Here is a 114,822-nt window from a genome sequence, read left to right as displayed (position 1 = left end):
TTTGTAAAACTTTTGAACCTAATGAAGCCATTTCTAGCATTTCTTCAAAAGAAATACGGTCGATTTTTTTGGCTTTAGGAGCAACACGCGGGTCAGTAGTGTAAACGCCATCTACATCGGTGTAAATTTGGCATTCATCTGCTTTTAGAGCAGCAGCAAGAGCAACACCAGAAGTATCTGAACCGCCACGGCCTAGAGTTGTGATATTTCCGTTAGCGTCAAAGCCTTGGAAACCTGCAACAACAATAACACGGCCTGCATCTAGGTCATTGGTCATGACATCTGTATCAATAGACTCAATACGCGCCTTGGTAAATGCACTGTCAGTTTTAATACCGACTTGACGTCCGGTATAGGATTTAGCTTCCACACCAATCGAATTAAGTGCCATAGCTAACATGGAAATCGTCACCTGTTCACCGGTTGAAACCATTTGGTCTAACTCGCGTGGGTCAGGTGTTTCGGTAATGGCTTTAGCGAGAGCAAGTAAGCGGTTTGTTTCACCACTCATTGCAGATACGACCACAACAACCTTGTGACCGTGATCATGCCAACGCTTAACACGACGAGCAACATTTAAAATGCGCTCGGGGGTACCCATAGAAGTACCGCCATATTTTTGAACGATTAATGCCATAGTTGTTCCATATAAGCCATGACCCTGAGAGGCTTTTCAGGGTCAGTTACACAAAAAGTGAAGTCTTATTTTTGTTCAAGCCATGCCGGTAATGCAGCAATAACTTGTCCAAACTTCTCGTTAAGTGGCGCGCCACCTTGTGCTAAGTCAGGTTTACCACCACCTTTACCACCTAACTCGGTTGCTAGATGCTTGATGATGTCACCTGCTTTTAGATTTGCAGTGTATTGCGATGCAACTGAAGCAAGTAGGCTAACTTTGTCACCCTCTACGCCAGCTAACACAATAACTGCATCCTCTAATTTTGATTTAACACTGTCGTGCAAGTTGCGAAGTGATTTCGCATCTACACCTTGAACAGTGGTAATAAGCGTTTGACGACCAGAAATCGTTTGTACCTGATCAATCAATTCTGACGCTTGGAAGTTTGCCAATTTCTGATTGAGCTGTTCAATTTGCTTTTGTAATGCAGAAACAAGTTCTACATTGGCTTGTACGCGCTCAACAGTTTGGTCTTTCTGTGCTTTTAATAAACCATTAATGTGCTGGATATCTGAATCGGTTTTTTGTACTACCTCTAAAGCTTTAGTACCTGTAACTGCTTCAATACGGCGTACACCAGCAGCTACACCACCTTCAGAAGTGATTTTAAATAAACCAATATCACCTGTACGCTTAACGTGAATACCACCACAAAGTTCGATTGAGAAGTTTTTCTCATCAATCACTGAACCCATAGCGAGAACACGAACTTCGTTACCGTATTTCTCACCGAACAACATCATTGCGCCTTTAGCTTTTGCAGCTTCGATGTCAAGTAGTTCAGTGGTTACAGCTGTATTTGCAATAATTTCTGCATTAACTAAACGCTCAACCTGTTGTAACTGTTCAAAAGTTACAGGTTGGTCATTAGCAAAGTCAAAACGTAAGATATCACTTGCAACTAAAGAACCTTTTTGTTGTACATGTGAACCTAAGATTTGACGAAGGGCAGCATGTAATAGGTGAGTTGCCGAGTGGTTGCGAGCCGTTGCTTCACGGATATCCGCTTTAACAATCGCTTCAATATTTTGTTCAGCTTTAAGGTTACCAACGGTCACAATACCTTGGTGAACAAAGGCACCGCCTGACTTTTTCGTATCTTGAACTTCAAAAATACCAGTTTCATTTTTGAAGATACCCGTATCGCCAATCTGACCACCACTTTCTGCATAGAAAGGAGTTTGGTTTAAAACGATAAGTGCTTCGTCGCCTTCAGAAACTTCATCAACTTGTACGCCATCTTTGTAGATCGCTACAATTTGGCCTTGACCAGTGGTGTTGATATAACCGTCAAATTGAGTTTCACCTTCAACTTGTACAATACTGTTGTAATCCACTGCGAATTTACCAGCATCACGTGCACGTTGACGTTGTGCAGCCATTTCTACTTCAAAACCAGCTTCATCAATAATAAAGTCACGCTCACGTGCAATATCAGCAGTTAAGTCTGTTGGGAAGCCATAAGTGTCGTAAAGCTTAAATACAGTCGCACCAGGAATCGTTTTATCTTTTAATTGAGCAAGTTCACCTTCGAGTAGTTTTAAACCTTGCTCAAGTGTTTTAGCAAACTGTTCTTCTTCACGAATTAAAGTTGCTTCAATTACATCTTTACGCGCTACAAGTTCTGGATACGCATCACCCATAACTTCGATTAACGGTTGCAACATTTTGTAGAAGAACGTACCAGTTGCACCAAGTTTATTACCGTGACGCACAGCGCGGCGGATAATACGACGTAATACATAGCCACGGCCTTCATTGCTTGGATTTACACCATCAGCAATTAAGAAACAGCAAGAACGCGCATGGTCTGCAACTACACGTAAAGAAGGCTGACCTTCGTCTTCAATACCAATAATGTTTGCAGCAGCTTTTAATAAGTGTTGGAACAAGTCAATATCATAGTTTGAATTAACATGTTGCAATACAGCAGAAATACGCTCTAAGCCCATACCTGTATCAACAGATGGAGCAGGGAGAGGGTGAAGCACGCCATCGTTCGTGCGGTTAAACTGCATGAAAACGTTATTCCAGATTTCGATGAAACGGTCGCCATCTTCTTCAGGAGAACCAGGTAAGCCACCCCAAATGTGGTCACCGTGGTCAAAGAAAATTTCAGAACATGGACCACAAGGACCTGTGTCACCCATTGCCCAGAAGTTATCAGATGCGTATTTTTCGCCTTTATTATCACCAATACGGATAATACGTTCAGGCGCTAAACCAATTTCTTTATTCCAGATGTCATAAGCTTCATCATCGGTATGATAAACAGTTGCATATAAACGGTCTTTAGGGAGAGCTAGCCATTCATCGCTAGTCAAAAATTCCCAAGCAAATTTAAGTGCATCACGTTTGAAATAATCACCAAATGAGAAATTACCTAACATTTCAAAGAATGTATGGTGACGAGCAGTGTAACCAACGTTGTCTAAGTCATTGTGTTTACCACCAGCACGTACACATTTTTGTGATGTAGTGGCACGTACATAGTCACGTTTTTCAAGACCTAAGAAGCAGTCTTTAAACTGGTTCATCCCAGCATTTGTAAATAATAAAGTTGGGTCGTTGGCAGGAACAAGAGAACTCGACGCGACACGTGTATGCCCTTGCGTCTCAAAGTAGCGCAAAAATGCTTCACGAATTTCAGCAGATGTCATTAAACGAGTACTCACAACCAAGTCACTCCATATTTTCGAATTTGGCTAAATGTATCAATGCCTGTTTGTTTTATGCAAAACCTTGGCATGTGATACGGGGCTTATTTTTTAAAAACGCTAAATTGTAGCGGAAAAACCCCACCGAACCAACGATTTTAAAAGGAATATCTTACAAAACTGTGATTTGGCTAAAAATCTATATTCAATTGGTCGTGACGTGCTTTACTATATGCCTTCTTTAGCCTGTAGTTTTGTAGATAAGGATAGGTCATGCAACGTATCGCCATTAATGGGTTTGGTCGAATTGGACGTAACGTTTTACGTGCCTGGTTTGAGAGCCCAAAACAATTTCACTTTGAAATCGTGGCGATTAACGATATAGCAGATGTACAAACATTAGTGCATTTATTTAAATATGATTCTACGCATGGCCGTTTTAATGGAAATGTAGAAATACTGATTGAAAATGAAAAAGTTTTTTTGAATATTCAGTCAAATCAACGAACGCTAAAAGTTGAAGTTTTAAAGCAGGACCAACCAGAACTATTGCCATGGTCTAGCCTACATATTGATGTGGTACTTGAGTGTACCGGACTGTTCCGTTCTCATGCTGATGCAACCCGCCATCTACAAGCTGGTGCAAAACGGGTCATTATTGGTGCAGCACCTTTTGACCATGTCGATGCGGCCATTGTTTATGGTGTGAACCATAATGAAGTTAAAGTAACAGATCAGATCATATCAAGCGTTTCATGTACTACGCAGGCTTTAGTTCCATTGGTGAAAATCATTGATGATGCTTTTGGTATTGAAACAGCACTTATGACCGAAATTCATGCGGTGACAGCAGACCAGTCTGTACTTGATCACGCGCATCGTGATTTACGTCGTGCTAGAGCATCAGGGCAAAATATTATCCCAACCACGTCTAGTGCACTTGGCGCATTAAAACGTGTTATGCCTAAAATGGAAGACCGTATTGATGGTTATTCAATTCGCGTGCCGACTATTAATGTGGCTGCAATTGACTTAACTTTCATCGCGCAATCGCCAATTACTGTTCATCATATTAATGAGTTGCTGATTAAAGCATCTCAAACAGATTATGCAGAAATTATGGCTGTAACAGATGAGCCATTGGTTTCAAGTGATTTTAATCATTCACCTTATTCTCTTATTGTGGATTTAACTCAGACCATGGTCGTTGGGCATCAAGCTAAAGTATTCGCTTGGTATGACAATGAATGGGGTTATGCAAACCGATTATTGGATCTGTGTGATTCTTTCTAAATGTAAATTTAAATCATTTAAGGGTGTTAAATTTACATCCTTTTTATAATTATTAATTTCTAATTTAAAAATAATTAAAATTCTAAATATTCATGTTGTGTAAAATTATATCTATTTGTATGATTCGCAAACATTAAAATTTTAATTATAGAGTTCATATGAAATTTAATTCAAAAAGAATAAGTGGTTTTTTAATTTTTACATCTACTATTATTTTAACTGCTTGTGGTGGTGAAGGCTCAGATCAAAATACCCATGAACAAGCTGAAAATAATTTAGAAAAAGAAGACAAAATTTACCAAGTTTATTATCAACCTTCTGATATTTCTTCAGGTATCTATAGTGATTTTTTTGAAATTACTCAATATCCAATTAAGAATAATGAAATATTTTTTGCAAAGTCCCATAACCAGCCGTTAGAAACTGAGGTCTTAACTGAAAATAAAGTTTTAAATAAAGGGGCGTTACAAACCAATATTGTGAAAAGGTTAACATCTAGCAGTTGGACTTATGAATTAACACCTGATTTGAAAAAGAATTTAAAGTTTGAAATTGTGAAGTTGGATGGTGAAAATATCTTTGACCGTGTATTGCCGGGCTATAAAGAAAATAAAAATCTAGAAACAAGTCTTCATAATCAACTTGATAAAAATTTAATTGAATTTTATCAAAACTATAAGAACGTTAGATTTCCAAAAAATAGTTATTGTTATCGTTTAAAAGAGACTCAATGGAATCAATCTTATATTTCAGATATATCTGGTTTTGATTCAAATCCATCGTTTAGTGAGAAAAAGCAGAAAATTATCGAAAGATATAATAACTTAGGTCTAGATAAAAAGTATTTTAGGCTTCTAAATTCTCAGTGGTATGGTTATAACTTAACTGTTTTAGAAAACGTAGAAACTGGTGATATTCAAAGCGCATTGGGAAATAATAATAACCAGTCTGCTTTTTTTATTAATTTTATATCAAGTAGTCGGTGGGATGCTGATAGAGATTTAGCTTATGAGAAATCTCATCTGTATTCTATAGAAGATAATCCGCTTAATAATGTGCATTCATTAATTGCTTTCAGACAAAAGTTAAAAATCGCAAATCTTGAAAAAGGTTGTTTTGCTTTTAATACTCAAGCAGCTCAAGCTATTCAAAGATTAAATCTAGTTAACTGGCAACAAGGTGATAGTTCAGATATTGGCCCATTCTTTGGTCGAAGAACTTTTGCTTATGGTGTAAGTGAAGCAGAATAAAGTATTGAATATTCTTATGAATTCATAAAATCTTCTTTTTGACTTTAGAGTTTATTCAGAAAGATTTATGCAAATTGTCAGGTGCATGGCAGAAAGTATCATGCTACACTAAGAGAAATCGGGTGTGTTCCCGATTTTTTTATGTGGGGTCGTTCCACGTTGATCAGATTTTAGGCTTGAAATATGACCATTTCAGAGACATGGTTGCTGCCTGACGGGGTAGCAGATGTATTGCCGGAACAGGCACAAGTCATTGAAAAACTTCGCCGTGAAGCTTTAGATTTCCTCGCGGTGCGAGGTTATCAATTGGTATATACACCATTTATCGAATACATCGAATCGTTGTCTTCATTATCAGAATCAAATCAAGACTTGGATTTAGTAACTTTTAAGGTTATTGATCAGCTCTCAGGCCGTTTACTCGGTGTTCGTGCTGATATGACACCACAAGTTGCACGTATCGATGCACATGTAAGACCAGTTGAAGGCGTTGCACGTTACTGTTATTCAGGGACTGTATTACATACTAAACCACAAAATTTCAATGCCACACGTGCGCCTTTGCAATTAGGTGCAGAGTTATATGGCCACGACAGTATCGAAGCTGATGTCGAAATGGTCGATGTGATGCTGGGGTTGATTGAGAACATCTATACATTACAAGGCGCGCATTTAGATTTGGGCCATGTAGGGTTGTTCCGTAGTCTAGTAAAGTATGCTGGACTGTCAAAAAATGAAGAACATGAGCTGTCTGATCTTTATCAAAGAAAAGCGTTACCAGAGTTAGCAGAATTTACTCAAACCCTAAATATGGGTTCTGATTTCTATGCGCTTGGCCGTTATTCTAGTGATCTAGAAGCTTTACAGAAAAACTTAAGTGACAATATCTTGCAAGATGCGGAATTTAAGTCAGCATTAGATGCACTTAAGACAACGCTTGAGCAGATTAAAGGTCGTTGGCCAAATCTCAATATCGGTATCGATGTTGTGGAGCTACGTAGTTATCACTATCACACTGGTTTAATGTATGCAGTATATGCGCCGAACCGTGCTGCGCCGTTAGCGCAGGGTGGCCGTTACGATGGTATCGGTGAGCATTTTGGTCGCGCACGTCCTGCTACTGGCTTTAGTTGTGATTTATATGCCTTAGGCGCAAATCAGTTCGCAGAAATTGAAACTGTTGTTGCTCCAAAAGGTACAGAACAAGATTTACTCAAAGCAATTTCTAATGCACGTACTCAAGGTTTACGTGTCGTTCAATTGTTAGGTAATGATGATTTAACTTCTATTCCATATGCGACTCATCAACTCGTGTCGCAAAATGGTCAATGGAATATTGAAAAGATTTAATTGCCAACGGTAAGTTTTTACTGGTGGTTTCCAATTTTAACAGCATGATGTAATGAGGCTATTATGGGCAAAAATGTTGTGGTACTTGGTACCCAATGGGGCGACGAAGGTAAAGGTAAGATCGTCGACCTGCTCACAGATCAGGCGGCTGCGGTAGTACGTTATCAAGGCGGACATAACGCAGGTCATACTCTTGTCGTAGGTGGTAAAAAAACTGTATTGCACCTCATTCCATCAGGCATTTTACGTGAAAACGTATTGTGCTTAATTGGTAATGGCGTGGTACTTTCACCAGCCGCGTTAATTGAAGAAATGGGAATTTTGGAAGCAGAAGGAGTTCCTGTTAAAGAACGCCTACGTATTTCTCCAAACTGTCCACTCATTTTGCCTAACCACATTGCACTTGATCAGGCACGTGAAAAGAAACGTGGTAATGCTAAAATCGGTACTACAGGTCGTGGTATTGGTCCTGCTTACGAAGATAAAGTAGCTCGCCGTGCAGTGCGTGTTGCTGACCTTGTTCGTGGTGGTGCAGCATTAGAAGAAAAACTGTCTGAGATGCTTGAGTTACATAACTTCCAGTTGACTCAGTTCTACGGTGTAGAAGCTGTTAAATTTGAAGATGTATTGGCTCTTTGCAACCAATGGCGTGAAGTTCTTGCCCCATTAGTAGTTGATGTTACTAAAGTGTTGCATGACTATCGCAAAGAAGGTAAGGCTGTCATGTTTGAAGGAGCTCAAGGCTCACTTCTAGATATTGACCACGGTACTTATCCATATGTTACAAGTTCGAATACGACTGCTGGTGGCGTAAGCTCTGGTTCAGGTATGGGACCGTTACATCTTGATTATGTATTAGGTATTACTAAAGCTTATACAACACGTGTAGGTGCTGGCCCGTTCCCAACTGAATTGGTTTACGATGCAGCAGCTGATGCTGGTGACCCAGTGGGTAAACACCTTGGTACAGTAGGTCATGAGTTTGGTGCTTCTACTGGTCGTCAACGTCGTTGCGGTTGGTTTGATGCTGAAATCCTTCGCCGTTCTGTAGATGTAAACTCACTTTCAGGTATTTGCTTAACTAAACTTGACGTTTTAGATGGTTTAGAAGAAGTGAAAATCTGTGTGGGCTATGAAAATACAGATTCAGGCTGTGTAGGTTCTTCTGATGCGGTTTCTTTTGAATGCTTGAAACCAATTTATGAAACTATGCCTGGTTGGAGCGAGTCGACTGTTGGTTTAACCAGTATTGACCAATTACCAGCAAATGCTTTGGCATATGTGAAGCGTATTGAACAGTTAATCGAATGTCCGATTGATATCGTTTCAACTGGTCCAGACCGCGCAGAAACAATTGTTTTACGTCATCCATTCTCTGCTTAATTCGCAAAGATTAAAAAGGCCTCCTGAAAGGGGGCTTTTTTTATACCCGACTAAAGTGCAGTTTTCGTTTTATTCGATTCAGATTAAAACGTTATATATAGATAAGGAATGATAGGCTCAGGATGAAGCTGCAACCAACTATTTCAAAAACAATTTTTTATTCTTTTTTATTTGCTATTGGTGGTTCTCCAACATTAGCGATGTTGGTCATTTATGGTCAAACATACCATGAAGACTTCTTCATGACTGCTTTTATGAGCTTGTCAGTATTGTTCGCATGTGTGTTAATTCCTGTCGTATTCATACAAAATAGTTATTTACTCTGGAAAAGAGAAAATCCTAATCTTGAAGAAAAAGTTAAGACCTTAAGTCATATCTATCTTGGCTTAAATGTAATATGTTTGATTTTCTGGATTTATTTGATGACTTTATCGACTTGATCGTTACATAAATACTATGATCATGAAGAAATGAGACATTCAAAGTGTGAGTGGTATTTCTTATAATAAGTGCAAAAGAATAAACAGCTTTTTCTCGATTTAGGTGATCCATGTTATGAATAAAAAACTCTTTTTAAGCTTGTGTGCAGCAAGTGTGATGACCATTTCTGGCTGTGCAACAGTAGCGGACATGGCGGGTGCAGATACTGCAACCTTAAATGCTCAATCTGCTCAAGGTTTTAATAAGATGGTGCAGGAAGCACGTGGCAAAGGAACTTTGGATACAAGTTCAAGTACCTATAGCCGTATTAATGCTGTTTTTAATCGTTTAAAACCTTATGCGAACCAGATGAACCAAACTGGTCAGCCGTTTAGCTGGCAGTTAGCGGTGTTGAAATCAGATACAATTAACGCTTACGTTGCACCTGGTGGCAAGGTAGTGTTCTATACAGGTATTGTGAATAAACTGAACCTGACAGATGCTGAAATTGCAGCGGTTATGGGCCATGAAATGACTCACGCCTTGGAAGAGCACGCAAAAAGTAAAATTGGTGCTCAAGCTTTAACTGATTTAGCATTAAATATTGGCTTAAGTCAGATTAATGGTGGTAATGTGGGTCAACTAGGGTCGGCTGCGGCTCAGTTAGGTTCACAAGTGGGTGTGGGCTTACCATATTCGCGTAGCTTGGAAAGTCGTGCGGACCAAGGCGGCTTAATGCTAATGGCGCGTGCAGGTTATAATCCAAATGCAGCGATTACACTTTGGGAAAAAATGAATAAACTTGAAGGTGGCGGTGGTTCATCATTCTTATCTACTCACCCATCTAACTCTCAGCGTATTGGCGATATGCGTAAAAACTTGCCTGCAGCAATGGCAGTTTATAATAGCCGTAGATAAGTTATAAAATTCTTTATAGATTAAAAAAACGGATGCTAAAGCATCCGTTTTTTATTTAAGGTGCAGGGTTGGGTTGTTGGGTATGAATGGCTTCGATACCTTTTAGAACTTCACTAGGTAACTCAATTTCAAATGCCTGAATATTTTCTTTAAGTTGATCTAAATTCGTGGCGCCAATAATTGTGCTGGTCACAAAGAATTGTTGTTTGATAAATGCTAATGCCATTTGGGTTAAGCTTAGCCCATGCTTCTCTGCTAGCTGTGCATATTGCTCAGTTGCCCATTCGCTTTGAGGGTTGCTGTAGCGGCTAAAACGTGGAAATAATGTGACACGGGCATTAGCGGGACGAGCGCCATTTCTAAATTTGCCAGAGAGATAGCCAAAAGCAAGAGGAGAGTAAGCGAGTAAGCCAACATCTTCATATTTAGCAATTTCAGACATACCTATTTCATAAGTACGGTTGAGTAGGCTATATGGATTTTGAACACTTACAAATTTACTTACACCTAACTTTTCAGCTAAATGTAAAAATTTCATGGTTCCCCATGGTGTTTCATTTGATAAACCAATATAGCGAATACGCCCACGATTAATCTCTTCTTGTAAAGCAAGTAATGTTTCTTCTAGAGGTGTGGTGTCGTAATCATTTTGAGCTTGCGCATTGCCATAAGCTAGCGTACCAAAAAAGTTGGTATGACGCTCAGGCCAATGCAGTTGGTAAAGGTCGATATAGTCGGTTTGGAGACGTTTCAGTGAGCCATCTAGGGCTTTAGCAATATGATCGCTGTTGAAGCGCGTATGGCCTTCTCTGATATGTGTTCCGCCAAAGCCGGGTCCGGCAATTTTAGAGGCGAGGAAGACTTTATCACGTTGACCATTTTGGGCAAACCAATTGCCAATGATGGTTTCTGTTGCACCATAAGTTTCAGGTTTTGGCGGAACCGAATACATCTCTGCCGTATCCCAAAAATATAAACCGTGTGACAAAGCATAATTGAGTTGTTCAAATGCTTCTTGCTGGGAGTTTTGCTCACCAAATGTCATGGTGCCTAAACAAATTTCTGGAAGTTTAAGGCCTGTGCGACTAAGTGGGTTAAATTGCATACAGCGGAATCCTTGGAAATTTTGAGTTAGCCTAACGGAGAATATGTATTCAACTTAAATCATAAAATTAGAATAGTTTGTAAGTTTTGTGTATTAACTCATTGTTGCATATAAAAAAAGCAAACCGAAGTTTGCTTTTTATTAAAAACTTAATAAATATTATTCGTCATCATCATAGTCTTCATCAGAAACAGGTGCTTCTTCTAATGAAACATCAAAAATAAGAATAGCTTTACCATCTGTTTGGATCATGCCTTGATCTTCTAGGGTTTTAAGTACACGGCCAACCATCTCACGTGAACATCCCACAATACGGCCAATTTCTTGACGAGTAATACGAATTTGACGACCATTTGGCAAAATCATTGCTTCTGGCTGTGAAGATAAGTCGATTAAACAACGTGCAATACGCCCAGACACATCAATAAATGCAAGATCTGTCATTTTACGGGTTGTATTTTTTAAACGGCGGACAAGTTGTGCAAAAACAGCATAACTTAAGTCTGGATATTGTTTGCTAAGTTCGTGAAAGTTGTCATAAGAAATTTCTGCAATTTCACAGACATCACGAGTACGAACTTCAGCTGTACGTTGAGGGTTCGGTTCGAAAAGCCCCATTTCCCCAAAAAAGTCGCCCGGATTCAAATATGCGACAACGATTTCACGCTCATCATCTTCACGTAAAATAATTGAAACTGAGCCTTTTAAAATTAGATATAAAGATTTTGACTCTGTTCCGGCATCAACAATTGTGGTTCGTTTTGGATATCTGTTGATGTGAGCACGTTTTAACAATGCTTTAACGGATTCAGGTAGTTGCCCCGGAGATAAAGCATCTGTGCTGAGTTGTGAAAAATTTGAAGTCATGCTTAATATGTTCCGAATAGGGTAAACAATTCACACAAGCTCGAGATGAGCTATTACACAGAAGAGATGAAATTCCTTATCAACTCATTTTATGTTAGTGTACAAAACAAGGGTCTGTTGACATTTCACAGATGGTTGCGACATAAGACAATTCTTTTAGACGTTACCAAGCAAGAGCTATGAAATTTAGCCATTCTAAATAAATAGATCTTAACAACGGAACGTACAAAATAACATGGTCTTGCGCTATGTCTGCACTGCTTAAATTGCACCTCAGATTATGGCTGAAATTTCACAAACTATATAACAAAACTGGACAAAGGAATGCCATTGTCTGGGTTTTGCGTCTTATTTGGATTAATTTTTAGCTCTAACGCAATCCATAGATGAAATGTCAACAGACCCTACTTAAATTTATAATTTTTTTTAGGTAGTTGCAATGCAAACAAGTGTACATTGGCTAGAGAATGTTGCTTTTGAAGCGAAATCAGATAGTGGGCATAGTGTCATCATGGATGGCTCACCTGAGTATGGGGGTGAAAACCGTGGTCCACGTCCTATGGAATTACTATTAATGGGACTTGGTGGGTGTGCTTCGTTTGATATTGTGACCATTTTAAAGAAATCTCGCCAAGATGTGACGAATGTTGTATGTAATTTAAAAGCTGAGCGCGCTGACGCAATTCCAGCTGTTTTTACTAAAATCCACTTACACTTTGTGGTAACAGGTAAAGCTGTGAAAGAAAAACAGGTCGCAAAAGCGGTTGAATTGTCTGCTGAGAAATATTGTTCAGCAAGTAAAATGCTTTCCGATGGTGGTGTTGAAATTACCCATGACTTCGAAATTATCGAAGCGGAATAAGGCAATTTTGATAGATAGAAAATAAAGAAGCTGACATGAGAGTTGGCTTTTTTATTGTCAAAAATAACTAAAAAATAAGAGGAGCGGTGAAAGTGAATATTCGTGTTGCTAAATCGGAAGATACTCAAACCATCTGCGATTTGCTTAAACAGATGGGCTACCCACAGCCACTCGCTCTTATCCAAGAAAAATTTGAAATATTACATAGCGACCCTAGAGCGCAGATTCTGATTGCTGAAGAAGAGAGTAAAATTTGTGGTTTTTTATCGCTTTATTTTATTCCACAAATTGCCTTACAAGGCGATTTTGCCAAAATATGCTATCTGTGCGTTGATGAGAATATGCGTAGCAAAGGAGTAGGGCGTTTGCTTGTGCATGAAGCAGAAAGGTTAGCAAGGCAACGTGGTTGTGACAGAATGGAACTTCATTCTGGAATGCAAAGACCTTTGGCACATCAATTTTACCTCAGAGAAGGCTATGTCGATGCACCAAAGTATTTTCGTAAGGCTTTAAATTAACGAGCTGTATTTAGGAAAAGCTGAGGATCTACCCGAGCATTATTCAGGCTCATGCCCCAATGTAGGTGAGGGCCTGTCACACGTCCAGTTTTGCCTACTAAGCCTAAAGTTTCACCTTGGCGAATATGTTGACCTTTCTCTACTTTAATTGCGCTTAAATGGCAGAACATGCTGATTAAGCCTTGCCCATGATCAATCAATACAGTTTGACCATTAAAAAAATAAGATCCAGTTTGGATTACAATACCATCTGCTGGTGCAACGACTTTTTGTCCTACGGGTGCAGGGATATCTAAACCTGAGTGAGGTGCACGTTCTTCACCATTAAAGAAGCGTTTTCGACCAAAAGAATTGGTAAATTTGCCTGATGTAGGACGTATAAATGCTGGCAGGGTTTGCCATGAACTCTGTGTAAATGAGCTATATACATCATTTTGTTCTTTAGCTTCTTGGGCGTAGCGGTCTAGTTGACTCTGATTGGGATTCACATAATCTTGATTAGTAACTTTTATTCGTTGTTCAGCATAAGGATAGGACTTAACTTCTATTTGAATAGGGGTTTTGTTCGTATCAAGTTGTACAGTCCCAAGCGGGGTAGATAATGGAATACCCACAACAGCATAACGCTGCTGGCCTTCCTGACTAATTAAAACTGGCTTTTGCTGGAAAGTGACCTGAGTAATATCGCTAGTTAAGGGTATAACTGCGATCCCACCGGGTCTTCGGGAGTCTTGTGGAAGCTGAGCGATTGCCAGTGCCGAAGTAAAAAGACAAGTTGTTGTTAATAGAATATGTTTAAAGTGCATTTTTCATTTCAAAACGAGTAGTAAACTAACAAGATAAACTAAAGCTTAAACAATAAATTCTCAATGAAGAGTTTGTGAAAAGACTAATACGAATAAGCAGAAGCTAAATATTCAAGTATTTTAATAAAATGTAGCTGAACTGTACTTGAAATATATACAAAACAATCCCATATTATAATGGAGTTTTACTCATTGTTGTTTTGTTAACATTATGAAAAATATATAAAAATTTATTTGAAATCCGAAGAAGTGTTCCCATCTATTACACAAGTACAAATTTGTTGTGAGGAATAACAAGAATGCGTTTTGAAAAATTTACAAACCGCTTGCAGCAAGCCCTTTCAGATGCTCAATCTTTAGCGATGGGTAAAGACCATACCTCAATCGCAGGTATTCATATTTTGTCTACCCTATTAGAAGAGCCATCAAATATTAGTTTGTTGCAACAAGCAGGTGCACGGTTACCTGAGCTTAAACAAAAGCTTGAGCAAGCTATAAAAGATGCTCCAACCATTACGAATCCGACTGGGGATGTCAATTTAAACCCTGAAGCTGTTAAAGCGCTTAATTTAGCCGATAGATATGCGCAAAAAGCGGGTGATGAATTTTTGTCAACTGACTGGGTCCTATTAGGGCTAGCAGAGACAGGCGAAACTAAAAATATTTTAAGTGCCGTAGGTGTAACACCTGACAGCTTACGCAAAGTAATTGAACATATTCGAGGTAGTGACAAAGTCATGAGTAATAATCACGAAGATCAACGTGACTCACTTAATAAATATACGATAGATTTAACTGAACGTGCCTTATCTGGAAAACTTGATCCGGTGATTGGACGTGATGACGAAATCCGCCGTACTATTCAGGTCTTGTCACGTCGTACAAAAAACAACCCTGTACTCATTGGCGAACCAGGGGTAGGTAAAACCGCTATTGTTGAAGGTTTGGCACAGCGTATTGTAAATGGTGAAGTACCAGAAGGTTTAAAAAGCAAACGTGTTTTATCGTTAGATTTAGGTTCATTACTTGCTGGTGCTAAATATCGTGGTGAGTTTGAAGAACGTCTAAAAGCTGTTTTAAAAGATTTGGCAAAACATGAAGGCGAAATCATCCTGTTTATTGACGAGCTACATACGCTTGTAGGTGCAGGTAAAGGTGATGGCGCAATGGATGCAGGTAATATGTTAAAACCTGCATTGGCACGCGGTGAGTTACGCTGTGTGGGTGCGACAACTTTAGATGAATATCGCCAATATATTGAAAAAGATGCTGCATTAGAACGTCGTTTCCAAAAAGTGTTGGTTGATGAGCCAAGCGTTGAAGATACCATTGCGATTTTACGTGGTCTAAAAGAGAAATATGCTACTCACCATGGTGTGCAAATTTTAGACTCAGCGATTATTGCAGCGGCTAAAATGTCTCATCGTTACATCACTGATCGTCAATTACCAGACAAAGCAATTGATTTGATTGATGAGGCAGCTTCTCGTATTAAGATGGAAATTGACTCTAAACCAGAAGCGCTTGATAAGCTTGATCGCCGTTTAATTCAGTTGAAGATGCAATTGGAAGCTGTAAAAAAAGATGAAGATGTCGGCAGTAAAGCTGAAGTCACTCATCTTGAAAAACAGATTGCTGAAGTCGAGAAAGAATACAACGATCTTGAAGAAATCTGGAAATCTGAAAAGACTCTTGTCGAAGGTACTAAACAGGCTCAGGTTGAACTTGATAAAGCGCGTATTGCTTTTGAGAAGGCTCAGCGTGAGGGTGATTTGGCTGAAGCAGCACGTTTACAATATGGTGTAATTCCAGAGCTTCAAAAACAACTTGAGCAAGATGAAGTTGCTGAAGAGAACGAAGAGCCAAAACTTATTCGTACTAAAGTGACTGAAAATGAAATTGCTGAAGTCGTTAGTGCCGCAACAGGAATTCCGGTTGCGAAAATGCTGCAAGGCGAGCGTGAAAAACTACTCAATATGGAAGGTTTTTTACATGACCGCGTGGTAGGGCAAGATGAAGCTGTGGTTGCCGTTTCGAATGCCGTTCGTCGTTCGCGTGCAGGCTTGTCCGATCCGAATCGTCCAAGTGGTTCATTCTTGTTCTTAGGGCCAACAGGTGTTGGTAAAACTGAGTTAACAAAAGCGCTAGCGAACTTTTTGTTTGACAGTGATGATGCCATGATTCGTATCGATATGAGTGAGTTCATGGAGAAACATTCGGTGAGCCGTTTGGTTGGTGCGCCTCCGGGTTATGTTGGTTATGAAGAAGGTGGTGTTTTAACCGAAGCTGTTCGCCGTAAACCATATAGTGTAGTGCTATTTGATGAGGTTGAAAAAGCGCATCCAGATGTATTCAATATCTTGCTACAAGTGTTGGATGATGGACGTTTAACAGACTCACAAGGTCGAGTAGTAGACTTTAAAAACACTGTGATTGTGATGACTTCGAACTTGGGTTCACAAGATGTACGTGAGCTAGGTGAGGGTGCAACTGACGATGAAGTACGTGCTATTGTAATGAGTGCGGTAAGTCAGCATTTCCGTCCGGAATTTATTAACCGGATTGATGAGCTTGTGATTTTCCATTCACTCAAAAAAGCACAAATTCGAGGCATTGCCGATATTCAGTTGGATCGATTACGTTCACGACTTGTTGATCGTGATATGAGCTTGAATGTAGATGATACAGCCTTTGATTTATTGATTGATGCTGGTTTCGACCCTGTATATGGCGCGCGCCCGTTAAAACGTGCGATTCAACAACAGATTGAAAACACATTAGCTCAAAAAATCTTATCGGGTGATTTTGTCGCAGGCGATACCATTTTAGTTAAAGGCGAAAATGGGCATTTAGTCTTCGATAAAATGAAACTTATCTAAGCTTTTTCTGCTAAAACCGAAAAGAGAATATGGAAACATATTCTCTTTTTTTATGATAAGGATGTTTGTGTTGTTGTGAGTAAAGCGACTAAGGCATCTGAAACTTTCTGAGTTAATGTTTTTAATTTTTGTTCGGAGTGGCCAGATAAAAAATAATGGTAATGATAAATACGTTCTTGATAAGCAATACAAATAAAAAAAGTACCTACAGGCTTTTCTGTGGTTTCACTTCCTCCAGATTTTAATAGACCCGTACAACTTACAATAAGATCTGCTTGTTGAAATAACGTTTGGCCCAGCCTGCACATTTGTTCTGTGACTTGTGGCGATTCGGCCGTGTAGGTCTCTATTAACTTTGGATCGATATTTAAAATACTAACTTTAATGCTGGGGTCGTAACTCACTAAACCCCCAAGTAAAATGTCTGCACCACTATTTTTATGAATAGAAAATTGACTCGTTAAATAACCAGAACTGGCACTTTCAATAAATGCAATTTTGAGTTGACGATCTTCTAATAGTTGGCAGCAGTGCTGAAGCATTATTTCACCTCGAATGGTGTTTATTTATAAATAAAATCAATTCACAGATAAATTACAAAATCACAGTAAGTGATTTAAAGGTGTCATTCAAGTGTGTGATAAAAATCTATAAAACTACTTGAATATTCACAAAATGCCTGTGAAAAAAGTCAGGTTTAAAAATGATCAATGTTAACTGTCGGGAAGTTTATTTATAACATTGCGACATGCTTAAAAAATTGTTAATTTTGTTCGATATAACAAACAATAACAATTTTAGGATGAAGGAAATGAACAATAAACAAGGGTGTATGCTGGCAATTTTGAGCGGCGTGTCTATATTATTATCAAATACATGGGCAGTACAACCAATGTCGGAAAGTGCGCTTGCAACTCAAACCGGAGCGATAACGACATCTTTACCCGTCATTATTGCCAAAGCTCAGGATGATGCTAAAAAACCTGCGATAGAACAACAACAAGTACGTCAGGCGTTAGGAGATAACTATTTACAGCAGGTTCGATGGGATGCGCTTAGAACTAGCGTGCTTTCTCCTTATCAAGAACAAAAACAAAATCATGTCATTGATAGTAAAGAAAAGAAGAAGTTAGAAATGATTGCACTACCTGAAAGAGCAGATCGATTTACACGTTATGATTTTGAGTCAAAAAATGTTCATGGTGAGGTTATTATTACCGTGAAGTAATAATAACCTCTAAGCTCATTAATATTGATCTAGAGCAGGGTGCTGAATTTTCCACGCACGGTGGATTTTTTGATTACGTTTAAAATCAAGGCCAATTGTTTCAGAAGTGATTTCTTCAACCTGAAAAATAGCTTCGATTTCTTCGTCCATTTCAAAACCGCGATAGTTATTCGAGAAATAGAGCGTACCCTCACTGTGCAAACGGTTCATTGCACGCTTAATCAGTGAGATGTGGTCACGTTGTACATCGAATGTACCATAGAATTTTTTCGAGTTTGAGAATGTTGGCGGGTCAATAAAAATAAGATCGTATTGTTCATGACCTTCTTTTAACCACTCAAAACAGTCGCTAGCAAAGAACATGTGTTGTTCATCTGCATGATCTACGGTTAAACCATTTAGAACAAAGTTTTCTTTTGACCAGTTTAGGTAAGTGTTAGATAAATCCACACTTGTTGTACTTGCGGCACCCCCAAGCGCAGCATGTAAGCTTGCAGTAGACGTGTAACTATATAAGTTCAAGAAGTGTTTACCACGTGCTTCTTGAGCAATACGTAAACGCATTTGTCGGTGGTCAAGGAATAAACCTGTGTCTAGGTAATCAGTTAGGTTAACTAGAATTTTGGCTTTACCTTCTTGAACGATAAAACGTTTTGATGCTGTACTTTGCTTCGTATATTGAGTTGTACCAGTTTGGCGTGCACGTGTCTTAATAAAGATGGCATCACGGTTTAAACCAGTAACAGCACGAATTGCAGCAAGCGCTAAATTAAAACGTTTTTTAGCTTTTTCTGGATCAATTGTTTTTGGTGGTGCGTATTCCTGAACATGTAAACGGTCACCATATAAGTCAACAGCGACATTAAAGTCAGGTAAGTCTGCATCATACAAACGTAAGCAATAAACATTTTCTTTCGTTGCCCATTTTTTCAAGGCAGTCATATTTTTTTGCAAACGATTAGCGAAGTCTTGGGCTTCTTCCATTTCAATAGGTTGAGCTTGCCAAGTTGCTAAAAATGGTTGAGTTACTTTTTCAGGTTTGATTACACCGAAACGAATATAAATTGGTAATTTACCATTCATTAAGCGTAAGGTTTCAGGTGCTTCAAAGGCTAAAACATCAGATTGTTCAATTTGAGCTGCAATAACTGCTGCATATTGATTTGGAAAATGTTTTTGTAAAAGCGCTGATAAACCTAAGTATAGAGAACGGTTTGAAGCTTTTTCACCTAAACGTTCACCATAAGGCGGGTTGGTCACAATAAATGCAGTTTTGCCTTCAGCAGCAAAATCTGGCCAATCCGCTAAAGTACGCTCTTCGATTTGAATCTGACCTAACAAATTTTCAAAGCCTGCCGCAATAATATTTTCACGGGTTGCTTTAATCGCTTCCCAGTCTGCATCGTAGGCATAAAATTTAGGTAAAGGTAATTGAAGTGCCTTTTCGTGGCGTTCTGCTGCTTCTGCTTTAAGTGAAAGCCAAAGGTCGCGGTCATGACCATGCCAGCCATTAAACCCAAAACGGCGAACAAGCCCTGGTGCGCGGTCAGTTAAAATCATTAATGCTTCAATGATAAATGTGCCCGAACCACACATTGGGTCAAGTACAATCTCTGGATTACGCTGTTTGAGCTGAGCTTTTTGTAAAATTGCTGCAGCTAGGTTTTCTTTAATTGGTGCATCTGTCATGTAACGGCGGTAACCACGTTTATGTAGCGAATCACCTGATAAATCTAGACAGTAGGTATGTTCAGTTTTACCTGCTAAAGCGTAGATCGTAATTTCTGGTTGTTTGGTGTCAATGCTAGGACGGCGACCTACAGCTTCCATAAAAGAATCAACAACGCCATCTTTTACGCGTAGTGTAGCAAATTGCGAATTGACCATGATTTCACGTTCAGCATGCAAGCGGATTGCGAAAGTACTTTGTGGTGCAAAAACAAGTGACCAGTCAAAGCTCATTGCACCTTCGTAGAGTTCTTCTGCGACATCACGTGCATCATGCGTAAAATCAAGTTCATAAGTATGAATAGGAAGTAAAACACGAGAAGCGAGACGCGACCACATACAAATGCGGTAAGCTTGTTCAAGCGTCCCTTCAATGATTAAACGTCCTGCTTTACGTTCTGTCACTTTGGTGCCAAGTTGTTCTATTTCTTCTTGTAAGAGGGGTTCTAAACCATCAGCACAAGTAATCCAATAGTGGTTTAAACGTAAAGAGGTATTCATAAACTCGATTGACCAAAACATATAAATATTAACGATGCAAAGTTTAACGTATTTTGATGTCTAAAGGTTTTTAAATTATTGCAACCTATCATTTAGCAACCAATAAACTGATTTTTAAAGAGTAATACCTTGTAATTGGTATGTATTTTGCTAGACCAAGATTATTGATGGTTATTTATTTAACAGACAAAGTCGATTTTTAACCATTTTTATAATTTTAATGGATGGGGACGTTATAAATGAAAGACATGATGGGGAATGGTTTTATTGCTAATGCGGATGCTTTCTCAGTGGCCACACAAATATATGTACGTATGCGTAGAGTGACAGGGCGGGTAATAGATGCAATGTATGTAATTCAAAATAAAGATTATGCAAAATATGTAATTACGGTGGCGTTAGAAACAGAGGATGACGAATTAAAACGATGTGTTGAGCGATTAAGATCGTTAGTTGACACACTGCCGGAACCCCCTCAAAAAGAAACGCTCGCTATGGCTAAGGTCGATGAAGAGCCAGAAATAACAGCCGAAGACATTTATCGAGCACAAGTTCCACATCATTATATTGGTGCTTTAAGGTAATCTCGAATAAGACCTTAAATTTTGGTCAATTTAGGGTCTTATTCTGTAAAGTTCTTCTGCGAAAAGAGCGGAATTCAGCTACACTATGCACGTTTTCGCGATTCGACCCATAGGAATCCATTATGCATATTGCAGCGTTGCATCAGCCGAGTCAGGTTCAGCTCAATCAAGACGGAAATTTAAAACATTTTTTAACAATTGAGGGACTTTCAAAAGAAAACCTCACTAAGATTTTAGATACCGCACAAAGCTTTTTAGATGATAATAATAATTTAATTAACCGTCCGCTCTTAGAGGGATTGACGGTTATGAATCTTTTCTTTGAAAACTCCACCCGTACTCGTACTACTTTTGAAGCAGCAGCAAAACGCTTGTCTGCTAATGTATTGAATATTGATATTGCACGTTCAAGTACTTCAAAAGGTGAAACGCTACGAGATACGCTCTGGAACCTTGAAGCAATGGCTGCCGATATTTTTGTTGTACGCCATTCATCTTCGGGCGCTGCGCATTTCATTGCTAAAGATGTATGTCCAAAAGTCGCAATTATTAATGCTGGAGATGGCCGTCATGCCCATCCAACGCAAGCGATGCTTGATATGCTGACCATTCGCCGTGAAACAAAGAAACCGTTTGAAGAGTTGAGTGTTGCCATTATTGGAGACATCAAACACTCTCGCGTAGCACGTTCGGATGTAGCAGCATTACAAACTCTAGGTTGTAAAGATATTCGCGTGATTGCACCGAATACATTATTGCCAGTGGGTTTTTCGGAATATGGCGAGCATGTCCGGTTGTTTAATAACATGGATGCAGGGATCGCAGATTGTGATGTGATTATTGCTCTACGTATTCAAAATGAGCGTATTGACTCTCCGGCATTATCTTCACAGTCTGAATTTTATAGAATGTATGGCTTAAACAAAGAACGTCTTGGTTTAGCTAAACCAGACTGTATTGTAATGCACCCGGGGCCAATGAATCGTGGTGTAGAAATTGATTCAAGTGTTGCTGATGGAGACCAGTCGGTTATTTTGAAACAAGTCACCAACGGTATTGCTGTTCGTATGGCTGTATTGGCTTTATCAATGCAAGGCCAACTCCAAGAGCAAGGTTTAATTGAAGCGATTACGTTGTAAGGAATGGATCACATGAGTATCGTAAAAATTGAAAATGTACGTGTGTTAGACCCAATCCAGAAAATAGACAACGTACAAACTGTATATATTGAAAATGGCAAGTTTGTTGCTCCGGTAGAGCAAGTTGAGCAAACCATCGATGGTCAAGGTAAATGGTTAATGCCAACCATGGTTGATTTGTGTGCACGTTTACGTGAACCTGGTCAACAACAACACGGTACACTTAAATCTGAAGGAAAGGCAGCACGTGCTAATGGTATTTTGCACGTGATTACTCCACCAGATTCAAAGCCGATTGTGCAAGACAACGGTGCGCTTATTCATGGCTTGATTGAAAAGGCATGGCTTGATGGCGGCATTCATATGCATATTATTGGTGCTCAAACCCAAGGCTTAAATGGTAAACAACCTGCAAATATGGCCGGTCTTAAAAAGGGTGGTTGTACTGCTGTTTCAAATGCCAACGCTGCTTTTGAAAATGATGATGTGGTTATTCGTACTTTGGAATATGCAGCTGGTCTTGGCTTAACGGTTGTGTTCTATGCCGAAGAACCACAAATTGCTAAAGATGGATGTACACACGAAGGCTTTATTGCTTCTCGCCAAGGACTGCCGATGATTCCGGCGCTTGCTGAAACTGTAGCGATTGCAAAATATTTGCTGATGATTGAAGCAACTGGCGTAAAAGCTCACTTCGGTTTGTTGTCTTGTGGTGCATCGGTTGAATTAATCCGTGCAGCAAAAGCAAAAGGCTTACCTGTGACTGCTGATGTTGCAATGCACCAATTACATTTAACCGAACACTTAACAGACGGTTTCAACTCACTGGCACACGTTCGCCCACCATTGCGTTCTGAGCAAGATAAAGAACTTTTACGTCAAGGGTTAAAAGAAGGCGTAATTGATGCAATTTGTACGCACCATGAGCCTTTAAGCAGTTCGGCAAAAATGGCGCCATTTGCAGAAACTCAGCCGGGTATTACCGCTTTTGATACCTATGTATCTTTAGGTATTCAACTCATTAATGAAGGTTTATTCGAACCTCTAGAATGGGTTGCTAAAGTATCTAGCGTACCAGCGCAGGTTGCCAACATGACCACGCGTTGGGAAGATGAAGCCGGATGGGTGTTGGTAGATCCGACTTTAAGCTGGACAGTAAGCAAAGACACCATTTTATCGCAAGGGAAAAATACCCCATTGTTGGGACAAACCTTGACGGGCAAAGTACTTCAAACTTTTGCTAACTGATAAAGTACTTATTTAAAGTAAATTTAAAATATGAACAGGTAGATCAATGAGGTCTACCTGTTTTGTAAATAATAGATGGTAATTTGTATATAAATTATTTAAAAAACAACAAAAGATTGAGCACAGATTAGAATAAAAAACTATCAGCAAAGAGAAGTATTTGAATAATCAAAAGTTGCTGGTTACGACTTATAAGATTCGGGAGAATAATCAATGTCGATAAACCCTATAGAACTGCTTAAAGAAAAAGTATCATCAACATTATTAAATAACCAGGACGGATACCTCGGCGAAAAATCGAATGCTTTATCTAAGTTTTATCCAATTTTACTTTCATTATTAGCTGCTAAACCTGATCTTATTGGACAATTGAAAAACAGTTTGGCTCCCTCGTTATCAGATCTTTTTTCTCATAATGACCAAATCAAGAATACTGTGCTTACTCATTTAAGTGGTACAGCACCAAATAATGAAATCGAAAGTACACTCAATAGCGCAATTAAACCTAGCCTTAATGCAATTTCAGATGTGGCCGGAAATGATCAACAAAGTATTGTAAATTATTTACGTCAGCATGCAGATACCATTCGTTCATATTTACCCGCATGGGCAGTGGGTCTATTAGCTCCTCTGGGACTGGGTGCAGGCTTGTCTTCTGTCACACCATCAACGGCACCTCCGCTTGCAGCTACAACTGAAAATACCGGTAAGTCGCGTGGGTTCTTACCTATTATTGCCCTCATTATTCTGGGTCTTATCATTGCTTGGTTGTGGCGTTCTTGCCAGCATAAAGAAGCTGTACCAGCACCAGAACCGACGGCTGCAAGTGGTGTTGAAGCTGCTGCTGCACCCGCAAGTTTAACGTTAAGTACAGATGATAAAGGAACAGTAAGTCAGTGTCAGGCTGGGATTGGCGATCAAGGCTTCTTGGCAACGCTACAAACGGACGTTAAAAAGGTTTTCTCGACAACTCAAGATTGTAATGTAGATACAAGCCAAACTTATGCGGCTTCATTTACAGATAAAGATGCACTTGCTGGTGTGTTAGGTGCATTAAAAGGTGTGCCAAATGCATCTTTAGAATGGGTAGGCGACAAAATCACTTTGAAAGCGGGTGATGCGGCAGCATTAGAAGCTTTAACTGCAAAAGTAAAAGCATTGGTGCCACATACTGAGGTTGTCGGTGCTGCACCAGCAACAGCTGAGCAGTCTGTAAGCAATAGCTTAACTGCTTCGCAAACTGCTCTAGGCTCAATTGATCCGAACAATGTCGATGTAGATGCTTTGGTGAAAGCGCTTAACTTGCAAATTATTAATTTTGCGAGTGGTTCAAGTGATATACCTGCGGATAACAAAGCCATTCTTGATCAAGCTGCAACACTTTTAAATAAAGTAACTAGTGTCAAATTAAATGTAGGCGGCCATACCGATTCAACAGGTAATGCTGCTGCAAATAAAGCTTTATCTCAACGCCGTGCTCAAGCAGTGGTAGATTATTTGACATCTAAAGGTGTAGACGCATCTAAATTAGTGGCACAAGGTCATGGTTCTGATCAGCCAGTTGCAGAAAACACGACAGAAGAAGGCCGCTTTAAAAACCGTCGTATCGAGTTTTCAGTAGCTCAATAATCAACTGATTTATGAAAAATTAGTTATTTTAATTTGAAAAAAGCTTCTCATTTTGAGAAGCTTTTTTGTTGAGACAAATAATGTTGGATTGATATGAAAATCAGTTTGGTTGGAAGTGGGCGAGTTGCCTTTCATTTAGCAAAGGCTTTATTGGGACAAGGTCATAACATCGTACAAGTCTATGCGCGTGATTTTGATAAAACCCAAAAATTTGCAGAGAAAATTCAAGCAAAAGCATGCCAGTCTCTTCGAGAATTCCAATCAACCGATCTCATCATTCTTGCGGTTTCAGATAGTGCAATTGCAAAGCTTGTAAAACAAGTTCATGAATTCTTTCCTGACACACTTATTGTCCATACTTCGGGTAGTACTGATATTGAAGTCATCAGTCATGTACATGAAAAAGCAGGGGTGTTTTATCCATTACAAACATTTAGCTTAGAAAGAGATGTTGATTGGTCTGCAACGCCGTTATTTGTCGAAGCAATAACAAATGTCGATCAGAAACTACTTTCAGATTTAGCAAATAGCCTAAGTAACCGAGTATATCAATACACCTCCAAACAACGTTTAACTTTACACTTAGCGGCTGTATTCGCTTGTAATTTTAGTAATTATTGTTTTGATATGGCAAAGCAGGTTGTAGATAAAGAGCAGGTGGACTTTGGCTTGCTCTATCCTTTAATTTTGGAAACAGCTAAAAAAGCCACTGAAAATGATCCGAAACAAATGCAAACTGGCCCTGCGGTAAGGGGAGATCAGAATATCTTGGCAATGCATCAAGACTTATTGGCTCAAGCAAATCAAGATGATTTAAAACAGGTTTATCAACTTTTAAGTGATGGCATCGTAAAACGTCATCACTCGGACTAAAAGTGATTTAAAATTAAGGTTCGCCGTTATTTCCCCATTTTAAGAAACCCGCACGTTGATTTAAACGTTCAAAATATTGGTCGACATTCTTAAGCGTTGGATGGTCAAAAGGTATTGCCTTCCAGCGCTGTACAGACAAGCCAATTGGAATGTCTGCTAGGGTAAACTCAGTACCTGCAACATAGGCCTGAGTTTTTGCGAGTTGTTGATCAAGAATCTGCATATGATGATTCCAGTCATCAATACCTTGTTGCAATAAGTTTGGATCTTGATGATCTGGTGAGTGTCTCAAGAGAGACATAATCGTATAAGTCCAACTGTTATTCAGCTCTATTGCTTGCCAATCAATCCACTGGTCGACAAAGAATCTTTCTTTCGCTTGAGTAGGGTAAAGCTGATGCTTTTTATCATAAGCATTTGCTAGATAACGGATAATACTGTTGGACTGCCAAAGGACTAAATCGCCATCTAAAACTACAGGAATTTGTCCATTTGGGTTTAATTGTAAATATTCAGGTGATTGAGCAGAGCGAAAGCCTCGTCCCCAATCTTCTCTTTCATATTCAATATTTAGTTCTTCACACAACCATAAGACTTTGCGAACATTAATGGAGTTATCGCGCCCTAAAATTTTTAACATGTGTTGTCCTTAGCAATTTTTAGTATGGCAAGTACCAGTTTCTATAAATAGCTAGATTTGGCTCGATTGGCAATCAATAGTTAAAAAAATATATCTAGTAGTAAGTTATATCCTTAATAAAATTTAATTGATAAGAATATATTTGAATTTTTAAGTAGAGTTATTTGATAGTATAGGAGTAATACTTTTTAACAAGAATTAAAAAGATAAAATATTAAAGATAAGTGAAGAAATAGGTTGGTCTATTTTTTAATATATAACGTAATTAATGAAAGGTTATTAATGGAAGAGAAAGTTATTGAACTAATTCAGAATAATATCCTAATGAGATATTCCTCTCGATTAAGTGAGCAAGCAAAATGGTTGGCAGAACTGATTGTAGATATGAGTCGGAAGGGTGTATCTATTGAAGATGGTGTAAAAATACAGTTTGGTTGGTCTTTTTTGATATTTCGAACTTTTGATGATAATCAGTTAATATTGTGTGAACCAGATTTTTCACGTAATCCATTTAGTGAAGAAAAAAATAGTATTGATTTTACACTTGCAGTTCAGGCACAACAAAATAGTTTTGCAAAGCGTTGCGGGGTAGATCCTATAGCTACGTTATTTCAGGATAAAATTATTTTAGTAAAAGGATGTTTGGATAAAGAAAAACTATTTATGGAGCGTATAGAACCAGATTTAGAGAAAGGTGATTCTGGATGGTTCATTAATACACTTGAAGATGATAGCGAAAACATTGAATATGAAGCAATATATGCTTTTCAACTACTTTACTTAAGACCTGAAATCATGTCTGTACTCATATTACCACCAGAATTTATAGTTCTAGTGGATAAGAATACTATTGAAAAAGTAATAAATGAAAAAAATGAAGTTGTTTTATGAATTATAAGAGAATATTTACAGTGAAAAAAATTTATATAAGTAAACTGACGGTTGGGTAGAAAAAAGGAAACATAGAGAGCGAAAAGTGAATGATTTGAAATCTATTGCTAGAGAAATACATTACGCTATTAAAGGTAATGATATTGATTTAGCTATAAAGCTATTAACATTAATGAAAAACTAGGGATTCTTAGCTACAAGACCCCTCTTGGAACATGGTTGCATGATGCTTCTGCTCATGGTCGTCAAATTTTAGTAGAGTATTTGGTTAATAAAGGCATTGATATAAATGAAAGAAGAGGGATTTTAGGAGGAAATGCTTTAAATGAAGAAGTAAAAATCAGCATATAGATCTTATTAATTATTTATTAGACTTAAATGTTGAAATGATAATCGATGAGTACGAACATAATCTGCTCTTTACGGCAATGTATATGGGAAATTTAACTATAGTTAAGATTTTAATATTTCGGGGTATAGATTATAAAATTTCTTATACGAGTGATTATATGAATAATATGGATGCTGAAGCATTCGCCTTGGAACGTGGAGAAAAAGAAATAGCTAGTTATTTGAATTCTTTGAAGTAGCAAGATTAGATGCAATAAATTAAAAAGTATCTCATATTCAATAGCAATATATTTAAAGTATATATATCTTCAACTGAGCTTAAAGTGATAAAGTTAGACTTATTTATTATTTTTTGAAATAGATATCAGTAAAATTCATTAAAACCTATTTAATACTTTAGATTCAGTACTTGCAAGTGGAAGAACTTAAGTAGGAAATTTTCTTTAAAATAAAGCTAGTGGTTAAGATAGTAAGTAGTAATTATGAAGCAGTTACCCAATGAAATTCACAAAGAAATTACCTTTTTATGTAAACGAGGTGATGAGCTTGTTAAGCAAGGAAATGTTGAGGAAGCAAAGAAAAATTATATTGATTCTTTAAAATTACTTCCAAGCGATCATAGAGAGTGGGAAGCAGCAACGTGGATATATGTTGCAATGGGAGATATGTATTTTCACTTTAAAAATTATGAACAAGCATTTAAGTGCTTTTACAATGCAGTTCAGTGTCCACAAGGGCTGGGAAATCCTTATATTCATCTTCGTCTTGGACAGCTTTATTTTGAAGAAGGTAGCTTTGATGAATCAGCTGATGAATTAACACGAGCTTATATGGGAGGAGGGTTAGGTATACTTTTGGAAGATGATCCTAAGTATTTAGACTTTTTAGAAACAAAAATTGTTATATAATATAACTTTAAGGTCAAAAATGTATAGCGTTTGGAAAGCAGATTTTGAGAATGAAATTTATTATACGCGTGGAACCATTAGAGATATTAGTGTATTAAAGGAAATTAAACTTACAAAGGGTGAACCAATCTCTGATAAAAAAATCAAGATAGACATTGATTTAATCGAAGAATATGAACCAGCAGACTATTTTCATGTAGGTTCAATTTTTATAGTTTCTAGTAAGCTAAAAGATATTTTAGAAACAAAACAGGTAAGTGCAGAATACTTTCCAATAAAGCTATATAAACCAAATGGTATTCCTATACAAACTAAATACTTTTTTGTAAACTTATTGAAAAAAATTGATTGTATTAATAAAGAATATTCACGATATATAGAAGAAGAAGGCTATATTTATGAAATTTATAAACTTGTTGTTGATGTAGATAAGGCCAAAAAAGAAGTCTTATTTAGAATTGATAAAACATTTAATAACATAATCTTAGTACATGATTCATTAAGTGATTTAATAAAAAGTTTAGGTTGTACAGGAGTGAGATTTATTAAGATTGATGATTGGAAATGGTAGGATTGAAAAGTCTCTCAGTGTGAAATTGTGCAGTACTTATTATGCATATTTATAAAAATTATTGAGTAGTTAGCTTAGAATTAAGAGATAATTTAAATATCTTCTTATTAAGTAGAATTGATGTGATATTCGAGAATAATAGGCTAAATATGAATTTTTTAAAAAAATCTGAATTGCTCAATATTGTTGTGAATGAAATTATTTATTCAGCTCCAGTTAATTGGTCAAAGATTGTATATTATACAGAGCGTTTACGAGACGAAGAAATTGGATTAAGAAATAAAGACATTGCAAGGTGCTGGTTTGGTAATGAAAAGATACCTCATAATAATTCTAAGGGGCCGCCTTTAAGGTCTTCAGTAGAGTTATTTGATGCTTTAGATGAACTATTCATAGATTCTGAAAAAAATAAAGATATATGGACTGGTTTTAGTGTGGTTGTTAATAAGGATGGTAAATATATAACTCAATTCTACTATAAAGATACACCACTTCTAGATAATAAAACGGATGAATATAGAGCAAAATTAGATGCTTTATCTGAGCTGAATTAAATGTGATAATGGATTTTAATTATAGGTGTAAAGGTCGTATAACCTTTTAAGGTTGATTAAAGTAATTGGTTGGATTTTTCTGATGCTTTAGAGAATAGAATTAAGTTAGGCACCCTATTTTATCAATTATCTCTAACTAAGCTCTTAAAGAAATTATTTATACAAATTTTTATAAATAATTTTTAAGTAAATATCGATATCTTAAAAATATTTTCAGATTAATGCATAAGATAGGTTATTATGAGTGAAAGTATTTCTATCTAAGAAATTATTTGAATCGCTCTATTATGAAAGCGAGTTCAGAACAGTACTTTTAGAAGTCTAGATACTTAAAGAAAGTGCAACACATGAACCAGTATCTATGGTTTTTCACAATTTAATCAAAGACTATTTTCACTTAAAGAGACTTAATCCTTATGTTGATTGAAATTGCTATCGCGGATGCTTACGGTGCTGGTTTTGAATTTTGCAGCCAAGATAAGATTATTTCACAGAATAATTTAGAATTATACAGCAAACATGAGTTATACGATATTTTAGGCAAGTATACAGATGACACACAGATGTCGATTGCGATAGTGGAGTTTATATTATCAGGTCAAGAATGGACCAAAGAAAATATAGCTTCAAAATTTTTAGAATGCTTTAAAAGAGATGTGAGATTAGGATATTCAGAAGGTTTCTTTAATTTATTAAGTAAAGTTGAGTCTAGCAAAGAGTTACTTAAACTAATAATTCCAACAAGTGAAAGAAATGGGGCGGCAATGCGTTCAGTTCCAATTGGTTTTCTAAAAAATAAAGAAGATGTAATTGCTTTAGCAAAGTTACAAGCACAAATTACACATGATTCACCCATAGGAATTCAATCCAGCTGTGCTGTCGCTTTAGCTGCCCATTTTGGAACTTACCAAAAAGGTTCTATTAAGGACTTAGAGAGGTTTCTAAAATCAGAGCAATATGGAAACTGGGATTATAATTGGAAAGATAGAGTATCTTTAAATGCATATGATACGGTCAGTGCTGCATTAACATGTTTATTGCAACATAGTTGTTTAAGTGAGCTTCTAAAGTCATGTATTAATTTAGGTGGAGATACTGATAGCGTTGCAGCGATAGCTGTTGGTTTAGCTACATGTTTTATAGAATACAAAAAAGATTTACCTATTCAACTTTATAATAATTTAAATGAAGATAAATATGGAATATCTTTTTTACAAAATTTAGAGAAAAAGTTTTTTGTAGAAAATTTAATATAATCAAAAAATTATGGTGTTGTTTTTTGAAATTTAAAGTTGTCACTTCAAAAAATTAAATGCATTCTTTATTTAGTTTTTTGAAGATGAGATCGTTAATTTTATGATCTGATCCAAACTGCGATGTTTAAACTTACTTACTGGGGAATAATTTTAAACTTTTTAAAATATTAAGTATTTATTTGATGTGTACGGTAGATATAAACAATGAGTTTAGCTAGGTTGTAATAGATGATCTTTTCTAGGGTAAATATACTTTAGAAAGATAATATTCATTTTTTATAATAATCGAGATTTAATTTTTATATATTGGAGAGTATTATTGGATAAGCAATTTGTTATAGAAAAAATTAAAGAAGCATCGATAGAGGCTTTTAACACTGTACGACACAAGGAGCCTGAGATAAATTTTTGTGCTTATGGCTTATATTCTGATGCAGATGCAATCACAATCTGTCCAGCACAAAATAGCTGTATTCATTTAAATAAAATGATAGAAAATGATCCTGATGATAAAGAATATTATAGATGGAGTCCAAGTGAGTGGAGTCATGAATCTAAAGGTGGGGAGAGTTTTAAGGAGATTTCTCTGTACTTAAGAGCAAATGCTGAATTAATTAAGTCTTCGGATGAATACGATCAGTTTAAGTTCGATGTATATCAATCCTGCATATTGGCACTCAAAAGTTTGAAAGAAGAGGGCTTTTTTTCTGATATGGATAGGAGTGGTATCATAGTTTTTACTATTTCTGATGCGATAAATAGTAACGAGCGCGAATGGATAGAATTGTTAAATAATAATGATGTTTCACAGCAATTTAATGAGTGGATAAAGACGTTACAATAACTATATCCCTTTCTTCAGTTCTACGGCCGAATAATAGTGTATGTCTATCAAAACAATAGGTTAGTTTTACAATTGCTGAGAAGAATACTTTGTACTGCTTAGTGTAGGGGGTATCCCGATTCACTAAAACGATCACAGGTTAAATTGAAAAATATTAGGAATTTAACGGTAGAGCGTATTACTCCTTTTTTGGAATTAACAGAGTTCCTCTTAGAGAACTCTCAATTTTTTAGATTTTTACTGTAAAGTTTCAAATGATAACAGATTTGATTTTAGGAAATTTTATTATAATTAAATACAATTATGATAGATATTTTTCAGCTTTTTTGAGTCTTTCTTTTATTATTATTTAGGAGGAATGTTAGTGAGCTTAAATGATTATTCTGATGACAATGATTACTACACTCAAGGGTTTGAGAAAGAAGGAATTGTATCAATTTGGGCCGGGACACTGGGTGAGGATGTAGATTCTGATTTAGATATTTTACGAGATCTATGTGGGGTTGGATACTATAATCTTGATGATCAGGAAACTAATAATATCAAATTTAAGATAATGAATTTAAATAAATTACTTGAAGATTTATCTTATTCAAAATCTTTTATTAATGAGGTGACTGGTGCTGCTTTTGATAAAGGAATAGTAGATTGTAGGTGGGTTATTGCACAATATGATTTTGATTATAATCACTTTAAAGTTAAGAGGAAGATTGCAAAAGATCCTATTTTCATAGGTAGCTTTAAATATTCAGTAGAAAGTTGATATTTTACTATCAGAGATATATAAGGTGTGGTGTTAATAATGTTCCTTAGCAAATTTATATTAGAAGAATGAAATGATGATGAATGATGTTGCAAGTTCACTAGTTATTGAGATTACAAAAAAATTTATAACTCTCATGATGGATGTTGAACCACAGTGGGAAAAGCATACTTAAGGTTTTCCTGTAGTAGTTCAGCCGCAGAAATCAAAGCATCATTTGCGTCTGAGACTGGCGTAGAAATAATAGATGTCTTGAAGTATAAAGATTTCTTTCATCCTATGAATATGAAAGGTCAAGAATTACTAGCAGCCTTAGGTAAAATTAAAGGAGTATTTCTATTGGTGATAGATGCAAACTTTGACTATGAAATTAATTTTGAATACCAAGATATGAATCGTTGGAAAATTAGTAAATTAGCAGGTGGGACTGGAGTGCCTGAAGGCATCATATAGTTATAAAAAAATATTACCTTTAGCATCAACTAGTAGAAATTGACTATGATGGTACTTTGGAAGATGTTGATATCCATTTTATTGGTAATTAGTTTGATAGACCAATAAATAAACTTAATGTAATTCTTAGGAGTGAGTGGTCTGTTACACTAAGTTTTATTAGGAGGTATACCTCTTCTTAATGATAATGAAGAGGAGTTAAATAAAAGAATGAATAATTTAAAACTTAACTATTTAAAGTTATTCTAAATATATTTTTAAATAGTGGGTAATTTAAGATGTTTATACCTTTGAATTTTATTGTGTGAAGTTTGAATGAACTTATCAGGAAGCTCTTTGATAAATTTTTTAGCACATTAGCTAATATTAATTTTTTCAAAAGGTAAATAATTTTTGTTATTTTTAAAATTCCTTTTACATGGTACTAGGTACATACTTAACGTGCAATAAGTCTGACGAAAGTGAATGTAAGTTTTAGAGCCGGAAACACTTCTATGAAGGCGAGACTATAAGTATAATAAAATTTTAAAGTAAATCATAAAATTATGACTTTGTGGCGATTTTGTTCTGAGTATACACTATGAAGAAAATAGTAGCAGAATTAATTCTATTAAGTAATAAATCTATATATCCAAGAGTCTATTGTATTGATGAAAGGGGACATGAATATGAAGCCATAACCGTGACGCTTTGTGATGCTATATGGGAGTTACGTGGTAAACCTCTTTTGGAGTTAAAAGAGTTAATAAATAATTTTATTTTGGAAAAGTATTACCCAATTGATCAAGAGTTACCGGATATGTCAATTAATGATAAATTTATTTGGGTGAGATCACCATTGGTAAATAAAAGTGAGATTTGTATATCAAATGAGAATATCCCAGAGTATTCCATTGATGATGGATTACCTCAATATTTTAATTTCGAGCAGTTTAATACAGTATGTAATGTTGTAGAAGAGTTTGGAAATATAATAATTAAACATGGGAAAGAAAATTTACTTGGTATTAAAATTGAGATTGATTTTCCTTTTTTCAATGAATCGTAAGTGAAGTTATATGCATAAGTCCAATATCATTCGACAAAATCAAGAGAATAATATTTTAATTAGAAATGCTATTAAAAATCATAATTTGATTAATTTAAAAAAGATATTTAACGAATTTCCTAGTTTATATTTATAGATACACCATTTAGTAGCTGGCTTCATGTAGCTGCTAGTAGTGGTGCATTAGAAATAGTTAAATATCTAATTTCTGAAGGGTTGGACCCTAATAAAAAAGGGGGAACTTTTGGGGGCAATAGTTTAAATACAGCAGCATCAAGTGGACATATTGATATAGTAAAATACTTATTGTTGTTAAATGTTGAAATGGATACCACAGAACCAGAAAAAAATCCTTTATTTGGTGCCATAATGAAAGGAAGTTTACCGATCGCTGAAAAATTAATTTCTCACGGTATTGATTATAAAATGTCTTATACTGGCAATTATATGAATAAAATGGATGCTGAAGCATTTGCTTTAGAGCGTGGAGAAATAGAAATAGCAAACTATTTAAATTCCTTGAAATGAAAGTCTGATAACTTTAATAAGTATGGTATTCGATAGCTTATGTGTAACTTTGGGAGTTAAATAACTTATATGAATTTGAAGCATCTAGATTCAGATATAGATTTCGTAGTAACACCTGCAGCATTTTTAGGTGTTTTTGATATATATGATCGTGAGGAAACATGGGGGGCCTATTTAGACCAATTTGATCCGAATAATCCAAAAGAACTAGATGATTTGCTAGAGAAATACTTTTTTAATAACGGTAGAGTTTTGAGGTTTACAGTTGATCATAAAATTGAAATGATAAAAGTTCTTATTAATGCTTTAAATGATAAAAACTTTAACTTTGATGCATTATTAGTAAATGATGAAGATCCTTATGATACATTTTCTCTTCCATATACTTGGGAATTCAAGCGACCTAGATTCTATTTTGAAGAAGTTTATAAGTTAGCGTATAAATATTGGGGAAATGACCTTAAAGAAGCTGGTTTTAATATGCCTTGTTTAAATGATTTTTAACTTTTTCTATATGCTTTTAAAATAGACAGGATTTGTTAAATGCAGCAAGATAATTCTATATCTATTTGGGTGGGGAATTTAGATTCTTCTTATGACTTAGATAACTATGTCTTAAATCGATATTCATTAGATGGTGATTTTGAAGGATCTTTATTTACAGATAAATTCCAGATTGATTTTATTGATGAGGATTTTGTTGAGAAAAGTTTCTTTGAATTTACCAATAATTTAGAATTAGCTTTCAATGGGTTTTCCTACGATGAACAAATTTTGGAAGAACTAAAATTAAAAGATATAAAATTATTATTCCCCATTAATTGTATAATTCTAATTTATAATTTTGCATATAAATTAAATCACGAAAGTGTAGGGAAGGTTAAATTTTTAGGTACATTGCCTTATAAAAAACCATAATTTTTTATTTAATATAGATGCTATATTTTGAATTTTTATTAATTCAAAATCAAAATAGATATAGCGTGGTAATTAAAAGTTACTTTTGTATTTGCGCTGAGATATTAATTAATGGATATAAATGGAGTTTTAAAGTGGGAACTTTAAATGATAAAGTTTTTGGAGAGTTGTATAATAAGGAGCTACTTTGGTTGCGTCCATATGAAATAGAAATATTTCATACATTATATCTAATTGAATTAAATGTATATACATATGAAGATGATGGTAGTGATATCACTCAAAATCAAAGAGATACTTTTATAAATTTTGAGTTAAACAAAAAAAGTATTTTGGATGATGTTGAAAAAGAGATCCAAAAGTATTGTTATGAAAAATTTCAGATTACTGAATTGGAAAGTATAAAAAAAGTTATTTTGAAATATTTGAAAATTATACATACTGAAATAGGGGAGGATAGACAATTAGGATTTATTTTTGATTCTATATTTGATCCAGAGCTTGGTATAGGTGTCTTAGTTATAAATGAGCAAGTTGTTGAGGTAGGAGTGCAAGATATAGTGCTTTAATATAATTTGAGAAGTAATAGAGTTAAAATATAAAATAGTAGATGTGACAGCTAATAAAAGAGTCAAGAAATGGATGAATTAAAGATAATTGCTAAGGATATCCATAGTGCCATTAGAGATGGTAATAATGAGTTAGCTATAAAGTTATTAAAAGATCATAGGCATTTAGGAATTTTAAATTTTAAAACTCCTTTCGGTACTTGGTTGCATGATGCTGCTTTACATAATCGTAAAGATATTATTGTATACTTGGTGTCAGCAGGAGTTGATATTAATGAACAAGGTGGCCCCCTCCGTGGTAATGCTCTAAGTCAAGCAGTTAAAATGGAAAATATTGAAATTATTGAATATTTTTTGAATTTAAATATGGAGGTAATAACATCAGATTCTATAAAAAATCCTTTGTTTACTGCAATTTATCGTGGAAATCTTGATATTGTTAAAATTTTGATTAAGCATGGTGTAAATTATAGAGTGGCATATACTGGAGATTATGCAGAGAATCTTGATGCTGAGGCGTTCGCTTTAGAGCGAGGTGAAAGAGAAATAGCTAACTATTTGCACTCTTTGAAGAAACAAGATCATCTATTATAATGTAGCGTAAATTTTCTATATTTTTTTAAAATTTACTTGTTTTGAATACAAAATAAAATATCTAATTGTATCTTAGTTTATAATAATATTTAATATACATGGTTTTTATATTTTTAGGTAAAATTTTATTATGAAAAAATTTGATTACTATGGTGTGAGTTATGATAATGAAAAAGATATGATTTCAAAATTAAGTAAAATTTTGGGAATTGTATTTATACCTCATGATAGTTCCTTTTGGGGAGATTATTTTTTAGCAAAAATTGATGGTAATGGTAAGTGTAGACTTATTCAAAATTTTAATCCATGTGAAGATGATTGGAACTACCCGGATCATAAGCATGTTGAGTGGATTATGGAAATAAATGGAACACCTGAAATGGATAATATATTTAATAAATTGTTAAATGAAGCTGGATCTAATATTTTTTTATTATATCGATCAGAGGTAGAAGCTTTAAATTATATAAAAGAGTATGAATTTAAAGATGGTGATTTTAAATTGGTCAATGAGGTTTTTCATAAGAAAAAATAATTTTATTATTTTGATTTTAAAAAAAACATCAGCTCTAAATAATTTTTTATGATTTCTTCTATTATTCATATTTTATAATTTGTTGCTAGCTTATCTTTAATATTTTAAATGAAATAATTTTATATTTTAATTGATAGAGAAATGTAATGGATTGGACTCAGAAAATAGCAAGATTGGCTCTTGTGAAAAATTCTTTGTATGAGGCAGATACTAGGAAAATTTGGCCTTATTATTTACCTGAATTAGCTGCAACAATAGATGATATTATAAAAACTGAAATTATATTGGGTGAGGAAATTGATAAATTTTATAAGAGCTTTCTTTTATATGCAAATGGATGGAAAGGCTTTTATCAATATGTAGATTTATTTGGTCTGACAGATTTGATAGAAGGAGAAAAAAAGAAATATGCATTGGATTTATTAAATATAATCGATATTACATATCTTTCTAAAAAAGGCATTCGTAGAACTGATTTGATGCCAATAGCAGCTACTTTAATTGATAAAGATATTTTTTTAATAGGTAAACCTAATTCATCAATAGCTGGAGAAGTAATTTGGTATGCTGGGGAAGAAATTGAAATTTTTAAAAATTTTAATGAATTTTTTTTAGCAATGATTGAGTATAATATTGAAGAGGTTAATGATCTTAAAAGTGGATTTTTTTGATATTTGACCTAAATAATAAGACTATATATTGATGGAGAATAAACTATGAGTTTATCTAAGAGTTGGTCTGATTTTGGTTTAAAGGGATCTAAAAATTTAAATTTAGATGAAATTTTAAAGATTGAATCTATTTTGAATATTGAACTTCCTTTCTTGTATAAAAGTTTAGTTGAATATGCAAATCCTGCATATATTGAAGTTGGTTCTTTTTATTACGGTGATGATGAAACATCTATAAGTGATTTTTTCCCTCTAACTCAATCAAATGAGTATGGTTCATTTTTATGGTACGCACTTGATAATTCTATAATTCCTAAAGGTATTTTACCATTTGCAAGAGATGCTGGGGATTTCTTGATTTGTTTTGATTATCGAGAAACAAAAACATCGCCTAAAATAATTTTACTTGATAGCTTCTTGTCGGAAATATATCCAATTTCAAATAATTTTAAAGATTTTTTAGAGCTTTTACATGAGTGATTAATATATTAATAAATATTTTATTTACCTTTGTTATTGACTTTTGATATGCTAAAAAATCTTAAAATAAATATAAAATTTGAAATTATTGTAGATGTAATTAAACTTTAATTTCGAGAAAATAGAGAAATATTTAGTATGTTATTAAAGTATCCGAATAGCACTGTTAATTTTTCAGCAAGTCCAGCACATGCTTTGACTCCCTTTCAGGTGTATGATCGGGATGAATGGGAAAATTATTTATCCGAATATGATCCAAATGACTTTACTCAAATGAAACCCTTATTTAATGAGTATTTTTTTAAAGTAAAAAATAAAAAGTATAATGTTCATCATAAAGTAGTAGTTATGCTCTCATTAGAGAAAGCTTTACTGACTGAGAATTATAACTTCGCTGAATTATTAGAGTCTGATGATGAAACATGCTTTTATTTTCCTTATAATTGGAAAATTGAAAAACCTAGAGATTTTTTTAAGAGTATTTATGGTTTGATGTTTGAGAATTGGGGTAGTGAAGTAATTAATTCGGGATATAAAATTTTACCACCAAACCAAATATTATAAGCTTGGGGTAATTATAATATATTCCATTTGTACTGGGCTCTTTTGATTTTTTAGCTATTTTTTAACGTATTGTTAGGTGTGGGAAAGTATTACCATGAATGAATATTTTAAGACGTACACAGAATCGCATGATGGAATAGAAGGAACGTTCTATTGTGAAGTGGACAAAGGATTGATAATCCGTCATATTAGTGTTTTTGAAGGAATTTTTTATTGGGCAACTCCTAAAGAATATTTTCATGAACAATATGATTTTACAGATCAGCCAGAGTTTGGAGAGGCTGATGAGAGTGCAATTTCTATATCAAAAGCTGAGTTTGATGAGATATGGAATCATGCAGTAAGGCAGAATTTAAGTTAAATATCATCAATGGTGATCTTATTGATTTAGAAAAAATAGAAATTTTGATGTAATTATTCATGGATGTAATTGCTTTTGTACAATGGTTCCAGAACATGTAGTAGGTGATTTTTTTGAATTATAATGCGCATTTATAAAATAATATGATTATTACTCATATCGAATAATAATAACTTAAATTGATAATATTACTAGGAGTGAATTATAGTAATTCGCACTTCATTCTTGATGATACTAACTCGTCCTCTTTAACAAAGAGGTGTATTATTTTCATCGGTAGTATTTAAATAATCTTCTAACATGTCTATCAATATTTTACACTATACTAATCTCATGATTGTAAATTCAATTTATAAATTAAGTAAATATTCTTAGGGGATTACAAAAATGACATTAAAAGAAAAATTAGGTGAATTAGAAGATTCCCTTATGACACTAGCGCATTGTGCTCCAGATGACTATAACGAATGGCGACTTGAGTACTTTCCTACCCAAGAATCCATTCATGAAGAAGAAATAAAGGACTTAAGAGAATTGTGGTCTGAAATTAGATCAAAAATTAAAAAAGACCCAGTGAAAGCCAATTATGTTGAAATTAAACTTCAAGAAATGATTGATGCTTTTGATAAGGGTGAGAAGATTGAAGGGAGAAAAATTGCTAGAGAGCTGGCTGATTTGTACGATCTCACTAAATTGAAATAATATTTTAAGATGCTCTATGCATTTTATTAAGATGATATTTTACAATCGAAAGTAGCTTGGGAAATAGATTATATATATACCATTATTTAATTAAGGTAATTAATAAGATGTCTTTAAAAGAAAAATTAAGTGAATTTGATGACGCGATAGTAGCAGTCGCACTACATGCTCCGGATGACTATGCTGAGTGGCAGCTTGAATACTTTCCTACTCAAGCTGCAATTCATGAAGATACTATGAGTGATTTAAAAGAGCTATGGAATGAGATTAGATCACAAATTAAAAGAGATTTAGCTAAAGCCGAATATGTTGGAGTTAAACTTCAAGAAATGTTTGATGCTTATGATAAAGGAGATAAAGTGGAAGGAAAAAAATAGCTTGGGAGCTTGCAGATTTATACGATATTAATAAATTGAAATAATGTTTCAGAACTACTAGGTAAATTCACTTGATGAGAAATATTTATAAATGTTATTAAAAGATAAATTAATATGGATAGAAAATAAACTATTCATAATCTCAAATGATACTCAAGATAATCAGTTATCTGAAAGTGAAAAGAATGAGTGTGAAGGAATTTTTGTTAAAATAAAAAGATTGTGGAAGGAAATAGATTTTGAAATTAAAAAAGATAGTATAAAGATGCTAAGAATTGAAAGGAAAATTATTGAAATGATTGAGGCCTTTCATAAAGAGAATATTTTAAAAGCAAGGAAAATAGCTTGGGAAATAGCTCATATGTATAGCATTACTGAATTAAGGTAATTAATAAGATGTCTTTAAAAGAAAAATTAGGTGAATTAACTGATTCTCTTGTTACTGTAGCACATTGTGCTCCAGATGATTATGATGAGTGGCTTCTTGAGTACTTTCCTACTCAAGAAGCCATTCATGAAGAAGAAATAAAGGACCTAAGAGTATTGTGGTCTGAAATTAGACCAAAAATTAAAAAAGATCTGGTGAAAGCCGATTATGTTGAAATTAAAATTCAAGAAATGATTGATGCTTTTGATAACGGGGAGAAGATTGAAGGGCGAAAAATTGCTAGAGAACTTGCTGATTTATACGATATTACCAAGTTAAAATAATTTTTTTAGATATTTGATGTATTCCACCACGATGATATTTTAAAAAGAAAAAACTCATATGTATAGTATTACTGAATTAAGGTAATTAATAAGATGTCTTTAAAAGAAAAATTAGGTGAATTAGAAGATTCATTAGTCACAGTAGAGTACTGTGCTCCAGATGACTATGATGAATGGCTTCTTAAATACTTTCCTACTCAAGAAGCCATTCATGAAGAACGGATGAAAGATTTAAGACAGTTATGGTCTGAAATTAGACCGAAAATAAAAAAAGATCTTGTGAAAGCCGATTATGTTGGAGTTAAACTTCAAGAAATGATGGACGCTTTTGATAAGGGGGATAAGGACGATGGAAAAAAAATTGCTGGAGAGCTTGCCGATTTATACGATATTACTAAATTGAAATAATATTTTAAGATGCTCGATGTATTTAATGAAGATAATATTTTAAAAGCACTAAAAAGATGATACGTACAATATTTATGAATCTAGGTAGTTAGTAAAATGTCTTTAAGAGAAAAATTAGGTGAATTAACAGATTCTCTTGTTACTGTAGCACATTGTGCTCCAGATGATTATGATGATTGGCTTCTTAAATACTTTCCTACTCAAGAAGCTATTCACGAAGAACGAATTAAAGATGTAAGAGAGCTATGGTCTGAAATTAGACTAAAAATTAAAAAAGACCTAGTGAAAGCTGACTATGTGGGAGTTAAACTTCAAGAAATGATGGATGCTTTTGATAAAGGGGATAAGAGCGAAGGGCAAAAAATTGCTAGAGAGTTGGCCGATTTATACGATATTACTAAATTCAAATAAGTTTTAGAGTTACTAAGTAAATTCACTTAATGAGAGATATATGTAAATGTTATTAAAAGATAAATTAAAATGGATAGAAAATAAATTATCCTTAATCTCAAACAATACTCAAGATAATCAGTTATCTGAAAGTGAAAAGAATGAGTGGGAAGGTATTTTTGTTGAAATAAAAAGATTGTGGGAAGAAATAGTTTTTGAAGTTCAAAAAGACACTGTAAAGGCGTTACAAATTGAAAGAAAAACTATTGAAATGATTGATGCATTTCATCAAGATGATATTTTAAAAGCAAAAAAAATAGCTTGGGAAATAGCTCATATGTATACCATTACTGAATTGAAATGATTAATTCTTATAAGAGGGTATTTAATATTCATGGTTGTACAGAAAATTTATATTTTGGGATAAGATTTCATTATGGAAAAATATGATTATTATGGCGTGAGTTATGATAACGAAGAAAATATGATTTTAAAGTTGAGTGAAATTTTAGGAGTTGTATTTATACCTCATGATAGTTCTTTCTGGGGGGATTATTTTTTAGCAAAAATTGATGGTAAGGCAGAATGTAGGCTTTTTCAAAATTTTAATCCGTGTGAAGATGAGTGGAACTATCCAGATCATAAGCATGTTGAATGGATTTTGGAGGTAGAGGGAATATGTGAAATAGATAATATATTTAATAAATTGTTAAATGAAGCTAAATCTAATGTTTTTTTATTATATCTATCAGAGGTTGAAGCTTTAAATTATTCAAGAAGGTATGAATTTAAAGATGGTAATTTTAAGTTGATTAGTGAATTCTTTTTTAAGAAAAATTAATTTTTTGTCTAATTTATTTTAAATTATATATTTATTTAAGTAATAATTTTTACATTTAATTTAATGAGGATATCATTGAAATATATCTATGTTTAGGAAGGTGTTTTGATAAATCTTCAACTTTAAATGAAATTAATATATAGCTTTGATGGTAGGCTGATAGTGTTTTGAAGTCGAATACCAAAAAGATGGCCATTGGTGAATAACTTTATATGAAAATAAAGCTGGGGGATAAATTCTGAATTTATTATATCAATCAGAGCTTTTAAATATAATTGTCCAAGAAATTTCTTACGTTGCGCCCAGAAACTGGGAGCAAGTACTTTATTACACGGAGAGATTAGACGATCAAGATATTGGGATAAGGAATAAATCTACTGCCGAATGTTGGATTGGCAAAGAGAAGACACCTTATGATAATTCGAAAGGTCCCCCATTAAGAGCTTCTATGGAGCTCTTTGAAGCAATAAATAATTTATATAAAGAAGCTCACAACTGTGGAAATATATGGTGTGGTTTACTTTTGACTATTAATAAAAATGGTAAATATTCCTCTAAGTTTTATTATGAAGGTACACCTCTTCTTGATGGTGATGAAGAGGAATTAGATAAAAGAATAAATGATTTAAGACCTTAATTAATTAAATTTAGCCTAAATATCTTTTTTAAAATTTTGGCTACTTTATATTCTACAATTTAATTATTTTATGAAAATAAATAATATTTAGCTGCTCAAACCTACAGGAAGTCATATTCTGTACAGGTTTGGTTCAGGAATGGCCAAATAAATATGGCTTTTCCTATTTGGGGTGAATAGTGAAAGCAAAACAGGAAATATTCGATTTACTTAGTGTGCTTAAAGTGTTTGATGTCAACTATGTAAGCCATGAGGATTGTTTGAAACTGCATGGTTTGAATGTGAATCAGCCTGAAGATGTAGTTAAAGCTGTCAGAACCTTGCTTTTGCCAGAGTTTAATACATATCCTCCGGGCACACGACAACGACTAATAGCTTTACTCAGCGCGACAATTTTGGATTCCAGTGAGGATTTTAGTATACTTTTTGATCGAATTGAGCTGGCATTTGATAATGAGATTATTGATAAGCGTGTTTTTATGTCTGCTTTGTTGGTTGGGATTGAATCAGCCTCTTAACCTGCCATTTGGAATATCATGTCTACCGAGGTAGTGGACTTGATCTCAAAAATATCAAAATATTGAGATTAATCGAGTGGTCGATGTAATTCTAAATTCAAGAAAGAAGTAAAATGACTTCTTTCTTTAATGATTCGTCATAATTAATGAAGTTCATTATCTTCATCAATAGTATCTAAGTAAGCGCCCAAAAATCCTGTTAAGATTGAAGTAATTTATGATAATAATCCAATTCGTCCAAAAGGTTTTGTAACTAAATATCAGAAAGCAGATGGTACGTGGATTAGAGTTCAATTTGAAAATAGAGCAGGGGGATAAAATGGATTTTTTTAAAAAAGGTGAGTTGGTTAATATCATTGTGAATGAAATTATTTATGTAGCTCCAGCCAATTGGTCAAAGATTGTATATTATACAGAGAGGCTTCGAGATGAAAAAATTGGATTAAGAAATAAAAATATTGCAAGATGCTGGTTAGGTAGTGAAAAAATACCTTATAATAATTCTAAGGGACCACCTTTAAAGTCCTCAGTAGAATTATTTGATGCGGTAGATGAATTATTTGTTGATTCGGAAAAAAATAAAGAAATATGGAGTGGTTTTGGCGTAGTTATTAATCAAAATGGTAAATATATAACTCATTTTTATTATGAAGATACACCACTTTTAGATAATAAAGATGAGGAATATAGAGCAAGATTGGATACTTTAACTGAAATGATTTAATTTTCTATTTTACTGTAAAAGTATACCTCTTTTTATTAATGATTGTGCAGAGGTGTTAGATAAAAGAAAGGGCGATTTAAATCTTAGTTAATTAAATTTAGTTTAAATATCTTTTTAAAGATTTTAGGATTTTTTATATGCAAAAAATAAGTATTTTTAAATAAATAATATTTTAATGTTCTATAAAATTTTACTTCTCATTAACTCAATTCATTAACTATTTCTATTTAAAAAAAACATGGCACTAAGTCATTAAAACTTAATGCCATAATTTTAAGTAAAAATAATATGCTCTTTACTTAATCTTTTTAAATATAAAGTCATTAATCTTATGACCTGACTCAATACCACGGCGTTCAAACTTAGTCACTGGACGCCAGTCTGGACGTGGGTAGCTATTGCCTTTACCGGCCAAGTTTTCAAGATCTGGACGGTTATCTAAAACATCCAGCATCCATTCAGCATACGGTTCCCAATCTGTTGCAGCATGGAACGTGCCGCCAAGCTCAAGCTTTTGTTCAACCAATGGCATACGCTCATGAGCAACAAAACGGCGTTTAAAATGACGTTTCTTTTGCCAAGGGTCTGGGAAGTAAAGCTGAACACAGTTAATGCTGTTGTCTGGCATTTCACGTAGAACCTGAATTGCATCTGCATCAAGTACACGTAAGTTTTTAACTTCTGCTATACCTGCTTCATATAGGCATTGAGCAATACCAGGTACATGGACTTCAATACCCACATAGTTGCGTTCAGGGTTTGCTTTTGCCATAAGTACTAATGAACGACCCATACCAAAACCGATTTCAACAGTTAATGGACGCTCTGGGTGTTCGAAGTGTTGACGTAAGTCGCCAACAGGATATTCCAAAATTAAATCGCGATGTTGTTCTAATGCCGTGCGTTGAGACGTATTAAGTGGTGCTGAGCGACGCATAAACGTCACAATTTCACGGTGTTCAGGCAAATTGTCTAAGTCTGCAATTTGCGTTTCTAACTGATCGATCGACATAACCTTGGCAATATTGAAATTCAAATGCGGTATTTTAAGTCTTCAGGTGACCAAGTCAAATGTTTCGGTGTTTTTCTTCATGTAGATGTCATGATCAATATTTACTCTAAGAGACTAATTAAAACTCATATGAACACTTTTACTCATGAAAACTTTTCAATTAAGAACACTTTCGGTCTTTTTAAGTGCATTAGGTGCATTTTCATATAGCTCAGTTGCTCAAGCGCAGCTCATGTTTAGTCAATATGTGGATGGCAGCAGCAATAAAAAGGGGTTGGAAATTTATAATCCAGACGGCGCTACCGTTAATTTAGCCGATTATGAGATTCAACAATTTAATAATGGTGGTACAGCAAAGACAGTGGCTTTTCGTTTGCAAGGCACACTCGCGAGTAAGCAGAAGTTTTTAGTGGGCCGTTCAGAGTTGCAAACTGAGCTTGGAAGTAAAGTTAATCAGGTGGTAGCACTATCTTTTAATGGAGATGATGCAGTTGTGCTTGTGTACAAAGGAACGCCCGTAGACCGTTTTGGCCGTATTGGTGAACGCCCAGCAGCGGGATGGGGGACGGCAGTTTCAAGCTTGGGAAATAGTTTTAAGCGTATTGAAACAGAAAACCCAGCTTTAAGTGTGGATGCAACCGCAGCATTTGATTTGGATCATTCATGGTCGGCTTGGACAAACCGAAATGACTTTTCAAATTTATCTGGTTCTACAACTCAGCCTCCTGTTGAAACAGTAAGTTGCTCAAGCTCAGATACAGCTATTGCTGACTTAGCAGCAGCAACTCAAGACCAGACTTATACTGTGCGTGGTGTGATTACAGCTGACTATCGTTATGCTAATGGTTTCTCAGGTTTTTATGTTCAGACGCCAGATACGAAAGCACGTGCAAATGTCAGCAATGCTATTTTTGTTTATATTCCAAATAGCAGTGCGGTAAAAGGTGGGCAAGTTGGCGATGAAGTTATTTTACGTGGCCGTTTAACAAGCTATCAAAATCAGCTACAAATAAATCAATTACAACAAGATATTCAAACCTGTAATAGCAATATGGCAAATCAGGTTCAGCCAATTAGTCTTGAACTCCCGTTTGCTAGTTTAACGGGTGGCTCAATTAATTCACCGCAGCGTTATCAAGGGATGTTGATCAAACTACCTCAGACTTTAACTGTGAGCGAGAACTACAATTACGGTCGTTATGGTGAATTATCGCTGAGTTTAGGCCGTTTATATATTCCAACTAACTTATATCCAGCGTTATCTCCTGAAGCTAAAGCTCTAGCTCAGAAAAACTTACTATCAAAAATTATTTTTGATGATGGCTATAATAACCAAAACCGTACACCTTGGTTACCAAGCAATTTTAGTGCTGCCAATACGCTACGTTCAGGTTATCAACTTAAAAATGCTGAAGGTATTTTAGAATATCGTTTTAACGGTTGGCGTGTGCAACCTGTGCTTGGACGTAATCAGCCTGAAGTGATTACTCAAACAAACCCGCGTCAAAGTGTCCTTACCAAAAATGCTAATCACATTCGTGTAGCTTCATTTAACGTTTTGAACTATGACAATGGCGCAACGGGTTTCCCAACGGAGCGCGGTGCGACAACACAGGCTGAGTTTGATAAACAGCATCGTAAAATTGTGAGTGCTCTCAAAGCAATTGATGCCGATGTGTACGGTTTAATGGAAATTGCGAACAATGGTTATGGGCCGAACAGTGCTATTGCCAATTTGACCAAAGCTCTAGGTAGCGACTGGAAGTACGTTGTTCCTGAAAACTTAGACCGTTTAGGTGGTGATGCAATCGCAGTTGCTATTATCTATAACAGTAAACGTGTTAAGCCTCTAAATAAACCTGTTGTGCTTGATTTAGGCGACAAGAACCGAACAACTTTGGCGCAAAGTTTCCAAGCCGTTCGTGGTAATAAAACGTTTACTGTTATTCCAAACCACTTGAAATCGAAAAGCTGTAGCGGAGTTGATGCTAGTTCTACTGATGCAGACCAAAAAGATGGTCAAGGCTGTTGGAACCCAACCCGTGTAAAAGCAGTTGATCAAATTGTGCAGTGGTTAGCGAAAAATCCAACTCAAGTGCCTAAGCAAAATGCTTTACTTGTAGGGGATATGAACAGCTATGCAAAAGAAGAACCAATTTTGTCATTTGAAAAAGCGAATTATAAAGTTTTACTTAATGACACTAAGGTCGGTCAGGGCACTCAAGCGTATAGCTATGTTTTTGGTGTTGCAAGTGATGCCAACGGTAATGGGGGAGCAGGTAACCTAGATCATGCAATTGCTGATGCTTCTTTATATCCAAAAGTAGTGCGTACTTTTGCTTGGCATATCAATGCAGATGAGCCAACGGCTTTAGACTATAACGAAGAATATAAAACAGATGAGCAAAAGGCGTTGTTCTATGGTGAAGATGCTTATCGCTCTTCGGATCATGACCCTGTAATTGTAGATTTGGATTTAAATGGAAAAGACTCAAGTCATCCTGATGACGATAAGAAAAATGGTATTTTTGATTTCTTATCTGAATTAATGAATTGGCTTAGCCAACTTTTTAAGCGTAATTAACGGAAAAATTGCGTGACGCAAATGTATTTTATCATATTTTAAACAATCGTCACGCAAGACAACTTGCAAGGAATAACTTTTTGAAGAATATTAGATGGTGTAAGTATTTTATAAATTTACGCTTTTTTACAATTAAAGAATTGGGCAAACCTTGCAGGTTTTCTAGAAGCAATTTAAAACGTTAATATGAGATAACAAGGATCAGATATGAAATTATATTATTCGCCAGGCGCATGTTCTTTAGCTGCACATATTATTTTAAATGAAATTAATGTTGATTTTGACTTAGAACGAGTAGATTTAAAAACACATAAAACAGAAAAAGGCGCGGATTATTACGAAATCAATCCAAAAGGATATGTACCAGCTTTAGAAATTAACCCAGGATTAATGTTAACTGAAAATGTTGCGATTTTACCGTTTCTTGCTCAGCATGACCCTAAACAAGATTTGATTCCGCCGTCAGGGATGGGCCGTGCGAAAGTATTGGAGTGGTTGGGGTATTTGAACTCTGAATTACATGATGCGTATGCAGTCTTCTTTGGTGCGCCGTTAACAAGTGATGAAAAAACCAAAGCTTATGCAGAAATTGATCGTCTTTTAAAATATATCGATAACTATTTGTCTGAATCTGATTATGATTATTTGGTAAATGATAATTTTGGCCCAGCAGATGCTTATCTATTTGTTTTAACAAATTGGTCAAACTCAATTGAGCATGATTTAACTCCGTATAAACACATTATTGCACTACGTAATAAAGTTGCAGAACGTCAATCTGTACAAATTGCGATGCGTGATGAAGGCCTAATCTCATAATCATTTTTAGGCTTCAAAAAAAGCCCCTGTATAAACAGGGGCTTTTTTATTTCTAGAGATTAGTGTTGAGCATCTTTTTTTACTTCAGCAGCAGTATTTTCAACAGCTTGAGCTGTATCAGCAGTTGCTTTACGAGCAGTCGCTTCAGTTTTTGCAGCAGCGTCAGCAGTTGCATCCGCAGCATGGTCAGTTGCAGCATCGATTTTTGCAGAAGCATTATCAGTTGCAGTTGCAATATCGCTTGCAGCTTCGTTACCTGCAGATTTAATATCTGCAGTTGCTTGTTGAGCTGCATTTTCTAAATGTTCACCCGTTGTCGCGCCTGTTTCTGGAGCTTTATCTTTATTACATCCAACAAGGGCAACGGTCGCAGCAAGACCTAAAGCAACAAGTAATTTATTCATTGTGTTTTTCCTTCTAATTCATGGCATCCAAAATTATGGATGTCTAAAATATAAACATAAACTAACTGATTAATAAAGATCGAAAATTGTTAAAGAGTTGTAACTCTAATATTAAAAAAGCCTAGCATTTTGTAATGCTAGGCTTGGGTTAAAACGTATTGGTTTGACTGAATTTTACTGTCCAGAACGGATGATGTAATCAAACGCAGAGAGTGATGCTTTAGCGCCTTCACCTGTGGCAATAATGATTTGCTTGTAAGGCACAGTCGTACAGTCACCCGCAGCAAACACACCTTGCACGTTGGTTTCGTTGCGGTCATTCACAATGATTTCGCCACGGTTGGTTAACTCAACTTCACTGTCTTTTAAGAAGTCAGTGTTTGGGAGTAAACCAATCTGTACAAAGATCCCTGCAAGTTCTACTACATGCTCTTCATTAGTGGCACGGTCTTTATATTTAAGACCAGTCACTTGTGAACCATCACCTAATACTTCTGTACTTAAGGCATTCATAATCACAGTTGTGTTTGGCAAGCTATGCAATTTGTTTTGCAACACTTGGTCTGCACGAAGTTTTGTATCGAACTCAACCAGAGTCACATGCTCAACAATCCCTGCAAGGTCAATTGCAGCTTCAACACCTGAGTTACCACCACCAATCACCGCAACACGTTTGCCTTTGAATAACGGACCATCACAGTGTGGGCAGTATGCGACACCACGGGTACGGTATTCTTGTTCACCCGGTACATTCATCTCTCTCCAGCGTGCACCTGTTGAAAGGATCACTGTTTTCGATTCAAGTTTCGCACCGTTTTCAAGTTCAACCGCAACCAAGCCATTTTCAGTTTGGTTGGCACCCGTGATTTTGCTAACACGTTGCAGGTTCATGATATCAACATCATATTCACGAACATGTGATTCCATCTCGGCAGCAAACTTAGGACCTTGCGTTTTTTGCACAGACGTGAAGTTTTCAATGTCCATGGTATCCATGACCTGACCACCAAAACGTTCAGCCACGATACCGGTGTTAATACCTTTACGTGCAGCATAGATCGCAGCTGTTGCACCCGCAGGGCCACCACCAATGACCAGCACATCAAAAGCATCTTTGGCATTAAGGGCTGCTGCATCTTTTTCAGCAGAGTTGGTGTCAAGTTTCGCCACAATTTCTTCAAGGGTCATACGACCTTGACCAATGTGTTCATTGTCTTGGAATACCATCGGTACAGCCATAATTTTGCGTTGTTCCACTTCGTCTTGGAAGAATGAACCGTCAATCATGGTTGCTGTAGTGTTCGGGTTATAAATCGCAATCAGGTTAAGTGCCTGTACTACGTCCGGACAGTTATGACAGCTTAATGATACAAACACATCAAAGTTTGCTTTGAGGTTTAAGCCTTTAATCTGGTTAAGCACTTCATTTGACACTTTAGGTGCATAACCAGAAACCTGTAACAGTGCCAAGATCAAAGACGTAAACTCATGGCCCATTGGTAAGCCAGCAAAGAACACACGAGGTTGTTCACCTGCTTTAGCCACACCAAAGCTTGGACGACGTGTATTGTTGCCATCAAAACGGGCAGTGACTTGGTCAGATAGTTCAGCGATTTCGGTTACCAGTTCTTTAATTTGAGCCGCTTTATCTGATTCATCCAAAGCAGCAACTAATTCGATTGGACTTTCTAAACGTTCTAAATAAGCTTTTAATTGAGTTTTAATGTTTTGATCTAACATCTGTTTTTACTCCAATGCATCCAAATTCTTTCAATAGATGCATAGTACGTTAAAACACAAAATAGGTAAAACAGTATGTTTTTATATATTCAATCGGTTTTTTGAATTATTAAAAACATTCATAAATAAGATCAATAATTTATCTCTAAAATATTCTTTTTTATCTTTTATAAGGTTTTAAAGTGAAAGTATTTAGAAATTTATATATGTTATATGGCTGTAAAGATTTTATGTCATAACATTAAAAGGTACTTTCATGTCATTGCAACGCGGCATTTATCAGCATTATAAAGGTAATCTCTATCAAGTTTTTTCTGTGGCAAAACACAGTGAGACTGAAGAAGAGTTAGTCGTTTATCAGTGTCTTTATGGTGACTATTCAACTTGGGTACGTCCTCTTGATATGTTTACTGAAACGGTTCAAATGGCTGATGGAAGTATCGTGCCGCGCTTTAAGTTAATTCAAAGTACTTAACTCAAACGGCTGTCATATAAAATAACGATTTTAAAGGATGAATATATGCCAAATACTTTTTTCTTACAAAGAGTTGCCGATTTATATGACACCTTTAAACGACATGATGCCCAGCAAGCAGATCGTTTGCTGCGGTATCGCAATATTGAGGCTGAGTCTGCAAAACTGCTATCGCAATTTATTCGAATGCAGCAAGCCAAATCAATTTTAGAAATCGGGACTTCAACAGGTTACTCTACTTTATGGCTTGCTGAGGCGGCACAATCAACTCACGGTAAAGTAACCACGCTTGAAATTGATGCCAATCGTAGTCATGAGGCAAAACGCCATACGACTGAACTCGCATTAGATGAATTGGTTGATTTTTGGATAGGAGATGCAGCCGACTATTTAAAAGAAGCTCAGGAAACTTTCGATTTTATTTTGTTAGATGCTGAGCGTCCTGCTTATGAGAATTATTGGCCAGATTTAAAACGTTTAATGAAGCCAAAAGGTGGCGTACTCATTATTGATAATGTCATTTCACATGCGGCTGAAGTCAGTTCATTCTTAGCTTTAATTAAAAAAGATGAAAATTTTATGAGCAGTATTTTACCCGTAGGTGCTGGTTTATGTATTGTAGTGGCAAGGTAAACCATTTGAAAATATCATTTATTCATTCATAAAGGTCTGTTCAAAGCAGGCCTTATTTTATTAGGTTATGAAGCATTCACTAAAGATAGGCGAGTAAAGTGTAAGTCGAATTCTAAATATTTATGTACAAAAGCAGCTTTGTCTGTTGATCGTAATAAGTTGTCATAAATAAATTCTGGTACAGGATGATAAAGTTCGCCTGAACCATCGCTATAAAATATTTTTAGATGACGTGAAGTTGCATTGTATTTCCATGAAGTGACTGCCACAGTATTCGCCATAAATTTTTCCCCTTTTATTTCATATGACTTAAGCTCAAAAAAACATCGGTTATTTATTCGACATTACTCAAACTTCATGTAATGGGGAAGGGCAGAATTGTAAAACTATCAGTAGAAAATGTGATGTGCTTATTCAAAACAAAAGAACCATCCGATGAGGGATGGTTCTTTGAGTTTTTAAAATCTAATAAGAGATTAGATTTTACCAACTAGGTCGATAGATGGAGCAAGAGTAGCTTCGCCTTCTTTCCATTTAGCTGGGCAAACTTCACCTGGGTGAGCGTGTACGTATTGAGCAGCTTTTACTTTACGAAGAAGTTCAGATGCGTCACGACCGATACCACCAGCGTTGAGTTCAACGATTTGGATTTTACCTTCTGGATCGATAACGAAAGTACCACGATCAGCTAAACCTTCAGATTCGATAAGAACGTCGAAGTTTTTAGAAAGAGTCCAAGTTGGGTCACCAACTAATGGATATTGGATTTTTTTGATTTCTTCAGAAGTGTCGTGCCAAGCTTTGTGTGTGAAGTGTGTATCAGTAGATACAGCATAAATTTCAACACCAAGTTTTTGGAATTCAGCGTAGTTATCAGCTAAGTCACCAAGTTCAGTTGGACAAACGAAAGTGAAGTCAGCTGGATAGAAGAATACAACAGACCACTTACCTTTAAGGTTAGTTTCGTTAACTTCAACAAATTGGCCGTTGTGGTAAGCAGTTGCTTGGAATGGTTTAACTTCAGTATTAATCAAGCTCATCATTGTCTCCATGATTGAGGTTTATATTTAAACTTGTTTACGAGATCTAGAATAAATAAAAATTCTTTATTGGGGAAATAGTATTTTTACATGACTAAAATCGGAAAATTGAATAAGTGATAAATTTACGATTTTTAAGTCCCCAAACACTGTATTCGATTTGACTGCAAAAACATGTAAATCAAATGACAGTTATCGTAAAAGAAACTTGCCTAACAACATGAAGTCTACTTAACCAAAATTCAAGGGTAAAATTTTAAAAAATTAAAAATATATAAAAAACCAAGTGTTTTACCTGAAGGGCATTAGAGCGTAAAATAGAGGATTGTTGTATTTTTAGGAAAATTTGTCTGTGCAGAATGATTTAAATATTGATCAGTGGGTAATGGCAAGAGATCGTTACCGTTTAAATCGTTTACGTAAAGATAAAAAAGCCAATACAGCAGAGATCGAAAAACTATTTGAACAATCTAATGCCAAAGTAAGACAGCGATTTGAACGTCTTCCTAAAATTAAACTCAATCAGGATTTACCTGTTTCTCAATATGCTGACCGTTTAATTGAAGCGATTCAAAAGCATCAGGTCATTATTGTGGCGGGTGAAACCGGTTCAGGTAAAACCACTCAGCTTCCTCAAATTGCAATGTTAGCAGGCCGTGGCTTAACAGGTATGATTGGCCATACCCAGCCACGTCGTTTAGCTGCACGTAGTGTGTCTCAGCGTATTGCAGAAGAAGTCGGCGAAAAGCTCGGCGAGTCTATTGGTTTTAAAATCCGTTTTAATGAACAAGGTTCGCAAGATTCAATTGTACGGTTAATGACCGACGGTATTTTGCTTGCTGAATTAGGCAATGACCGCTATTTGTCTAAATATGACACGATCATTATTGATGAGGCGCATGAACGCTCACTCAATATCGATTTTATTATGGGTTATTTAAAGCAATTACTGCCAAAACGCCCAGATCTCAAAGTTATCGTGACTTCGGCAACTTTAGATGTAAATCGTTTTAGTAATTACTTTAATGATGCGCCTATTTTTGAAGTGGAAGGGCGTAGTTATCCGGTCGAAGTACTTTATCGTCCAATTTCAGAGATGAATATTGGCGGAAGTGATGACGATGAGTTTGATGATTTTGAAGAAAACTTACCTCGAGCAGTCGTACAAGCGGTTGAAGAATGTTTTGCTGATGCGGAAGCAAAAGGTCACCCCGAACATGCCGATATTTTAATTTTCTCAAGTACAGAACAAGAAATTCGTGAGTTGCAGGAAACCTTACAAAAGTATGGGCCTAAACATACCGAAATTTTACCTTTGTATGCGCGCTTAGCTGTTTCTGAACAACAAAAGATTTTTAGTCCGGGTGGAAAGGGGCGTCGTATTATTATTGCGACGAACGTAGCCGAGACTGCTCTTACAGTTCCAAATATTCGTTATGTGATTGATAGCGGTTTTGCCCGTATTTCTCGTTATAACTACCGCTCACGTGTGCAACGTTTACCAATTGAAGCAATTTCTCAAGCTGCTGCCAATCAGCGTAAAGGGCGTTGTGGTCGTATTGCTGCGGGCGTGTGTATTCGTTTATATAGCGAAGAAGATTTCCTAAGCCGTCCTGAGTTTACCGAACCTGAAATTAAACGGACTAACTTAGCGTCCGTCATTTTGCAAATGCACAGTTTAGGTTTAGGTGAGTTAGAAAACTTTGATTTTATTGAGCCACCAGATTTCCGTCTTGTAAATGATGGTCGTAAGTTACTGATTGAGTTAGGTGCACTCAACGAGAAAAAAAATGAGCTGACTAAAGTCGGGCAAATGATGGCACGTATGCCGATTGACCCACGACTCGCTCGTATGATTGTGGGCGGTGCTCATTTTGGCGTACTTAAAGAAATTTTAATTGTGGTGAGTGCTTTAGCTGTTCAGGACCCGCGTGAGCGCCCAGCCGATAAACAAATGCAGGCTGACCAAAAGCATGCATTATTCAAAGAAGCCGATTCAGATTTTCTGTTTTATTTGAAACTTTGGGATACTTTAAATCCTAAAGGTGAAGCAGGGATGTCTGAAAATAAACGACGTCAATTTGCTAAGCAGAATTTTTTAAGTTGGTTACGTTTACGTGAGTGGAAGCAGACACACCAGCAATTAGTTGAGTTAGCAGAAGGTTTAAAACTCAGCTTTAATGAAAAAGCTGCGAACTATGAAAACTTGCACCGTGCATTGCTGACAGGTTTATTATCTTTTATTGCCAATAAAACTGATGAACGCAATACCTTTATGGCGGTGCGTCAGCAAAAGGCTAAAGTTTTTCCTGCAAGTACTTTGCACAAAACCAATACCTCTTGGGTGATGGCTTTTGAGATGGTCGAGACCTCTCAAGTGTACTTACGGACTTTAGCCAAAATTGACCCTGAATGGATTTTGCTTGCTGCACGTGACTTATTGAAATATCACTATTTCGAGCCGCATTGGTCTAAGAAAGCTGGGATCGTAAATGCATATGCACAAATTTCTCTGTTTGGTTTAATTATTGAACCAAAACGTTTAATTAATTTTGAGAAAGTTGATCAACCTGCTGCTCATGAGATTTTCTTACGCGATGCATTAACCACCGGTAATTTGGGAACGATCCCACCATTTTTAAAACATAACTTACTTAAACTTGAAGAAGTAGAGCGAGTTGAAGATAAATTGCGTCGCCGTGATTTAGTGGTCGATGAAGAAACGATTTATCAGTTTTATGCCTCTAAGATTCCCGAAGAAATCGCAAGCCGTCGTAGTTTTGAAGATTGGCGGGCGACGGTAGAAGCAAATCATCCGCGTTATTTATTTGTTGAAGATGATGCACTTTGGCTCAATGACCGACCAACAACGCAGCAATTCCCAGATCATCTACACAATGGTCAGCTACGTTTAGCAACAACATATCATTTTGACCCGAGCCATGATGAAGATGGTGCAACTGTTCAAATTCCTGTACAGGCATTGCCTCAAGTTGATGAAAATATCTGGTCATGGGGAATTCCGGGTTGGCGCCAAGATTTAATTGAGGCATTACTTAAAGCTTTACCAAAAGACAAGCGTCGTAATGTGGTGCCAATTCCTGATACTGCTCGTAAACTTATGCAAGGCATCGATGCTGTACATTTACGTGAACATATTTTTAGTTATTTAGCTTTTGCCTTACGGGGTGAGCAAATTACTGACAAAGATTTCTCGTTTGAACGTATTGATCCATATTTGGTGCCTTTCATTAAGGTTATTGATGAAAAAGGTAAGTTGATTGCAAAAGGCCGTGATTTACCTGAATTAAAAGCACGTTGCCGCGTAGAAACGCATCGTCCAGTGAAACAGCAAAAAGGTGAGTTTAAAAACTTCCCTGAGAATTTTACTTTTGAGGCTTCTCATAAAGTCACGGGTGTTGTTGTGAAACAATATCAGGCTTTGGTACCTACCAAAGCTTTTGCTGAAATTGAAGCTAAAGATGACTCAGGCGTTGTTATTCAGACTTTTAATGATCAGGCCGAAGCCATTAAGCAGCATCGTGAAGGGATTATCCGTCTGGTCCATATGCAGCTTGGCGATTTGGTTCGCCAGTTGAAAAAGCAGATTTCAAAACCACTTGCTTTGGCATATTCACCTTTGGGTGATAAAGCTAAGCTTGAGCAGATGTTGGTTTATGCAACGTTGCAGATGGCAATTACGACTTTGCCAATTAACGCTGATGAATTTAATAAGCTGCTAGATCAGGTCAAAAAGCAATTTTTGAGTTATGGTCAGCAAGCACTTGAGCAATTAAGTGATATTTATATTCAGTGGCAGCAAATTCGCCGTCAGTTATTAGTGCTCGACCGAGATATATTTGGCCGTAGTGTTGATGATATTGAAGATCAGCTAGATTTAATGTCCCTTGGCAATTTTGTTTATTGCCAACCAGTCGATCTTTGGCAGGAATATCCGCGATATTTAAAAGCGCTGCTATTGCGTTTAGACCGATTGCCCAATAATCTACAGCGAGATCATGCAGCAATTGACGATGTCGATCCATGGATGGACAAGGTATTTAAGTTCAAAAACAATCCCAAAATCAAAGAATTGTATTTGATGTTGGAAGAATTCCGCATTTCTTTATTTTCTCAACCGATGAAAACCAAGATGCCTATTTCGCCAACTCGACTGCAAAAGTTATGGGATCGTTTGGGAATCAGTTAAGATAGATCGGGGTCTGTTTATGTTGTTGTTTAGCCTACAACGCAATTTATAAATGAAAGATTAACAGACCCTATTCATTTTTTTAGGAGTTTTACATGGGCATTCGTATCACAGGTACTGGGTTATTTCACCCAACAGAAATCATTTCTAATGAAGAACTGGCCGACAGTTTAAATGCTTATGTGGAACAATATAACCAAGAGAATGCAGAGAAAATTGCAGCAGGTGAACTCGAAGAATTACGTGGTTCAAGCGCTGAATTTATTGAAAAAGCGTCTGGTATTAAGCGCCGTTACGTGATTGAGAAATCAGGTATTCTTGATCCAAATCGTTTACGTCCTCGTTTGTCTGAACGTTCAAATGACGAGTTGTCACTTCAAGCAGAGTGGGGCGTGATTGCTGCGAAACAGGCAATGGAAAATGCAGGCGTAACTGCTGAAGATATTGATGTTGTAATTTTGGCATGTTCAAACATGCAGCGTGCTTATCCGGCGGTAGCGATTGAAATCCAGTCGGCACTTGGTATTCAAGGTTATGCCTACGACATGAATGTTGCTTGTTCAGCTGCCACTTTTGGTTTGAAACAAGCAGCAGATGCAATTCGTTCAGGCGCTCGCCGTGTTTTATTGGTGAATGTCGAAATTACATCGGGTCATCTAGACTATCGTAACCGTGATTGCCACTTCATTTTTGGTGATGTTGCGACTGCTTCTATTATTGAAGAAACGACTACTAAAACTGGTTTTGAAATTTTAGATATTCATTTATTTACTCAATTTTCAAACAACATTCGAAATAACTTCGGTTTCTTAAACCGTAGTGAAGATGCGGTAGTTGACGACAAGTTATTCCGTCAAGATGGCCGCAAAGTCTTTAAAGATGTTTGTCCATTGGTGGCAAAAATCATTAATGCACAGTTGGAAAAAATGCAGTTAACTGCAAACGATATTAAGCGTTTCTGGTTACACCAAGCCAATGCCAATATGAACGAGCTCATCTTGAAATATGTGGCTGGTAAAGAGGCAGATCTAAGCCGTGCCCCAATTATTCTAGATGAATTTGCTAATACCTCTTCAGCAGGCGTTATTATTGCTTTACATCGTACAGGCCATGAAGTAGATAATGGTGAGTATGGCGTGATTTCATCTTTCGGCGCTGGTTATTCAGTAGGTTCGATTGTTGTACAAAAGCATGTTGCTTAAGTGGCAAAGTTAATTAAAAACGCTCGTAAGAGCGTTTTTTTATGGGTCGAAAATAATAAAGCGGACCAAAATTGGCCCGCTTTAATTGAATCAAAAGTTATTAAAACTTTTTGGTGTAGTTTACAAATAAGCGGTCTTCACCAAAGTCATTGCCATGTTTAACGTTATAATCAATGCGAATATATTGAAGAGCGACGCCTTTTAAGAGGGGCTGCTGAAATGCGTAGTTTAAAATCACATTTGACTCGGTTTCGTGGTTCTTTTCACCATTGGCGGCTTTAAAGTCATGACCATACACATATTTCACCATCGCGTTTAGGCCTGGCACATAATCTTTAAAATCGTAGCCATACATCACATGATAAGACTTTTCGTCTTCTTTAAAGAAACCAGTAGCGTTCCAGTTAATGAAATATGTCTCTGGTAAGAAACCGTCCGGTAACGGGTAAGCCGATTCACCGATAATCTGTTGGTAACCTAAACCAAAGGTATGGTTTTTTACTTTGAGTGTTTCTAGTACTCCAATGTTTTGTGCATCAATATCAAAAGTATTTCCATCATCTTTTGCATTGAAGTATTTAAACTTAGAAGTAAGCGCAAAATTAGGTTGTTTCCAATTATGCTCAAGTCCTACATAGTGTTTATTGTAGAGATCTTCCAAATTACCAAAGTAATATTCACCCTTTAAAGACGGCGTAAATTGATAGCGCAGGTCAATATAATTTAAGCCATCAGATTCTTTGGTAATGCCATTTGAAGTGAACGAAAACTTTTTAAAATCTTCTTCATTTCGTGGAGAGACTTTTTCCACTCGGCCAATTTCTGCATAAAGCTGATCTGAAAGTTGTGATTTAAGATTGGTTCCCCAATAAGAGGCAAGTAATTGTCGGCTCGCATCTACAGCCGTTACAGGTAGGTCTAACCAGAGTTCACCGACACTTAAAAGGGTTTTGTTGTAGCCCAGTTTTAAGGTCGCGCCGTATTTTAAAAAGTCAGATGCTTGAGATTGTGTTTCTTTATTAAAAGGCAAAACTGTGTCGGCAACGTGTTTGTCCGAACTTAAGCGAACGGCGTATTGAACGGAAGCATCGGCACCAATCGTAATGGGCTTGTCTGCAATAACTAGTGGAGTGTCATGCATTTTCGATTTATAAAATAATGATGCTGCCTGAGACCAGCTTCCCGTATCTTTTAAGGCATCATTATCAAAATTACGGTTGATATAGGCATTTTTTAAAGTGAATTTCCATTCATCTTCGGGCTGCTGATTTGGATTTGCAGCGAATGAATTGCCACACATCAATATTAAGGTCGCGAAAGTTAAAGCACATGGCTTAAAGCGGTGTAATAATTCCATAATCCATTTCCAAAAAGATGCGCCAGTCCTCGGCGCATTTAATTTACTGCTGGGTAAGCGTGTTTTGAGGGTTAAAAGTTGATGGCGTTTGTGCGGCAACAGAGGCTTTTAGATTGACCATAAATATTGCAAGTGCAGCAATCACACCCGGAATTGCAATCGCTAAGAAATTCATTTGGTGAGGAAGCTCAAGTGTGAGTAGGGCGCCAGTTAAAACTGGTCCGATAATCGCACCGATACGGCCAATTCCAGATGCCCAGCCCATGCCAGTTGAACGAAGTGCTGTCGGATAGAACTGCGCAACAAAAGTGTAGAGTAAGATTTGCGAACCAATTGTGGCAGCGCCAGCAATCGCAATCAGGCTATATAAAATAAATTGCGGACTATTAATGCCAAGCAGAATTAAAGCTGCTGATCCCACGATAAACATGATCGTAATAACAGGTTTTAAATGGAATCTGTCTGCTAAAGCACCGCCACCAATTGCACCGACCATGCCGCCAATATTAAGTGCAAACAGGAATAACATGCTTGCACCTAATGAATAGCCCGCTTGCAGCATGAGTTTAGGTAACCAGCTTCCTAAGGCATACACCATGAGTAGGCACATAAAGAAAGCAATCCAGAACATAAATGTGCTGAAGGTACGACCTTGTTGGAAAAGTGCACGGACAGGGGCATCTGTTGTTGTGCTTTCGTTTAACACCAGCTGTGTATTGGCGGTTACCTGCGTTTCTGGCGCAATTTTACAAACAATACTTTTTGCCTGTTCGCTATGGTTCGATTTCACTAAAAAGGTGAGAGATTCAGGTAAAAAGTTCCAAATGAGTGGGAGCAATAACAGGGGAATACCCGCAATTAAAAACATGATTTGCCAGCCCATATCTTTCACGAGCCATGCACCAAGTAGAGCAGATGTCATGCCGCCAATTGCATAGCCACTAAACATGATTGCGACCAAGGTACTGCGGATTTTTTTGGGTGCGTATTCGGTCATAAGCGCGACGACGTTTGGCATGACACCGCCAATCCCAAGGCCTGCAATAAAGCGCAAAATAGCAAACTCTGTTGGTCCTTTGGCAAAGGCACCTATAAAGGTAAATCCGCTAAATAAGGTGACACAAATCAGGATGGTCTTTTTACGTCCCAGTTTGTCTGAAAGCGTGCCGAAAATCATGGCACCGAACATCATCCCGAATAGTGCAGCACTGGCGAGCAGGCCTGCTTCAACTGCAGTTAACGACCATTGCTGCATTAATAGAGGAAGAGCAACCCCATAAATAACTAAATCATATCCATCAAAAATAATAATAAGTAAGCACCAGATTAAAACTTTCCAATGAAAAGATGTAAAACGGGCCTTATCAATTAACTCATTAATATTAACCTTGCTCGTATCCATTTTCTTCACCTCCAATTTGTGAAGCATCGCGTTATTTTTTAATAAACTATTTTGTTATTGGATTAGAGTCAAAAACCTAATTGATATATCTTTATGTCTTTTAGGTATTTTGTTTTTTTTGAATTAAGCTTTTGAAAAATATAATTTATTTTAAGTTGGTGATTTGGTCTTATTACAATGTTTAAAATGGAGTTGAATATTGTATTATGAGAATTCTAAGGATTTTATAGATGTTTTTTTATAGATTTTATTGATGATAATCACACTTAAAAATATCGTTAAATTTATATTAAGATTTGAAGTGAAAATATAAATACAAAATACTAAAGTCTATTATTTAATTATTTTAGAAATTGATCTTAAAAATGAAATTTAATTTATATTTAATAAAAATCGCCCAATCAGAATTAGCAAATTATTTGCATTCTGATTTGGCGATTGCGGTTTTATTTTAGGTGAGGGAGTATTTAGATAAAAAATTAATTTGTGGCTGAAGTTGAGCGTGGTGTGAGAATGAAATGGGCGATTACACCAATACAAATACCCCAAAAAACTGAGCTTAATCCAAGAAAATGCATGTCTGATGCAGTAGCTAAAAAGGTAATAAGTGCAGCATCACGTTGATTGTCATTTTTCATGGCAACAGAAATATTGGTGGCAATTGCACCTAACAAAGCTAAACCGGCCAGTGCTGCAACCAACTCTTTAGGAAGTAAGCTAAATAGCATGACAATACTGCCAGCAAATAAGCCTCCTAAAATATAAAAAATTCCGTTGGCGATTCCTGCAATGTAACGTTTTTCTTTAAGTTCATGTGCATCTTTGCCCATGCATAACGCCGCGGTAATTGAGGCAAGCACAATCGTAATACCACCGATGCAAGCAACAGCTAAAGAGGCAATACTGGTGACAGTAATAATGGGTTTGGCTGGGGTGTCGTAACCGCTGAGTTTCATTATCGCCATACCCGGTAAAAATTGGCCGGTTAGGCTGACTAAAATGAGAGGAACAGCGAGGTTGAGTGTTGAGTTCCATGTCCATTCGGGGCTAATCCACTGAGGAATCGCTAAACTAAAACTCACATCAACCGGATTCATTTTGCCTAAAATAAGGCTTAATAAAACTCCGGCAGCTAATACCCAAATCATGGTGTAGCGTGGCATTAAACGTTTGGCAATTAAAAAGACAAGGAGCATGCTAAAAACAATAAAAGGCATGCTATCAGACGCAGTAAATAGACCAATACCAAATTGAAAAAGAATACCAGCCATCATGCCCGCAGCAACGTCTTGCGGAATCCACTTCAGTAATTTGTCGAAGTAACCTGTAACGCCAATTAAAAAAATAACGATGGCAGACGTAATATAGGCAGCTACTGCTTCATTTAATGAGACATTTGGAAATAGAGTAACTAACAGGGCAGTACCCGGTGCTGACCATGCGGTTATGACAGGCGTTTTATATTTAATCGAAAGATAAATACCTGAAACGGCGGCACCAATTGAGATTCCCCAAATCCATGACACCATCATGTCGGTAGACACATGAGCACGCTGAGCAGCTTGGAAAAAAATAATCAGTGGGCCTGAGTAAGAAATTAAAACCGCGAGAAAGCCCGCAACTGTTGCTGATATGGACCAGTCATTTTTTAATGTCTTTAACAGGGTTGCCATGTGTGATTGCCTCCATGCAAATCATTTTATTTACCCAATCATGCAAAAAGATCAGGGTTAACCCTGATCTCCACCTCCGACCGAAATAACCGATCCGGTCATATAGGATGCATCGTCTGATGCAAGAAATAAAATTGCATTCACTTGTTCTTGAATTGTGCCATAACGGCCCATAAATGTTCGATCTATTGTTTGATCAACTACTTGCTGCATCCAGTCTTTTTCATTTTGACTTAACGGATTGGCATTGCGTGGTACTTTGCGAGGCGGTGCTTCGGTTCCACCCGTCGCAACGGCATTGACTCGAATTCCATCTTTGGCATGTTCAAAAGCGAGTGATGCCGTTAAAGCATTTACACCGCCCTTAGATGCAGAGTAGGGAATACGGTTAATACCACGTGTTGCAATTGAGGATACATTTACAATCACACCCGATTGTTGCTTAATCATGGCGGGCAACACAGCGCGGCAACACCATAACGTTGGAAATAACGAGCGATTGACTTCCTTAATGATCTCTTCTTCAGAAAACTCTTCAAAAGGTTTCATCCAGATCGCGCCACCTACATTATTAATCAGGATATCTACCCGACCATAGTGTTCAATGGCTTTCGCAACAACCGCTTGTGCACCTGCATATGTTTCAAGGTCAGCATTAATCGTGACAGCATCACCGCCTGCACCCTGAATTTCTTTGAGAACTTCTTCAACATATTCAGAGCGGTCAGCCATGATGACTTGGCCGCCTTCAGCTGCGACTTGCAGTGCCACACCACGACCAATACCTTGGGCACTACCCGTAACAATCACGACTTTATTGGTAAATCTTTGACGGTTTGACATCGAAAATTTCTCCACCTTGAATTAGTTTGCAGAGAATTTTTCAAACAAGAAATTAGCAGGTTTGATATTTTCAGTTTCTAACCAGCCACGTACAGCTTCCACCATTGGTACTGGTCCACATAGATAAACATCGACGTCGCCACCGTTTAACCATTCACTTTCAATATGACCCGTGACGTAGCCTTTGCGTTCATGGGTGCTCTCTGGGTTTGCGACCACAGTTCGATATTCAAACCATGGAAATTTCGCCTGCAACTCATTAAGTTTTTCTAGAGCAACCAAATCAAAGTCATTTGTTACACCAAAGACTAAACGAACAGGTTGTTCTGAACCTTTTTCTTCAAGCACTTGTAACATAGACATAAATGGGGCAATGCCTGTACCGCCTGCCAGCATTAGCACTGGACGCGCTACATTACGTAAATAGAAGCTACCGAATGGACCGGTAAACGTCATTTTGTCACCGGCTTTAGCATTCTTGCTTAAGAATTCACTCATCTTGCCGTTCGGTACGTTACGTACTACAAAGCCAGTCAAGCGGTTGCCTGGCTTTGAGCTAAATGAATATGAACGGGTTTCGCCAGTTTCAGGAATTGCAACATTCACATATTGACCTGCAAGGAAATGAATATCCGGTTGGCCTTCATCAAGTTGAATATCAAATGTGATGGTTGAATCTGATAAGTTTTCAACGCGGGCTAATGTGCCTTGGAAGCTATGAATTGCTGTTTTGCAAACATCTGACGAAGCTTGAATCTGAAATACAGCATCGGAAGTTGGGCGACATTGGCAAGCAAGAATATAGCCTTGCTCAGCTTCTTCAGGAGTTAATGCATCTTCAATATAGGTTTCTTCTGGCATGTCATAACTACCGGTCTCGCAAAATGCGCGGCAAGTTCCACATGCACCATCACGGCAATCCAAAGGAATATTAATTTTTTGGCGATAGGCTGCGTCAGATAGGGTTTCGCCTTGAGCTACGTTAATGAAACGTGTAACACCATCTTCAAATTGAAGTGCAATATTGTGGTTTGACATGGCATGTATCCTACAAAATATTTGAAACTTTTACCCTCAGCCAACAGTCCGTTTAACTGAGGGGGTATGTCTTAAAGGTGGTAGATATCAATCACTTGATTGATGTAGTCATTTTTCAAAACGACATACTTGCTCAAGATTTTTGGTTGATCACCTGAAAAATCGATCACATAACGTGACATACCGAAATAGCTGTAATTTGTCTTGTAACGGAAACTTAAGGTATTCCAGTTAAAGCGAACAGTGACTTTGTCGCCGTCGCGATCTAGAACTTCAACGTTGGCAATATTGTGGCTTGTGCGCGTGTCCGGCATGGTTGCAGATGAGCGCTCGGTTTTAATACGGAACACACGATCTTCTAAACCTTGACGATCTGGATAATAAATAAGTGAAATTTCAGATTGCGGATCTTCAGTTAATCTATCGTCGTCGTCCCAAGCTGGCATCCAGAAAGAGGCTTCCGGTGCATAGCATTCAATCCAGTCATCCCATTGTTCATCATCTAAAAAACGAGCTTCACGATAGAGAAACTGAGCAATATTTTCTAAAGTTGCTTTGTCTTGAGTGCTCATGCTGTTTCTCCCTGATCAGCAATTTCTTTCTCTGATGCAATCGCGTGTTTCATGGTGTGTAACCAATATTGATGTTGGGCAAGATAAAGACCTTCATCTTCAGTTTTAATCCCACTTAACATTGGCTTTAAACCAATTTCATTTGCTGCATCGTCTGGTCCATAAATCCAGTGTTTTGAACCGCGGCACATGTCATTCCATTCAAGTGCGATACCTGCATAGCCTGCCTGACAAGCACGAAATTCTTCTAAATCGTCTGGTGTTGCCATACCTGAGGCATTAAAGAAATCTTCATATTGACGGATACGACGTGCGCGAGCTTCGGGTGCTTCCCCTTTAGGCGCGATACAGTAAATGGTGACTTCGGTTCTATTGACCGAAAGTGGGCGAAGTACACGAATTTGTGAACCGAACTGATCCATCAAATAAACGTTTGGATAGAGACACAAGTTACGTGAACGCTCAATCATCCATTTCGACATCGCTTCACCATATTTTTCGGTGTATTCGTCTGCTTTCGGGAAGTTCGGACGGTCTTCTGGGTTTGCCCATTGTGTCCAAAGCAACATATGACCATTTTCAAAGCCATACGAGCCACCGCCTTGTTTACCCCAAGAACCTGCACTCATCGCACGGATGTTGTCGGCAGCTTGAGTTTCTTTACGGTGTTGAGTTGTCGCTGCGTAGTTCCAGTGCACAGCAGAAACGTGATAACCATCGGCGCCATTTTCAGCAGTGAGTTTCCAGTTGCCTTCGTAGGTATAGGTTGATGAACCACGTAAAACTTCTAAACCATGTTCAGACTGGTCAACAATCATGTCGATGATTTTGGTGGTTTCACCCAAAAACTCTTCAAGAGAAGGAACATCAGGATTTAAGCTACCAAATAAAAAACCTTTGTAGCTCTCAAAACGAGCCACTTTTTTAAGGTCATGTGAGCCTTCTTGGTTAAAGCAGTCCGAGTAACCAGCTTCGCTTGGATCTTTAACTTTTAAAAGTTTTCCTGAGTTGTTAAACGTCCAGCCGTGGAAAGGGCAAGTATATGTCGCTTTGTTACCACGCTTGTGACGGCAAAGTTGTGCTCCGCGGTGTGAACACGCATTAATCATGGCATTGAGTTCACCGTTACGGTTGCGGGCAATAATGACCGGCTGACGACCAACGTAAGTGGTGTAGTAGTCATTATTATTTGGAATTTGGCTTTCGTGTGCTAAGTAAACCCAATTACCTTCGAAGATATATTTCATTTCGAGGTCAAATAGGGCTTCGTCAGTAAACACTGAGCGATGAAGTTTAAATTCACCTGTATCGATATTATCTACAAGTAATTCATCAATACGGTCAAGATGGCTAGTATTGATTACAGGAATACGTGGCATGTCCGTTCTCCGACTTTCCAAAAGTGTGGAAGTCACCAAGGCCTTAGCTACGATCTACAAGGTCTTGATATCCTAATATTGTCAATGTGCGCATGAGCGCGATGGGTATTTAACCGTGAATTGATGAAGATGAATCACTGGAAGATTGGCAAGAAGGCTTTTCACAAAGCAATTCATCACTTCATCGGTTTGTTGCTTGTATATACCTTAAAAGAATGGTTAAACTGTGTCTAAGACTGAATTTGCATTTTTTTATATCTTAAAGGTATGGAAGCCTTATGGAACTAAGACATTTACGGTATTTTGTGGCTGTTGTTGAAGAGCAGAGCTTTACAAAAGCCGCGGAAAAACTATTTATTGCTCAACCACCTTTGAGTCGGCAGATCCAAAATTTGGAAAGTGAGCTTGGAATTCAACTGTTTGAGCGCGGAAGCCGTCCTTTACAGACAACTCCAGCCGGACATTTCTTTTATCAGCATGCTCTTAAACTTTTGTCGAATGCTGAAGAAATAAAAAGTATGACCAAACGTATTGGTCTCATTGAACGTAGTGTGACGATTGGTTTTGTCGGGTCTTTACTCTATGGTTTACTGCCGCGAATCATTTATTTATTTCGGCAACAGCAACCTCATTTGAATATTCAATTGATGGAGTTAAGTACAACCGAGCAACTACAGGCATTAAAAGAAGGACGCATTGATGTTGGGTTTGGACGTTTAAGAATTAGTGATCCTGCGGTGAGACGTATTTTGCTACGTAAAGAACGCTTAGTAGTTGCTGCGCATACGAGTCATCCGATTGCTCAGCGTACGGAAGGGGTATATCTGGCTGATCTCATTGATGAAAAGATGTTTATGTATCCCACTTCGCCGAAACCTAATTTTTCGACCCAGCTTTTAAATATTTTTGCCGAGCACAGTTTGGTTCCAAAAAATATGCATGAGATACGGGAAATCCAACTGGCTTTGGGCTTGGTGGCAGCGGGTGAAGGTCTGTGTATTATTCCTGCCAGTGCCGATACCATTCGCTTTCCTCATTTAAATTACATTCCGATTTTAGATAATGGCGCAGTCAGTCCTATTTTTATTACTGCACGGGCAATGGACCGAAGTGAAGACTTACAGCTTTTGTTTGATTGTATTTATCAGGTTTATGATCTTGAAGGTATTCCATATAAACGCACCGTTTTCACGCTCGATCAGAATCCGATAGATGATTCAGACGGTATCGATTTTTAAATAAAGCAGGGCATAGCCTCAAAAGCTGAAGCTATGCAAGATATTGATATTTTATTGCACTTGAGCTGGGAAACCATCTTCTTCAAGTGCTTCAGTAATTTTATCGACGCTTTCACTGCTTTCAACAGTTACGATTTTAGTCGCTAAATCTACATCTACTTTTGCATTTGGATCGATATCTTGAATCGTTGCTGTCACACCACGTGCACAGCCGCCACAAGTCATATTTTCAATAAGTAGTTTCATGTTCATACTCCATCAAGAATGAGATGTTTGTTTGGATAACACTGAGTCTAAACCTTGTCATGATTGTAAGGTCAATACTAATTTTTTAAAAAAATATGCTTGACCTTCCCATGATGGGAATCTGTATGCTCAATACAGAATATTAAATTTTGCAAATTTGCAGAGGTGTTTGATGGACTCAAAAAACACAAAATTGCCAGCATATAGTGAAACACTTCCAATCGAAGGCATGACTTGTGCCTCCTGCGTAGGTCGTGTCGAAAAAGCACTTAAGAAAGTTGAAAATGTAGAGATTGCTAACGTTAATTTGGCAACAGAAAAAGCCGTTGTTTATTCAAATCAACCAATCCAGCGTGAAGCACTGGTTAAAGCAGTTGAACGAGCAGGTTATGATGTTCCAAAAGCCGCACCAGTAGAGTTGTCTATTGAGGGCATGACCTGTGCATCTTGTGTCGCACGGGTTGAAAAAGCCCTTAAAAAAGTAGACGGCGTTCAAGAAGCGACTGTCAATTTGGCAACAGAGCAGGCTTGGGTTCAAGCAGGTGCTTCAGTCAATGTTGAAGACTTAATTCATGCTGTTAAAAAAGCAGGTTACGACGCGAAAGCCTCTGAAAAAAATCAAGATGAGCAGCTCGATAAAAAAGCGTCAGAGTTAGATCAGCTTAAAAAAGATTTAATCATTTCCATTGTATTGGCCTTACCTGTGTTTATTTTGGAAATGGGTTCTCATCTAATTCCAGCTTTTCACATGTGGGTCATGCACACCATTGGTCAATACAATAGCTGGCTTTTACAGTTTGTTTTGACCACATTAGTTCTCGTTTTTCCTGGTCGCCGTTTTTACCAAAAAGGGATTCCGGCCTTATGGCGTTTAGCACCAGATATGAACTCGCTGGTTGCTGTTGGAACATTGGCTGCCTACAGTTTTTCAGTTGTAGCAACCTTTATGCCACAGGTATTACCACAAGGCACGGTTAATGTTTACTTTGAAGCGGCTGCCGTTATTGTCAGTTTAATTTTGCTTGGGCGATATTTTGAAGCAAAAGCTAAAGGTCGTACTTCACAAGCCATTCAACATTTAGTTGGAATGCAGCCCAAAACGGCCCGCATTCAGCGTGACGGTCAAATGGTGGAAGTTGCTGTTGCCGAAGTGGTCAGTGGAACTATTGTAGAAATTCGCCCGGGTGAGCGTGTGCCAGTCGATGGTGAAGTAGTCGAAGGACACAGCTACATTGATGAATCTATGATTACGGGTGAACCTGTTCCTGTTGAAAAAATAATAGGGCATCAGGTCGTCGGTGGTACGGTCAATCAGAACGGTACTCTAAACATTCGGGCAACCGCGGTTGGTTCTTCGTCTGTACTTTCACAAATTATTCGTATGGTTGAACAAGCCCAAGGTTCTAAGCTACCTATTCAGGGCTTGGTTGATAAAGTCACCATGTGGTTTGTACCGGCTGTCATGCTAATTGCTGCAATTACTTTCTTGGTTTGGTTTATTTTTGGGCCAGAGCCTGCGCTGACTTTTGGTTTAGTGAATGCTGTTGCAGTACTGATTATTGCGTGTCCTTGTGCAATGGGGCTTGCAACGCCAACTTCTATTATGGTCGGTACTGGACGTGGTGCTGAGTTAGGTGTCTTGTTCCGTAAAGGTGAAGCTTTGCAGCTTTTACAAGAAGCACAGGTCGTTGCCGTTGATAAAACGGGCACACTGACCGAGGGTAAACCGACACTGACAGACTTTAATGTGCAATCAGGTTTTGAGCGTGAACAAGTGCTGACTTTAGTTGCCTCAGTCGAAGCCAAGTCTGAACACCCAATTGCCCTCGCGATTGTTCAAGCAGCAGAAAGCGAAGGACTAAAATTATTACCCGTAACAGGATTTAACTCGATTACAGGTTCTGGTATTGAGGCAGAAGTATCAGGCCAAAGAGTACAAATTGGCGCAGACCGTTATATGCATCAACTTGGTTTAGATACCAGTTCATTCCAAGCAATTGCTGCTCAATTGGGCGAAGAGGGCAAAACACCGCTTTATGTCGCCGTCGATCAAAAACTTGCTGCGGTTATTGCTGTTGCAGACCCAATTAAAGAAACAACTTATGCTGCGATTGAGGCTTTACATCAGTTAGGTCTAAAAGTTGCCATGATTACAGGAGACAACCGACATACTGCACATGCTATTGCGAAAAAACTCAATATTGATGAAGTTGTGGCCGAGGTTCTACCTGAAGGTAAAGTGGACACAGTTCGCCAACTGCAAAAACAATACGGCCGCTTGGCTTTTGTCGGTGATGGCATTAATGATGCACCAGCCTTGGCACAAGCAGATGTTGGCTTAGCTATTGGTACAGGAACAGATGTTGCCATTGAAGCAGCCGATGTTGTGTTGATGTCAGGTAGTTTAAAAGGCGTACCGAACGCAATTGCGTTAAGTAAAGCCACCATGCAAAACATACGTCAAAACCTGTTCTGGGCATTTGTCTATAACATTGCCCTGATTCCAATCGCAGCAGGTGCCCTATATCCAGCATTTGGTGTGTTACTTTCACCGATGTTTGCAGCAGGGGCGATGGCACTTTCTTCGGTCTTTGTTTTAGGTAATGCATTACGCTTAAAACGTTTTCATGCGCCAGTACAGTAAGCGTGCTGAAAATCATCTTTTGGTTTAAGATTATGACAGCAGGTCTTAAACCAAATTTAATATTTGAGGTGTGAGATGAATATCGGTCAGGCATCCAAACATTCAGGCATATCAGCGAAAATGATTCGCTACTATGAAGAAATCGGTTTACTTGAAGCCGCTCAGCGCTCTGCTTCGGGTTATCGTATTTACTCAGAAACAGACCTTAAAACTTTGAACTTTTTAAAGCATGCCAGAGAGTTAGGTTTTTCATCCGAACAAATGAAAGAGCTGATTTCGCTTTGGAAAAATACAGATCGACATAGTGCAGAAGTGAAAGCCTTAACCATAAAGCATATTACCGAGCTCAACCAAAAAATTGCACATTTACAAGAAATGGTCTCTATTTTGCAGGCTTCTGCTGATGATTGCTGTGGCGATCAACAAGCTTCTTGTGCCATTTTAGATCATATTGAAAAAGGTGTAGGTGTAAGCTAAATCTCATTAAAATAAAAAAGGAAAAATCATGGCTTATACAGCTTCTTGTCTTTGTAATGGTATTCAACTTCAAATTGATGCCGAATTGGCGCCCATCATGGTTTGTCATTGCACGCAGTGCCAAAAAGCCCAAGGTGCTGCTTTTGCTGCCATTACGCAAGTACAAAAAAGTGATTTAAACATTTTACAGGGTGAAAACTTATTACAGGCTTACTTTGCTTCTGCAAATAAAAAGAGGGTGTTCTGTAAAACTTGTGGTTCACCTGTCTGGAGTGAGCGTCTAGATAAACCTGACGTGGTGCGTTTAAGGGTAGGGCTCATTAATGAAGAAACATCTACCCCTGTTAGCTCTCATGCTTTTGTCAGTTCAAAAGTGAAGTGGTATCCAATTTGCGATAGTGCTCACCAATATCTAAATGGTGTAGAAAATCCTTAAATATTAAGGTTTGATCGTATTTTATTCATTTGTAAAAAAACGTGAACAAGACTAGCCATGAATAAATAATATGCTATAAATGTACTTAAGGTAATCGTAATATCTCCTCGATCCACAGGGAAACTTGGGACAGGGCAAAAGATACGATAAGACCTTATATATAGCTAGCAAAGAGCATGTAAGAGATGGATAGACACAAATCTTAGATTGCTCACCGTTGCAGAAAAGCCCGTGAAACGGGCTTTTTTAATGCCTGTAAAAAGCTATTTATGAACTAATCACTCTATAAATAATGTTTTTTTATTGTGCCAATTTTTACTGTGTCTTGTTTAGCAAATAAAACTATGTAGAAATAATAAAATATTTTAAATATACAGACTTTTCTGTATTGCAATTTAAGTTATTTATAGGTACATTTAGTTAACGGTTTAAAGTTCAAGTTTAATAATGAACTCATGGTCGTTGTGGGAGATCTAAGAGCCTGCATTCTTCCCCAAGATGCGGGTTTTTTTTATGCCTATAAAAAAGTAATTATTAACTTAATTTAAATAAAAAAATATTTAATTAACTGTTATTTAATAAATTTTAATCAGCCTACGATCTAAAGATTGCGTAGGCTTTATGAGAGTAAAAATCAATCATGCACGGTAGGCCTGACAGGCTTGAGCACACGCTAGACATGCTTTTGCACAAATCTGGCAGTGTTCATGATCATGTTTGCTGCATTCGGCTGCACAAAGTTGACACGCATTGGCGCACAATTGCATTGCTGCCTCAGCCAGTTCAGAATTTCTCAACTCTAGAGACGTACATAGTTGACATGTCTCTACGCAAGTCATGCAATGCTTAATACATTCTCGCATCATATGAACATGTTCTTCTTGTAAACATGCTGCTGCACAGGTTTTACAGGCAATCATACATTCAATACAGGCTTGAATTGAGGTAGAGGTATGACAAAATAAAGCAGAGTTTGTTTCTTGTTGAGTTTCCATAAGAGTTCTCCTGTCGAAGACTGTTATTAAAAAATGGAATATCGTTATATTTTTCTATTTTAGAAGATCATTTTTAAGCAATGGCTGTTTGAGATGAAAGGGCTACAAATCGCTAATATATAATTAACCTCGTAGTAGAATGTTACATCCAGTTTTTAGCTTAAAAGCGCTTATTTATTGATGATGAGTAGCCTTCATAAAATTTAAGGATTATGTAAAATTAAATTGCATATAATACTTTTGGCTAATTTCTTATTGCGTGAATATTAGGCAAATTAGCAATGTGAACTTTGAAGGACACGAAATGGAAAACGTTAATCAATACGCTCACGGAGCTGAGCATGAAGTCCACATCCATTGCAAACGATCATTAAGCACATTAATACTGAGTATGTTCGTATTAATTACAACTGGTCGTTAAAAGAAAAAGCACCCGAGGGTGCTTTTTCTATATGGCTACTATAAAAGATACGTTTTAAGAGTCTATAAAACCACGCCGTTTTTTGTAGGCTTTACGATCATAAGAGGGAATATTTGATTGCTGGAGATCAATCGCCAGCTGTTTTTTACGTTGAAACTGAACTTCGTTAAGAAGAGCAGCATAAATTTTGGGACGATCAATTTTAAACTGATCTACATCCAATGGAATCTTCTCTTCATTTTTGACAATGTACAGGACAGTACCATTACCATTCGTTTCATAAATCGTCCAACCAAGCCGCACAATATAAAGGCCCGTTTTCTGATTTTTGCCTAAATAAGATTTAAAACCATCGGGATGAGGGCGAACATACGCATTCATCATGCATCCTCCATCATTTAATTTATTTGATGAAAGCGACAATCAATGAATTGATGGGGAGTGAGACATCATATTCAGTAAAATCACGATTTCTAGTTGTTTATATATTGATCATTTTGCAAATTTCAAGTGAAAAAGGCTGCTATTTACTAAGTGATATGAATCAAAAATAACAGCTAATTTTTTGAGTGAAAAATCGGTAAGTTCATTTAGTATGAGCTAGAAGAAATAGCTCATTATTTTGTATTTCTGTGATTGATTATACATAGTTAAAATTATTGAAATCGTAAGTGAATTTATGGTCAGTTTAAGTTAGTTGTTTGTTTTTAAATTAAAAAAATTAATTTCAATACTTCTTGTTACAACCATTTTATCGACAATAGATGCTCCTTTTTGACATATTTCGTCTAGCACAATTAAATTGCTTTTGGAACTGTAGTCATTTCAAACAAAGTAGCTTGGTTAAACCAGTGTAATTTAAAACGTACGGATGCATTTATTTTAACTTTTTTGCTATGCCAATCGGCTATTCAGCGATTAGCTTATTTTAAACTTAAACCAATATTTATATTAAAAATTTTAATTTTCAGGAGATTTTTTATGAAAAGATTAAAAGTAATTATTAAGGATCAGTTTAACCAAGAAACAATTGCTTTGGCAAAAGTTCGGCCTATGAATGACCACGCTCTTGAACTTCATAAAAGCGTTGAACATATTGAAATTGATGAAGATATTATTTTACCCAATATGGATTTGCTATATGAAAATCCTAAAAACGGCAAAATTTATCAATTGGTAGGAGCATTCAGTGAGGAATAGCTTTTAAAGCATGTTTGAAAATAACCAAAAGTAGAATGTGTATTTAGTATGATCTTAATCAAAGAACTTTTAGTTAAGAAGTGCTGAAAATTAAGCCAAACTAACCGAATAGACACAATTAAAATATTGAACATCTGAGCTTCATGTGTGACTATATTTTTGCAAAAGTGTGACCTAATCCACACTTTTGTATTTCAGGACTAAGTGGTTTTCACTACGCCCATTCCTTCAATGAGAAGTAGGAATGGGCTTTTTCTATTTTATTCTTTAAACGTTTCATCTAAAGCTTGCTGAACTGCTTCTATGCGTGACTTACAAGCTTTATAAGCAGTAATCGATTCTTCAACAATCTTCATTAAATTATCAATATCTGGGCTTTCTTGAGACTCTAATAATTCGGCATTTTTTTTCAAAATATCATGACCGTCCTTAAACGTTAACTCTTTATTTTTCATTTGGAATTACCTGTGTAATGTTGGCTTCAATCACTCCATCTTGCATTTCAATCGCAATGGAAGGGCTTGAAATTTGATGTATAGAGCGAATTGCTTTTCCTTCTGATCTAACAATGGCATAGCCTTTGGCTTGAACCTGTTTCGGATTTTGTAAAAGGATTTCTTTCATTAAAGATTCGATTTGAGCTAATGAAAATTTAACTTGTTGTTGTGAACTAAACTGTATACGTTCTTTCATCTGGTCAAGCAGATGATGTGCTGAATTAAGTTGTCCTTGTGCTGAAGACTTAATGTGATGAAGGAGCTGATCATTCTTGCTTTGATAGGTCGTGATTTGATGCTGAGAAAGAAGCTTAATGGTTTGCAGGCTATCTACCGCTTCTTGTATACGTTCTACAATATGATTACGAATACCAGCAATCACTTTACTTGGGGTGTCGAATGAACGATGGGCAATTTCATCAAGAATTGTTCGGTCTTTTTCGTGGCCAATGCCGACCCAAACCGGAACACTGCGTTTGCAGAGCAGAGCTGCAAGTTCATAATCATTCAAATACGCTAAATCATTCACCGATCCGCCACCCCGAATAATCACAATGAGGTCAGGTGGAAATGTAAATGTGCTGGCCCATTGCCTTAAACCTGTACCTAAAGATTCTATAAGGCTAGTTGCAGCAGTATTTCCTTGAAAAGTAGCTGTGTGATACACAAAGTGGCAAACCCCATTTCTTTCTAGTGCATCAGCATCTTTTTTAAAGTCACCTAAGCCCGCAGCATTTTGAGGCGCAATGACTAAAACATTTTGAATATCAAAAGGAGTAGGGATAAGTTTATTCTTATGAATTAAACCTTCTTGTGTGAGTCGTTCAATAATTTGCTGATACCGTTTAGCAATTTCGCCTAAGGTAAAACTTGAGTCAATTTCTTCAATATTGACTGAAAAACCATATTGAGGGTCGAAACGAGCTCGAATTTTCATGAGAACATTCAGGTCACTTGAAATCTCGATACCAGTTTCACGCTCAAACTTTAGAACAATTTTACTTGCTGAAAATTTCCAGATGGTGGCCTTACAACTTGCAATGACTTTATCAGTATCCGCATCTTTTTCTGCAAGTTCTAAATAGTAATGACCGCCTTTAATATTTAAATTTCGAATCTCTGCTTTTACCCAAACTGGCTCATCAAAGGCCAGGCGTATGACTTCCTGAACTGTGCCGAGATATTCACTAAGGGAAAACTGAGGTTCAGACATACGAAATAAAAATTAGAGGGCTAAACTAGATAGTATAAAAGCAACCCACCCAAGGCAATTGCTGTCTATGAATTTAGGGTTCTGTTTAAAATAAATACAACAATTCAAAAGATTAATTTTAAAGTTAGCGTGTGCATCTCTGGTTAATTCAAAATATAAAATTAATTAAAAAAAGATAAAACTGATGAATTACAACAGATTAAAAAAAAGGGTTTGCTTTATGAAATATATGGGCGTATAAAGCTTACTTCCAATTGCGGGGTGGAGCAGTCTGGTAGCTCGTCGGGCTCATAACCCGAAGGTCGTTGGTTCAAATCCGACCCCCGCAACCAAAATATTATGCTCTGTGATGTACCACTTTTCATAATGCGAAAATTATGAAAAGCATTAGCTTATAAATAACCCAATATAAAGCTAAATATTAAATTCTAGACTGACTGTCCATACCTTAAATCTAGCGTTCTAATTAAATACCGTCAAATCACATGAGCTCAGTGATGAGTGAATGATTGTGAATATAGTAAATGAGTGGTTAATTGCCACAGCCGTAAATGGCAATGAGATTAATGTGAGGATTGTTCCTCATGTGCGTAAGCAAAATTCTCTCGATGGATATCGTTGGGTCGAAGTTGGTAAAAAAATTCAACTTCAGTCTGGTGAAGAAATTGAGTTAAACCAAGATGGTAAAAGCTTTTATGCTGGATTTAATCAGCTTTATCGTTTAACTACGTATTGTTGATAAAAATGTTTAGTTTTAAAGCTAAAAACCTATCTCTTTTAAAGGAGATAGGTTTTTTTATATCTATAGGGGTTATAAACAATTAAAGTTATAAAAAAACGAAATTTATTAAATCAATAAAATTATTCTTTTAATTATATTTATAACTTAATTAACCCGCTCGCCAGAATTGACGGCCCATAACTTTAAAGTTCTTTCCATTTTCTTCGGTTACACGTCGATCTCTAAATTTCTCATTTAAACTATGCAAAATTAAAGAGCCATCAGCTTCTTTAAAAATTTGCTTAATCATTCCTTCACCTGCAAAGTAAACTGCATAAATCTCGCCATCGATCACTTCAGTCTGAGAGATATCAATACCGACTAAATCTCCATCTTTAATATAGTCAGTCATGCTATCGCCTTTAGCTTTGATAATACGCATGCACTCTTGAGCAACTCGTTTTTCTTTAAAAAATGAGGCAGGAAAAGGGATTTTGCCATTAATTGCATCGAAGTGAAACTCGATAGATTCGCCCGTACCACAAGAAAAATTAGCTTCTACAACTTCAATCCAGACATATTGATCGGTAGATTCTGCACTCACAACAGTTGGGCTAAATACATCACTTTCTCTAAAAGAGTCTTCTGTATTTCCAGTGGTTAACCAGTACCCATCCACACCTAAAAATTGGGCAATTAATGGAAGAAACGCAGATTTCAAATTTTTCCCAGACTCTAAAGCCTGATAGGCAGGCTGAGACATCTTTACTGCTTCTGCTACTTCAGCCTGAGTTTTTTTGGCTTTAATTCTAGAGTCTTTTAAACGGTCTTTAAGAGCCATAATGGTCACACCAGCAAACTTATAACAAATATATAACTAAAGTTATATCGAGTAAAACAACTATAGTTATTGACTAATAATAACTATAGTTATAATATCAGTTATATCTTCAGATGAATAGATAAAGTTTAAATAGTGACTGAATCTCTATTTATAGGCTTATCAACATGTTGAGATGAAAGCTAAATTTATTTTGTTTCTACAGGAGGCAAAATAAAAGGGAGATAGCTCAATTATAATTTGTAGATAGGCTATCAAAACAAAAATTGGAATAAAAAAAGCCCGATTCCGTGGATCAGGCTTAATGTTCGTCGATAAAGGGTATCAAGAACATGAAGAATTTAACAAAGATTGTGAGTCGTAACAAAAGTTTCCGATATACGGCAAAGCCTTATTTGAACTTTTTGGTCAAAAAACAAAGTTTAAAAAAAAGCTTAACCCTACGGATTTTCATACTTTTTTACAATTTCAGAAAAGGAAATATTTATTTCTAAATTAATGCTTTAACTGCATACAGTTTGGTTGTTTAGGTTTGTTGTACTTTATGAAACGTTTCAAACACATATCTGTAGCCATAGCTTAGCTATATTGCTTACATGGTGTATGAAAACTTCAAGAATAACAAACGATAAAGATACCTTATTAAACAAGTAAGTTGAGTTGGAGATAGTGAATGACTACAGCAATGCAGAACAGAGCTAAACAACTTAAAAATGCAAAACGTGGAGGGTATGTCCCAACAATTGCAAAAGATATAAATAAACATAAGGTACAAAAAATAAAAAGGGCACTTGAAGAAGCAAAGCAAATTGCAAGTGAGCTTGAAGATGAAGCATTCGAATTCGATGATCAAGTCTCTATGCAAAAAGCGATAGGTGCAATCACCGTGATTGAGTTGATTGAACAAGCTTTAAACAGTGCACACTAACCTGCTTTAGCATACAAACATTCCTTTTTGGGCCCCTGAAATATGGGGTCAAGGATAAGTTCGTCTTGCAATTTAGCGCCGCTTTAAAGCGTTAGTGTTTTTTATTGACTGTAATAAAGAAAACTAAGGGTATTGATAAAACCTGAAAAACAACAAGCTGGACAGAGTGATTGATTTTCAAGTTTCACCCTTTAAAGCAGGACAAGATGATGAAAACAATTGTAACGAGTGGATTAGCCACATTTTTAAATTTTTATAGCATTGCAATTATGGTGGCTTTAGCAGTCAGCTTAGTTGTCGCAGTTGTGCTGATGATGCGTTTTCCTCGCTCACCGCAAGAATGGATTGTTGGGCTGATATGTACAGTGGTCTCAAGCTTAACAGGTGGCTCATTTATTATCATGAAGTGGAATTTACATGAATGGGTATTGGATATTTGGGGAATGATCACACTTTGTGGATTCTTCTTCATTTGCGGTTTGCCTGGTTGGGCCATTGTGAGATGGATATTTAACTTCATTAATAAACAAGAAGGTAAAACGATTGTAGAAGTCATGAAAGACTTAAAAAAAGCGAAAGATGATCTGCAAAATAGTTAAAAAAACAGTTTCAATCATATGAGTAAAATAAAATGAATATCGATCAGTACCTAGACGCAATCATAAACAGAGAAGGTGGATATATTAATCATCCCTCAGACCATGGACGTGCCACCAAATTTGGCATTACAGAAGCGGTAGCTCGAACCCAAGGCTATCAAGGTAATATGCAAGATTTACCATTAGCAGTGGCCAAATCTATTTATAAAAAACAATATTGGTTTGAACCCCAATTTGACCAGATTAATGAGATCAGTCCTGCGATTGCAGAAGAGTTATTTGATACGGCCATAAATTGTGGAGTCAATTTTGCAAAACCCTTGTTACAACGTGCTTTAAATCTGTTGAATAAGGAGGGAAAAGAAGGCTGGTCAAATCTTGCTTTAGATGGTCAGTATGGACCTAACACTTTTCAAGCGCTTACGACATATTTGAACAAACGCCATAAAGACGGAGAAAAGGTATTGGTACGCGTTTTAAATATTATGCAAGGGCAGCACTATATCGAAATTACAGAGAAGAACCCAAGTTATGAAGACTTCTTTTATGGTTGGATTTTAAACAGGGTAGCGTTGTAAAAATTGTAATTAGACAAAATGCTTTAAAAGCCTAACCATGAGTTGAGGCTTTTAAAGCATAATTCTTAACGTATTGATTTATTGTGCAATGAGTAAAATTGCCAGTAGAAAGAAAATAGCGCCACTAATTTTATTGAGGATAGAAAAATTATTTCCAGCCAACATCTTTTCTTTAAAAATTGAAGAGAAATTTGCATAGACCAAATGAATTAAGAAACCAATAAAACAAAAGGTTAAAGATAGAACTAAAAACTGATTTAAAATTTCTTTCTTTATATCAATAAATTGAGGAAAAAGAGCAATAAAAAATACAATTGTTTTAGGGTTAAGCAACGATGCGAGGAGGCCCTGATAAAATAATTTCGATTTACTTACATTTTTATCGCTTTGCTGATCAGTGATTAAATCTTGCGATGGCGTTTTTTTACTGAAGTTTTTATATCCTAGATACATTAAATAAAATGCACCAATAAATTTTAAAACCGTAAAAATAGTAGGGTTACTCGTAATAATAAGACCTACACCACTTGCGGAAATTACAGCAATTACAAACATACCAATAATTAAGCCGCTAATGCCGAATAAAGCAGTTTTAACACCATAGTTGATTGAATTTGTGACAGTAAATAAAACACCTGGGCCGGGGCTTAATAGGGTAAGAAATGCAATTGTTATAAAAACTAAAAGACCGCTCACGCTGATACATCCTATTTATCAATTGAGGCAAAATTGTGGGATTACTTTAAATGAGAAAATAATTTATGTATACAGACAGTTATGTATATTTAAGAATTAAATAGATTAAATATTTAAGATATGCTCTTTCTAAATAGGTGAGGACTATATAAGTATAAAAATGAAAGCAACATAAACATACAAGCCCAACGATTTGGCATGTTAATATGCTAGGTCTATACCTCAAGAAATATACAATATGACGATAAAAGAACGGCAGTTTAAATCTGGCGAATTTCAATTTTCCTTTTTATCGTTTAAATATTGGGGTCTATGGTTCTTAGCTTTTATTTTAATGTTATTTGCGATGTTACCTTGGGCTATTCAATGGCGTCTCGCCGATCTTCTTTCAAAAATAGCGTGGAAATCTTTAGCTTCAAGAAGAAAAACAACCCTACGTAATTTAGAAGCATGTTTTCCTGAAAAAACACCTATGCAAATTGAAGTGAAAGCCAAACAGGTTTTTGTTGATACATTAACAGGCGTGTTTGAAGCTTTAAATGCTTGGTACAGCCCAAACTGGTTTAAAAGCCGTGTTCACATAGATGGATTAGAGAACTTAACTAATAATCAGGAAAATGGCGTACTTCTATTAGGTACTCATAGTACGCTTTTAGATGCAGGTGGAGCCGCTTGTACCTTATTTTTTAATATGGACGTGGTTTACCGCCCTCAAAACAATCCCTTTTTAGATTTTCTGATTCATCGTAGCCGTGCAAGAGTCTATAAAAACCAGATTGCTCGAGACAACATGCGTGGACTTATTCAAAACCTTAAACATGGTCATGCAATATGGTATAGCCCAGATCAGGACTTTGGCTTAAAGCAAGGTGTAATGGCCTCATTTTTCGGAATACAGGCAGCTACTGTGACCGCTCACCGCCGACTGATGGATATATCAAAAGCAGCAGCAGTACCTTTGTACTTTTACAGAAGTGGTGATATCAGAAATCCTCAATATCATGTGCTCGTAGAACCTAAATTAGAGAATTTTCCGAGTGGGTGCGAAGTGAGTGATGCTGAAAGAGTCAATAAAATTATTGAGAATCAAATTCGTATCGCTCCTACACAATATATGTGGTTCCATCGACGCTTTAAGACACGTCCCGCTGGTGAACAGAAGTTTTATTAATGGGGCATAGTAAAGTTAATTCTTTCAATTAAAATGAAACTAAATTTGATTTTTAATTGAAAGAAATCTTAATAAAATCAATATGAAACAGGGAATTCTAGACAGATAAAACTTCTCTTGCTTGAATTATTTTGAATATCGATTGCAAATGCTTCTGAAGCGTGTATTATCGAGAATAACTAACAAAATATTCTTGTCATAATAAATTTCTATTTGAGTGGTTTTATTTATAATCCTTCGGTTTTTTCAGATATTTAAATTCTGACGTCTATTTTTTAGTTAAATTGGTTTCACCAATAATAAGTTATAATATTTTAAGAGTTAGGATTAACATATGTCTACTACTACTGGTACAGTAAAATGGTTCAATGAAACTAAAGGTTTTGGTTTTATTGTGACTGATGAAGGTAAAGATATTTTTGCTCATTTTACTGATATTCAAACACAAGGTTTTAAAGTTCTATTGGAAGGTCAACGTGTTGAGTTTACTATAGTACAGGGTAAAAAAGGCCCGCAAGCTTCAAATATTGTGATTCTTCAAAATTCGTAACTCAATAAAATGCATAAATATATTATTTAAATAAACTATATTTAAAAAGTATGGCATTTTAGCAAAGTTGAAAAAGCCCACTATATTTTTGTGGGTTTTTTATAAGATTTAATTTTAAATATGTTTGAAATGAAAGGGTTGTATAAAAAACAATCTATTAAAATTACTTTTTAATTTATATGCTATAATATGACTCACTAAGTTTTTGGTATTAAAATGGATATTTGTATTGGCGGTATTTTTGACGGACAAAAAGTAGAAAACGATAAAAATTATTTTAAAGTGGAAGATCATTATTCTGATCATAGTTCTGAATATATCAAACAACACTTTCATTTATTTGGAAAAATTTTTACTTTCTGGGTTTGTGATGATATTGATTTAGATCAAGCAACAAGAAAGGCAGAGCGAATCCTAAATACGAAAAAAGAGACTAATTAAAAACTTTAGATATAGTGATTAGCTTATATTATTTCTAAATTTTTCTAGGCCGTAGTCTTTTTAACAGTCTTGAGCAGTATGAGTAGATATTTTATAAAAAAGTAATATCTTTAATGCCTCTTGTTTAAAAAAATTAGCCACTTAGCACATAGGGTTCACTATTTTGAGTGCTGTACAATTTTATAATACTAATTACATACTTGTGACAATTTTTATATGGAATGTACTAAATATAGTAATACATTAGATTTACGCTAAAGTTGTTTTATTTATTGCGCAAATAAAACAAAACCCACTTAAATATTATGTGTTTAAGTGGGTTCCTTATTCAAAATAGTTATTCATCATTTCAATGTTCATAATTAAATTATAGATAATATTTATTGTTCTAGTCTGCTTTAAGAAAGGAAAACATTTTAAATGTTAAATGCAGTACAACCTAATATTTGTTTTATTGGTAGTAGTAATCTGGCGTTAGCCTTAATAGGAGGCCTGGTTTTACAAGGGTTCAAAAAAGAAAAGATACATCTTATTGAAGATAAAAAAATTAGTGATACAAATATATTGAAGCAAAAGGAAAACGGTTTAAAAAAAGCGGATATTGTAATCTTATTATTGGAGCCTAATAACTTAAAAGAAACGCTTGCGCCTTTTAAAAAGTATTTAGCATCTAAAGTCATTATTTCTATGATGGCGGGAATTGATATTGCAAAACTGACAGCGATAACCGGCTCAAAGAAAGTTGTTCGTGTAATTTCAAATCCTCCAGTACTTACTTATACGGGCACGCATGTCCTTATTGCTTCTGAGCAAATGGACCAGCTTGATAAAGACATCATTGAAATGTTGTACTCTGCAACGGGGCAGACTTTCTGGGCAGCTTCGGAAACCCAGACTGATGCAATTATTGCCTTATCTGGTTCTGGGCCAGCTTACTTTTTTTATATTTTAGATAGCATGATTAAGACGGGTGTTTCATTAGGTCTCGACAAACAATTTGCCTTAGATCTCGCTCTTCAAGCAGCTACGGGTGCAGTTGAAATGATTCGTAAAACTAATGTCCCTCCGGCAGATTTATGTGGGAAAGTGACTTTGGCGAATGGGATTACCGAATCGGCTTTACGAATGTTTGAATTAGGAAATGTATCTGATGATATACGTTTAGCAATGAAGGCCGCATATCATCGTAGCAAAGAAATTACGTCAGAAATTATTTCTGAGGTGGGTTAAGCCTTCTTTGGCAAATTAGGTCTTTAAAAGGTATTCCCAAATAATAAAGCCTAAACCAAACCCTATAAAAGAGTAGAGTGTAATAATAAAGAATACAAAACTGGCCTTATTTTTTTTCTTCAGAATGTTCATGGCGATGCCTCCAATTCAGATTAATTTTATTATGGAGAAGCAGAGGCTGTAATCATAGATACAGAATTTTTTAAAAAAAATATAACAGAGTTTAAATCTGTTATATTTTTTAGCTTCTATGCTAATAAAAATTTTAAAATCAATAAATTAAGCAATTGTCTTTAACTATTTAATGCATTTATTCAATTAACATTAAATCTGCTGTATTGGCAGACTTAAGAGGGCGCAGGGCAAAGGTTGAGCGTGTGTGCCTGATGCCTTTAATTGAGTAAAGTTTTTTTCGTAAGAAACGCTCGTAATGCTCTGCATCCTTTACGGCTACTTTAACTAAATAATCATAGTCACCTGTAACCAAATGGGCTTCTACCACTTCCGGTATATCTGCTAATGCTTCGCTGAAATTTTCCAGCATTTCATCATCGTGGCGTTCTAGAGTAATTTCGATAAAAAATACCTCGTGAATACCAATCGCTTTGGGATTTACGTTTACCGTATAGCCTTCAATAATTTTTAAAGTTTCTAAGCGTTTTAGTCGTGTCCAGCAGGGAGAAGATGAAAGGCCGACTTCTTCTGCTAATTGAGCAACGGTTAAACGTCCATTACCGCGTAAGGCAGATAAAATTTTCCGATCTATACGGTCTAGTGTGTATTCTGTTCTGTTCAAAATATAAACCAAAGAAGAATCTTCTGATAAATCTAAATATACTTTATTTTTATGCTGCGAACATTTAAAAATATTAAAAAATACAGGAAACATTTTGCGCTAAAGGTACATACACTATTTCTATGCATCGGGCCTTTCTGGATAAGGGTTGTGATGGAGCAAAGAGCACTGTTTCAGTAAGGGTGACTAAACAGTGCTCTTTGCGGATTTCTTATAATGTTTAAATCTATTTTTATGAATTGGCATCATGTATAAAAAAAATTAAATAATAACTTTTATTTATTAATTGAAGAAAAACTAATCATTATTTTTTATCTAATTTTTCCTTTATGGTGATTCCATTGCCTAAAAGGAAGCAATGTTATGATCACCCAACACGATATAAATCAAAAACAATATCAAAATAAGTCTCTCGACTATTTGAACAGCCAAGCTCATTCTGAAGGAATTGAATTTAATAAATTTATTAATGAAATTCAGAAAATTGAAAAGGCTGTCGTTCTGGATTTAGGCTGTGGTGGTGGTCATGTTTCTTATAACGTTGCTCCACATGCTGATTTGGTATTTGCTTACGATTTATCTCATGAAATGTTAGACACAGTCTCTAAAACTGCTAGCCAACGTAAATTAAAAAATATCTTTGTGCAGCAGGGCATTGCTGAAGATATGCCTTTTAGTGACCAGCAGTTTGATGTCGTGATTAGTCGATATTCTGCTCATCACTGGCAGCATGTTCCGTCTGCCATGAAAGAAGTAAACCGCGTGCTTAAGCCTGATGGCATTGTTATTTTTGTAGACATTATTAGCTCTAGCTCGCCGATATTAGATACGTTTTTACAGACCATCGAGACTATTCGAGACCCAAGTCATGTACGAAACTATAGTGTCAAAGAGTGGGTCTATTTTATCGAAGATGCAGGTTTTGATTTAGTGGGCTTAGACAAACAAACGCTCTCGTTAGACTTTGACAGTTGGGTAAAGCGTATGAAAACCCCCGAAGATCAAATCAAAACTTTACGTTATTTGCAGGAAGGTTCATCTGACCTCGTTAAGAAATATTTCAAAATTCAAAATGACGGTAGCTTTGAAAGCCATGTGGGTTATTTTGTCTTTAAGAAATTAGGGTTTTAAAGCGCTGAAATGAGTAAGGGTTTTAGTAGTTTAAAAATCAATTAAATATTGCTAGAACTCTTTTCTCGAATAACTTGGATTATATTAAAGATCGCTATAAAAAAAATTTAATATTATTTTTTGATAAAAATTAATCACCCAATTTTATTAAGGTGATTAATTATTCAAAAGATAAGGGGATTTACCCCATTTTTCTATTATTAATAGACACTTATAAATAATTATTATTAAATACGCCCGCAATATTATCACTAATACTTTTAATAACTTTTTCCGGGGAAATAATGCGTAATTTTTTAGTAACGGTTTTCACTTTATTGGTAGCAACCTCAACTTATGCTGCTCAAGAATCTAGAAATCTTCTAGAGCAAACACAGTGCGAGAAAGCAGTAGAGCTACATGGTTTTTTAAGCCGTGCTCAACTTGATTGTAATTATCACTATTATTCAGAAGAGTTAAAGGATGCTGCCGCGAAATGTACTAAACATGATCTTGGCGAAAAATATGGTAGAGAGGTTATGAAATTTGGTATGAAGGAATTTGAAGAACGCAAGAAAGAAGACACACAGGGCCACTTTTGTCATAAGGTTTTAAAAGAATTTCCAAAATATATTAAACAATAAAATAAGGGTTTAAAAACCTCTTCTAGCAAGCCGATAAAATGGATTTAATTATTCATTTTATCGGTGTATCACAGCATATAAATTATAATTTAAAATAGAAAATAAACTTTAAGAATTCACCTAATATCACATTGACACTTAAAATCTCTCTTATTATTCTTCATTTCAGAATGAGAGAGGGACGCCTTGTGCGTGCTGGATTCTTTGGCTCCAGTCTGCTAACCCTCTTTCGTTCTATCATTACGATTCAATGAATCGGATAAATTATTTTTAAAAACTGTCTCAATAATATTTATAGCTTTTGAAAAATTATTAAAAGAAATAACTTTTCTAGAGAGTCGATTATTACTACTCAAAAATTTTTCTAAGCGTTTATCAAAACTATATGAATACTGGATCAACTCGATTGTATTTTTTAGAGTTTCTTTGGGCCTTTTACCTGTAACTAGAGACTCTAGATAACGTTGTAGTAGCCTAATCGTTCTTAAATGAAGAGGTACTTCCATCTTTAAAATTAAAGAGCATTCAAGAAGTAATGGAAGTAAACGTTTATCATAAGCTCCTTCTAAAATCCAATTATCCTGTAAGATGATTTGTTTAATACCAAGTGAGATGATTTCTTCGGAATTTTTTACAAATTCAGTTCCACTTAAATCCCAATAGATCTCATCAAATGCATGAGCAGGTATCTTTAATTCTTTAGCTAATTTCTTAGCGATAGTTGTTTTACCAGCACCAGAAGGGCCTACAATACAAATTTTCATGGTTTATCTTTTAAAAAAATATTTCAATAAAATGGTTATAAATAGAAAGTAGACTAAAGTTTATAAGTTACTCATCTGTTTTATCAAAGCTTAAGAATTTTCTTTTGTACAATAAAAACTCAATTATAATTCCGACTTGAAGGAAATAAACTCATGAAAAAATTTTTATTCATTTGTCTAGTCGGTTTAGCAGTGACACAGGCTAATGCTCATTCTGGAGGTACAAATTCTAAAGGATGCCATACCAATAGTAAAACTGGAGACCATCACTGTCATTAAATAAGGGTATAAAAGAGTAAGCTGATTTCTGGTTTACTCTTTTTAAGATCTGTATTTTTACATTTTTTAGAAATAATAAGAGGTGAATAGATGGAAATAATATGGGGAACGCTTGGTTTATTAGTTTTATTTTTAATATTAAGTAAAATACATAAAAAGCAAAAATTTACTAATGAAAGACCAATATCATATTTGGTTGACATTGTTGGAGAACAATCTTATCAAGCTAATTTAAGAAAGATTGCTGGACCTAAACAAGAAAGATCAAAATATGTAGAAGTAATGGCTAGAGTGATTTCTGAACCTTTTAATGCTTATGATAAGAATGCTATAAAAATTGAAATTAGTGGTTTAACAGTTGGTTATTTAAGTAGGGATGATGCCAAATTATTAGCTGGTAAAGTAATAAATAAGACCGTGCCAGCTTTAATTAATGGTGGTTGGCTTGATGATGATAGTGAAGGGAGCTACGGTGTAAAGCTCGGTATTGAAAGTCTTAATGAATTACTATAGTAGAGGACATTTTTAAGTTTTACTAAAATTGAAAACTCAAAAAATAAAAGCTTCTGTTGTAGATTAATAAATCATTTTACTAAAATTATTTTTAAAGTTTTTTAAAGCTTTATTTCTAGCCAATATCATATTGACACTTAAAATCTCTCTTATTATTCTTCGTTTCAGGATGAGAGAGGGACGCCTTGTGCGTGCTGACCTTTGGGCTATCAGTCTATCAACCCTTTCTCGTTCTATTATTATTTTTATTAAATAATAAATTTCTAATGAAAAAATTAAATATTCTAATTCAATGAAAAATAATATTTATTCAATTATTTTCTAGCCAATATCACATTGACACCTAAAACCCCTCCGATTATGCTTTGCCTGCTGGCCTACATTGCCAGCCGGTTTTAGCAGACCGAGAGCGTATAGCGCATCAAAAAAGCAATTTTTTGGTGGCGAACTCGTTCGTCCCCCCTTCGTAGCGGTAGGACGGAAGGGGGACGCCTTGTGCGTGCTGGTTCTATATGCCCAGTCTGCTAACCCCCTTTCGTTCTGCCACCATAATCATTTAGCAGTGATTGGCAGAAATTTTATGCATATAGGAGTCCGCTCATGCGTACTATTTCTTCTCAATTTTTGGCTTTTGCCAAACTCTCTCTAGCCATACCGCCCAACTGGTTTTTAAAACGGTTTAACCGACTTTAGGTTTTAAAACCTTAGCTCGTTACGACTAAAAAATCATAGCAACAATAAAACCTGAGATAGCTTAGGCACATTTTGTGCGGCTTTTGCATGCCTGTTTTTAGCACTCATTTTAAGAGTGACGGCATTTCTATCTCTTTAGATACAACAAAAAATTATTTTAAGCGGTACACATGAACAATTTAGAATCTTCATTTAGAGCACTACGCGTGCTTCACGTAGCAAAAGACTTATTTAATCAAGATGGCTTTTATAAGGTCGGTGTCGACCGAATTATTGCAGAAGCCAAAATTCACAAAGCTACTTTTTATAACGACTTTCACTCAAAAGCACGACTCATCGAGATGTGTCTCACTTTTCAAAAAGATGCGCTCAAAGTAAAAGTGTATTCAATTCTTAACTCTTACCGTGAAGAAATGGTACTCGATAAACTTAAGCAGATTTACCTGCTACATGCCGACTTAAATGGCTTTTATCATTTACCCTTTAAGGCAATTTTTGAAATTGAAAAGCTCTATCCGGATGCCTATCAAGTTGTAGTGGACTATAGAAATTGGTTTGTTAATGAAATCTATAAGTTGCTTTTAACCTTAAAATCTACAGCCTCAGTTAAAGATGCTTACATGTTTTTATTTATGATAGATGGAGCAATGGTTCAACTTTTAGGTGAAAATGTGGTGGATGAAAGAGATCGGTTGTTAGATTATTTCTTTTTAAACTTTGCCTAATAAGCTAGATCTCAAATGCAAAAGCCTCCAATTATGGGGGGCTTTTACATAGATATTGAAATAAAAAAGCTCCTTAATGAAAAGGAGCTTCAGTTTTTATAATTTAAATTTTAGTTATATAAATTATTAACTTTATTTTTATCCAGCTAAAAACTAGCCAGTCGAGAAGCCTAGATCGCTTGCCACTGATCTTTAACTTCTTCTGAATTTTTGTTGAGTATGACTTGGTTTTCTTTCACTTCCCCAATCCACGCAGTAGGGATGAGGTGATGTTGACCACTTTCGTCTCGAGTCAGTTTCAATTGATTTTCACCGTCGAGATGGTCGACCGTTCCTACTTTTGTACCGCAAGAAGCAATAACATCTGCGTGTTTTTTAATATCAGTAATATTTAAAGTATTCATTTTTGACCTCTTCTTTAGAAATAGAAAAACGGTAAAACCTAAATTACTTTAAATAAGTGCATAAATGTGGGTTTTTTAATAAACCTTACAGGATCAGGTTATAAGTTCACTTAATAATTATATTTGAGTAACAATGAAATAATTAGAGATAAATCTAATAATATTTATCTTTTTATTACAATTTATATGTTTATTTAAACAGAAGTATTTAGATAAGGTTAAATGAAGTCTTATAAATAACTATTTGCAATGAATATTAAAATACCTATAAATGTGACGATATTAAGTTTATTGAGTGAATTTGAATCGGCCTTAGCTGAAGATAAAAGCAAGCTTCGTATAAATTTACTCTATCAATTGGTAAATTTAACCAAGAATTTACCACATCCAGCTTCAGGTCAAACGTATCAACGCTGGCAACTTTTTGCTCAGATTGCTGGAGTTGATTTAAGTTTGGCGAAGCTCTTTGAGTCACATTGCGATGCTATAAGCATTTTAAATGAATTGGGTTATCAATCAGAAATAGATGACCAGCTTTGGGCCATTTGGGCGGCAGACGGCGGACCAGCTCCATTGCAAGTGAAAGATAACCTCTGTAATGGCATCAAGCCTTGGTGTTCTGGTGCAGAATTTATTCAAAAAGCTTTGATGAGTTATAAAAATCAGCAAGGGCAGGCGCAGCTTTGTATTGTCGACTTAAGTCATTCCTCCATTAGCACTGATTTAAGTAACTGGCATGCAGTCGGAATGCATCCGACACAGACGGCAAGAGTAAGTTTTGAAAATACACCTGTAAAATTGATCGGTCATCCAAATAGTTATTTAAAACGCCCAGGCTTTTGGCATGGTGCAGCAGGTGTTGCGGCTTGTTGGTATGGTGCCGCCGTTGGTTTAGCTGGTTTTTTACAAGAAAGTTGTCAGGTCAGTCCGAATCCTTTTAAAAAATTGTATTTAGGAGAAGTCGCTCAGCAATTAGAAATTACTAAGCAATATTTTCAATATGTTGCTGAACTGATTGATCGCAAACCCATGCTAAATCATGAGCGTGAGATACGAATATTGCGTGCCCAAACAGAGCAATGCTGTTTGAGTGTAATTGAACGAGTTGGGAAAGCATTAGGTGCTCGTCCTTTTTGTGAGGATGCCACTTTTGCACAGCTCATGGCTGATTTGCCGGTGTTTATCAGACAAAGTCATGCTGCTTTTGACTACCAGCAAATTACAGAACTCTGTTTATCGGACCAAAGCCTATGGGAACTTTAAAACATCCTTTGGTCGAAGACCGCGTTATTTTTGGTGAGGGCACCGCCAAAGAGCAATGGTTAAAGGCGTTTAAAGAACAACCTTTAGAGGCTTTAGATCTTGAGTTATTCCGCTCTAAAAGGGTCGTAATTGTTGCTCCACATCCAGATGATGAAGTACTAGGGTGTGGTGGTTTAATGCAGCAACTTATTGCACTGAATTGTAAGATCCTCATTTTAGCGGTAACTAACGGTACGCAAAGTCATCCTAATTCTAGGAAATATTCTCCAGATCAACTTAATATTCTTCGTCCGCAAGAAAGCTTAGAGGCCTTAAATTGTTTAGGGGTATTGCAGTCAACTGAACGTGTAGAACTCAACTTGTTAGATGGCCAGATTCATCTTCAGACCGATCAACTTTGGCAGAGTTTAGATAACATCATTCAAGCTGATGACATTCTCATTTGTAGTTATGCCTTTGATGGTCACCCAGACCATGAAGCAGTAGGTAAGACAGTTCAAGCCTATGCAACAGCTAAGCAGATTTTGTATTTACACGTATTAATATGGGCTTGGCATTGGGCTGAGCCTTTAGACGCGCGAATTGATTGGCGCTCCGCAAAAGCGTACCACTTAACCGAAGAGCAGTTAATTAAAAAACATCAAGCAATTTTGCAGTTTAAAAGCCAGATTGAAGCAGATGAAACTACGGGGAATATGGCAGTTTTGTCTACTTCGATAATTAATCGTCTTTTAATGCCTTATGAGGTTTATTTGAGTGATTCATTCTCGCATGTACTTTGAAGATTTATATCGTCATAACAGTGATCCATGGGGCTATGACTCACATTGGTATGAAGCACGTAAAAGACAAATTTGTCTTGCGCTACTCACAAAACCCCGCTATCCAAAAGTGTTAGAGGTGGGGTGTTCAAATGGACATTTAAGTATTCATTTAGCCCAAAGAGCCGAGTCTCTGGTGTGTATAGATGTTTCTGAGTGTGCTGTTCAGTTAGCTTCCGAGCGCTTACAAGAGTTTGAGCATGTAGTGGTCGAAAATAGAAAAATACCAGAGGACTATTTGGTTCAAAAATTTGATCTGATTTTAATTAGTGAAATGGCCTATTACTTGTCAGCAGATGAATTGCATCAATTTATTGAAAAGTTAAAGCATAGTTTAAATGACAACGGCGAGATTTTGTGTTGCCACTGGCGTCATGAAATTCAAGATTTTGAGTTAAATGCCGAGCAAGTCCACCAAAGTTTTCAGCAACATTTTCCATTTCATCATTATCTCAGCTTAAACGATCCAGACTTTATGATTGATTTGTGGACGGCGAATACTTCCTCTTTAGCACAGCAGGAAAAACTAAGATGAAAATAGGTATTGTTATTCCGGCGCATAATGAAGAGTACTATCTATCAGCCTGTCTACAATCTATTCAGGTGGCTATAGATAATATTAACGGTTATGAAGTAGAAGTGATTGTTGTACTTGATAGTTGTACAGATCAGTCGCGATTGATTGTGCAAAGCCATCAGATCAATTGGATTGAATGTAACTATGCATGTGTAGGGCAAGCACGTGACTTAGGAATTCGTCACTTGATTGAGCGTGGAGTGACTTGGATTGCTTGTACAGATGCAGACACGATAGTCAGTCCAGATTGGCTGCGCTATCAAATCCAGCATCAACCCACAGATGTAATTTGCGGTACTGTGATGTTAGATGACTTGAGCCATCTATCTATGGACAAACAGCAGAAGTACTTGGCACATTATCAAGATCAGATGGATCATGCGCATATTCATGGGGCAAATTTGAGTTTTAGTGCAGAAGTCTATCTGTTAGTAGGGGGCTTTGACCCAATTTCATGTCATGAAGATGTTTCGTTAATCAAGAAATTTATAAAGCATTGTTGCAATATTACTTGGAGCAATCTAGTTCGAGTGACAACAAGTAGTCGGTTAAATGGTCGCGCACCACAGGGCTTATCGTACTTTTTAAATAACCTCTAAGGACTCAAAACATGAGTTCTCCTAATATCGAAATATTCTTTAAGTTTTGTGGGTCATATTTAATATTGATGATATTACCCACCTTATATTGATCGTGATTTTGTTTAGCAATAATCACCTTTAGATTTTCGGTAATAATTTGACCTTGCGCTGCTTGGAATTTTAATTTTATATGACATAAAGGACGATATTGAACTTTAACGAGCGAGTCTTGAAAATACACGACTTCGGCAGAAGTAACGATTCCTCGTTTATATATAAAAAACTTATAAACCAGACTTTTAAGAAAAAAGGTCCAAGCAATATAAATAAAGAATAGGGTAAACCAGATTACTCCAATAAAAGTCAAAAAATCAGAAAATTTCACTTGTTAGAACCAGAATTACTCATTTAAATTATTATTCTAGATGAACCAATTTAGTCGATCTACTCAATAAAAACAATCTAAAACATAAGTAGATAAAATCTCACAGTTAGGTGTGAAAATAAAAAGCATCCTTATTCATTAAGGTAGGTATATAACTTAGTTGTTGTATTTATGACTACATATGTAAACAAGTCTTATTATCAAATGTTTTAACCCTTAAAATTCGAGAAAATAAAGTTTTAAGGGGTAGATGTTGGATTTTTTTAATTTTTTTCGCGAAATTCGGGTTCAGTTAAGCCATTATCCTTGGCTAGAGATGATTGTTTCACTCACTCTTTTGATTTTATTTGCAGCAATAGCAAATTTTATTGCCAAACGAATTATTGTTCGAGGCGTTCGTCATTTAGTCACCAAACTTAAATCACCCAATCAATCAATTTTTGCTCAGCATAGTGTCATAAAGAAATTTGCAAATATTGTTCCTGCTGTTGTGATTATGAATGGTATTGCAACAGTTCCGCATCTATCTGCGAAGTTTATTGCTTTTGTAGAAATGGGGGCGCAAGCATTTATTTTTCTCACGCTCGCACTTACAGTAAGTGAGCTGTTAAATATCTTCAACCTTATTTATCAGCGTAATCCAAAATCTAGAAACAAGCCGATTAAAGGTTACTTACAACTCGTTAAATTAATTTTATTTGTTGTGTGTGGCCTGATGATTTTGGGAACGTTCCTTAAAAAGGATGTGTTCACATTACTTGCAGGTTTTGGTGCGATGGCAGCAGTATTAATGCTGGTTTTCCAAAACACCATTTTGTCATTGGTTGCTAGTGTGCAAATCGCTTCTTATGACATGGTGCGTATTGGCGACTGGATTGAAATGCCATCACTCAATGCAGATGGTGATGTGATTGATATTTCATTGCATACAGTCACTGTGCAAAATTTTGATAAAACCTACACGACCATTCCGACCAATAAGCTGGTTACCGATACATTTAAAAACTGGCGAGGTATGAGCAATTCAGGTTGTCGTCGAATGAAACGTTCACTCTTTCTCGATCAAAGCAGTGTTCATTTCATGAGTGACGAAGAACAACAAAAGCTCAAAGAGTTTTTATTATTAGATCAATATCTGGATGCAAAGAATTCTGAAATTGAAGAGTTCAATAAACAGTTAAGCAATCAATCCCGTTATAACAAGCGCCGTTTAACCAATATCGGAACATTCAGAGCCTATGTAGAGTTTTATTTGCGCCAGCATAAGGGGGTTGCCCAAAATCAAACCATCATGGTTAGACAATTACAGCCGACCAGTCAGGGCTTACCTTTAGAAATCTATGCATTTACCAATACCATTGCATGGGTTTCTTATGAAGCAATTCAGTCCGATATTTTTGATCATTTAATTGCGATTCTTCCCGAGTTTGGTTTACGTGTTTACCAAGCACCTTCGGGTCATGATTTGCAAAGATTAACGGCAGAGATTAACCCAAATTAAGATTTAAGCTGCCCATAACAAATCCTAAATTATTTTTGAAAAAGCTCCCATAAGGGGGCTTTTTTTAATTTTTCTTAATCTAGCATGTCTTACTTAATCTTTATTTTAAAAGACTAATTCAAATTTTTGACCGTTCTGACATAGGAATTGTCCTTTAATGATATTAACAAGTTCCTTTTTGGAACTTAATGTGTAGCTATCTTGAGGAAGAGAAAAAGAACATGTACCCAAACACATTCAAGGATATGGCATCTAAAACTTTATGGCTTTCTGATATTCATGCGGGTCACTGGGGAATTGCGAGCCATCCTGATTTAATCGCATTGCCTATTCGTAACTATATTCAAAAGCTCACTGCATAAAAAATAATCACGCCGGAGGCCTAAGATGAAAAATGATTTAAAGCTCGCATCGCCATTTGTATTTAAGAAAAAAATTACGTTAAAAAATAGGCTGATTAAATCAGCTTTAAGTGAAGCATTGGCTCATACCGATGGGCGACCGAGTAAAGAGCTGATTCAGTTATATCGAACATGGTCTCAGTCTGGAGCTGGGGTTTTGATTACCGGTAACGTGATGATTGACTCTAGAGCAATAGGTGAACCGGGTAATGTCATTATCGAAGATGAAAAAGATTTTGACCTCATCAAAGAGTGGGCAGAAGTTGCTAAATCTGGTGGTACTGAAATCTGGATGCAAATAAACCATCCTGGTAAACAAGCAATTCGAGGGTTAAATAAAGAAACGGTTTCACCTTCTGCTGTGCCGTTTGGCCCGAAAATGGCAGCAGTTTTTGCGACACCACGAGAGTTAACTCATGATGAAATTGAAGATCTGATTCAACGCTATGCAAATACCGCTGAGATTGCCAAGAAAGCAGGGTTTACAGGTGTTCAGTTACATGGTGCACATGGTTATTTAATTAGCCAGTTTCTTTCTCCGCATCATAACCGCCGTACAGATCAATGGGGCGGAAATATAGAAAATCGACGTAGATTTGTGCTTGAAATTTATAAGGAAATTCGTAATCGAGTTGGGCCGGACTATCCGGTAAGTATTAAATTAAACTCAGCCGATTTTCAAAGAGGCGGTTTTACCGAAGAAGAATCGCTAGCAACCATTCAAGCATTGGATGAAGTAGGTATCGATTTAATCGAAATTTCTGGCGGAACCTATGAAAAACCGATTATGCAATTGGGTAAATCCAAAGCTTCAACCCTCTCTCGTGAAGCTTACTTTCTCGACTTTGCTAAAAAAGTGCGTGAACAAAGTAAAGTGCCACTTATGGTGACAGGTGGGTTTAGAAGTCTGCAAGGAATCGAAAGTGCTTTATCAAATAATGATTTAGATTTTATTGGTCTTGGCCGAATTTTCGCAATTGAACCGTTGGCATCAAAACGGCTATTAAGTGGGCTTGAAACTATTAATCAAGTTAAACCATTAACTACAGGTTTTAAGTTTATTGATAATTTGGGGTCATTAGAAATTACTTGGTATACGCGTCAAATGCATAGATTAGGACGGGGGAGCTTACCAATTCCAAATGAAAATGGACTCAAATCTTTTATTTTAGATATTAAAGATAAAGGACTGGGTATTTTCAAGACTCGTCGATTACGTGCATCTTAAAAATTATGAAATAAATTTTCATATCAGTGAGGGCATAAGTTATGTCGGCAAATCACCAAATACAAATATCTCGGTTCAGCTTCGTAGCAAAGCTTATGGGTTACAGCTTTATTCTATTTTTTGCTGGAGGGGTCCTTCTTATCTTTTTAAATATTCCTGCTATTTTACTTCAATTTGAATGGGGTGAATTTCTGGTTCGATTAGTTCGCTGGGGAGAGGTGCATGGTGGAGCTGAACATTACGAGTTGATGATCTCAGCCATCTATATTGTATGGGGCTGGTTTCTTTTGAAAGCGGCCAAAGAGCCTTTAAAGAACTATATGTTTTTTGAATTTACCATGGTTGCAAATATTGCTCACTTCGGTGCAATGCTTGTTATGGGTTTGGTCATGACACATGAATCTCCACATTTAATTGGAGATGTATTGTTGGGATGGGTCATTCTCTTAATTTATATTTATTTCTGGTGGCCTATTAGGAAAATATATAAATCTGATCATAATTTGATTCAGTCCGTTTAAGAACGAAATGGTGAAGGGTGACGGAAATTGAACTCGAACCCTTCACTGTAGATTATCCTGCAAACCAAATGTTCTGATGATCACACATGGGGCTCAAATGCTTAATGCGTAGATTGTCCTGCTCAAAATTACCAAAACCTCCAGCAATATCTAACTCATTGCCTACGGCAACTAGCTTACCTTTATAAATTAAGGTTTCTTTTTCAGAATCCCATTGAGCGGTGTTTTCCGGAAAAATAATGAGGATATCGTTCACATAGAGGCACTCTTGTTTTAGCTGCAATATTCCTTTTAAGCGAGCTGATGCAGAAACGCCATTAAACTGATAAACAGGAAGTTTCACCGCACTTGTATTTTCGTTCGCCTCTTGCCGCTGACATCCCGCCAGAAGAGCAAATACAACTGCGCAAATCAATTTATTATTAATACCCAATTTTGTTCCTATAGGGGCTTTCATATAATTTTGATAGTAATGGACAAATGTTGCATATCAACATTTACATTGTTAGAGAAGATTTCATCTCATTCACTCACATGAGTAATTCTTAAATCATTATAGTTTATTTATTTGTATATTGTTATATTTTTCATCTATGTATTGAGACAAAATGCGCCGTGTCATCTTTTATGAAAAGGTATTTGTAATTTATTTTTAACCTTAATTTTATCTTAAGGCATAAACTTTTAGATAGCAGCTAATGAAAGTATGTTTGGGAACATACAATGATGAGTCATGAGAATTTATCTAAAACCTTGAGTAAAGTTCCAGAAGTCACCTTATTATTCTGGATCATAAAAATTGCAGCTACAACGCTAGGTGAAACCGCTGGAGATGCGCTATCCATGTCCCTTAATTTGGGATATGTAATCAGTACGGCAATTTTTGCAGTGATCTTTGCAGTATTTGTCGGACTACAAATTAAAGCTAAAAACTATAATTCATTTTTTTACTGGGCTACGATCATTGCCACTACGACCTTAGGGACGACGATTGCCGATTTCGTTGATCGAACTTTAGGCGTGGGCTATGCAGGAGGGAGCTTAATACTACTTATTTTATTAGGCCTATCTCTGTTCGTTTGGTATTTAAGCTGCGGCACAATTTCAGTAAAAAGTATCCAGTCTGCAAAAAGCGAAGCCTTCTATTGGTTAACTATCATGTTTTCTCAAACATTAGGGACAGCTTTGGGCGATTGGACGGCTGATACACAAGGCTTAGGGTATACGAGCGCTGCTTTAATCTTTGGCACATTATTGTTGGTTTTGGCAATCTGTTATTTTTATACCAAAATTTCAAGAACCTTATTATTTTGGTTGACCTTTATTCTTACCAGACCTCTAGGTGCGGTATTGGGAGATTTTCTGGATAAACCTATTGCACATGGTGGATTAGAACTAAGCAGATTTAGTGCGTCTTTCGTTTTATTGGCTTTCATTGTTGTCTGTTTAATGGTCTTTAAACCTAGAGCAGCACAGACATCTCACTGATGATTCCTTAGCTAAATAATCAGTTCGAGTAAGTTGAATCATATGAATAGATCAATCTGAATCCTTTAACTCTAACATTTGATGAATGCTCATGAATCGTTATTGAATGAATTCAGTATGTGTATTCATAAAGGATGAGTTCTATTTTTATATTTGGCTTACCTCCTGCGGTGAAATATGACGTGTTATCCACCAAAAAAGCAGTGCCAATAGACTAACACCTGCGCCTAGCGTACACACGCCAAGCCATCCCGCATAGGCATAAGTCGCCGTTGTGCTGATTGCACCTAATCCACTGCCGATCGCATAAAACAACATGTAGAGACCCACAAGCCGGCTATGCGCTTCTGGACGAGTACGAAAAATCATACTCTGGTTGGTTACATGGAGGGCTTGTCCGCCTAAGTCCAATAATACAATGCCAATCACCAGTGCCCAGAGTGAGTAACTCATAAGTGAGAGTGGTCCCCAAGCAAGCAGTAATATGAAGAGTGCTACCGCGCTTGTACGCTGAGCATATCCGCGGTCAGCCCAATAACCCGCACGTGCAGCAGCCAAAGCACCCACAACTCCGACGAGTCCAAAAGACCCAATAATAGTATGCGAAAAACGATATGGCGGCTCACTCAACGGTAGGACCAGTGCGCTCCAAAAAATATTGAATGCAGCGAACATGAGTAAAGCTAAGACACCGCGCACTTGTAATACTTTTTCTTGGCGCAGCAGTTTTAGCATCGACGCCAGAAGTTGCGGGTAGCGCATGGTAACGGGCTGAACCTCTAAATGAGGAAGACGTTTCCAAAGGGGTAATGCAATCATAAGCATGATAACGGCTGCACAAACATACACGCCGCGCCAACCCGCTAAATCGCTAATTCCTCCTGAAAATACACGAGCAAGCAGTAAACCAATGAATACACCACTTTGTGCAGTGCCAACCACATGTCCTTGCTCATGTGGGAGAGCGGCACTCGCAGCATAAGCAATAAGCCCTTGAGTCATGGCCGTACCGAGTAAACCTACGGCAAGCATTCCTACCAAAAGAATAATTGTAGAGTGAGCAAAGGCAACCACGAGTAATGCCGAGATCAAAGCCAGTAATTGCATAGCCATTAAGCGATGCCGATTTACAAGGTCACCCAATGGCACTAAAAACACGAGGGCAAGGGCGCAACCTATTTGAGTAGCTGTAACTACACCACCAATGGCGGCATGACTAACATTAAAGTTCTTGGCTAATATATCGAGCAAGGGCTGCGCATAATAGACATTTGCTACGCTTGCACCACTTGCTATAGCAAACAGCAAAATTACGCCACGGGGCATGTTTGAAAGCGGTTTATCGCTTTCTGCGTGTGAAGAAGATGCAAGAGAAGCTTTCATGGGCCTAAATCCATTTAATCTGGTTTTAAAATGCAACTAGTTGAATGTTAAGTCTACTAGTTTTAAAATGCAACTAGATAACTTGTTACTGATGATTGGTAAGGAAACTTAATGACGCACTCTACATTGTTAAAAGATGAACCTTGTCCAGTTGCGCGCTGCGTCAATCTGATAGGCGACCGCTGGTCATTGTTGATTGTGCGTGATGCATTTGATGGAATGCGCCGTTTTGGAGATTTTCAGCGCAGCTTAGGAGTGGCGCGAAATATTCTTTCTGACCGACTAAAAAAGTTAGTGGATGCAGGTGTACTTGAAATGCAAGATGCTTCGGATGGCACGGCTTATCAAGAATATGTATTGACCGATAAAGGGGAGAGTTTATTTCCAGTGGTTGTAGCTTTACGACAATGGGGAGAACAGAACCTATTTGAAAGTGGTGAGCGCCACTCTCTGTTAATTGATAAAACTACAGGCGAGCAAATTCCATTTATGGCGCCAGTCGCGGCAGATGGAACAGTGTTGAGAGCTTCTAATACTCAAGTGCAAAAGGTGAAATAAAATAAGACAAAACAAAAATAACCTTTTTTAACTTAAATTTGCAGAGATTAGTTGGTAACCTTGCGCGTCAAATTAAGGTGAGATTATGAGATTTATATTCCTCTTTATAAGCGCGATTTCAATTCAATGTTATGCAGCATCAGAAGCAATGGAACTTCATTACTGTGAAACTGTGAAGAAAGCAGCGAGTGGGGTGATGGATGCTAGACAACATGAAGTGCCAGCTAAAGAGTTACATGACATCGCCAATCATCTTGAAGAGCAACAAGCCAAACAACTTTATCAAGAGCTTATCAAATCTGCATATTCTTCAAAGTTATTTGAAGACCCTCTCATTAAGTCCAAAGCTGTCGAAAATTTTCAAACCACTTGGCATGAGCAATGTTTGGCAAAAGAATTGGCTAAAAATATTTGAGGGTGTGAGTAGGAAATAGCTAACCGAAAGGCCAGAGAAAACTTTATTCCTATATCTTATTTGTAGTTTCTATTAATACTAATTTATATAGCGGTTCTTATTACGAAGTATTAGAAATCTACAGATCTAGACAAGCGTACTATTCTGAACTGGGCTTTAGTCAGATGGATCTTTAATTTCATTGATAAACAAGAAGGTAAGACGATTGTCGAAGTAATCAAAGAATTTAAAAAAGCTAAAGATGATATTCAAAATAGTTAACCGCCTTAGGGGGCGGTATTATTAAATAGCTCTATTATATTCCTGTCATCTGTCGGAATTAATCAAATGATTTAAAGACTTGTTTATACTAAATGTTCAAAATAAAAACAGGATAACGCCGTGAAAAAGATAATTTTAGTAACAGTAATGGGTTTCAGTGGAGTAAGTAGTGCTTTTGCCGAGTGCTCTTATATCTTTGATGCGACCTTACAAGATATAAAAGCTTTTGAAGTAGCAAACGGAGCAAACTCAGCTAATTATCGTTATGCAGAGCAAGTTGCTAATATAAATAATACGAATCAGTCTGGTTATGACGTTATAAATTATTATTCAAATAAAGATGTCGATAAGCTTTTAGCTTCAAAAAAATATATTCAATTTAAAACTCAATATACCTCTAATACGCCAGACAATGTTGCCATAGTAGATAAACCTATTACTACTTCGGATATTTTTGCTCAAGAGTTCATTTTTGATGTGAATAATCTCAAGGTTAATCTTGGCACTACTTCTCAGATGTATGAGTATGGTTTTGTTATTACTGGATCTTCACAATCTAAAGTGGAGTTAACATTAAATTTAATGTTTGCAAAAGGTAATAACTATTCAGGTGTTATAAATGGAGACTCAATCGTTTCTTTAGGTGTTACATATAAATCTGATGGAAATGGTCATTTAACACTCTTGAGTGCTAATAGAACCAGTAATCCGGTACAAGTTCCAGCAGATGGAAAGGTTAGAGTAGGTATTTATGTAAATCAAAATACTAAACAGGTTGGCTATATTGTTAATGGAGTGAACTACGGCTACTTAAATCTTACTATGGAAAATAAATTAAAATATATCAGCTTCATGGGAGCTATCAACCAAGATCATTTTGCCAACTCTGCCTTGACAGGTAAAACAGTGGGACTGCAATTGATTACTGATAAGTCAAAAATGCAGTTTACCTATCCTACTGGAGCTAAGGACATTTGCGGGGTAGCTTTATAAAAAGCAAATTGAATTAACGAATTTTTATTAACAGCCACCTTCGGGTGGTTCTTTTTTATAAAAGAGTAGTTTTGGAGGTTTAATTTAATTTCTATTAAGTGTTTGAAAGTATTGTATTATTTTTTATTAATAGTTAAAATCTTCGTCACTTTTAATAATATTAATTTTATTAAAGTTTCATATAAATATTTGATTAATATAAGGGTTTTTTAAATGTTGAGATGGCTTATCTTTCTTGTTATTCCTATCATGCTTCCAGGTTCTTTATATCCTCTGCTGATTGAGTTAACTAAAGCATTTAATGATATATCTCAAAGAGTTGTTGCCCTTATAGTTATGTATATTGTAGCTGCTTTTATTGCTGCGACAGTAACTTATGAAAATAATCCATATGGTAATAAATTGAAACCTGTCATTGTAGTGTTATCAATTGGAGCATTATTATTTTTTATTTCTTCAAAAACTTTAATCGCGATTATTTATCTGATTGTAAGTATATTTATAGTTGTAAAGTGGCATAAGAAATTTAAGGATAAGCCTCTGTCTAATTGAATATCAATTTAACTAATTAAGAATATTTAAACCTAACCCGCATATGCGGGTTTTTTATGTCTAAAGGAAACTGAAATGAACATTGAACAATATCTTGATGATTTAATTAAGCGTGAAGGTGGTTACGTGAATAATCCCGCAGATCGAGGAGGGGCAACAAAGTACGGCATTACTGAAGCAGTAGCACGTACAAATGGTTTTAAGGGCAATATGAAAGATTTACCACTTGATGTAGCTAAATCTATTTATCGGAAACAGTACTGGACAGCACCGCGATTCGATCAATTAAATACTATTAGCTCAGCAGTAGCTGAAGAGTTATTAGATACCGGTGTGAACTGTGGTACCAGCTTTGCAAAGCCACTGTTACAACGGGCTTTGAATCTACTAAATAACAATGGTAAAGCAGGGTGGCCAGATTTATCAGTAGATGGGATTTATGGACCAGCAACTCTTAATGCACTCAAAACTTATCTAGCCAAACGTGGAACAGAAGGAGAAAAGATATTAGTTCGAGTGCTAAATATCATGCAAGGCCAGCGTTACATTGAAATCTGTGAACGGAATCCTACCCAAGAACAATTCTTTTACGGTTGGATCGCTAACCGCGTTTCACTATGAAGGTTCTGATTTCGCTGTGTATTCTACTTTCAGGATGCACAGCTCATACTATCAATAATAATGTAAGTGTTGGCATTTGTATTAAAGCTCTCTAAGGAGAGCTTTTTATAAAATTTTTAACTGTAAAAACCTAGTGCATAATTGTCCATACTAATTTAACTAGCGGTAACTTTCCTGCTAAATGGGTTAGTGGTTTGATCTTTAGCATACTTTTGTTTGATCACCACAGTTCCTGCAATAAAGTCATGAATTGCACGTTTTCTTTTATTAAAAAGTAAAACTATGAACTCGCTCCAGAACCATGCCTGATTCAATAGGTTTATTAAACCATACCAAGTGGGTAACAATAGTACTAAGTATTTTGCCCGATCTACCCATTCCGCATTAAGATAAATATCTGAATCAGCATGGTTTAAAGCTATGAGTTGGGCTGTAACTACAAAACAGGTAATGACAATTTCTACTGAAGATCTTAGTACAGCTTCTTTAAGACCGATCTTATGACCATTAGTTAGAGTTATCTGGATACCTACTACCATTTTTCCGATAGTCGCACCAAATTTATAATGAAAATAAATTATATATAAATAAAATAGAGGAGTTAAAATAATTGTAGTGAGCATTGCAGTTAGCATTGAGATACTTTGAATGTAATAACTGATAAACATTACAGGTATGAATACAATTATATCAATAATTGCAGCACCTAGACGTTTCCAAAAACCAGCAAAGACCTTTTCACTATTGATTTCGATGGGTAAAAATTCCATTTTTATTCCTTTAGTTAGAATTTATAAATTAATTTTTATTAATGCAAAATATTATAGTTAGTTTAATTAATAGTAAACAAAATTAATAAGAACAAATTTTATTGTGATAATCTCTATGTGATAACTATTTTATATATATTAGTCCATAGGTCCAGCTAGCCAGTAACCATGATTTGCGCAAGCCTCCGGAACAGAAGGGGTGACTCGTGTAGATTTTACTTCATATGAACCACCTCCTATTGATATCTCTTCGCCAATTAAAACAGATCGATTTGAAAAACCATTGGTAATTTTAAATTTACCATTTCCTAAATTTTCTAATTTGCTTCCATAGCGCCAAATAATTAATGGACCCATTTCGTCGCCCAGTCTGATACATCCATTTTTATCTGCAATAAGCTTTCCATGTGTTGAAGCCATCATTGAAATATTACTTCTCGTATTGCTTGTGATAAGTATCGGTGGAATAAAGATCTCTTCATTGTTAGCTATACTAGGCTTTACCATGCAAGATGTTAGGCTAAAAGCCATTAAAGATGCTAAGAATTGTATTTTCATATAAGGGCTTTTTCTTTACTTTTTAGTAATTGGTTCTATAAGTTAATTGATAATAATCCCTTGATTTAGATCACAAGTAGTATCAGGTTTAACGATCCAGTTGTAGTCATTCAAATTAAGGGGATATGCTTCTCCACTACCATAAGCAATAGTGTCACCCTCCTTATATTGTTTTGAGTCAACAATTAAAAGATGCTTATTGCTATCCCAATGAGCATCTTTAGTTGCAAAAACGGGAAGGACTCGATCACTTACATGCATTAAATAGACACACGAGCCTTCAATCTTGATTTGTGCTTCACTATAGCTTGCATTATCAGTACCACCTGAGTAAACAATTTTCGGCACAATAACCCTATTTTGAAGCTGAGGAGGATTAGTACATCCATTAAGTAAGATGACTAATCCAGTTAGAAGTGTGATTAAAATATTTTGTTTATTCATAATTGGAATGTCTTCTATTGCAGGGATGCACCGTTCATACGATTAATAGCAATGTTAGTGTAGGTATTTATGTGAAAGCTCTGTAAAAATATTTCAAGTATAAGAAAAATAAATCTTTAATCGAAATTTATTATTTAGATATTAAAAAATCAGATTTATAAAATTATCAATTTTTAATTTGTAACTTAATGTTTCACATCTGCATTAAAATAAGTATATATTAAATAAATAACAATCTATTAGCATTTTTCTATGCTTGTAATAAAACAGGAAAGGAATATTGAAAAAAAATAAAAGGTAGAATAGTCTGTTCACCATATACAGATCGGTTTACTTGTATATAGAAAAATAAGATAAAGGTATTAATAAATAGCTGGGTGATTACATGTTAAAAGAACCAAGAGAAACAATGGAACAACTGCCAAGTGTTTTTCAACCTTTTTTAACTTGGTTAACTGGAGCGGCTTCTAAAGCTGAGTTATTAAGGGTAGACATAAATAAAAAACCTCCTTCACCAATTTATCATGTTGTTCTAGCTTTTTTAAAATGCATGATTGGAGTTGTAATTAGTTATACTTATTTTTACTATGAATATTATATTCTTTTGATAATAGGTTGGATAATAACTGTATCGGGTATGCGTAAATTACAAGTAGTAATTTATCATAACTGTGCACATGGTATGATTTTTAATGATGAAAAAAATAATAAAATCCTAGGGTGGTTTATTTCAATAGTATTACTTATAAAAAATTATGATCAATATAAAGTAGAGCATTTGGCTCATCATAGTTCTAGAAAGTTGCTAACTAGAGATGATGATACATTGGTATTTTTGATGGATCATCTAGGTATTAATTCAAAAGATAGTGTTAAAGATATGTGGAGGAAACTATTAATAACTATTTTTTCACCTATAGCACATATTAGATTTTTACTAGGTAGATTAAATACAGGTATGTTTTCTACTAATATTTCATTTTCATTAACTTGCATTTTATTTTGGTCATTATTAGTTTTAATAGTTTTTTTCTTTAATATAGAAGAAATCTTTGTAATTGTTTGGATGGTTCCACTTATTATAGGTTACCAAATTAGTGCAACTTTACGTTTAGTAGCTGAACATAGATGGCCGCCAGTAGATATTTTACAAAAAAGAGAAAGAGCCTTTATTTCATTATCAACTTCTTCAGTATTTCTTGGTAGAGAATTAAAAGTAAACCCAGAATTTTCATTACTCTCTCGCTATATAAAAATTTTATTATGGTGGGGGGAAATGCTTAGTATTCATTTATTTTTTCGATTATTTGTATTAGTCGGCGATACACCATGTCATGACTATCATCATCGTAGACCTACGGCTAAAGACTGGACTCGTTACGCTTATGCGAGAAAAGCTGATCAGGAAAAGGGGTGTGTAGGCCATACACACAATTATTTGGATAGCTGGGGATATATAGAAACAGTTAATTCAAACTTTAAATCATTCTCTGAAGCTGCACCATATTATCAACATAGGTAAATTATTATGAAAGCAATTGTATGTACTATTCCATCAGATTCTCATAGCTGGAATCTTGTCTTTATGAGTCTATTTTTACAAGATCATGGATATGATGTTGTAAATTTAGGAGCCTGCACTCCTATATCATCAATTCTTCAAGAAATTTATAGAAATAGACCAGATTTAATATTAGTAAGTACTGTAAATGGTCATGGTTATATTGAAGGAGTTGATATTGCTAAAAAACTAAAAAGCAATAATGCTACTAAAAATATTAAATTAGTAATAGGTGGTAAGGTTGGTGTTTCAGGTGATGAAAATATTAAACATTTAGAAGTTTTAGTTAATTCTGGGTTTGATGGTGTGTTTATAGAAAATAGCTCCTCTGATGGATTAAATGAATTTATATTATTTCTAGAAAGTATTGGTAAAGAAATAAATGTAGCTTAAATTCTGATTATTAAAGAAAGATATAAATATGGAAAATGTACTTGTTTATTGTTTGGTGACTTTTACTGTAGTTTACTGTCCGGGGCCAATGACTATGTTTTCCTTGGCGAATGGTATGTCCATGAGTAAAATGTCATCAATTGCAGGAATACTTGGAGGTACAACTGCCTATATTGCTCAAATATTAATTACTTTTTATTCTTTGAAAGTTATTGCATCATATTCAGAACAAATATTCCAAATAATTAAAATATTTGGCGCTTTATATTTTTTCTGGATGGCATATAAGCAATTTACCTCTAAGGGTATTTCTTTTATAAAATCTGATACTAAAAAAAATGAAAGTCTTATTACAACCTATTTAAAAGGTTTGATTATTGCAGGAACTAATCCAAAATCAATAATTTTTTTTAGTGCCCTGTTTCCTCAATTTATTGTTCAGAATGAGTCATATATATATCAATTTTTATTGCTGAGTTCTATTTATTTGTTTATTCAATTTACGAGTGGATTGTCATATGTTTTCTTTGGTGAAAAAATATTAAGTTTCTTTTCTAGTCGAAGTAATATTATAACCCAAACACGTGTAATAGGTGGTATGTTCTTAGTTATTGGAGTTTTTTTCCTGATATAAAATTAGTCTAAAACCAATTAAATAAATTAAAAAATTATCCGGTGGAAAATATGATAGATTTTAATGATTATGTAATTCAAGCTCATAAAATAAATAAAATATGTGGACAACCACGTATGGGCTTTTCCAATATTATAGAAATGCAAACTGGTTTGCTTGCTGTTGCGTCTTTAGAAATGCATTCAGTTTGTACAATTACCTTAGACAGTTTTACACGAGTAAACAATTTTGAAGCACCCTTAATTGCCAGAAAAAATAATAAACCTTTAAATGGTTATCCTATTGTCAGTTACTCTATTAACGAAACTAAGGATATGATTGATGAAATTTTTGAAAAATTTAAGAAGCCGATTCAAGTCCGACACGGATCATCGAAACCCAGCCAGATCTTTCAACGACTTGTAGATGTAGGTATAAGCGCTACTGAAGGAGGTCCAATCTCATATTGTCTACCTTATAGTCAGACTCCAATTAGAGAAGCGGTTAGAGAATGGCAAAAATCTATTGAGATCTTTCAAAGTATAGGCTCAAGTGCACATATTGAAAGTTTTGCTGGGTGTATGTTAGGACAATTATGTGAACCTACGCTTCTCAATTCACTCAATATTCTTGAGGGTATATTTTTTCAGAAGCATGGTTTACAAAGTATGTCTTTTAGCTATGCCCAAGGAACATCATCGATACAAGATTATGCAGCCTTAGCAGCTTTACAGCTTTTGATTAAAAAATACTTACCTTCAATAAGACATCATATTGTACTTTACAGTTATATGGGGGTTTTCCCTGAAACTATTCTAGGGTCCACTCGAGTGATTAGAGATAGTGTGCGTGTTGCAAAAAAAGCTTCAGTTTCAAGAATAATTGTTAAAACCCCTTTAGAGTCAAAAAGAATCCCTTCGATAGTGGAAAATATAGCTTCACTTGAATTTGTTGATCATTGTTATGCAGATGAGGTTGATGAGCTTTATCTAGATATAGGTGAAAGAGATCGTATATTTAATGATGCCTGTGTCTTAATTGATAGCGTTTTGAGCCTAGACTCAGAGATTGCTAATTGTTTGTCTTCAGCATTTAATAAAGGAATTCTAGATGTACCTTATTGTATTCATCCTGATAATAAAAATAAAACACAAGTTATGATAGATGAAAAAGGATACTTAAAATGGTCATCAATTGGTCATATGCCAATATCAAAATCAAGTTGTATAGACGTTAAGAATGCAGGAAGTATGTCTCATATTTTTTTAAATAGTTTGCATTTTACTAGAAAAAAATATGATAGTTTGAAAATAAATTAAATTATTGAAACTAAATATTATTATCAAAAGAAAAGGATAGATTAATGAAAGCAGTACAATTTTATAATTACGGGAATCCAGATGTCTTAATTTATGAAGATATTGATGAGCCTAATCTTGGTACTGATGAAGTCCTTATTAAAGTATCAAAAGCAGGCGTAAATTTCTCTGATATATATCAAAGGAGTGGAGTGAATCCAGTTTCCAACTTACCTTATGTTCTCGGACAAGAAGGAGCTGGCATCGTCGTAGCATCAAAAAATAATGTATTTAAAATAGGTGATCGAGTTGCATGGATTTCTTCAAATGGTTCATATGCAGAATATATAAAAATTTCAGATCATCGCATAGTTCATATACCTGAGGATATTAGTGAGGAATTAGCTGCATCCTGTTTGATGCAAGGAATTACCGCTCAATATCTATCAACATCTACATATCAAATAAATGATAAAACTATAGCTTTTGTTCATGCGGGCGCAGGGGGAGTGGGTTCAATTCTTATCCAAATGCTTAAAAACAAAGGTGCTAAAGTTATTACAACTGTCTCATCCTCTAAAAAAATTCCTTTAGTACAATCACTTGGAGCTGATTTAGTTATACAAACAGATATTGAAGATTTTGTACAAAAAACTCGAGATTATACTAATGGAAAGGATGTAGATGTTGTTTATGACTCTATTGGCTTGACTACATATGAACGTAGTATTTCATTAGTAAAACCGTTGGGAACTTTTGTTTTATTTGGACAGTCAAGTGGAAAGGTGCCCCCAATAGATCCAATGTTATTCTCTAAGCAAGGTTCAATTTTTTTTACACGTCCAACTCTTGCTACCCATATTGCTAAACAAGAGGAATTTCAAAAAAGAGCTCTTGAAGTTTTTGAATATATTCGTAATAAAAAAATAAATATTACCATAAGTCGAATGTTTCCCTTAGAGCAAGCTGTGGATGCTCACCGGGCTTTAGAAAGTCGTGAAACTACAGGGAAAATTCTATTAACGGTTAAATAGATTAAATAATATTTAAGTTATATTTAAGGAGTTGTTGTGGAAAAACAATTAAATAAAAAAAATTCAGAATTATATTTAATTGATTTTAATCAATGGTTGCAATTGCCTTTGAATGAATCTATAGAAAAAATAATTAATACTGCTGATTTAAATGATTTATTATTGAATATAGGCGAAGAACTGCAAGAAAAATATATAGAAAATATAGATAAAATATTGAAATCAGCATTTTCTTTAAAGGATAATAAGTCTTCTAAAGAGATTCATTTAACGTTATATTCTTTATATAATCTACAAATATGCGATCCCTTGTCAACACAGTCTTATAATCAACATAATTATTTTTTATATAAAATAAGACAGAAAATAGAGTCTTATTGGCTTGATTCATTAAAAATAGATTTTATTTCTCATACTTTCGAATCAACGGAAAAAGTTTCACAATCAATTATATCATTATGTGAAAAAAAACGACTATCCAACCATCCTTTGTTTGACTTTCTTGCTAAAGATGCGAACAAAAAACAGTTATATACTTTTTTTCAAAGTGACTATGATTTAAATATTAGATTTTTTGATTTATTAGTTTTAGCCCTTATTAACTCTCCTTCAAGTGCACGTAAAGAAATGATAAAAAATTTGTGGGATGAATCTGGAAGAGGTAATAATAGTGAAACACATGTAAATATGTTTAATGATTTAATTGAGAATCTATCTATAGAAAATAAAGAACAGATTCGAGTTCATGATAGCTGGCAAAAAGCTGCAGGTTATAATTTATTTATGTTCGCGGCACTTAATCGTCAGCATTATTTCTTCTTGCTAGGTATTATGGCCGCTACTGAAATTATTGACCCTCAATCTTATTTAAAAGTAATAGAAGCATGTAAGAGACACAATATTGATGAGCGTCTTTATCGATACTATACAGAACATGCTGATATCGATGTTGAGCATGCTAAGGGATGGCTTACATATGTTATTGAACCCTTAGTTGAAAAAATAGATGTTAAACAAAGCATCCTCATGGGGGCTTATCATCGTCTCAAAACGTGTAAAGATTACTATGATAGTTTATATGAACATCTCAAAACTATATAAGTAATTTTTTTGCAGCATCCCAAGCATCTTTTGCAGAATTTTGATTTCCCATTAATTGTGCAGAAAGTGTTGCTCCATCTAAAAGCATCATAATAACTGATGCGATATTTTCTGCATTTTGATTGGGTAACAACTCTTCAACGATCTCTGTTATTCTTGTAATTAAAGTTTGTTTTTGGTTGGCTGCAATTTTATGAATTTCTTCACCTTTATCAGGAAATTCAGTTGCAGCTTTTGCAAAAAGGCAACCTGTAAATGTCTGTGTATTAAACCATTCATTATGCCAATCAAAAATAAGTTCTAATTTCTTTAAAGCATCTGTTTCTTCACCGAGTTTATCTTTAAGTGATATTTGGCATTCATAATCTCTTTGTTTTAAAACGGCAATAATTAGATTTTCTTTAGATGAAAAATGTTTATATAAAGTTTTTTTTGAAACCTCAGCTTCTTTAATAATATAGTCTACACCAACCGCATGGTAACCAAATTTACTGAAGAGGTCTGTAGCAGTCTCAATAATTAGAGATCTTTTACTGGATTCCAGCATATATTTATACCAAAAATTTAATTGAAAATAATTAATCTATTCTTAAAATAGCAAGATTTGCTTTATATTTTTGATTGTAGCTCATCTAAAGATATATAAAAATGAAAATATTTCATGTAAAACGATAATTAATTTGAAAAAAATTCTTTGTGTAATATAGTTAATAAATATAGTTTTTAATTGTGATATATGTCGCGTATTTTTAATTATTATTGAATTAAAACTCATAATTAAGTTTGAATATTTAGATATAGTTTTAAAAACGAAGAATTGTATTTATCTAAATTACTTTTTTTAAAGCTATTTGTATTGAATAATTCTACACTCAGCTATTGTGTGACAATGATTATCTTTAAATTTAATGAATCAAAGCCCCAATTAAGGGGCTTTTTTCTATGCAGCACTCAGCATTTTCGCAATTTCTGAAGCTGTAGGATTGTAATAAGTATTTACTAAAACACTAATCGTTTTATGGCCAGTAATCTTGGCAAGGATTTCTACTGGCAAACGGTAGTCATGCACAAAACGGGTAATAGCTTCATGGCGTGAGTCGTGGAACGTAATAATACCATCTAAGCCAACTCTCCGTAAGTTACGTTGCCATATTAATCTAAATGCATTCGAGGTTAGAGGAATCATACGGTCATCGTTAGGATCATCTGGTAGCCAAGAAAGTAGCTCTTTTTTCTGCCTTCTTCTTGATAGTACTGTTCAAAAAGAGCGTAGAAGGAGATATGGAGTTTTTCAGGCTCAGGGTTAGTCTGTTCAGATTGTAATTCTAATAATTTTTTTGCGGCCCATTGTTCACACTCACTCGCAGTATCTCGAGTAGCTGTGTGACGTTTACCTAGATAACGAACAGTGATGCGTCACGCGTCCCCGCGCTTAACCGGCTTTTGCATAATAACACTCCAAATTTCGTGGTGTCGCAACGGAAATATAAAGCGTTTTTGAATGCGAATTTTGACTATTTTGAGTAGTCAAAGCTAACCAATAGACAATAAAAAAACCACCTAATTCTTTCGAATTAAGTGGTTTTTAAATTTTGGAGCGGGAAACGAGACTCGAACTCGCGACCCCAACCTTGGCAAGGTTATGCTCTACCAACTGAGCTATTCCCGCAATGTGAGCACATTATAGAGTGTTTCACTAAAGTGTCAACACTCTTGTGATTTAATTGAACATTTAATCAGCACGACGCCAAACTGTCCCTTGACGCGTATCTTCTAATACAACACCTTGGTCAAGCAAAGACTGACGAATACCATCTGCTTTAGCAAAGTCTTTAGCTTTTTTCGCATCAACACGTTGTTGAATAAAATCTTCAATTTCAGCATCAGACAAAGTAAGCGCTTCTTGTCCAATATCGGATTTTAAGAAATCATCTACATTGTGTTGTACCAAACCTAAAATGTTGGTGAGGTGACGTAGTGTCGAATAAAGCACAGTCGCTTGGTCAGCTTGCTCTTCTTTTACAGCACGGTTTAACTCTTTGTTCAGTTCAAACAATACAGCCATTGCTTCGGCTGTGTTGAAGTCATCACACATTGCATTGTTAAAACGTTCAACAAAGCTTTGATCAAGCGTTTCAGTTGTCGTTTGACCGTACACTTGTTGGTAAGCTTTAAATGAATGATAGAAACGAGTTAAAGAAGTTTTTGCTTCTTTGAGTGCGACATCAGAGAAATTCACAGGACTACGATAGTGTGAAGACACAATAAAGTAGCGAATCACTTCAGGGTGGAATTTTTCCATCACGTCACGAATAGTAAAGAAGTTGCCTAAAGACTTAGACATCTTTTCACCATCAACGTTAATGAAGCCAACATGCATCCAGTAGTTTACATATTGTTCGCCAGTTGACGCTTCACTTTGCGCAATTTCATTTTCATGGTGCGGGAACATTAAATCTGAACCACCACCATGAATGTCAAAGTGATTGCCTAAGCAGCAAGTCGACATTGCAGAACATTCAATGTGCCAACCCGGACGGCCATTACCCCAAGGAGATGCCCAAGATGGTTCATTTTCTTTGGCATGTTTCCAAAGTACAAAGTCAAACGGATGTTTCTTTTCAACTTCTACATCAACACGCTCACTCGCGCCAGCTTGCATATCATCAAGCTTACGGCCAGAGAGGCGACCATATTTCTCAAATTTGGTCACTTCAAAATAAACATCGCCATTTGAAGCAGGGTAAGCAGAGCCTTTATTGACCAGATTGCCAATCATGTTTTGCATCTGGTCAATATATTCAGTCGCTTTAGGTGCTTCATCAGGTGCAGCACAGCCTAGGTTGGCTGCATCTTCGTTCATTGCATCAATGAAACGAGTGGTAAGCTGCTGAATGGTTTCGCCATTTTCATTCGCGCGTTTAATGATTTTGTCGTCAATGTCGGTAATGTTGCGAATATAGCGAACATTCCAGCCTTGACTACGCAAGAAACGAATAATGTAGTCAAATGCAACCATAACTCGAGCATGCCCGATATGACAGTAATCGTAAACGGTCATACCGCAGACGTACATATCGATGTGACCTTCTTTGCGAGGTACAAATTCAACTTTTTTTCGTTGCTCAGAGTTATATAAAACAAACGGTTGCATAAGGGTTTTCAAACACTCAACAAAAACAGTGTTACATCATAACTGATGCATCATTTTTCACAAAGTTTTATGCAAGAATTTTATAAGCTTGTGAAATCTTATACATTTAAAAACGTGTAGATGATTGAGTTATGTTAGACTGTCCCCAAATCTTTTGATTAAAATCACCGATCTTTACAAGAGATCAGAT

At 35.9% G+C, this 114,822-nt stretch carries 129 protein-coding genes, 2 tRNA genes and 6 pseudogenes (1 of these 137 running past the window's edge); 96 read left to right on the top strand and 41 right to left on the bottom strand.

All coding sequences use genetic code 11. The annotated features are described in order from the left end of the window. Window positions 1-637 carry the start of an aspartate kinase gene (locus OD757_RS06425; RefSeq protein ID WP_004793772.1) on the bottom strand. Its footprint begins 644 nt before the window's first position, so the window shows 637 of its 1,281 coding nt (coding positions 1-637); its start codon is at window positions 635-637; its stop codon lies beyond the left edge, outside the window. A gap of 65 nt (window positions 638-702) precedes the next feature. Then, window positions 703-3,339 carry an alanine--tRNA ligase gene (gene alaS, locus OD757_RS06420; protein ID WP_263031531.1) on the bottom strand — a complete coding sequence of 879 codons (2,637 nt, stop codon included), beginning with the start codon at window positions 3,337-3,339 and terminating at the stop codon, window positions 703-705. 270 nt (window positions 3,340-3,609) lie between these two features. Here alaS and OD757_RS06415 point away from each other — a divergent pair, with 270 nt between their 5' ends. The 6 genes from OD757_RS06415 (at window position 3,610) to OD757_RS06390 (ending at window position 9,950) form a co-directional block, all read left to right on the top strand. After that, window positions 3,610-4,629, top strand: a complete 1,020-nt coding sequence (locus OD757_RS06415) for a type I glyceraldehyde-3-phosphate dehydrogenase (protein WP_263031257.1) — start codon at window positions 3,610-3,612, stop codon at window positions 4,627-4,629. A gap of 158 nt (window positions 4,630-4,787) precedes the next feature. After that, complete coding sequence (locus OD757_RS06410; protein ID WP_263031256.1) at window positions 4,788-5,879, top strand: hypothetical protein; 1,092 nt, start codon at window positions 4,788-4,790, stop codon at window positions 5,877-5,879. A 183-nt stretch (window positions 5,880-6,062) separates the two neighbouring features. After that, on the top strand, window positions 6,063-7,229 hold the full coding sequence (locus tag OD757_RS06405; protein WP_263031255.1) for an ATP phosphoribosyltransferase regulatory subunit: 1,167 nt from the start codon (window positions 6,063-6,065) through the stop codon (window positions 7,227-7,229). Window positions 7,230-7,292: 63 nt separating this feature from the next. Beyond that, window positions 7,293-8,612, top strand: a complete 1,320-nt coding sequence (locus OD757_RS06400; protein ID WP_003652692.1) for an adenylosuccinate synthase — start codon at window positions 7,293-7,295, stop codon at window positions 8,610-8,612. A 122-nt stretch (window positions 8,613-8,734) separates the two neighbouring features. Further along, the gene (locus OD757_RS06395; protein WP_263031254.1) at window positions 8,735-9,052 is read left to right on the top strand and encodes a hypothetical protein; all 318 of its coding nucleotides are present in this window, start codon (window positions 8,735-8,737) and stop codon (window positions 9,050-9,052) included. Between the two features lie 115 nt (window positions 9,053-9,167). Further along, window positions 9,168-9,950: a M48 family metallopeptidase gene (locus OD757_RS06390; protein ID WP_263031253.1), complete on the top strand. Its 783-nt coding sequence runs from the start codon at window positions 9,168-9,170 to the stop codon at window positions 9,948-9,950. Between the two features lie 55 nt (window positions 9,951-10,005). Here the strand turns inward: OD757_RS06390 and OD757_RS06385 are convergent, their stop codons facing one another. Beyond that, on the bottom strand, window positions 10,006-11,055 hold the full coding sequence (locus tag OD757_RS06385; protein ID WP_263031252.1) for an NADP(H)-dependent aldo-keto reductase: 1,050 nt from the start codon (window positions 11,053-11,055) through the stop codon (window positions 10,006-10,008). 159 nt (window positions 11,056-11,214) lie between these two features. Beyond that, entirely contained in the window at window positions 11,215-11,922 is a 708-nt protein-coding gene (crp, locus tag OD757_RS06380) for a cAMP-activated global transcriptional regulator CRP (protein WP_009388407.1), read from the bottom strand. 241 nt (window positions 11,923-12,163) lie between these two features. Between crp and OD757_RS06375 the strand changes: the two are divergent. The 3 genes and pseudogenes from OD757_RS06375 to OD757_RS06365 all read left to right on the top strand — a co-directional run. Further along, window positions 12,164-12,226: pseudogene (locus OD757_RS06375) on the top strand (hypothetical protein); the annotation flags it as partial. Window positions 12,227-12,361: 135 nt separating this feature from the next. Next, window positions 12,362-12,784, top strand: a complete 423-nt coding sequence (locus tag OD757_RS06370; RefSeq protein ID WP_004642007.1) for an OsmC family protein — start codon at window positions 12,362-12,364, stop codon at window positions 12,782-12,784. Between the two features lie 92 nt (window positions 12,785-12,876). Further along, window positions 12,877-13,302, top strand: coding sequence for a GNAT family N-acetyltransferase (locus OD757_RS06365; protein WP_263031251.1), 426 nt, complete (start codon window positions 12,877-12,879; stop codon window positions 13,300-13,302). Here OD757_RS06365 and OD757_RS06360 read toward each other — a convergent pair. Further along, the gene (locus OD757_RS06360) at window positions 13,299-14,108 is read right to left on the bottom strand and encodes a M23 family metallopeptidase (RefSeq protein ID WP_009388438.1); all 810 of its coding nucleotides are present in this window, start codon (window positions 14,106-14,108) and stop codon (window positions 13,299-13,301) included. The two genes, OD757_RS06365 and OD757_RS06360, sit on opposite strands and share 4 nt — an antisense overlap. A gap of 299 nt (window positions 14,109-14,407) precedes the next feature. Between OD757_RS06360 and clpB the strand changes: the two genes are divergently transcribed. Further along, the gene (gene clpB / locus OD757_RS06355; protein WP_263031250.1) at window positions 14,408-16,987 is read left to right on the top strand and encodes an ATP-dependent chaperone ClpB; all 2,580 of its coding nucleotides are present in this window, start codon (window positions 14,408-14,410) and stop codon (window positions 16,985-16,987) included. Between the two features lie 50 nt (window positions 16,988-17,037). On the opposite strand, the gene OD757_RS06350 is transcribed toward clpB, so the two are convergent. Next, complete coding sequence (locus tag OD757_RS06350; RefSeq protein WP_263031249.1) at window positions 17,038-17,529, bottom strand: CinA family protein; 492 nt, start codon at window positions 17,527-17,529, stop codon at window positions 17,038-17,040. A 269-nt stretch (window positions 17,530-17,798) separates the two neighbouring features. On the opposite strand from OD757_RS06350, the gene OD757_RS06345 reads away from it, so the two are divergent. After that, window positions 17,799-18,215, top strand: coding sequence for a hypothetical protein (locus tag OD757_RS06345; RefSeq protein ID WP_034677679.1), 417 nt, complete (start codon window positions 17,799-17,801; stop codon window positions 18,213-18,215). An 18-nt stretch (window positions 18,216-18,233) separates the two neighbouring features. Here OD757_RS06345 and rlmKL read toward each other — a convergent pair whose 3' ends face one another. After that, window positions 18,234-20,444, bottom strand: a complete 2,211-nt coding sequence (gene rlmKL / locus OD757_RS06340) for a bifunctional 23S rRNA (guanine(2069)-N(7))-methyltransferase RlmK/23S rRNA (guanine(2445)-N(2))-methyltransferase RlmL (protein ID WP_263031248.1) — start codon at window positions 20,442-20,444, stop codon at window positions 18,234-18,236. A 239-nt stretch (window positions 20,445-20,683) separates the two neighbouring features. On the opposite strand from rlmKL, the gene OD757_RS06335 reads away from it, so the two are divergent. From OD757_RS06335 to OD757_RS06315, 5 genes are all read left to right on the top strand, one after another. Further along, window positions 20,684-21,028: a hypothetical protein gene (locus OD757_RS06335; protein WP_263031247.1), complete on the top strand. Its 345-nt coding sequence runs from the start codon at window positions 20,684-20,686 to the stop codon at window positions 21,026-21,028. A 122-nt stretch (window positions 21,029-21,150) separates the two neighbouring features. After that, a complete protein-coding gene (locus OD757_RS06330; protein ID WP_003652674.1) occupies window positions 21,151-22,167 on the top strand; it encodes an aspartate carbamoyltransferase catalytic subunit in 1,017 nt (338 codons plus the stop codon). 12 nt (window positions 22,168-22,179) lie between these two features. Further along, complete coding sequence (locus OD757_RS06325) at window positions 22,180-23,415, top strand: dihydroorotase (protein ID WP_263031246.1); 1,236 nt, start codon at window positions 22,180-22,182, stop codon at window positions 23,413-23,415. Between the two features lie 213 nt (window positions 23,416-23,628). Further along, on the top strand, window positions 23,629-25,044 hold the full coding sequence (locus OD757_RS06320; RefSeq protein WP_263031245.1) for an OmpA family protein: 1,416 nt from the start codon (window positions 23,629-23,631) through the stop codon (window positions 25,042-25,044). Window positions 25,045-25,137: 93 nt separating this feature from the next. After that, window positions 25,138-25,917: a Rossmann-like and DUF2520 domain-containing protein gene (locus OD757_RS06315; RefSeq protein ID WP_263031244.1), complete on the top strand. Its 780-nt coding sequence runs from the start codon at window positions 25,138-25,140 to the stop codon at window positions 25,915-25,917. A gap of 13 nt (window positions 25,918-25,930) precedes the next feature. Here OD757_RS06315 and OD757_RS06310 read toward each other — a convergent pair whose 3' ends face one another. Further along, window positions 25,931-26,557 carry a glutathione S-transferase family protein gene (locus OD757_RS06310; RefSeq protein ID WP_263031243.1) on the bottom strand — a complete coding sequence of 209 codons (627 nt, stop codon included), beginning with the start codon at window positions 26,555-26,557 and terminating at the stop codon, window positions 25,931-25,933. Window positions 26,558-26,839: 282 nt separating this feature from the next. Between OD757_RS06310 and OD757_RS06305 the strand changes: the two genes are divergently transcribed. The 32 genes and pseudogenes from OD757_RS06305 (at window position 26,840) to OD757_RS06155 (ending at window position 44,724) form a co-directional block, all read left to right on the top strand. After that, window positions 26,840-27,448, top strand: coding sequence for a hypothetical protein (locus OD757_RS06305; protein ID WP_263031242.1), 609 nt, complete (start codon window positions 26,840-26,842; stop codon window positions 27,446-27,448). Window positions 27,449-27,667: 219 nt separating this feature from the next. Further along, on the top strand, window positions 27,668-27,799 hold the full coding sequence (locus OD757_RS06300; RefSeq protein WP_263031241.1) for a hypothetical protein: 132 nt from the start codon (window positions 27,668-27,670) through the stop codon (window positions 27,797-27,799). 482 nt (window positions 27,800-28,281) lie between these two features. Further along, window positions 28,282-28,707: a tetratricopeptide repeat protein gene (locus OD757_RS06295; protein ID WP_263031240.1), complete on the top strand. Its 426-nt coding sequence runs from the start codon at window positions 28,282-28,284 to the stop codon at window positions 28,705-28,707. A gap of 19 nt (window positions 28,708-28,726) precedes the next feature. After that, entirely contained in the window at window positions 28,727-29,278 is a 552-nt protein-coding gene (locus OD757_RS06290; protein WP_263031239.1) for an imm11 family protein, read from the top strand. Between the two features lie 149 nt (window positions 29,279-29,427). Next, the gene (locus OD757_RS06285) at window positions 29,428-29,832 is read left to right on the top strand and encodes a hypothetical protein (protein WP_263031238.1); all 405 of its coding nucleotides are present in this window, start codon (window positions 29,428-29,430) and stop codon (window positions 29,830-29,832) included. A gap of 416 nt (window positions 29,833-30,248) precedes the next feature. Beyond that, complete coding sequence (locus tag OD757_RS06280; RefSeq protein WP_263031237.1) at window positions 30,249-31,088, top strand: ADP-ribosylglycohydrolase family protein; 840 nt, start codon at window positions 30,249-30,251, stop codon at window positions 31,086-31,088. A gap of 319 nt (window positions 31,089-31,407) precedes the next feature. After that, window positions 31,408-31,932 (top strand): DUF4303 domain-containing protein, encoded by a 525-nt coding sequence (locus OD757_RS06275; protein ID WP_263031236.1) that lies wholly within the window; start codon window positions 31,408-31,410, stop codon window positions 31,930-31,932. 358 nt (window positions 31,933-32,290) lie between these two features. After that, window positions 32,291-32,695 (top strand): immunity 22 family protein, encoded by a 405-nt coding sequence (locus OD757_RS06270; RefSeq protein WP_263031235.1) that lies wholly within the window; start codon window positions 32,291-32,293, stop codon window positions 32,693-32,695. Between the two features lie 156 nt (window positions 32,696-32,851). Continuing rightward, entirely contained in the window at window positions 32,852-33,148 is a 297-nt protein-coding gene (locus OD757_RS06265; RefSeq protein WP_263031234.1) for a hypothetical protein, read from the top strand. Between the two features lie 580 nt (window positions 33,149-33,728). Beyond that, window positions 33,729-34,196 carry a hypothetical protein gene (locus OD757_RS06260; RefSeq protein ID WP_263031233.1) on the top strand — a complete coding sequence of 156 codons (468 nt, stop codon included), beginning with the start codon at window positions 33,729-33,731 and terminating at the stop codon, window positions 34,194-34,196. A gap of 126 nt (window positions 34,197-34,322) precedes the next feature. Further along, window positions 34,323-34,394 (top strand): annotated as a pseudogene (locus OD757_RS18295) (ankyrin repeat domain-containing protein); the annotation flags it as partial. An 18-nt stretch (window positions 34,395-34,412) separates the two neighbouring features. Beyond that, on the top strand, window positions 34,413-34,724 hold the full coding sequence (locus tag OD757_RS06255) for an ankyrin repeat domain-containing protein (RefSeq protein ID WP_263031232.1): 312 nt from the start codon (window positions 34,413-34,415) through the stop codon (window positions 34,722-34,724). 69 nt (window positions 34,725-34,793) lie between these two features. Then, entirely contained in the window at window positions 34,794-35,228 is a 435-nt protein-coding gene (locus OD757_RS06250) for a hypothetical protein (RefSeq protein ID WP_263031231.1), read from the top strand. 39 nt (window positions 35,229-35,267) lie between these two features. Continuing rightward, entirely contained in the window at window positions 35,268-35,642 is a 375-nt protein-coding gene (locus OD757_RS06245; RefSeq protein ID WP_263031230.1) for an immunity 22 family protein, read from the top strand. A 134-nt stretch (window positions 35,643-35,776) separates the two neighbouring features. After that, entirely contained in the window at window positions 35,777-36,211 is a 435-nt protein-coding gene (locus tag OD757_RS06240) for a DUF6985 domain-containing protein (protein WP_263031229.1), read from the top strand. Window positions 36,212-36,280: 69 nt separating this feature from the next. Continuing rightward, window positions 36,281-36,805, top strand: a complete 525-nt coding sequence (locus OD757_RS06235; RefSeq protein ID WP_263031228.1) for an ankyrin repeat domain-containing protein — start codon at window positions 36,281-36,283, stop codon at window positions 36,803-36,805. A 130-nt stretch (window positions 36,806-36,935) separates the two neighbouring features. Then, window positions 36,936-37,340 (top strand): hypothetical protein, encoded by a 405-nt coding sequence (locus tag OD757_RS06230; RefSeq protein ID WP_263031227.1) that lies wholly within the window; start codon window positions 36,936-36,938, stop codon window positions 37,338-37,340. A 146-nt stretch (window positions 37,341-37,486) separates the two neighbouring features. Then, window positions 37,487-38,011 (top strand): SMI1/KNR4 family protein, encoded by a 525-nt coding sequence (locus OD757_RS06225; protein ID WP_263031226.1) that lies wholly within the window; start codon window positions 37,487-37,489, stop codon window positions 38,009-38,011. A 45-nt stretch (window positions 38,012-38,056) separates the two neighbouring features. Further along, the gene (locus OD757_RS06220) at window positions 38,057-38,491 is read left to right on the top strand and encodes an SMI1/KNR4 family protein (protein ID WP_263031225.1); all 435 of its coding nucleotides are present in this window, start codon (window positions 38,057-38,059) and stop codon (window positions 38,489-38,491) included. A 138-nt stretch (window positions 38,492-38,629) separates the two neighbouring features. After that, window positions 38,630-39,055 (top strand): hypothetical protein, encoded by a 426-nt coding sequence (locus OD757_RS06215; protein WP_263031224.1) that lies wholly within the window; start codon window positions 38,630-38,632, stop codon window positions 39,053-39,055. 94 nt (window positions 39,056-39,149) lie between these two features. Continuing rightward, the gene (locus OD757_RS06210) at window positions 39,150-39,416 is read left to right on the top strand and encodes a hypothetical protein (protein ID WP_263031223.1); all 267 of its coding nucleotides are present in this window, start codon (window positions 39,150-39,152) and stop codon (window positions 39,414-39,416) included. Between the two features lie 387 nt (window positions 39,417-39,803). Next, entirely contained in the window at window positions 39,804-40,118 is a 315-nt protein-coding gene (locus OD757_RS06205; protein WP_174742615.1) for a hypothetical protein, read from the top strand. A 107-nt stretch (window positions 40,119-40,225) separates the two neighbouring features. Then, complete coding sequence (locus tag OD757_RS06200) at window positions 40,226-40,495, top strand: hypothetical protein (protein ID WP_263031222.1); 270 nt, start codon at window positions 40,226-40,228, stop codon at window positions 40,493-40,495. Window positions 40,496-40,586: 91 nt separating this feature from the next. Beyond that, a complete protein-coding gene (locus OD757_RS06195; RefSeq protein ID WP_263031221.1) occupies window positions 40,587-40,883 on the top strand; it encodes a hypothetical protein in 297 nt (98 codons plus the stop codon). 8 nt (window positions 40,884-40,891) lie between these two features. After that, complete coding sequence (locus OD757_RS06190) at window positions 40,892-41,206, top strand: hypothetical protein (protein ID WP_262145561.1); 315 nt, start codon at window positions 40,892-40,894, stop codon at window positions 41,204-41,206. A gap of 93 nt (window positions 41,207-41,299) precedes the next feature. Further along, window positions 41,300-41,614: a hypothetical protein gene (locus OD757_RS06185; protein ID WP_263031220.1), complete on the top strand. Its 315-nt coding sequence runs from the start codon at window positions 41,300-41,302 to the stop codon at window positions 41,612-41,614. A 96-nt stretch (window positions 41,615-41,710) separates the two neighbouring features. Beyond that, window positions 41,711-42,025, top strand: a complete 315-nt coding sequence (locus OD757_RS06180; protein ID WP_263031219.1) for a hypothetical protein — start codon at window positions 41,711-41,713, stop codon at window positions 42,023-42,025. A gap of 46 nt (window positions 42,026-42,071) precedes the next feature. Next, window positions 42,072-42,368 carry a hypothetical protein gene (locus tag OD757_RS06175; RefSeq protein ID WP_263031218.1) on the top strand — a complete coding sequence of 99 codons (297 nt, stop codon included), beginning with the start codon at window positions 42,072-42,074 and terminating at the stop codon, window positions 42,366-42,368. Between the two features lie 72 nt (window positions 42,369-42,440). Next, complete coding sequence (locus tag OD757_RS06170) at window positions 42,441-42,845, top strand: hypothetical protein (protein ID WP_263031217.1); 405 nt, start codon at window positions 42,441-42,443, stop codon at window positions 42,843-42,845. 448 nt (window positions 42,846-43,293) lie between these two features. After that, entirely contained in the window at window positions 43,294-43,482 is a 189-nt protein-coding gene (locus tag OD757_RS06165; protein ID WP_263031216.1) for a hypothetical protein, read from the top strand. A gap of 179 nt (window positions 43,483-43,661) precedes the next feature. After that, on the top strand, window positions 43,662-44,000 hold the full coding sequence (locus OD757_RS06160; protein WP_263031215.1) for a hypothetical protein: 339 nt from the start codon (window positions 43,662-43,664) through the stop codon (window positions 43,998-44,000). Window positions 44,001-44,271: 271 nt separating this feature from the next. Continuing rightward, complete coding sequence (locus OD757_RS06155) at window positions 44,272-44,724, top strand: antitoxin YezG family protein (RefSeq protein ID WP_263031214.1); 453 nt, start codon at window positions 44,272-44,274, stop codon at window positions 44,722-44,724. 295 nt (window positions 44,725-45,019) lie between these two features. Here the strand turns inward: OD757_RS06155 and trmB are convergent, their stop codons facing one another. Then, window positions 45,020-45,736, bottom strand: a complete 717-nt coding sequence (trmB, locus tag OD757_RS06150) for a tRNA (guanosine(46)-N7)-methyltransferase TrmB (protein ID WP_004642023.1) — start codon at window positions 45,734-45,736, stop codon at window positions 45,020-45,022. 145 nt (window positions 45,737-45,881) lie between these two features. On the opposite strand from trmB, the gene OD757_RS06145 reads away from it, so the two are divergent. Continuing rightward, window positions 45,882-48,320, top strand: a complete 2,439-nt coding sequence (locus OD757_RS06145) for an ExeM/NucH family extracellular endonuclease (RefSeq protein WP_263031213.1) — start codon at window positions 45,882-45,884, stop codon at window positions 48,318-48,320. A 207-nt stretch (window positions 48,321-48,527) separates the two neighbouring features. After that, window positions 48,528-49,139: a glutathione binding-like protein gene (locus OD757_RS06140; protein ID WP_009388462.1), complete on the top strand. Its 612-nt coding sequence runs from the start codon at window positions 48,528-48,530 to the stop codon at window positions 49,137-49,139. A gap of 59 nt (window positions 49,140-49,198) precedes the next feature. Here OD757_RS06140 and OD757_RS06135 read toward each other — a convergent pair whose 3' ends face one another. Next, a complete protein-coding gene (locus OD757_RS06135) occupies window positions 49,199-49,543 on the bottom strand; it encodes a hypothetical protein (protein WP_009388440.1) in 345 nt (114 codons plus the stop codon). Between the two features lie 174 nt (window positions 49,544-49,717). Then, entirely contained in the window at window positions 49,718-51,283 is a 1,566-nt protein-coding gene (ahpF, locus tag OD757_RS06130) for an alkyl hydroperoxide reductase subunit F (protein WP_263031212.1), read from the bottom strand. 256 nt (window positions 51,284-51,539) lie between these two features. Here ahpF and OD757_RS06125 point away from each other — a divergent pair, with 256 nt between their 5' ends. Continuing rightward, complete coding sequence (locus OD757_RS06125) at window positions 51,540-51,758, top strand: DUF1653 domain-containing protein (protein WP_004702746.1); 219 nt, start codon at window positions 51,540-51,542, stop codon at window positions 51,756-51,758. Between the two features lie 45 nt (window positions 51,759-51,803). After that, window positions 51,804-52,391 (top strand): O-methyltransferase, encoded by a 588-nt coding sequence (locus OD757_RS06120; RefSeq protein WP_263031211.1) that lies wholly within the window; start codon window positions 51,804-51,806, stop codon window positions 52,389-52,391. Window positions 52,392-52,456: 65 nt separating this feature from the next. On the opposite strand, the gene OD757_RS06115 is transcribed toward OD757_RS06120, so the two are convergent. Beyond that, window positions 52,457-52,672, bottom strand: coding sequence for a KTSC domain-containing protein (locus OD757_RS06115; protein ID WP_005070287.1), 216 nt, complete (start codon window positions 52,670-52,672; stop codon window positions 52,457-52,459). Window positions 52,673-52,867: 195 nt separating this feature from the next. Further along, entirely contained in the window at window positions 52,868-53,431 is a 564-nt protein-coding gene (gene ahpC / locus OD757_RS06110; protein ID WP_003652649.1) for an alkyl hydroperoxide reductase subunit C, read from the bottom strand. Window positions 53,432-53,783: 352 nt separating this feature from the next. On the opposite strand from ahpC, the gene hrpA reads away from it, so the two are divergent. Continuing rightward, a complete protein-coding gene (hrpA, locus tag OD757_RS06105; RefSeq protein WP_263031210.1) occupies window positions 53,784-57,641 on the top strand; it encodes an ATP-dependent RNA helicase HrpA in 3,858 nt (1,285 codons plus the stop codon). A gap of 95 nt (window positions 57,642-57,736) precedes the next feature. After that, window positions 57,737-58,843 (top strand): beta-ketoacyl-ACP synthase III, encoded by a 1,107-nt coding sequence (locus OD757_RS06100; RefSeq protein ID WP_013198471.1) that lies wholly within the window; start codon window positions 57,737-57,739, stop codon window positions 58,841-58,843. Window positions 58,844-58,943: 100 nt separating this feature from the next. On the opposite strand, the gene OD757_RS06095 is transcribed toward OD757_RS06100, so the two are convergent. From OD757_RS06095 to benA, 7 genes and pseudogenes are all read right to left on the bottom strand, one after another. Then, window positions 58,944-60,200 carry an OprD family porin gene (locus OD757_RS06095; RefSeq protein ID WP_263031209.1) on the bottom strand — a complete coding sequence of 419 codons (1,257 nt, stop codon included), beginning with the start codon at window positions 60,198-60,200 and terminating at the stop codon, window positions 58,944-58,946. Between the two features lie 43 nt (window positions 60,201-60,243). Next, the gene (locus tag OD757_RS06090) at window positions 60,244-61,602 is read right to left on the bottom strand and encodes an aromatic acid/H+ symport family MFS transporter (RefSeq protein ID WP_263031208.1); all 1,359 of its coding nucleotides are present in this window, start codon (window positions 61,600-61,602) and stop codon (window positions 60,244-60,246) included. Window positions 61,603-62,081: 479 nt separating this feature from the next. Next, window positions 62,082-63,275, bottom strand: coding sequence for a benzoate/H(+) symporter BenE (gene benE / locus OD757_RS06085; RefSeq protein WP_263031207.1), 1,194 nt, complete (start codon window positions 63,273-63,275; stop codon window positions 62,082-62,084). A 57-nt stretch (window positions 63,276-63,332) separates the two neighbouring features. Beyond that, window positions 63,333-64,118 (bottom strand): 1,6-dihydroxycyclohexa-2,4-diene-1-carboxylate dehydrogenase, encoded by a 786-nt coding sequence (locus OD757_RS06080; protein ID WP_263031206.1) that lies wholly within the window; start codon window positions 64,116-64,118, stop codon window positions 63,333-63,335. Window positions 64,119-64,139: 21 nt separating this feature from the next. Next, window positions 64,140-65,156: a benzoate 1,2-dioxygenase electron transfer component BenC gene (gene benC, locus OD757_RS06075; protein WP_263031205.1), complete on the bottom strand. Its 1,017-nt coding sequence runs from the start codon at window positions 65,154-65,156 to the stop codon at window positions 64,140-64,142. A gap of 52 nt (window positions 65,157-65,208) precedes the next feature. Further along, window positions 65,209-65,728 (bottom strand): annotated as a pseudogene (gene benB, locus OD757_RS06070) (benzoate 1,2-dioxygenase small subunit). Then, window positions 65,725-67,107 (bottom strand): benzoate 1,2-dioxygenase large subunit, encoded by a 1,383-nt coding sequence (benA, locus tag OD757_RS06065; RefSeq protein WP_263031204.1) that lies wholly within the window; start codon window positions 67,105-67,107, stop codon window positions 65,725-65,727. Before benA ends, benB begins: the two are co-directional and overlap by 4 nt. Before the next feature lie 123 nt (window positions 67,108-67,230). On the opposite strand from benA, the gene OD757_RS06060 reads away from it, so the two are divergent. Both OD757_RS06060 and OD757_RS06055 read left to right on the top strand, forming a co-directional pair. After that, complete coding sequence (locus tag OD757_RS06060; RefSeq protein ID WP_081400032.1) at window positions 67,231-67,341, top strand: hypothetical protein; 111 nt, start codon at window positions 67,231-67,233, stop codon at window positions 67,339-67,341. Between the two features lie 44 nt (window positions 67,342-67,385). Beyond that, the gene (locus tag OD757_RS06055) at window positions 67,386-68,345 is read left to right on the top strand and encodes a LysR family transcriptional regulator (RefSeq protein ID WP_004702719.1); all 960 of its coding nucleotides are present in this window, start codon (window positions 67,386-67,388) and stop codon (window positions 68,343-68,345) included. Between the two features lie 51 nt (window positions 68,346-68,396). On the opposite strand, the gene OD757_RS06050 is transcribed toward OD757_RS06055, so the two are convergent. Continuing rightward, complete coding sequence (locus tag OD757_RS06050) at window positions 68,397-68,597, bottom strand: heavy-metal-associated domain-containing protein (RefSeq protein ID WP_077162564.1); 201 nt, start codon at window positions 68,595-68,597, stop codon at window positions 68,397-68,399. Between the two features lie 166 nt (window positions 68,598-68,763). Between OD757_RS06050 and OD757_RS06045 the strand changes: the two genes are divergently transcribed. The 3 genes from OD757_RS06045 to OD757_RS06035 all read left to right on the top strand — a co-directional run bounded on the left by OD757_RS06045 (window position 68,764) and on the right by OD757_RS06035 (window position 72,148). Further along, window positions 68,764-71,235: a heavy metal translocating P-type ATPase gene (locus tag OD757_RS06045; RefSeq protein WP_263031203.1), complete on the top strand. Its 2,472-nt coding sequence runs from the start codon at window positions 68,764-68,766 to the stop codon at window positions 71,233-71,235. 75 nt (window positions 71,236-71,310) lie between these two features. Beyond that, the gene (gene cueR, locus OD757_RS06040; protein WP_009388821.1) at window positions 71,311-71,712 is read left to right on the top strand and encodes a Cu(I)-responsive transcriptional regulator; all 402 of its coding nucleotides are present in this window, start codon (window positions 71,311-71,313) and stop codon (window positions 71,710-71,712) included. 28 nt (window positions 71,713-71,740) lie between these two features. After that, window positions 71,741-72,148: a GFA family protein gene (locus tag OD757_RS06035; RefSeq protein WP_263031202.1), complete on the top strand. Its 408-nt coding sequence runs from the start codon at window positions 71,741-71,743 to the stop codon at window positions 72,146-72,148. 638 nt (window positions 72,149-72,786) lie between these two features. Here the strand turns inward: OD757_RS06035 and OD757_RS06030 are convergent. Both OD757_RS06030 and OD757_RS06025 read right to left on the bottom strand, forming a co-directional pair. Next, window positions 72,787-73,143, bottom strand: coding sequence for a four-helix bundle copper-binding protein (locus OD757_RS06030; RefSeq protein WP_263031201.1), 357 nt, complete (start codon window positions 73,141-73,143; stop codon window positions 72,787-72,789). A gap of 475 nt (window positions 73,144-73,618) precedes the next feature. Continuing rightward, window positions 73,619-73,948: a hypothetical protein gene (locus tag OD757_RS06025; protein WP_009389040.1), complete on the bottom strand. Its 330-nt coding sequence runs from the start codon at window positions 73,946-73,948 to the stop codon at window positions 73,619-73,621. A gap of 417 nt (window positions 73,949-74,365) precedes the next feature. On the opposite strand from OD757_RS06025, the pseudogene OD757_RS06020 reads away from it, so the two are divergent. Further along, window positions 74,366-74,496 (top strand): annotated as a pseudogene (locus OD757_RS06020) (LysE family translocator); the annotation flags it as partial. A gap of 49 nt (window positions 74,497-74,545) precedes the next feature. Further along, the gene (locus OD757_RS06015; RefSeq protein ID WP_009388992.1) at window positions 74,546-74,764 is read left to right on the top strand and encodes a hypothetical protein; all 219 of its coding nucleotides are present in this window, start codon (window positions 74,546-74,548) and stop codon (window positions 74,762-74,764) included. Window positions 74,765-75,024: 260 nt separating this feature from the next. On the opposite strand, the gene xseB is transcribed toward OD757_RS06015, so the two are convergent. Then, the gene (gene xseB / locus OD757_RS06010; protein ID WP_003652614.1) at window positions 75,025-75,219 is read right to left on the bottom strand and encodes an exodeoxyribonuclease VII small subunit; all 195 of its coding nucleotides are present in this window, start codon (window positions 75,217-75,219) and stop codon (window positions 75,025-75,027) included. Then, on the bottom strand, window positions 75,209-76,474 hold the full coding sequence (gene xseA / locus OD757_RS06005; RefSeq protein ID WP_263031200.1) for an exodeoxyribonuclease VII large subunit: 1,266 nt from the start codon (window positions 76,472-76,474) through the stop codon (window positions 75,209-75,211). The genes xseB and xseA overlap by 11 nt, the downstream gene beginning before the upstream one ends. Before the next feature lie 255 nt (window positions 76,475-76,729). Between xseA and OD757_RS06000 the strand changes: the two genes are divergently transcribed. Both OD757_RS06000 and OD757_RS05995 read left to right on the top strand, forming a co-directional pair. Next, window positions 76,730-76,806, top strand: a tRNA-Met gene (locus OD757_RS06000). A 173-nt stretch (window positions 76,807-76,979) separates the two neighbouring features. After that, a complete protein-coding gene (locus OD757_RS05995; RefSeq protein ID WP_009388781.1) occupies window positions 76,980-77,213 on the top strand; it encodes a hypothetical protein in 234 nt (77 codons plus the stop codon). Window positions 77,214-77,364: 151 nt separating this feature from the next. Here OD757_RS05995 and OD757_RS05990 read toward each other — a convergent pair whose 3' ends face one another. Beyond that, complete coding sequence (locus tag OD757_RS05990; protein ID WP_002119885.1) at window positions 77,365-78,036, bottom strand: XRE family transcriptional regulator; 672 nt, start codon at window positions 78,034-78,036, stop codon at window positions 77,365-77,367. A gap of 673 nt (window positions 78,037-78,709) precedes the next feature. Between OD757_RS05990 and OD757_RS05985 the strand changes: the two genes are divergently transcribed. The 3 genes from OD757_RS05985 to OD757_RS05975 all read left to right on the top strand — a co-directional run bounded on the left by OD757_RS05985 (window position 78,710) and on the right by OD757_RS05975 (window position 80,141). After that, a complete protein-coding gene (locus OD757_RS05985) occupies window positions 78,710-78,964 on the top strand; it encodes a hypothetical protein (RefSeq protein WP_009388970.1) in 255 nt (84 codons plus the stop codon). 209 nt (window positions 78,965-79,173) lie between these two features. Next, window positions 79,174-79,563 (top strand): hypothetical protein, encoded by a 390-nt coding sequence (locus OD757_RS05980; RefSeq protein ID WP_204389650.1) that lies wholly within the window; start codon window positions 79,174-79,176, stop codon window positions 79,561-79,563. A gap of 32 nt (window positions 79,564-79,595) precedes the next feature. Further along, window positions 79,596-80,141, top strand: a complete 546-nt coding sequence (locus OD757_RS05975; RefSeq protein ID WP_263031199.1) for a glycoside hydrolase family 108 protein — start codon at window positions 79,596-79,598, stop codon at window positions 80,139-80,141. Window positions 80,142-80,219: 78 nt separating this feature from the next. Here the strand turns inward: OD757_RS05975 and OD757_RS05970 are convergent, their stop codons facing one another. Further along, a complete protein-coding gene (locus tag OD757_RS05970) occupies window positions 80,220-80,837 on the bottom strand; it encodes a LysE family translocator (RefSeq protein ID WP_263031198.1) in 618 nt (205 codons plus the stop codon). Between the two features lie 238 nt (window positions 80,838-81,075). Here OD757_RS05970 and OD757_RS05965 point away from each other — a divergent pair, with 238 nt between their 5' ends. The 4 genes from OD757_RS05965 (at window position 81,076) to OD757_RS05950 (ending at window position 84,229) form a co-directional block, all read left to right on the top strand. After that, window positions 81,076-82,008, top strand: a complete 933-nt coding sequence (locus OD757_RS05965; RefSeq protein WP_009389088.1) for a lipid A biosynthesis (KDO)2-(lauroyl)-lipid IVA acyltransferase — start codon at window positions 81,076-81,078, stop codon at window positions 82,006-82,008. A 334-nt stretch (window positions 82,009-82,342) separates the two neighbouring features. After that, a complete protein-coding gene (locus OD757_RS05960) occupies window positions 82,343-82,558 on the top strand; it encodes a cold-shock protein (protein WP_009389031.1) in 216 nt (71 codons plus the stop codon). A 216-nt stretch (window positions 82,559-82,774) separates the two neighbouring features. Beyond that, window positions 82,775-82,999 (top strand): hypothetical protein, encoded by a 225-nt coding sequence (locus OD757_RS05955; RefSeq protein WP_009389075.1) that lies wholly within the window; start codon window positions 82,775-82,777, stop codon window positions 82,997-82,999. Window positions 83,000-83,419: 420 nt separating this feature from the next. Continuing rightward, window positions 83,420-84,229, top strand: a complete 810-nt coding sequence (locus tag OD757_RS05950) for a pyrroline-5-carboxylate reductase family protein (RefSeq protein ID WP_009388777.1) — start codon at window positions 83,420-83,422, stop codon at window positions 84,227-84,229. A 15-nt stretch (window positions 84,230-84,244) separates the two neighbouring features. Here the strand turns inward: OD757_RS05950 and OD757_RS05945 are convergent, their stop codons facing one another. Together OD757_RS05945 and OD757_RS05940 are read right to left on the bottom strand one after the other, a co-directional pair. Then, on the bottom strand, window positions 84,245-84,361 hold the full coding sequence (locus tag OD757_RS05945; protein ID WP_009389033.1) for a hypothetical protein: 117 nt from the start codon (window positions 84,359-84,361) through the stop codon (window positions 84,245-84,247). A gap of 178 nt (window positions 84,362-84,539) precedes the next feature. Then, window positions 84,540-85,025: an Lrp/AsnC family transcriptional regulator gene (locus OD757_RS05940; protein ID WP_034677787.1), complete on the bottom strand. Its 486-nt coding sequence runs from the start codon at window positions 85,023-85,025 to the stop codon at window positions 84,540-84,542. Window positions 85,026-85,388: 363 nt separating this feature from the next. Between OD757_RS05940 and OD757_RS05935 the strand changes: the two genes are divergently transcribed. Continuing rightward, window positions 85,389-86,156, top strand: a complete 768-nt coding sequence (locus OD757_RS05935) for a class I SAM-dependent methyltransferase (protein WP_263031197.1) — start codon at window positions 85,389-85,391, stop codon at window positions 86,154-86,156. Window positions 86,157-86,440: 284 nt separating this feature from the next. Next, window positions 86,441-86,779, top strand: coding sequence for a hypothetical protein (locus tag OD757_RS05930; protein ID WP_009388829.1), 339 nt, complete (start codon window positions 86,441-86,443; stop codon window positions 86,777-86,779). Window positions 86,780-86,997: 218 nt separating this feature from the next. Here the strand turns inward: OD757_RS05930 and OD757_RS05925 are convergent, their stop codons facing one another. After that, window positions 86,998-87,543 (bottom strand): AAA family ATPase, encoded by a 546-nt coding sequence (locus OD757_RS05925; RefSeq protein ID WP_263031196.1) that lies wholly within the window; start codon window positions 87,541-87,543, stop codon window positions 86,998-87,000. 153 nt (window positions 87,544-87,696) lie between these two features. Between OD757_RS05925 and OD757_RS18290 the strand changes: the two genes are divergently transcribed. From OD757_RS18290 to OD757_RS05915, 3 genes are all read left to right on the top strand, one after another. Further along, entirely contained in the window at window positions 87,697-87,822 is a 126-nt protein-coding gene (locus tag OD757_RS18290) for a YHYH domain-containing protein (protein WP_411267180.1), read from the top strand. Window positions 87,823-87,912: 90 nt separating this feature from the next. Further along, a complete protein-coding gene (locus OD757_RS05920; RefSeq protein WP_263031195.1) occupies window positions 87,913-88,335 on the top strand; it encodes a hypothetical protein in 423 nt (140 codons plus the stop codon). A gap of 863 nt (window positions 88,336-89,198) precedes the next feature. Then, a complete protein-coding gene (locus OD757_RS05915) occupies window positions 89,199-89,753 on the top strand; it encodes a TetR/AcrR family transcriptional regulator (protein WP_263031194.1) in 555 nt (184 codons plus the stop codon). Between the two features lie 170 nt (window positions 89,754-89,923). Here the strand turns inward: OD757_RS05915 and OD757_RS05910 are convergent, their stop codons facing one another. Then, entirely contained in the window at window positions 89,924-90,157 is a 234-nt protein-coding gene (locus OD757_RS05910; protein WP_009388817.1) for a DUF2171 domain-containing protein, read from the bottom strand. Between the two features lie 249 nt (window positions 90,158-90,406). Here OD757_RS05910 and OD757_RS05905 point away from each other — a divergent pair, with 249 nt between their 5' ends. From OD757_RS05905 to OD757_RS05890, 4 genes are read left to right on the top strand one after another with little or no spacing between them, the layout of a single operon-like run. Next, complete coding sequence (locus OD757_RS05905) at window positions 90,407-91,420, top strand: acyl-CoA dehydrogenase (RefSeq protein ID WP_263031193.1); 1,014 nt, start codon at window positions 90,407-90,409, stop codon at window positions 91,418-91,420. Beyond that, window positions 91,408-92,202: a PIG-L deacetylase family protein gene (locus OD757_RS05900; RefSeq protein WP_263031192.1), complete on the top strand. Its 795-nt coding sequence runs from the start codon at window positions 91,408-91,410 to the stop codon at window positions 92,200-92,202. The genes OD757_RS05905 and OD757_RS05900 overlap by 13 nt, the downstream gene beginning before the upstream one ends. Continuing rightward, complete coding sequence (locus OD757_RS05895; RefSeq protein WP_263031191.1) at window positions 92,177-92,776, top strand: class I SAM-dependent methyltransferase; 600 nt, start codon at window positions 92,177-92,179, stop codon at window positions 92,774-92,776. Before OD757_RS05900 ends, OD757_RS05895 begins: the two co-directional genes overlap by 26 nt. Further along, window positions 92,773-93,417: a glycosyltransferase gene (locus tag OD757_RS05890; RefSeq protein WP_263031190.1), complete on the top strand. Its 645-nt coding sequence runs from the start codon at window positions 92,773-92,775 to the stop codon at window positions 93,415-93,417. The genes OD757_RS05895 and OD757_RS05890 overlap by 4 nt, the downstream gene beginning before the upstream one ends. 4 nt (window positions 93,418-93,421) lie before the next feature. Here the strand turns inward: OD757_RS05890 and OD757_RS05885 are convergent, their stop codons facing one another. After that, complete coding sequence (locus OD757_RS05885) at window positions 93,422-93,784, bottom strand: DUF3592 domain-containing protein (RefSeq protein ID WP_263031189.1); 363 nt, start codon at window positions 93,782-93,784, stop codon at window positions 93,422-93,424. 253 nt (window positions 93,785-94,037) lie between these two features. On the opposite strand from OD757_RS05885, the gene OD757_RS05880 reads away from it, so the two are divergent. The 4 genes from OD757_RS05880 (at window position 94,038) to OD757_RS05865 (ending at window position 97,435) form a co-directional block, all read left to right on the top strand. Next, window positions 94,038-95,285 (top strand): mechanosensitive ion channel family protein, encoded by a 1,248-nt coding sequence (locus tag OD757_RS05880; protein ID WP_263031530.1) that lies wholly within the window; start codon window positions 94,038-94,040, stop codon window positions 95,283-95,285. Between the two features lie 188 nt (window positions 95,286-95,473). Then, on the top strand, window positions 95,474-95,647 hold the full coding sequence (locus tag OD757_RS05875) for a hypothetical protein (protein WP_263031188.1): 174 nt from the start codon (window positions 95,474-95,476) through the stop codon (window positions 95,645-95,647). Window positions 95,648-95,672: 25 nt separating this feature from the next. Beyond that, window positions 95,673-96,914, top strand: a complete 1,242-nt coding sequence (locus tag OD757_RS05870) for an NADH:flavin oxidoreductase/NADH oxidase family protein (protein ID WP_263031187.1) — start codon at window positions 95,673-95,675, stop codon at window positions 96,912-96,914. 41 nt (window positions 96,915-96,955) lie between these two features. Then, window positions 96,956-97,435: a DUF6632 domain-containing protein gene (locus OD757_RS05865; protein WP_263031186.1), complete on the top strand. Its 480-nt coding sequence runs from the start codon at window positions 96,956-96,958 to the stop codon at window positions 97,433-97,435. Window positions 97,436-97,487: 52 nt separating this feature from the next. Here the strand turns inward: OD757_RS05865 and OD757_RS05860 are convergent, their stop codons facing one another. Next, window positions 97,488-97,892, bottom strand: a complete 405-nt coding sequence (locus tag OD757_RS05860) for a hypothetical protein (protein ID WP_263031185.1) — start codon at window positions 97,890-97,892, stop codon at window positions 97,488-97,490. A gap of 266 nt (window positions 97,893-98,158) precedes the next feature. Here OD757_RS05860 and OD757_RS05855 point away from each other — a divergent pair, with 266 nt between their 5' ends. Further along, entirely contained in the window at window positions 98,159-98,923 is a 765-nt protein-coding gene (locus OD757_RS05855) for a hypothetical protein (protein ID WP_263031184.1), read from the top strand. 147 nt (window positions 98,924-99,070) lie between these two features. On the opposite strand, the gene OD757_RS05850 is transcribed toward OD757_RS05855, so the two are convergent. Continuing rightward, the gene (locus OD757_RS05850) at window positions 99,071-100,306 is read right to left on the bottom strand and encodes an MFS transporter (protein ID WP_263031183.1); all 1,236 of its coding nucleotides are present in this window, start codon (window positions 100,304-100,306) and stop codon (window positions 99,071-99,073) included. A 111-nt stretch (window positions 100,307-100,417) separates the two neighbouring features. Here OD757_RS05850 and OD757_RS05845 point away from each other — a divergent pair, with 111 nt between their 5' ends. From OD757_RS05845 to OD757_RS05820, 6 genes and pseudogenes are all read left to right on the top strand, one after another. After that, on the top strand, window positions 100,418-100,864 hold the full coding sequence (locus OD757_RS05845; RefSeq protein ID WP_263031182.1) for a winged helix-turn-helix transcriptional regulator: 447 nt from the start codon (window positions 100,418-100,420) through the stop codon (window positions 100,862-100,864). Between the two features lie 85 nt (window positions 100,865-100,949). Further along, the gene (locus OD757_RS05840) at window positions 100,950-101,279 is read left to right on the top strand and encodes a hypothetical protein (RefSeq protein ID WP_016138707.1); all 330 of its coding nucleotides are present in this window, start codon (window positions 100,950-100,952) and stop codon (window positions 101,277-101,279) included. Between the two features lie 150 nt (window positions 101,280-101,429). Further along, window positions 101,430-101,540 (top strand): annotated as a pseudogene (locus tag OD757_RS05835) (hypothetical protein); the annotation flags it as partial. A gap of 120 nt (window positions 101,541-101,660) precedes the next feature. Continuing rightward, complete coding sequence (locus tag OD757_RS05830) at window positions 101,661-102,533, top strand: DUF4882 domain-containing protein (protein WP_263031181.1); 873 nt, start codon at window positions 101,661-101,663, stop codon at window positions 102,531-102,533. Window positions 102,534-102,746: 213 nt separating this feature from the next. Then, a complete protein-coding gene (locus tag OD757_RS05825; protein ID WP_263031180.1) occupies window positions 102,747-103,085 on the top strand; it encodes a hypothetical protein in 339 nt (112 codons plus the stop codon). Between the two features lie 75 nt (window positions 103,086-103,160). Then, window positions 103,161-103,706 (top strand): glycoside hydrolase family 108 protein, encoded by a 546-nt coding sequence (locus OD757_RS05820; RefSeq protein ID WP_263031179.1) that lies wholly within the window; start codon window positions 103,161-103,163, stop codon window positions 103,704-103,706. Between the two features lie 155 nt (window positions 103,707-103,861). Here OD757_RS05820 and OD757_RS05815 read toward each other — a convergent pair whose 3' ends face one another. The 3 genes from OD757_RS05815 to OD757_RS05805 all read right to left on the bottom strand — a co-directional run bounded on the left by OD757_RS05815 (window position 103,862) and on the right by OD757_RS05805 (window position 105,478). After that, the gene (locus OD757_RS05815) at window positions 103,862-104,476 is read right to left on the bottom strand and encodes an RDD family protein (RefSeq protein WP_263031178.1); all 615 of its coding nucleotides are present in this window, start codon (window positions 104,474-104,476) and stop codon (window positions 103,862-103,864) included. Window positions 104,477-104,614: 138 nt separating this feature from the next. After that, window positions 104,615-105,034, bottom strand: coding sequence for a hypothetical protein (locus OD757_RS05810; RefSeq protein WP_263031177.1), 420 nt, complete (start codon window positions 105,032-105,034; stop codon window positions 104,615-104,617). A 42-nt stretch (window positions 105,035-105,076) separates the two neighbouring features. Beyond that, window positions 105,077-105,478, bottom strand: coding sequence for a hypothetical protein (locus OD757_RS05805; RefSeq protein WP_263031176.1), 402 nt, complete (start codon window positions 105,476-105,478; stop codon window positions 105,077-105,079). A 385-nt stretch (window positions 105,479-105,863) separates the two neighbouring features. On the opposite strand from OD757_RS05805, the gene OD757_RS05800 reads away from it, so the two are divergent. Genes OD757_RS05800 through OD757_RS05775 form a run of 6 tightly spaced genes read left to right on the top strand, consistent with a single transcriptional unit; the run spans window position 105,864 to window position 111,478 of the window. Further along, window positions 105,864-107,000 (top strand): fatty acid desaturase, encoded by a 1,137-nt coding sequence (locus OD757_RS05800; RefSeq protein WP_263031175.1) that lies wholly within the window; start codon window positions 105,864-105,866, stop codon window positions 106,998-107,000. Window positions 107,001-107,006: 6 nt separating this feature from the next. Beyond that, window positions 107,007-107,432: a cobalamin B12-binding domain-containing protein gene (locus OD757_RS05795; RefSeq protein ID WP_263031174.1), complete on the top strand. Its 426-nt coding sequence runs from the start codon at window positions 107,007-107,009 to the stop codon at window positions 107,430-107,432. 28 nt (window positions 107,433-107,460) lie between these two features. Continuing rightward, window positions 107,461-108,066, top strand: coding sequence for a LysE family translocator (locus OD757_RS05790; RefSeq protein WP_263031173.1), 606 nt, complete (start codon window positions 107,461-107,463; stop codon window positions 108,064-108,066). Between the two features lie 50 nt (window positions 108,067-108,116). Continuing rightward, window positions 108,117-109,364 (top strand): hypothetical protein, encoded by a 1,248-nt coding sequence (locus OD757_RS05785; RefSeq protein ID WP_263031172.1) that lies wholly within the window; start codon window positions 108,117-108,119, stop codon window positions 109,362-109,364. A 44-nt stretch (window positions 109,365-109,408) separates the two neighbouring features. After that, complete coding sequence (locus tag OD757_RS05780) at window positions 109,409-110,377, top strand: quinone oxidoreductase family protein (RefSeq protein ID WP_263031171.1); 969 nt, start codon at window positions 109,409-109,411, stop codon at window positions 110,375-110,377. Between the two features lie 36 nt (window positions 110,378-110,413). Further along, window positions 110,414-111,478, top strand: coding sequence for an iron-containing redox enzyme family protein (locus tag OD757_RS05775; protein WP_263031170.1), 1,065 nt, complete (start codon window positions 110,414-110,416; stop codon window positions 111,476-111,478). Here the strand turns inward: OD757_RS05775 and OD757_RS05770 are convergent. The 4 genes and pseudogenes from OD757_RS05770 to cysS form a co-directional block, all read right to left on the bottom strand. After that, window positions 111,471-112,025 (bottom strand): TetR/AcrR family transcriptional regulator, encoded by a 555-nt coding sequence (locus OD757_RS05770; RefSeq protein WP_263031169.1) that lies wholly within the window; start codon window positions 112,023-112,025, stop codon window positions 111,471-111,473. The two genes, OD757_RS05775 and OD757_RS05770, sit on opposite strands and share 8 nt — an antisense overlap. Window positions 112,026-112,418: 393 nt before the next feature. After that, window positions 112,419-112,891 (bottom strand): annotated as a pseudogene (locus tag OD757_RS05765) (tyrosine-type recombinase/integrase). A 180-nt stretch (window positions 112,892-113,071) separates the two neighbouring features. After that, window positions 113,072-113,147, bottom strand: a tRNA-Gly gene (locus tag OD757_RS05760). A 63-nt stretch (window positions 113,148-113,210) separates the two neighbouring features. Next, the gene (cysS, locus tag OD757_RS05755) at window positions 113,211-114,632 is read right to left on the bottom strand and encodes a cysteine--tRNA ligase (protein WP_263031168.1); all 1,422 of its coding nucleotides are present in this window, start codon (window positions 114,630-114,632) and stop codon (window positions 113,211-113,213) included. Between the last annotated feature and the right edge of the window lie 190 nt (window positions 114,633-114,822).

The organism is Acinetobacter sp. AYS6 (assembly GCF_025630795.1).
In the GTDB taxonomy this organism is placed as follows: Bacteria; Pseudomonadota; Gammaproteobacteria; order Pseudomonadales; family Moraxellaceae; genus Acinetobacter.
The sequence above is the reverse complement of the archived record's forward strand: the minus strand, read 5'-3'. Positions and strand labels throughout refer to the sequence as shown.

Coding starts and splice junctions, on each gene's coding strand:
- alaS (WP_263031531.1), bottom strand. CDS start 3,339: ATGACATCTGCTGAAATTCGTGAAGCATTTTTGCGCTACTTTGAGACG.
- OD757_RS06415 (WP_263031257.1), top strand. CDS start 3,610: ATGCAACGTATCGCCATTAATGGGTTTGGTCGAATTGGACGTAACGTT.
- OD757_RS06410 (WP_263031256.1), top strand. CDS start 4,788: ATGAAATTTAATTCAAAAAGAATAAGTGGTTTTTTAATTTTTACATCT.
- OD757_RS06405 (WP_263031255.1), top strand. CDS start 6,063: ATGACCATTTCAGAGACATGGTTGCTGCCTGACGGGGTAGCAGATGTA.
- OD757_RS06400 (WP_003652692.1), top strand. CDS start 7,293: ATGGGCAAAAATGTTGTGGTACTTGGTACCCAATGGGGCGACGAAGGT.
- OD757_RS06395 (WP_263031254.1), top strand. CDS start 8,735: ATGAAGCTGCAACCAACTATTTCAAAAACAATTTTTTATTCTTTTTTA.
- OD757_RS06390 (WP_263031253.1), top strand. CDS start 9,168: ATGAATAAAAAACTCTTTTTAAGCTTGTGTGCAGCAAGTGTGATGACC.
- OD757_RS06385 (WP_263031252.1), bottom strand. CDS start 11,055: ATGCAATTTAACCCACTTAGTCGCACAGGCCTTAAACTTCCAGAAATT.
- crp (WP_009388407.1), bottom strand. CDS start 11,922: ATGACTTCAAATTTTTCACAACTCAGCACAGATGCTTTATCTCCGGGG.
- OD757_RS06370 (WP_004642007.1), top strand. CDS start 12,362: ATGCAAACAAGTGTACATTGGCTAGAGAATGTTGCTTTTGAAGCGAAA.
- OD757_RS06360 (WP_009388438.1), bottom strand. CDS start 14,108: ATGCACTTTAAACATATTCTATTAACAACAACTTGTCTTTTTACTTCG.
- clpB (WP_263031250.1), top strand. CDS start 14,408: ATGCGTTTTGAAAAATTTACAAACCGCTTGCAGCAAGCCCTTTCAGAT.
- OD757_RS06350 (WP_263031249.1), bottom strand. CDS start 17,529: ATGCTTCAGCACTGCTGCCAACTATTAGAAGATCGTCAACTCAAAATT.
- OD757_RS06345 (WP_034677679.1), top strand. CDS start 17,799: ATGAACAATAAACAAGGGTGTATGCTGGCAATTTTGAGCGGCGTGTCT.
- rlmKL (WP_263031248.1), bottom strand. CDS start 20,444: ATGAATACCTCTTTACGTTTAAACCACTATTGGATTACTTGTGCTGAT.
- OD757_RS06335 (WP_263031247.1), top strand. CDS start 20,684: ATGAAAGACATGATGGGGAATGGTTTTATTGCTAATGCGGATGCTTTC.
- OD757_RS06330 (WP_003652674.1), top strand. CDS start 21,151: ATGCATATTGCAGCGTTGCATCAGCCGAGTCAGGTTCAGCTCAATCAA.
- OD757_RS06325 (WP_263031246.1), top strand. CDS start 22,180: ATGAGTATCGTAAAAATTGAAAATGTACGTGTGTTAGACCCAATCCAG.
- OD757_RS06320 (WP_263031245.1), top strand. CDS start 23,629: ATGTCGATAAACCCTATAGAACTGCTTAAAGAAAAAGTATCATCAACA.
- OD757_RS06315 (WP_263031244.1), top strand. CDS start 25,138: ATGAAAATCAGTTTGGTTGGAAGTGGGCGAGTTGCCTTTCATTTAGCA.
- OD757_RS06310 (WP_263031243.1), bottom strand. CDS start 26,557: ATGTTAAAAATTTTAGGGCGCGATAACTCCATTAATGTTCGCAAAGTC.
- OD757_RS06305 (WP_263031242.1), top strand. CDS start 26,840: ATGGAAGAGAAAGTTATTGAACTAATTCAGAATAATATCCTAATGAGA.
- OD757_RS06295 (WP_263031240.1), top strand. CDS start 28,282: ATGAAGCAGTTACCCAATGAAATTCACAAAGAAATTACCTTTTTATGT.
- OD757_RS06290 (WP_263031239.1), top strand. CDS start 28,727: ATGTATAGCGTTTGGAAAGCAGATTTTGAGAATGAAATTTATTATACG.
- OD757_RS06285 (WP_263031238.1), top strand. CDS start 29,428: ATGAATTTTTTAAAAAAATCTGAATTGCTCAATATTGTTGTGAATGAA.
- OD757_RS06280 (WP_263031237.1), top strand. CDS start 30,249: ATGTTGATTGAAATTGCTATCGCGGATGCTTACGGTGCTGGTTTTGAA.
- OD757_RS06270 (WP_263031235.1), top strand. CDS start 32,291: ATGTTAGTGAGCTTAAATGATTATTCTGATGACAATGATTACTACACT.
- OD757_RS06260 (WP_263031233.1), top strand. CDS start 33,729: ATGAAGAAAATAGTAGCAGAATTAATTCTATTAAGTAATAAATCTATA.
- OD757_RS06250 (WP_263031231.1), top strand. CDS start 34,794: ATGAATTTGAAGCATCTAGATTCAGATATAGATTTCGTAGTAACACCT.
- OD757_RS06245 (WP_263031230.1), top strand. CDS start 35,268: ATGCAGCAAGATAATTCTATATCTATTTGGGTGGGGAATTTAGATTCT.
- OD757_RS06235 (WP_263031228.1), top strand. CDS start 36,281: ATGGATGAATTAAAGATAATTGCTAAGGATATCCATAGTGCCATTAGA.
- OD757_RS06230 (WP_263031227.1), top strand. CDS start 36,936: ATGAAAAAATTTGATTACTATGGTGTGAGTTATGATAATGAAAAAGAT.
- OD757_RS06225 (WP_263031226.1), top strand. CDS start 37,487: ATGGATTGGACTCAGAAAATAGCAAGATTGGCTCTTGTGAAAAATTCT.
- OD757_RS06220 (WP_263031225.1), top strand. CDS start 38,057: ATGAGTTTATCTAAGAGTTGGTCTGATTTTGGTTTAAAGGGATCTAAA.
- OD757_RS06215 (WP_263031224.1), top strand. CDS start 38,630: ATGTTATTAAAGTATCCGAATAGCACTGTTAATTTTTCAGCAAGTCCA.
- OD757_RS06210 (WP_263031223.1), top strand. CDS start 39,150: ATGAATGAATATTTTAAGACGTACACAGAATCGCATGATGGAATAGAA.
- OD757_RS06205 (WP_174742615.1), top strand. CDS start 39,804: ATGACATTAAAAGAAAAATTAGGTGAATTAGAAGATTCCCTTATGACA.
- OD757_RS06200 (WP_263031222.1), top strand. CDS start 40,226: ATGTCTTTAAAAGAAAAATTAAGTGAATTTGATGACGCGATAGTAGCA.
- OD757_RS06195 (WP_263031221.1), top strand. CDS start 40,587: ATGTTATTAAAAGATAAATTAATATGGATAGAAAATAAACTATTCATA.
- OD757_RS06190 (WP_262145561.1), top strand. CDS start 40,892: ATGTCTTTAAAAGAAAAATTAGGTGAATTAACTGATTCTCTTGTTACT.
- OD757_RS06185 (WP_263031220.1), top strand. CDS start 41,300: ATGTCTTTAAAAGAAAAATTAGGTGAATTAGAAGATTCATTAGTCACA.
- OD757_RS06180 (WP_263031219.1), top strand. CDS start 41,711: ATGTCTTTAAGAGAAAAATTAGGTGAATTAACAGATTCTCTTGTTACT.
- OD757_RS06175 (WP_263031218.1), top strand. CDS start 42,072: ATGTTATTAAAAGATAAATTAAAATGGATAGAAAATAAATTATCCTTA.
- OD757_RS06170 (WP_263031217.1), top strand. CDS start 42,441: ATGGAAAAATATGATTATTATGGCGTGAGTTATGATAACGAAGAAAAT.
- OD757_RS06165 (WP_263031216.1), top strand. CDS start 43,294: ATGGAGCTCTTTGAAGCAATAAATAATTTATATAAAGAAGCTCACAAC.
- OD757_RS06155 (WP_263031214.1), top strand. CDS start 44,272: ATGGTACGTGGATTAGAGTTCAATTTGAAAATAGAGCAGGGGGATAAA.
- trmB (WP_004642023.1), bottom strand. CDS start 45,736: ATGTCGATCGATCAGTTAGAAACGCAAATTGCAGACTTAGACAATTTG.
- OD757_RS06145 (WP_263031213.1), top strand. CDS start 45,882: ATGAAAACTTTTCAATTAAGAACACTTTCGGTCTTTTTAAGTGCATTA.
- OD757_RS06140 (WP_009388462.1), top strand. CDS start 48,528: ATGAAATTATATTATTCGCCAGGCGCATGTTCTTTAGCTGCACATATT.
- OD757_RS06135 (WP_009388440.1), bottom strand. CDS start 49,543: ATGAATAAATTACTTGTTGCTTTAGGTCTTGCTGCGACCGTTGCCCTT.
- ahpF (WP_263031212.1), bottom strand. CDS start 51,283: ATGTTAGATCAAAACATTAAAACTCAATTAAAAGCTTATTTAGAACGT.
- OD757_RS06125 (WP_004702746.1), top strand. CDS start 51,540: ATGTCATTGCAACGCGGCATTTATCAGCATTATAAAGGTAATCTCTAT.
- OD757_RS06120 (WP_263031211.1), top strand. CDS start 51,804: ATGCCAAATACTTTTTTCTTACAAAGAGTTGCCGATTTATATGACACC.
- OD757_RS06115 (WP_005070287.1), bottom strand. CDS start 52,672: ATGGCGAATACTGTGGCAGTCACTTCATGGAAATACAATGCAACTTCA.
- ahpC (WP_003652649.1), bottom strand. CDS start 53,431: ATGAGCTTGATTAATACTGAAGTTAAACCATTCCAAGCAACTGCTTAC.
- OD757_RS06100 (WP_013198471.1), top strand. CDS start 57,737: ATGGGCATTCGTATCACAGGTACTGGGTTATTTCACCCAACAGAAATC.
- OD757_RS06095 (WP_263031209.1), bottom strand. CDS start 60,200: ATGGAATTATTACACCGCTTTAAGCCATGTGCTTTAACTTTCGCGACC.
- OD757_RS06090 (WP_263031208.1), bottom strand. CDS start 61,602: ATGGATACGAGCAAGGTTAATATTAATGAGTTAATTGATAAGGCCCGT.
- benE (WP_263031207.1), bottom strand. CDS start 63,275: ATGGCAACCCTGTTAAAGACATTAAAAAATGACTGGTCCATATCAGCA.
- OD757_RS06080 (WP_263031206.1), bottom strand. CDS start 64,118: ATGTCAAACCGTCAAAGATTTACCAATAAAGTCGTGATTGTTACGGGT.
- benC (WP_263031205.1), bottom strand. CDS start 65,156: ATGTCAAACCACAATATTGCACTTCAATTTGAAGATGGTGTTACACGT.
- benA (WP_263031204.1), bottom strand. CDS start 67,107: ATGCCACGTATTCCTGTAATCAATACTAGCCATCTTGACCGTATTGAT.
- OD757_RS06060 (WP_081400032.1), top strand. CDS start 67,231: ATGAAGATGAATCACTGGAAGATTGGCAAGAAGGCTTTTCACAAAGCA.
- OD757_RS06055 (WP_004702719.1), top strand. CDS start 67,386: ATGGAACTAAGACATTTACGGTATTTTGTGGCTGTTGTTGAAGAGCAG.
- OD757_RS06050 (WP_077162564.1), bottom strand. CDS start 68,597: ATGAACATGAAACTACTTATTGAAAATATGACTTGTGGCGGCTGTGCA.
- OD757_RS06045 (WP_263031203.1), top strand. CDS start 68,764: ATGGACTCAAAAAACACAAAATTGCCAGCATATAGTGAAACACTTCCA.
- cueR (WP_009388821.1), top strand. CDS start 71,311: ATGAATATCGGTCAGGCATCCAAACATTCAGGCATATCAGCGAAAATG.
- OD757_RS06035 (WP_263031202.1), top strand. CDS start 71,741: ATGGCTTATACAGCTTCTTGTCTTTGTAATGGTATTCAACTTCAAATT.
- OD757_RS06030 (WP_263031201.1), bottom strand. CDS start 73,143: ATGGAAACTCAACAAGAAACAAACTCTGCTTTATTTTGTCATACCTCT.
- OD757_RS06025 (WP_009389040.1), bottom strand. CDS start 73,948: ATGATGAATGCGTATGTTCGCCCTCATCCCGATGGTTTTAAATCTTAT.
- OD757_RS06015 (WP_009388992.1), top strand. CDS start 74,546: ATGAAAAGATTAAAAGTAATTATTAAGGATCAGTTTAACCAAGAAACA.
- xseB (WP_003652614.1), bottom strand. CDS start 75,219: ATGAAAAATAAAGAGTTAACGTTTAAGGACGGTCATGATATTTTGAAA.
- xseA (WP_263031200.1), bottom strand. CDS start 76,474: ATGTCTGAACCTCAGTTTTCCCTTAGTGAATATCTCGGCACAGTTCAG.
- OD757_RS05995 (WP_009388781.1), top strand. CDS start 76,980: ATGATTGTGAATATAGTAAATGAGTGGTTAATTGCCACAGCCGTAAAT.
- OD757_RS05990 (WP_002119885.1), bottom strand. CDS start 78,036: ATGGCTCTTAAAGACCGTTTAAAAGACTCTAGAATTAAAGCCAAAAAA.
- OD757_RS05985 (WP_009388970.1), top strand. CDS start 78,710: ATGACTACAGCAATGCAGAACAGAGCTAAACAACTTAAAAATGCAAAA.
- OD757_RS05980 (WP_204389650.1), top strand. CDS start 79,174: ATGAAAACAATTGTAACGAGTGGATTAGCCACATTTTTAAATTTTTAT.
- OD757_RS05975 (WP_263031199.1), top strand. CDS start 79,596: ATGAATATCGATCAGTACCTAGACGCAATCATAAACAGAGAAGGTGGA.
- OD757_RS05965 (WP_009389088.1), top strand. CDS start 81,076: ATGACGATAAAAGAACGGCAGTTTAAATCTGGCGAATTTCAATTTTCC.
- OD757_RS05960 (WP_009389031.1), top strand. CDS start 82,343: ATGTCTACTACTACTGGTACAGTAAAATGGTTCAATGAAACTAAAGGT.
- OD757_RS05955 (WP_009389075.1), top strand. CDS start 82,775: ATGGATATTTGTATTGGCGGTATTTTTGACGGACAAAAAGTAGAAAAC.
- OD757_RS05950 (WP_009388777.1), top strand. CDS start 83,420: ATGTTAAATGCAGTACAACCTAATATTTGTTTTATTGGTAGTAGTAAT.
- OD757_RS05945 (WP_009389033.1), bottom strand. CDS start 84,361: ATGAACATTCTGAAGAAAAAAAATAAGGCCAGTTTTGTATTCTTTATT.
- OD757_RS05935 (WP_263031197.1), top strand. CDS start 85,389: ATGATCACCCAACACGATATAAATCAAAAACAATATCAAAATAAGTCT.
- OD757_RS05930 (WP_009388829.1), top strand. CDS start 86,441: ATGCGTAATTTTTTAGTAACGGTTTTCACTTTATTGGTAGCAACCTCA.
- OD757_RS05925 (WP_263031196.1), bottom strand. CDS start 87,543: ATGAAAATTTGTATTGTAGGCCCTTCTGGTGCTGGTAAAACAACTATC.
- OD757_RS18290 (WP_411267180.1), top strand. CDS start 87,697: ATGAAAAAATTTTTATTCATTTGTCTAGTCGGTTTAGCAGTGACACAG.
- OD757_RS05920 (WP_263031195.1), top strand. CDS start 87,913: ATGGAAATAATATGGGGAACGCTTGGTTTATTAGTTTTATTTTTAATA.
- OD757_RS05915 (WP_263031194.1), top strand. CDS start 89,199: ATGAACAATTTAGAATCTTCATTTAGAGCACTACGCGTGCTTCACGTA.
- OD757_RS05910 (WP_009388817.1), bottom strand. CDS start 90,157: ATGAATACTTTAAATATTACTGATATTAAAAAACACGCAGATGTTATT.
- OD757_RS05905 (WP_263031193.1), top strand. CDS start 90,407: ATGAATATTAAAATACCTATAAATGTGACGATATTAAGTTTATTGAGT.
- OD757_RS05900 (WP_263031192.1), top strand. CDS start 91,408: ATGGGAACTTTAAAACATCCTTTGGTCGAAGACCGCGTTATTTTTGGT.
- OD757_RS05890 (WP_263031190.1), top strand. CDS start 92,773: ATGAAAATAGGTATTGTTATTCCGGCGCATAATGAAGAGTACTATCTA.
- OD757_RS05875 (WP_263031188.1), top strand. CDS start 95,474: ATGTGTAGCTATCTTGAGGAAGAGAAAAAGAACATGTACCCAAACACA.
- OD757_RS05870 (WP_263031187.1), top strand. CDS start 95,673: ATGAAAAATGATTTAAAGCTCGCATCGCCATTTGTATTTAAGAAAAAA.
- OD757_RS05865 (WP_263031186.1), top strand. CDS start 96,956: ATGTCGGCAAATCACCAAATACAAATATCTCGGTTCAGCTTCGTAGCA.
- OD757_RS05860 (WP_263031185.1), bottom strand. CDS start 97,892: ATGAAAGCCCCTATAGGAACAAAATTGGGTATTAATAATAAATTGATT.
- OD757_RS05855 (WP_263031184.1), top strand. CDS start 98,159: ATGATGAGTCATGAGAATTTATCTAAAACCTTGAGTAAAGTTCCAGAA.
- OD757_RS05850 (WP_263031183.1), bottom strand. CDS start 100,306: ATGAAAGCTTCTCTTGCATCTTCTTCACACGCAGAAAGCGATAAACCG.
- OD757_RS05845 (WP_263031182.1), top strand. CDS start 100,418: ATGACGCACTCTACATTGTTAAAAGATGAACCTTGTCCAGTTGCGCGC.
- OD757_RS05840 (WP_016138707.1), top strand. CDS start 100,950: ATGAGATTTATATTCCTCTTTATAAGCGCGATTTCAATTCAATGTTAT.
- OD757_RS05825 (WP_263031180.1), top strand. CDS start 102,747: ATGTTGAGATGGCTTATCTTTCTTGTTATTCCTATCATGCTTCCAGGT.
- OD757_RS05820 (WP_263031179.1), top strand. CDS start 103,161: ATGAACATTGAACAATATCTTGATGATTTAATTAAGCGTGAAGGTGGT.
- OD757_RS05815 (WP_263031178.1), bottom strand. CDS start 104,476: ATGGAATTTTTACCCATCGAAATCAATAGTGAAAAGGTCTTTGCTGGT.
- OD757_RS05810 (WP_263031177.1), bottom strand. CDS start 105,034: ATGAAAATACAATTCTTAGCATCTTTAATGGCTTTTAGCCTAACATCT.
- OD757_RS05805 (WP_263031176.1), bottom strand. CDS start 105,478: ATGAATAAACAAAATATTTTAATCACACTTCTAACTGGATTAGTCATC.
- OD757_RS05800 (WP_263031175.1), top strand. CDS start 105,864: ATGTTAAAAGAACCAAGAGAAACAATGGAACAACTGCCAAGTGTTTTT.
- OD757_RS05795 (WP_263031174.1), top strand. CDS start 107,007: ATGAAAGCAATTGTATGTACTATTCCATCAGATTCTCATAGCTGGAAT.
- OD757_RS05790 (WP_263031173.1), top strand. CDS start 107,461: ATGGAAAATGTACTTGTTTATTGTTTGGTGACTTTTACTGTAGTTTAC.
- OD757_RS05785 (WP_263031172.1), top strand. CDS start 108,117: ATGATAGATTTTAATGATTATGTAATTCAAGCTCATAAAATAAATAAA.
- OD757_RS05780 (WP_263031171.1), top strand. CDS start 109,409: ATGAAAGCAGTACAATTTTATAATTACGGGAATCCAGATGTCTTAATT.
- OD757_RS05770 (WP_263031169.1), bottom strand. CDS start 112,025: ATGCTGGAATCCAGTAAAAGATCTCTAATTATTGAGACTGCTACAGAC.
- cysS (WP_263031168.1), bottom strand. CDS start 114,632: ATGCAACCGTTTGTTTTATATAACTCTGAGCAACGAAAAAAAGTTGAA.